Annotated in this window: 119 protein-coding genes; 62 read left to right on the forward strand and 57 right to left on the reverse strand. The window is 55.4% G+C overall.

Translation table 11 applies throughout. From position 1 onward, the window contains the following. Positions 1–368: 368 nt before the first annotated feature. Positions 369–1,610 (reverse strand): PAS domain-containing protein, encoded by a 1,242-nt coding sequence (locus DL239_RS02550; protein ID WP_167681984.1) that lies wholly within the window; start codon positions 1,608–1,610, stop codon positions 369–371. A 281-nt stretch (positions 1,611–1,891) separates the two neighbouring features. Here DL239_RS02550 and DL239_RS02555 point away from each other — a divergent pair, with 281 nt between their 5' ends. Further along, positions 1,892–3,769, forward strand: coding sequence for a monovalent cation:proton antiporter-2 (CPA2) family protein (locus DL239_RS02555; RefSeq protein WP_167681986.1), 1,878 nt, complete (start codon positions 1,892–1,894; stop codon positions 3,767–3,769). Positions 3,770–3,815: 46 nt separating this feature from the next. Here DL239_RS02555 and cobT read toward each other — a convergent pair whose 3' ends face one another. Beyond that, positions 3,816–4,832 (reverse strand): nicotinate-nucleotide--dimethylbenzimidazole phosphoribosyltransferase, encoded by a 1,017-nt coding sequence (cobT, locus tag DL239_RS02560; protein ID WP_167681988.1) that lies wholly within the window; start codon positions 4,830–4,832, stop codon positions 3,816–3,818. A 98-nt stretch (positions 4,833–4,930) separates the two neighbouring features. On the opposite strand from cobT, the gene DL239_RS02565 reads away from it, so the two are divergent. After that, positions 4,931–5,680 (forward strand): adenosylcobinamide-GDP ribazoletransferase, encoded by a 750-nt coding sequence (locus tag DL239_RS02565; RefSeq protein WP_167681990.1) that lies wholly within the window; start codon positions 4,931–4,933, stop codon positions 5,678–5,680. Positions 5,681–5,849: 169 nt separating this feature from the next. Here the strand turns inward: DL239_RS02565 and DL239_RS02570 are convergent, their stop codons facing one another. From DL239_RS02570 to DL239_RS02590, 5 genes are all read right to left on the reverse strand, one after another. Then, positions 5,850–6,371: a CarD family transcriptional regulator gene (locus tag DL239_RS02570; protein WP_167681992.1), complete on the reverse strand. Its 522-nt coding sequence runs from the start codon at positions 6,369–6,371 to the stop codon at positions 5,850–5,852. Between the two features lie 327 nt (positions 6,372–6,698). Beyond that, a complete protein-coding gene (gene fdxA / locus DL239_RS02575) occupies positions 6,699–7,037 on the reverse strand; it encodes a ferredoxin FdxA (RefSeq protein WP_167681994.1) in 339 nt (112 codons plus the stop codon). A 62-nt stretch (positions 7,038–7,099) separates the two neighbouring features. After that, positions 7,100–7,474, reverse strand: coding sequence for an RNA-binding S4 domain-containing protein (locus tag DL239_RS02580; protein WP_167681996.1), 375 nt, complete (start codon positions 7,472–7,474; stop codon positions 7,100–7,102). Positions 7,475–7,478: 4 nt separating this feature from the next. Then, positions 7,479–10,340: a helicase-related protein gene (locus DL239_RS02585; RefSeq protein WP_167681998.1), complete on the reverse strand. Its 2,862-nt coding sequence runs from the start codon at positions 10,338–10,340 to the stop codon at positions 7,479–7,481. 14 nt (positions 10,341–10,354) lie between these two features. Continuing rightward, positions 10,355–10,924 (reverse strand): tetratricopeptide repeat protein, encoded by a 570-nt coding sequence (locus tag DL239_RS02590; protein ID WP_167682711.1) that lies wholly within the window; start codon positions 10,922–10,924, stop codon positions 10,355–10,357. A gap of 99 nt (positions 10,925–11,023) precedes the next feature. On the opposite strand from DL239_RS02590, the gene DL239_RS02595 reads away from it, so the two are divergent. The 3 genes from DL239_RS02595 (at position 11,024) to DL239_RS02605 (ending at position 14,216) form a co-directional block, all read left to right on the forward strand. Further along, a complete protein-coding gene (locus DL239_RS02595) occupies positions 11,024–11,314 on the forward strand; it encodes an SCP2 sterol-binding domain-containing protein (protein ID WP_167682000.1) in 291 nt (96 codons plus the stop codon). Continuing rightward, on the forward strand, positions 11,314–12,273 hold the full coding sequence (locus DL239_RS02600; protein ID WP_167682002.1) for an alpha/beta hydrolase: 960 nt from the start codon (positions 11,314–11,316) through the stop codon (positions 12,271–12,273). Before DL239_RS02595 ends, DL239_RS02600 begins: the two co-directional genes overlap by 1 nt. A 122-nt stretch (positions 12,274–12,395) precedes the next feature. Beyond that, complete coding sequence (locus tag DL239_RS02605) at positions 12,396–14,216, forward strand: M3 family oligoendopeptidase (protein WP_167682004.1); 1,821 nt, start codon at positions 12,396–12,398, stop codon at positions 14,214–14,216. Positions 14,217–14,382: 166 nt separating this feature from the next. Here DL239_RS02605 and DL239_RS02610 read toward each other — a convergent pair whose 3' ends face one another. Continuing rightward, on the reverse strand, positions 14,383–14,982 hold the full coding sequence (locus DL239_RS02610; RefSeq protein WP_167682006.1) for a 2-hydroxychromene-2-carboxylate isomerase: 600 nt from the start codon (positions 14,980–14,982) through the stop codon (positions 14,383–14,385). A 241-nt stretch (positions 14,983–15,223) separates the two neighbouring features. Here DL239_RS02610 and DL239_RS02615 point away from each other — a divergent pair, with 241 nt between their 5' ends. Next, positions 15,224–15,700: a GNAT family N-acetyltransferase gene (locus tag DL239_RS02615; protein ID WP_167682008.1), complete on the forward strand. Its 477-nt coding sequence runs from the start codon at positions 15,224–15,226 to the stop codon at positions 15,698–15,700. Here the strand turns inward: DL239_RS02615 and DL239_RS02620 are convergent, their stop codons facing one another. Both DL239_RS02620 and DL239_RS02625 read right to left on the reverse strand, forming a co-directional pair. Further along, on the reverse strand, positions 15,701–15,970 hold the full coding sequence (locus tag DL239_RS02620; protein WP_167682010.1) for a DksA/TraR family C4-type zinc finger protein: 270 nt from the start codon (positions 15,968–15,970) through the stop codon (positions 15,701–15,703). 30 nt (positions 15,971–16,000) lie between these two features. After that, positions 16,001–16,975, reverse strand: a complete 975-nt coding sequence (locus DL239_RS02625) for a Gfo/Idh/MocA family protein (RefSeq protein ID WP_167682713.1) — start codon at positions 16,973–16,975, stop codon at positions 16,001–16,003. 114 nt (positions 16,976–17,089) lie between these two features. Between DL239_RS02625 and DL239_RS02630 the strand changes: the two genes are divergently transcribed. Continuing rightward, entirely contained in the window at positions 17,090–18,286 is a 1,197-nt protein-coding gene (locus tag DL239_RS02630) for a dipeptidase (protein WP_240931692.1), read from the forward strand. A gap of 213 nt (positions 18,287–18,499) precedes the next feature. On the opposite strand, the gene DL239_RS21780 is transcribed toward DL239_RS02630, so the two are convergent. The 3 genes from DL239_RS21780 to DL239_RS02640 all read right to left on the reverse strand — a co-directional run bounded on the left by DL239_RS21780 (position 18,500) and on the right by DL239_RS02640 (position 20,938). Beyond that, positions 18,500–18,634 carry a hypothetical protein gene (locus DL239_RS21780; protein ID WP_255456221.1) on the reverse strand — a complete coding sequence of 45 codons (135 nt, stop codon included), beginning with the start codon at positions 18,632–18,634 and terminating at the stop codon, positions 18,500–18,502. A 117-nt stretch (positions 18,635–18,751) separates the two neighbouring features. Beyond that, positions 18,752–19,648, reverse strand: coding sequence for an RNA polymerase sigma factor RpoH (rpoH, locus tag DL239_RS02635; protein WP_167682012.1), 897 nt, complete (start codon positions 19,646–19,648; stop codon positions 18,752–18,754). 255 nt (positions 19,649–19,903) lie between these two features. Further along, positions 19,904–20,938 (reverse strand): RluA family pseudouridine synthase, encoded by a 1,035-nt coding sequence (locus DL239_RS02640; RefSeq protein ID WP_167682014.1) that lies wholly within the window; start codon positions 20,936–20,938, stop codon positions 19,904–19,906. Between DL239_RS02640 and DL239_RS02645 the strand changes: the two genes are divergently transcribed. Further along, positions 20,937–21,236: a DUF6476 family protein gene (locus DL239_RS02645; protein ID WP_167682016.1), complete on the forward strand. Its 300-nt coding sequence runs from the start codon at positions 20,937–20,939 to the stop codon at positions 21,234–21,236. The genes DL239_RS02640 and DL239_RS02645 overlap by 2 nt on opposite strands. An 11-nt stretch (positions 21,237–21,247) precedes the next feature. On the opposite strand, the gene DL239_RS02650 is transcribed toward DL239_RS02645, so the two are convergent. Further along, a complete protein-coding gene (locus DL239_RS02650; RefSeq protein ID WP_240931693.1) occupies positions 21,248–21,775 on the reverse strand; it encodes an Lrp/AsnC family transcriptional regulator in 528 nt (175 codons plus the stop codon). Positions 21,776–21,850: 75 nt separating this feature from the next. Between DL239_RS02650 and DL239_RS02655 the strand changes: the two genes are divergently transcribed. After that, complete coding sequence (locus tag DL239_RS02655; RefSeq protein ID WP_167682018.1) at positions 21,851–23,011, forward strand: MFS transporter; 1,161 nt, start codon at positions 21,851–21,853, stop codon at positions 23,009–23,011. 242 nt (positions 23,012–23,253) lie between these two features. Here DL239_RS02655 and scpB read toward each other — a convergent pair whose 3' ends face one another. From scpB to DL239_RS02695, 8 genes are all read right to left on the reverse strand, one after another. Beyond that, positions 23,254–23,901, reverse strand: coding sequence for an SMC-Scp complex subunit ScpB (gene scpB / locus DL239_RS02660; RefSeq protein WP_167682020.1), 648 nt, complete (start codon positions 23,899–23,901; stop codon positions 23,254–23,256). Further along, a complete protein-coding gene (locus DL239_RS02665; RefSeq protein ID WP_167682022.1) occupies positions 23,901–24,692 on the reverse strand; it encodes a segregation and condensation protein A in 792 nt (263 codons plus the stop codon). Before DL239_RS02665 ends, scpB begins: the two co-directional genes overlap by 1 nt. Continuing rightward, positions 24,685–25,716 carry a beta-N-acetylhexosaminidase gene (gene nagZ, locus DL239_RS02670; RefSeq protein ID WP_167682024.1) on the reverse strand — a complete coding sequence of 344 codons (1,032 nt, stop codon included), beginning with the start codon at positions 25,714–25,716 and terminating at the stop codon, positions 24,685–24,687. Before nagZ ends, DL239_RS02665 begins: the two co-directional genes overlap by 8 nt. After that, positions 25,716–26,858, reverse strand: coding sequence for an SPOR domain-containing protein (locus tag DL239_RS02675; protein ID WP_240931696.1), 1,143 nt, complete (start codon positions 26,856–26,858; stop codon positions 25,716–25,718). The genes nagZ and DL239_RS02675 overlap by 1 nt, the downstream gene beginning before the upstream one ends. A 55-nt stretch (positions 26,859–26,913) precedes the next feature. Continuing rightward, positions 26,914–28,659, reverse strand: coding sequence for an arginine--tRNA ligase (argS, locus tag DL239_RS02680; RefSeq protein WP_167682026.1), 1,746 nt, complete (start codon positions 28,657–28,659; stop codon positions 26,914–26,916). A 67-nt stretch (positions 28,660–28,726) separates the two neighbouring features. Beyond that, positions 28,727–29,026, reverse strand: a complete 300-nt coding sequence (locus DL239_RS02685) for a YciI family protein (protein WP_167682028.1) — start codon at positions 29,024–29,026, stop codon at positions 28,727–28,729. An 84-nt stretch (positions 29,027–29,110) separates the two neighbouring features. Beyond that, positions 29,111–29,374: a YciI family protein gene (locus DL239_RS02690; protein WP_369410528.1), complete on the reverse strand. Its 264-nt coding sequence runs from the start codon at positions 29,372–29,374 to the stop codon at positions 29,111–29,113. A 141-nt stretch (positions 29,375–29,515) separates the two neighbouring features. Continuing rightward, the gene (locus DL239_RS02695) at positions 29,516–30,670 is read right to left on the reverse strand and encodes a deoxyguanosinetriphosphate triphosphohydrolase (RefSeq protein ID WP_167682030.1); all 1,155 of its coding nucleotides are present in this window, start codon (positions 30,668–30,670) and stop codon (positions 29,516–29,518) included. Between the two features lie 90 nt (positions 30,671–30,760). On the opposite strand from DL239_RS02695, the gene DL239_RS02700 reads away from it, so the two are divergent. Then, positions 30,761–31,084: a HesB/IscA family protein gene (locus DL239_RS02700; RefSeq protein WP_167682031.1), complete on the forward strand. Its 324-nt coding sequence runs from the start codon at positions 30,761–30,763 to the stop codon at positions 31,082–31,084. 32 nt (positions 31,085–31,116) lie between these two features. On the opposite strand, the gene DL239_RS02705 is transcribed toward DL239_RS02700, so the two are convergent. Then, entirely contained in the window at positions 31,117–32,187 is a 1,071-nt protein-coding gene (locus DL239_RS02705; RefSeq protein ID WP_167682033.1) for a DUF6902 family protein, read from the reverse strand. Positions 32,188–32,250: 63 nt separating this feature from the next. Continuing rightward, a complete protein-coding gene (locus DL239_RS02710; RefSeq protein WP_167682035.1) occupies positions 32,251–32,544 on the reverse strand; it encodes a DUF6749 family protein in 294 nt (97 codons plus the stop codon). 350 nt (positions 32,545–32,894) lie between these two features. Here DL239_RS02710 and xth point away from each other — a divergent pair, with 350 nt between their 5' ends. After that, entirely contained in the window at positions 32,895–33,701 is an 807-nt protein-coding gene (xth, locus tag DL239_RS02715; RefSeq protein WP_167682037.1) for an exodeoxyribonuclease III, read from the forward strand. 54 nt (positions 33,702–33,755) lie between these two features. Here the strand turns inward: xth and DL239_RS02720 are convergent, their stop codons facing one another. Both DL239_RS02720 and dksA read right to left on the reverse strand, forming a co-directional pair. Continuing rightward, on the reverse strand, positions 33,756–34,931 hold the full coding sequence (locus tag DL239_RS02720) for an FAD-dependent monooxygenase (RefSeq protein WP_167682039.1): 1,176 nt from the start codon (positions 34,929–34,931) through the stop codon (positions 33,756–33,758). A gap of 93 nt (positions 34,932–35,024) precedes the next feature. Beyond that, positions 35,025–35,447, reverse strand: coding sequence for an RNA polymerase-binding protein DksA (dksA, locus tag DL239_RS02725; RefSeq protein WP_167682723.1), 423 nt, complete (start codon positions 35,445–35,447; stop codon positions 35,025–35,027). 186 nt (positions 35,448–35,633) lie between these two features. Here dksA and DL239_RS02730 point away from each other — a divergent pair, with 186 nt between their 5' ends. The 6 genes from DL239_RS02730 (at position 35,634) to DL239_RS02755 (ending at position 40,469) form a co-directional block, all read left to right on the forward strand. Then, positions 35,634–36,473, forward strand: a complete 840-nt coding sequence (locus tag DL239_RS02730) for an AAA family ATPase (RefSeq protein ID WP_167682041.1) — start codon at positions 35,634–35,636, stop codon at positions 36,471–36,473. Positions 36,474–36,556: 83 nt separating this feature from the next. After that, positions 36,557–37,006 carry a GNAT family N-acetyltransferase gene (locus tag DL239_RS02735; RefSeq protein WP_167682043.1) on the forward strand — a complete coding sequence of 150 codons (450 nt, stop codon included), beginning with the start codon at positions 36,557–36,559 and terminating at the stop codon, positions 37,004–37,006. Next, complete coding sequence (locus DL239_RS02740; protein ID WP_167682045.1) at positions 37,003–38,370, forward strand: DUF2927 domain-containing protein; 1,368 nt, start codon at positions 37,003–37,005, stop codon at positions 38,368–38,370. Before DL239_RS02735 ends, DL239_RS02740 begins: the two co-directional genes overlap by 4 nt. Before the next feature lie 2 nt (positions 38,371–38,372). Beyond that, positions 38,373–38,540 carry a hypothetical protein gene (locus DL239_RS02745; protein WP_167682047.1) on the forward strand — a complete coding sequence of 56 codons (168 nt, stop codon included), beginning with the start codon at positions 38,373–38,375 and terminating at the stop codon, positions 38,538–38,540. Positions 38,541–38,544: 4 nt separating this feature from the next. Then, on the forward strand, positions 38,545–39,729 hold the full coding sequence (locus tag DL239_RS02750; protein WP_167682049.1) for a vWA domain-containing protein: 1,185 nt from the start codon (positions 38,545–38,547) through the stop codon (positions 39,727–39,729). Positions 39,730–39,782: 53 nt separating this feature from the next. Next, entirely contained in the window at positions 39,783–40,469 is a 687-nt protein-coding gene (locus tag DL239_RS02755) for a M48 family metallopeptidase (RefSeq protein WP_167682051.1), read from the forward strand. A 99-nt stretch (positions 40,470–40,568) separates the two neighbouring features. Here DL239_RS02755 and DL239_RS02760 read toward each other — a convergent pair whose 3' ends face one another. The 6 genes from DL239_RS02760 to DL239_RS02785 all read right to left on the reverse strand — a co-directional run bounded on the left by DL239_RS02760 (position 40,569) and on the right by DL239_RS02785 (position 46,929). After that, positions 40,569–41,111 (reverse strand): RSP_2648 family PIN domain-containing protein, encoded by a 543-nt coding sequence (locus tag DL239_RS02760; protein ID WP_167682053.1) that lies wholly within the window; start codon positions 41,109–41,111, stop codon positions 40,569–40,571. Positions 41,112–41,122: 11 nt separating this feature from the next. Next, on the reverse strand, positions 41,123–42,337 hold the full coding sequence (locus tag DL239_RS02765) for an RSP_2647 family RNA methyltransferase (RefSeq protein ID WP_167682055.1): 1,215 nt from the start codon (positions 42,335–42,337) through the stop codon (positions 41,123–41,125). Positions 42,338–42,390: 53 nt separating this feature from the next. After that, entirely contained in the window at positions 42,391–43,158 is a 768-nt protein-coding gene (locus DL239_RS02770; protein ID WP_167682057.1) for a DUF6778 family protein, read from the reverse strand. A 213-nt stretch (positions 43,159–43,371) separates the two neighbouring features. Beyond that, positions 43,372–43,641 carry a hypothetical protein gene (locus tag DL239_RS02775; protein WP_369410530.1) on the reverse strand — a complete coding sequence of 90 codons (270 nt, stop codon included), beginning with the start codon at positions 43,639–43,641 and terminating at the stop codon, positions 43,372–43,374. Continuing rightward, complete coding sequence (locus DL239_RS02780; protein ID WP_167682059.1) at positions 43,628–46,426, reverse strand: [protein-PII] uridylyltransferase family protein; 2,799 nt, start codon at positions 46,424–46,426, stop codon at positions 43,628–43,630. Before DL239_RS02780 ends, DL239_RS02775 begins: the two co-directional genes overlap by 14 nt. 239 nt (positions 46,427–46,665) lie before the next feature. Next, positions 46,666–46,929 (reverse strand): DUF2312 domain-containing protein, encoded by a 264-nt coding sequence (locus DL239_RS02785; RefSeq protein ID WP_167682061.1) that lies wholly within the window; start codon positions 46,927–46,929, stop codon positions 46,666–46,668. Positions 46,930–47,073: 144 nt separating this feature from the next. Here DL239_RS02785 and DL239_RS02790 point away from each other — a divergent pair, with 144 nt between their 5' ends. Continuing rightward, positions 47,074–47,292 carry a hypothetical protein gene (locus DL239_RS02790; RefSeq protein ID WP_167682063.1) on the forward strand — a complete coding sequence of 73 codons (219 nt, stop codon included), beginning with the start codon at positions 47,074–47,076 and terminating at the stop codon, positions 47,290–47,292. Between the two features lie 5 nt (positions 47,293–47,297). Here the strand turns inward: DL239_RS02790 and DL239_RS02795 are convergent, their stop codons facing one another. Continuing rightward, on the reverse strand, positions 47,298–47,513 hold the full coding sequence (locus DL239_RS02795; protein ID WP_167682065.1) for a hypothetical protein: 216 nt from the start codon (positions 47,511–47,513) through the stop codon (positions 47,298–47,300). A 284-nt stretch (positions 47,514–47,797) separates the two neighbouring features. On the opposite strand from DL239_RS02795, the gene DL239_RS02800 reads away from it, so the two are divergent. The 4 genes from DL239_RS02800 to DL239_RS02815 all read left to right on the forward strand — a co-directional run bounded on the left by DL239_RS02800 (position 47,798) and on the right by DL239_RS02815 (position 50,039). Continuing rightward, positions 47,798–48,661 carry an MBL fold metallo-hydrolase gene (locus DL239_RS02800; RefSeq protein ID WP_167682067.1) on the forward strand — a complete coding sequence of 288 codons (864 nt, stop codon included), beginning with the start codon at positions 47,798–47,800 and terminating at the stop codon, positions 48,659–48,661. 79 nt (positions 48,662–48,740) lie between these two features. Then, positions 48,741–49,169: a YeeE/YedE family protein gene (locus DL239_RS02805; RefSeq protein ID WP_167682069.1), complete on the forward strand. Its 429-nt coding sequence runs from the start codon at positions 48,741–48,743 to the stop codon at positions 49,167–49,169. Next, complete coding sequence (locus DL239_RS02810; RefSeq protein WP_167682071.1) at positions 49,169–49,600, forward strand: DUF6691 family protein; 432 nt, start codon at positions 49,169–49,171, stop codon at positions 49,598–49,600. Before DL239_RS02805 ends, DL239_RS02810 begins: the two co-directional genes overlap by 1 nt. 10 nt (positions 49,601–49,610) lie before the next feature. Beyond that, positions 49,611–50,039 carry a protein tyrosine phosphatase family protein gene (locus tag DL239_RS02815; RefSeq protein ID WP_167682073.1) on the forward strand — a complete coding sequence of 143 codons (429 nt, stop codon included), beginning with the start codon at positions 49,611–49,613 and terminating at the stop codon, positions 50,037–50,039. Positions 50,040–50,120: 81 nt separating this feature from the next. Here DL239_RS02815 and DL239_RS02820 read toward each other — a convergent pair whose 3' ends face one another. The 5 genes from DL239_RS02820 to DL239_RS02840 all read right to left on the reverse strand — a co-directional run bounded on the left by DL239_RS02820 (position 50,121) and on the right by DL239_RS02840 (position 56,295). Continuing rightward, a complete protein-coding gene (locus DL239_RS02820) occupies positions 50,121–51,431 on the reverse strand; it encodes a FliM/FliN family flagellar motor switch protein (RefSeq protein ID WP_167682075.1) in 1,311 nt (436 codons plus the stop codon). 82 nt (positions 51,432–51,513) lie between these two features. Further along, positions 51,514–54,192 carry a sensor histidine kinase gene (locus DL239_RS02825; protein WP_167682077.1) on the reverse strand — a complete coding sequence of 893 codons (2,679 nt, stop codon included), beginning with the start codon at positions 54,190–54,192 and terminating at the stop codon, positions 51,514–51,516. Then, entirely contained in the window at positions 54,192–54,527 is a 336-nt protein-coding gene (locus DL239_RS02830) for a hypothetical protein (protein ID WP_167682079.1), read from the reverse strand. The genes DL239_RS02825 and DL239_RS02830 overlap by 1 nt, the downstream gene beginning before the upstream one ends. Next, positions 54,524–54,904: a response regulator transcription factor gene (locus DL239_RS02835; RefSeq protein ID WP_167682081.1), complete on the reverse strand. Its 381-nt coding sequence runs from the start codon at positions 54,902–54,904 to the stop codon at positions 54,524–54,526. Before DL239_RS02835 ends, DL239_RS02830 begins: the two co-directional genes overlap by 4 nt. 95 nt (positions 54,905–54,999) lie before the next feature. Beyond that, positions 55,000–56,295: a short-chain fatty acyl-CoA regulator family protein gene (locus tag DL239_RS02840; RefSeq protein ID WP_167682083.1), complete on the reverse strand. Its 1,296-nt coding sequence runs from the start codon at positions 56,293–56,295 to the stop codon at positions 55,000–55,002. Positions 56,296–56,524: 229 nt separating this feature from the next. On the opposite strand from DL239_RS02840, the gene DL239_RS02845 reads away from it, so the two are divergent. From DL239_RS02845 to aat, 9 genes are all read left to right on the forward strand, one after another. Beyond that, positions 56,525–57,868: a substrate-binding protein gene (locus tag DL239_RS02845; protein WP_167682085.1), complete on the forward strand. Its 1,344-nt coding sequence runs from the start codon at positions 56,525–56,527 to the stop codon at positions 57,866–57,868. A gap of 140 nt (positions 57,869–58,008) precedes the next feature. Further along, positions 58,009–59,031 (forward strand): branched-chain amino acid ABC transporter permease, encoded by a 1,023-nt coding sequence (locus tag DL239_RS02850; protein ID WP_167682087.1) that lies wholly within the window; start codon positions 58,009–58,011, stop codon positions 59,029–59,031. 4 nt (positions 59,032–59,035) lie between these two features. Next, positions 59,036–60,238 (forward strand): branched-chain amino acid ABC transporter permease, encoded by a 1,203-nt coding sequence (locus DL239_RS02855; RefSeq protein ID WP_167682089.1) that lies wholly within the window; start codon positions 59,036–59,038, stop codon positions 60,236–60,238. Positions 60,239–60,249: 11 nt separating this feature from the next. Then, positions 60,250–61,005 (forward strand): ABC transporter ATP-binding protein, encoded by a 756-nt coding sequence (locus DL239_RS02860; protein WP_167682091.1) that lies wholly within the window; start codon positions 60,250–60,252, stop codon positions 61,003–61,005. A 12-nt stretch (positions 61,006–61,017) separates the two neighbouring features. Further along, complete coding sequence (locus tag DL239_RS02865) at positions 61,018–61,773, forward strand: ABC transporter ATP-binding protein (RefSeq protein WP_167682093.1); 756 nt, start codon at positions 61,018–61,020, stop codon at positions 61,771–61,773. A gap of 201 nt (positions 61,774–61,974) precedes the next feature. Beyond that, positions 61,975–62,511, forward strand: coding sequence for a helix-turn-helix domain-containing protein (locus DL239_RS02870; protein WP_167682095.1), 537 nt, complete (start codon positions 61,975–61,977; stop codon positions 62,509–62,511). Positions 62,512–62,658: 147 nt separating this feature from the next. Continuing rightward, positions 62,659–63,153, forward strand: a complete 495-nt coding sequence (gene accB / locus DL239_RS02875; protein WP_167682097.1) for an acetyl-CoA carboxylase biotin carboxyl carrier protein — start codon at positions 62,659–62,661, stop codon at positions 63,151–63,153. Between the two features lie 9 nt (positions 63,154–63,162). Beyond that, positions 63,163–64,512, forward strand: coding sequence for an acetyl-CoA carboxylase biotin carboxylase subunit (accC, locus tag DL239_RS02880; protein ID WP_167682099.1), 1,350 nt, complete (start codon positions 63,163–63,165; stop codon positions 64,510–64,512). Positions 64,513–64,572: 60 nt separating this feature from the next. Continuing rightward, positions 64,573–65,208: a leucyl/phenylalanyl-tRNA--protein transferase gene (gene aat / locus DL239_RS02885; RefSeq protein WP_167682101.1), complete on the forward strand. Its 636-nt coding sequence runs from the start codon at positions 64,573–64,575 to the stop codon at positions 65,206–65,208. Here aat and DL239_RS02890 read toward each other — a convergent pair. The 6 genes from DL239_RS02890 to DL239_RS02915 form a co-directional block, all read right to left on the reverse strand. Further along, positions 65,172–65,555, reverse strand: a complete 384-nt coding sequence (locus DL239_RS02890; RefSeq protein ID WP_167682103.1) for a DUF2155 domain-containing protein — start codon at positions 65,553–65,555, stop codon at positions 65,172–65,174. The two genes, aat and DL239_RS02890, sit on opposite strands and share 37 nt — an antisense overlap. Then, positions 65,552–66,004 carry an outer membrane lipid asymmetry maintenance protein MlaD gene (gene mlaD, locus DL239_RS02895; RefSeq protein ID WP_167682105.1) on the reverse strand — a complete coding sequence of 151 codons (453 nt, stop codon included), beginning with the start codon at positions 66,002–66,004 and terminating at the stop codon, positions 65,552–65,554. The genes DL239_RS02890 and mlaD overlap by 4 nt, the downstream gene beginning before the upstream one ends. Positions 66,005–66,032: 28 nt before the next feature. After that, positions 66,033–66,419 carry an NADH:ubiquinone oxidoreductase subunit NDUFA12 gene (locus DL239_RS02900; RefSeq protein WP_167682107.1) on the reverse strand — a complete coding sequence of 129 codons (387 nt, stop codon included), beginning with the start codon at positions 66,417–66,419 and terminating at the stop codon, positions 66,033–66,035. Between the two features lie 145 nt (positions 66,420–66,564). Beyond that, positions 66,565–66,924, reverse strand: a complete 360-nt coding sequence (locus DL239_RS02905) for a RidA family protein (protein ID WP_167682109.1) — start codon at positions 66,922–66,924, stop codon at positions 66,565–66,567. A 99-nt stretch (positions 66,925–67,023) separates the two neighbouring features. Beyond that, positions 67,024–68,292: an ATP-dependent Clp protease ATP-binding subunit ClpX gene (gene clpX / locus DL239_RS02910; protein ID WP_167682111.1), complete on the reverse strand. Its 1,269-nt coding sequence runs from the start codon at positions 68,290–68,292 to the stop codon at positions 67,024–67,026. 144 nt (positions 68,293–68,436) lie between these two features. Continuing rightward, positions 68,437–69,069, reverse strand: coding sequence for an ATP-dependent Clp protease proteolytic subunit (locus DL239_RS02915; protein WP_167682113.1), 633 nt, complete (start codon positions 69,067–69,069; stop codon positions 68,437–68,439). 255 nt (positions 69,070–69,324) lie between these two features. Here DL239_RS02915 and DL239_RS02920 point away from each other — a divergent pair, with 255 nt between their 5' ends. Then, positions 69,325–70,332 (forward strand): GlxA family transcriptional regulator, encoded by a 1,008-nt coding sequence (locus DL239_RS02920; protein ID WP_167682115.1) that lies wholly within the window; start codon positions 69,325–69,327, stop codon positions 70,330–70,332. A gap of 60 nt (positions 70,333–70,392) precedes the next feature. Here the strand turns inward: DL239_RS02920 and DL239_RS02925 are convergent, their stop codons facing one another. Beyond that, positions 70,393–71,193 (reverse strand): DUF2145 domain-containing protein, encoded by an 801-nt coding sequence (locus tag DL239_RS02925; RefSeq protein ID WP_167682117.1) that lies wholly within the window; start codon positions 71,191–71,193, stop codon positions 70,393–70,395. A gap of 20 nt (positions 71,194–71,213) precedes the next feature. Further along, positions 71,214–71,543 (reverse strand): hypothetical protein, encoded by a 330-nt coding sequence (locus DL239_RS02930; protein WP_167682119.1) that lies wholly within the window; start codon positions 71,541–71,543, stop codon positions 71,214–71,216. A gap of 140 nt (positions 71,544–71,683) precedes the next feature. Here DL239_RS02930 and DL239_RS02935 point away from each other — a divergent pair, with 140 nt between their 5' ends. The 13 genes from DL239_RS02935 (at position 71,684) to DL239_RS02995 (ending at position 87,324) form a co-directional block, all read left to right on the forward strand. Further along, positions 71,684–71,860 carry a hypothetical protein gene (locus DL239_RS02935; protein ID WP_167682121.1) on the forward strand — a complete coding sequence of 59 codons (177 nt, stop codon included), beginning with the start codon at positions 71,684–71,686 and terminating at the stop codon, positions 71,858–71,860. Between the two features lie 171 nt (positions 71,861–72,031). Continuing rightward, entirely contained in the window at positions 72,032–72,517 is a 486-nt protein-coding gene (locus DL239_RS02940; RefSeq protein ID WP_167682123.1) for a GNAT family N-acetyltransferase, read from the forward strand. Between the two features lie 151 nt (positions 72,518–72,668). Then, a complete protein-coding gene (locus DL239_RS02945) occupies positions 72,669–74,318 on the forward strand; it encodes a U32 family peptidase (RefSeq protein ID WP_167682125.1) in 1,650 nt (549 codons plus the stop codon). A gap of 181 nt (positions 74,319–74,499) precedes the next feature. After that, complete coding sequence (locus DL239_RS02950; RefSeq protein WP_167682127.1) at positions 74,500–75,942, forward strand: hypothetical protein; 1,443 nt, start codon at positions 74,500–74,502, stop codon at positions 75,940–75,942. Positions 75,943–76,185: 243 nt separating this feature from the next. Continuing rightward, entirely contained in the window at positions 76,186–76,521 is a 336-nt protein-coding gene (locus DL239_RS02955) for an ArsR/SmtB family transcription factor (protein WP_167682727.1), read from the forward strand. A 141-nt stretch (positions 76,522–76,662) separates the two neighbouring features. Then, positions 76,663–77,148 (forward strand): DUF302 domain-containing protein, encoded by a 486-nt coding sequence (locus DL239_RS02960; protein WP_167682129.1) that lies wholly within the window; start codon positions 76,663–76,665, stop codon positions 77,146–77,148. Positions 77,149–77,240: 92 nt separating this feature from the next. After that, positions 77,241–78,854: a thiamine pyrophosphate-binding protein gene (locus DL239_RS02965; RefSeq protein ID WP_167682131.1), complete on the forward strand. Its 1,614-nt coding sequence runs from the start codon at positions 77,241–77,243 to the stop codon at positions 78,852–78,854. Further along, positions 78,841–80,037: a CaiB/BaiF CoA transferase family protein gene (locus DL239_RS02970; protein ID WP_167682133.1), complete on the forward strand. Its 1,197-nt coding sequence runs from the start codon at positions 78,841–78,843 to the stop codon at positions 80,035–80,037. Before DL239_RS02965 ends, DL239_RS02970 begins: the two co-directional genes overlap by 14 nt. A gap of 262 nt (positions 80,038–80,299) precedes the next feature. After that, entirely contained in the window at positions 80,300–81,661 is a 1,362-nt protein-coding gene (locus DL239_RS02975; RefSeq protein WP_167682135.1) for a tetratricopeptide repeat protein, read from the forward strand. 22 nt (positions 81,662–81,683) lie between these two features. Further along, a complete protein-coding gene (locus DL239_RS02980; RefSeq protein WP_167682137.1) occupies positions 81,684–82,952 on the forward strand; it encodes an OpgC family protein in 1,269 nt (422 codons plus the stop codon). After that, complete coding sequence (locus DL239_RS02985; RefSeq protein WP_167682139.1) at positions 82,949–84,460, forward strand: OpgD/OpgG family glucan biosynthesis protein; 1,512 nt, start codon at positions 82,949–82,951, stop codon at positions 84,458–84,460. Before DL239_RS02980 ends, DL239_RS02985 begins: the two co-directional genes overlap by 4 nt. Further along, positions 84,457–86,346, forward strand: a complete 1,890-nt coding sequence (gene mdoH / locus DL239_RS02990) for a glucans biosynthesis glucosyltransferase MdoH (protein ID WP_167682141.1) — start codon at positions 84,457–84,459, stop codon at positions 86,344–86,346. Before DL239_RS02985 ends, mdoH begins: the two co-directional genes overlap by 4 nt. A gap of 372 nt (positions 86,347–86,718) precedes the next feature. After that, the gene (locus tag DL239_RS02995; protein ID WP_206188323.1) at positions 86,719–87,324 is read left to right on the forward strand and encodes a hypothetical protein; all 606 of its coding nucleotides are present in this window, start codon (positions 86,719–86,721) and stop codon (positions 87,322–87,324) included. A gap of 180 nt (positions 87,325–87,504) precedes the next feature. On the opposite strand, the gene DL239_RS03000 is transcribed toward DL239_RS02995, so the two are convergent. Both DL239_RS03000 and DL239_RS03005 read right to left on the reverse strand, forming a co-directional pair. Next, positions 87,505–88,338: a CE1 family esterase gene (locus DL239_RS03000; protein ID WP_167682146.1), complete on the reverse strand. Its 834-nt coding sequence runs from the start codon at positions 88,336–88,338 to the stop codon at positions 87,505–87,507. Beyond that, a complete protein-coding gene (locus DL239_RS03005) occupies positions 88,335–88,802 on the reverse strand; it encodes a rhodanese-like domain-containing protein (RefSeq protein ID WP_167682148.1) in 468 nt (155 codons plus the stop codon). Before DL239_RS03005 ends, DL239_RS03000 begins: the two co-directional genes overlap by 4 nt. A 252-nt stretch (positions 88,803–89,054) precedes the next feature. Here DL239_RS03005 and DL239_RS03010 point away from each other — a divergent pair, with 252 nt between their 5' ends. From DL239_RS03010 to selD, 7 genes are read left to right on the forward strand one after another with little or no spacing between them, the layout of a single operon-like run. Further along, positions 89,055–91,916, forward strand: coding sequence for a monovalent cation/H+ antiporter subunit A (locus DL239_RS03010; protein ID WP_167682150.1), 2,862 nt, complete (start codon positions 89,055–89,057; stop codon positions 91,914–91,916). Between the two features lie 2 nt (positions 91,917–91,918). Further along, a complete protein-coding gene (locus DL239_RS03015; protein ID WP_167682152.1) occupies positions 91,919–92,272 on the forward strand; it encodes a Na+/H+ antiporter subunit C in 354 nt (117 codons plus the stop codon). Beyond that, positions 92,269–93,825 carry a monovalent cation/H+ antiporter subunit D gene (locus DL239_RS03020; protein WP_167682154.1) on the forward strand — a complete coding sequence of 519 codons (1,557 nt, stop codon included), beginning with the start codon at positions 92,269–92,271 and terminating at the stop codon, positions 93,823–93,825. Before DL239_RS03015 ends, DL239_RS03020 begins: the two co-directional genes overlap by 4 nt. Next, the gene (locus DL239_RS03025; protein ID WP_167682156.1) at positions 93,822–94,319 is read left to right on the forward strand and encodes a Na+/H+ antiporter subunit E; all 498 of its coding nucleotides are present in this window, start codon (positions 93,822–93,824) and stop codon (positions 94,317–94,319) included. The genes DL239_RS03020 and DL239_RS03025 overlap by 4 nt, the downstream gene beginning before the upstream one ends. Then, the gene (locus DL239_RS03030; protein ID WP_167682158.1) at positions 94,316–94,585 is read left to right on the forward strand and encodes a K+/H+ antiporter subunit F; all 270 of its coding nucleotides are present in this window, start codon (positions 94,316–94,318) and stop codon (positions 94,583–94,585) included. The genes DL239_RS03025 and DL239_RS03030 overlap by 4 nt, the downstream gene beginning before the upstream one ends. Before the next feature lie 7 nt (positions 94,586–94,592). Beyond that, complete coding sequence (locus tag DL239_RS03035; RefSeq protein ID WP_167682160.1) at positions 94,593–94,964, forward strand: Na+/H+ antiporter subunit G; 372 nt, start codon at positions 94,593–94,595, stop codon at positions 94,962–94,964. Positions 94,965–94,981: 17 nt separating this feature from the next. Then, the gene (selD, locus tag DL239_RS03040; RefSeq protein ID WP_167682162.1) at positions 94,982–97,138 is read left to right on the forward strand and encodes a selenide, water dikinase SelD; all 2,157 of its coding nucleotides are present in this window, start codon (positions 94,982–94,984) and stop codon (positions 97,136–97,138) included. 9 nt (positions 97,139–97,147) lie between these two features. Here the strand turns inward: selD and mnmH are convergent, their stop codons facing one another. Further along, a complete protein-coding gene (gene mnmH / locus DL239_RS03045; RefSeq protein ID WP_167682164.1) occupies positions 97,148–98,209 on the reverse strand; it encodes a tRNA 2-selenouridine(34) synthase MnmH in 1,062 nt (353 codons plus the stop codon). A 175-nt stretch (positions 98,210–98,384) separates the two neighbouring features. Between mnmH and DL239_RS03050 the strand changes: the two genes are divergently transcribed. Next, a complete protein-coding gene (locus tag DL239_RS03050; RefSeq protein ID WP_206188325.1) occupies positions 98,385–98,870 on the forward strand; it encodes a MarR family winged helix-turn-helix transcriptional regulator in 486 nt (161 codons plus the stop codon). An 8-nt stretch (positions 98,871–98,878) separates the two neighbouring features. Here the strand turns inward: DL239_RS03050 and DL239_RS03055 are convergent, their stop codons facing one another. From DL239_RS03055 to DL239_RS03075, 5 genes are all read right to left on the reverse strand, one after another. Beyond that, on the reverse strand, positions 98,879–99,568 hold the full coding sequence (locus tag DL239_RS03055) for an SOS response-associated peptidase (protein ID WP_167682166.1): 690 nt from the start codon (positions 99,566–99,568) through the stop codon (positions 98,879–98,881). Positions 99,569–99,681: 113 nt separating this feature from the next. Beyond that, positions 99,682–100,173 (reverse strand): helix-turn-helix transcriptional regulator, encoded by a 492-nt coding sequence (locus DL239_RS03060; RefSeq protein WP_167682168.1) that lies wholly within the window; start codon positions 100,171–100,173, stop codon positions 99,682–99,684. Between the two features lie 39 nt (positions 100,174–100,212). After that, a complete protein-coding gene (locus DL239_RS03065) occupies positions 100,213–100,686 on the reverse strand; it encodes a PepSY domain-containing protein (protein ID WP_167682170.1) in 474 nt (157 codons plus the stop codon). Between the two features lie 272 nt (positions 100,687–100,958). Continuing rightward, positions 100,959–101,813: a dienelactone hydrolase family protein gene (locus DL239_RS03070; protein ID WP_167682172.1), complete on the reverse strand. Its 855-nt coding sequence runs from the start codon at positions 101,811–101,813 to the stop codon at positions 100,959–100,961. 178 nt (positions 101,814–101,991) lie between these two features. Continuing rightward, the gene (locus DL239_RS03075; protein ID WP_167682174.1) at positions 101,992–103,569 is read right to left on the reverse strand and encodes a bifunctional metallophosphatase/5'-nucleotidase; all 1,578 of its coding nucleotides are present in this window, start codon (positions 103,567–103,569) and stop codon (positions 101,992–101,994) included. Between the two features lie 248 nt (positions 103,570–103,817). On the opposite strand from DL239_RS03075, the gene DL239_RS03080 reads away from it, so the two are divergent. The 3 genes from DL239_RS03080 to arsC are packed head-to-tail and all read left to right on the forward strand — an operon-like array spanning position 103,818 to position 105,549. Then, on the forward strand, positions 103,818–104,156 hold the full coding sequence (locus tag DL239_RS03080) for a DUF952 domain-containing protein (protein WP_167682176.1): 339 nt from the start codon (positions 103,818–103,820) through the stop codon (positions 104,154–104,156). Beyond that, on the forward strand, positions 104,153–105,211 hold the full coding sequence (locus DL239_RS03085) for a quinone-dependent dihydroorotate dehydrogenase (RefSeq protein ID WP_167682178.1): 1,059 nt from the start codon (positions 104,153–104,155) through the stop codon (positions 105,209–105,211). The genes DL239_RS03080 and DL239_RS03085 overlap by 4 nt, the downstream gene beginning before the upstream one ends. Continuing rightward, positions 105,208–105,549 carry an arsenate reductase (glutaredoxin) gene (gene arsC / locus DL239_RS03090; RefSeq protein ID WP_167682180.1) on the forward strand — a complete coding sequence of 114 codons (342 nt, stop codon included), beginning with the start codon at positions 105,208–105,210 and terminating at the stop codon, positions 105,547–105,549. Before DL239_RS03085 ends, arsC begins: the two co-directional genes overlap by 4 nt. 11 nt (positions 105,550–105,560) lie before the next feature. On the opposite strand, the gene DL239_RS03095 is transcribed toward arsC, so the two are convergent. Genes DL239_RS03095 through DL239_RS03105 form a run of 3 tightly spaced genes read right to left on the reverse strand, consistent with a single transcriptional unit; the run spans position 105,561 to position 107,816 of the window. Next, complete coding sequence (locus DL239_RS03095) at positions 105,561–106,883, reverse strand: MATE family efflux transporter (protein WP_167682182.1); 1,323 nt, start codon at positions 106,881–106,883, stop codon at positions 105,561–105,563. Continuing rightward, the gene (locus tag DL239_RS03100; RefSeq protein WP_167682184.1) at positions 106,867–107,397 is read right to left on the reverse strand and encodes a PaaI family thioesterase; all 531 of its coding nucleotides are present in this window, start codon (positions 107,395–107,397) and stop codon (positions 106,867–106,869) included. The genes DL239_RS03095 and DL239_RS03100 overlap by 17 nt, the downstream gene beginning before the upstream one ends. Further along, a complete protein-coding gene (locus tag DL239_RS03105) occupies positions 107,394–107,816 on the reverse strand; it encodes a PaaI family thioesterase (RefSeq protein ID WP_167682197.1) in 423 nt (140 codons plus the stop codon). The genes DL239_RS03100 and DL239_RS03105 overlap by 4 nt, the downstream gene beginning before the upstream one ends. Before the next feature lie 118 nt (positions 107,817–107,934). On the opposite strand from DL239_RS03105, the gene DL239_RS03110 reads away from it, so the two are divergent. The 6 genes from DL239_RS03110 (at position 107,935) to DL239_RS03135 (ending at position 113,053) form a co-directional block, all read left to right on the forward strand. After that, positions 107,935–108,303, forward strand: a complete 369-nt coding sequence (locus tag DL239_RS03110) for a MerR family transcriptional regulator (RefSeq protein ID WP_167682199.1) — start codon at positions 107,935–107,937, stop codon at positions 108,301–108,303. Positions 108,304–108,637: 334 nt separating this feature from the next. Continuing rightward, positions 108,638–109,048, forward strand: coding sequence for a MerR family transcriptional regulator (locus tag DL239_RS03115; RefSeq protein WP_167682201.1), 411 nt, complete (start codon positions 108,638–108,640; stop codon positions 109,046–109,048). A gap of 81 nt (positions 109,049–109,129) precedes the next feature. Then, the gene (locus tag DL239_RS03120; protein WP_167682203.1) at positions 109,130–110,911 is read left to right on the forward strand and encodes an acyl-CoA dehydrogenase C-terminal domain-containing protein; all 1,782 of its coding nucleotides are present in this window, start codon (positions 109,130–109,132) and stop codon (positions 110,909–110,911) included. Positions 110,912–110,965: 54 nt separating this feature from the next. Further along, positions 110,966–111,178 carry a hypothetical protein gene (locus DL239_RS03125; RefSeq protein ID WP_167682205.1) on the forward strand — a complete coding sequence of 71 codons (213 nt, stop codon included), beginning with the start codon at positions 110,966–110,968 and terminating at the stop codon, positions 111,176–111,178. Positions 111,179–111,213: 35 nt separating this feature from the next. Further along, complete coding sequence (locus DL239_RS03130) at positions 111,214–112,371, forward strand: acyl-CoA dehydrogenase family protein (protein WP_167682207.1); 1,158 nt, start codon at positions 111,214–111,216, stop codon at positions 112,369–112,371. Positions 112,372–112,420: 49 nt separating this feature from the next. After that, a complete protein-coding gene (locus DL239_RS03135) occupies positions 112,421–113,053 on the forward strand; it encodes a glutathione S-transferase family protein (protein WP_167682209.1) in 633 nt (210 codons plus the stop codon). Positions 113,054–113,068 lie beyond the last annotated feature (15 nt).

Raw genomic sequence — 113,068 nt, forward strand, 5'->3', positions numbered from 1 at the left:
ACTCCACCCAAAAGGCTCTCATCCAGCTTCTTCAAAATCATGTCCCCGAGTTTGTTCAACAACAATGTCCTACAACGACAAACTCGATAATCCAACAACACGATAAGGATCTCAACGGGCCTCTGACACCGCCCCAAAGGCTACGCCTTACCCTGATCATACAGAGGCAAGGCAGGCAGAGCTGCGCCCGGAACTGGCGAACTATCGGGAAAAGCTTGACCGCGGAAAGGCAAAGGCTAATCCGCGGTCGAAACCAGAAACAAACACATGATCCTTAGAAATTGCTTCGGGCAACTGGTATTTTACACAGGGCTTGCGCTTTCAGCGATTACAGGCCCGACAACAGCTAAAGTCCGAGTGACTTTGAACTACACCCCAACCTGCCGTTGTGAAAATTCTTGGGATTGAATATCATTGCTCATCTGTACGATGTTATCCAGCTTTTCAGAAATGCGGGACTGAAAATCGGCGAGCTGATCGATGATATCGGTCAATGTCTCCCCGGTCTCTGGAAGTCGGGCGCTTTCGATTTTACACAGGACCCTTGTGGAGCTTAGCCCAAGAAAGTGGCGGTGCATAACGCTGCAAGCCTGCAAGATGCGTTCAGCCTCAATTCGTACGTCCTGAAGGCCGGAATGGGCTTCTGTGACCCGGCTCAGGGACACATCTCTCAAGATCTTACGCTCTGCTACGACATCCTGGTTTCCCAGGGTTTCTTTCTCATTGGAAAACTGCACCGCACATTCTTGCATAACCATGGCCATACACTCGGCGAACAGGCAATTATTGACAGTACCATTGATGCTGGAAAAGTTGCTTTGCTCGCCAAGGACATGGGCTTCAAACCATTCAGACATGCTGCGCGACATTGTACTGTAATTTTGCGAAAGAACGGTCACTGGACCGCCTGCTGGCTCAATCCGCGACGCAATAACCCGCAAGTTGTGGGGGATTGTCCGCATCGCTTCGAATTCCTTGATAAGGCCTTCGCTTTCTTGTTTCAACGCCACAGCACGTTCGAGCATCTTTCGCATGCTTACGACAGTTGCATCTTGCTTTCGAATTAGACCGAGATCCCGTGACAACAGCTCTTCGCTGGCGGCATGGGCTGCGAAATGATGATACTTTTCGAAGCCCAATACTTTCAGTCGGGCTAGTAGGCGCCCGGCGCTTTCTTCTGACGTTAAATCCTCGGCCTGTTCAGCCTTTAGCAGCGCGGCATACTCCGTCTGAATCGTCTCAAACAATTGACTGCTAGGCTTGAAACGCGCCGAAATGAATCCCCCCTCACAGGGAACCATCAATGCATAGACCCAATAGTAATGGCCGTCCTTTGAGCGATTTTTTACGTAGGCCCCCATACTGCGGCCTCTTTTGATTGTGTCCCACAAAAGCCAGAAAACGCCCTTGGGCATATCGGGGTGGCGAACCGTTTTATGTGGTGCGCCTTGCAGTTCCTCCCATTCAAACCCAGCAACACGTTTGAAAACATAGTTACCGGCCTGAATAACCCCACGCTCATCGGTTCTTGAAAAAAAGCATTCATGTAACTCAAATGCAGCTTCATTACCTGAAGAGCGGACTTCGATGCGTTGATCATGAAAGGACACTGATTATTTCCACTTATCTAAATGATTCGCTCTCATTTCTATTTCACGGAAATTTTTTAGACCTTAATTGCGGTGTATTTGCGTGTAGTAATCAAAGAAACTCACTGTTTTCAACGCGACCGTTCGTAATGCGACCAAATTGGGGGCATTTCCACTCGCCGGACGGGAAAATTCTCGTAACTTCACGGCGACGGATTAACACCTAAACTGATGCAGCACGCGCCTGCCTGCAACTTGGGTTGCCCATTGCCAAGACAACTGCGCCTTGCGATACCAACAGTATGGACGCCTTTTTATACCAAGCAACAATTTACCTGTCGGCCGCCGTGATAGCTGTTCCGATCGCCGCCCGGCTTGGGCTGGGATCGGTACTGGGATATCTAGCCGCTGGTATCATCATTGGCCCTTTCCTTGGGTTGGTCGGCTCTGAAACGCGCGATCTTCAGCATTTTGCGGAATTTGGCGTCGTTATGATGCTCTTCCTGATCGGTCTGGAGTTGGAGCCACGTGCACTGTGGGCTATGCGCCATAAACTGATTGGTTTGGGCGGTTTGCAAATTACCATCAGCACGTTGGCGTTGATGGCCGCAGCGATGGTTGCAGGCGAAACCTGGCAAATCTCTTTGGCAATCGGTTTATCCTTATCGCTGTCATCTACCGCTATCGTCCTGCAAACCCTATCTGAAAAAGGGCTCATGCAGACTGGAGGCGGCCGCGCCAGTTTTTCGGTTCTCCTAACCCAGGACATCGCGGTTATCCCCATCCTCGCCTTCATGCCGCTTTTGGCCGCTGGTTCAGTTCTGCATATTTCCCAAGACGGATCCATTCATCGCGCCAGTAGCGCCGTCACGGAACACTCGGGCCGCTTGTCACTGGTGGATGGGTTGCCGGGCTGGGGTGTCACCTTGGTCACAATCGGTCTGATAGGCCTGATTGTCCTTGCTGGAATCTACCTGACGCGCCCGGTTTTTCGCTATATCCACGCGGCCAACATGCGCGAGATGTACACGGCCCTAGCCCTGCTGATTGTTGTTGGCATTTCTTTCCTGATGACATTGGTGGGGTTGTCGCCTGCCCTGGGCGCCTTCCTGGCTGGGGTTGTTCTGGCCAACTCTGAATTCCGGCACGAGCTGGAGAGCGATTTAACACCGTTCAAAGGACTGCTGCTTGGGTTATTCTTCATCACAGTTGGTGCAAGCATCAACTATCAACTCTTCTTATCCAATCCAGGTGACTTAATCGGACTTGCTCTGCTGGTGATTATAACCAAGGGCAGCATCCTGTACTTTGTCGCGCGCGCCTTTGGTCTGAAACGGCGCAATCGGTGGCTGTTCACACTAGGATTGGCACAGGCAGGTGAATTTGGTTTCGTTCTGCTCTCGTTTTCACGACAGCTAAACGTGATCCCGCCAGCGCTTACTGAAAAGCTATTGTTGGTTATCGCGCTTTCGATGCTGATCACGCCGCTCCTCTTTATCACTTACGACTTGCTGTCAAAACGACTGGGGGAATCCAAAGCGGACCTTGAGCCCGACGAAATTGACGAACAGGGGCCAGTTATCATTGCTGGCATTGGGCGTTTTGGTCAGATTGTAAATCGGCTGGTCCGCGCAAGCGGTGTTAAGACCGTTGTGCTGGACTATGACATGAAATCGATCCAGCTGATGCGCCGCTTTGGGGTCAAGGGATTTCTTGGTGATCCTACGCGGCCAGAGCTTCTTAAGGCCGCAGGACTATCTAAGGCTCGGGTGTTAGTAGTTGCGCTGGATGATCCAAAAAAGACAGTTAAAATGGTCAGCCAAGTGCGCCGCATGCAACCTGATCTGCATATCATCGCACGCGCGCATGATCGAACCCATGTGTTCGAGCTGTACAAGGCCGGTGCCGATGACATCGTACGCGAGCTTTTCGACAGCTCGCTACGCGCCGGACGTTATGTGCTCGAAAACATCGGCCTTAGCGAATATGAGGCCGCTCAGGCGGAACAAACCTTTTATGCGCATGACCGGATGACCGTCCGAGACTTGGCGGATTATTGGGTTCCCGGTGTACCGTCCAGCCTGAACAAAGCCTATATCGCGCGTGCAAGAGAATTAGAGAAGGATCTAGAGTCGGCTCTTCTGGAACTCTACGAGCAGAAAGATCAAAATCAGGCCTAAGTGCCGATCACTGGGGAAACCATTGGTCGACACTTAGCGTCATGATTTAGCCGTCACTAACACCGGCTTCGGCAAAGGTTGCCATTCCACTGTGGCAAGCAACCGCACCTTTCAGAATTTGAATAGCCAGTGCTGCCCCTGATCCTTCTCCCAGGCGCAAGCCCAAGGACAACAGAGGCTCTTTACCGAGTTTTTCCAGCAACGATGCATGCGCGTTCTCAGCGCTTTGGTGTCCTGCAACACAGTGATCCAGTGCGCCATCCGCTATATGCGCCAGGCAAGCTGCCGCTGCACAGCAAATGAAACCATCCAGAATAACCGGAATGCGCAACATCCGTGCAGCTGCAATCGCCCCGGCCATTGCAACGATCTCGCGGCCACCCAGACATCCCAATGCATCCAACCCGTCCTTGATAGCGGACTGATGCATCGAGACACCCTCACGGACCACTCGAGTCTTGATCGACATTCCAGCATCATCCACCCCGGTTCCCCGGCCTGTCCAGTCGGCTGCATCACCGCCAAACAGCGCACAGACCAAAGCAGCAGCAGACGTGGTATTTCCTATCCCCATTTCACCGACGACAAGCAAATCTGAGGTCGGATCCACCGAACCCCAACCAGCCTGCAGCGCTTCTAACAGGCCTGCGTCATCCAACGCAGCCTGCTGTGTGAAATCATGCGTGGGCTGATCCAGTTTCAATGCCTGCACATCCAGCCGCGCCCCTGCCAAGGCCGCCAGCTGATTGATCGCTGCGCCGCCGTGTTCAAAGTTCATCACCATCTGAGCAGTGACTTCGGGTGGGAACGCCGAAACGCCCTGCTTGGTAACGCCGTGATTCCCCGCAAAGATAACCACCTGAGGGTTCTCGATAACAGGGCGCCCAGTTTGGCGCCAACCACCGTACCAGATCGCCAGATCTTCGAGTTTTGCCAATGCGCCCGGTGGCTTGGTCAACTGACCATTGCGCTGCTCAGCATCAGCAACAGCTGCTGGGTCAGCGACAGGTGCCTTGGACAGAAGGGAACGAAAGTGGTCTAGATCAGTCAGCACTGGCAGCATAAAAGCCTCGTTGCATTAAAGGGGTCGTCGCAGGTAAAGCGGGTAGTGACTGTTTAACCGCTGCAAACCATACCGCAAGTCCTGCAAGAGGCCCGCAAATGCGAAAATACGACATCATTCGGGATATCTCCCTGTCGCTGGTCCTGCTAACACGCTTGCCGCTGCCCGCCTTACCCAAGCCATGGTTCCAGCATCAGGCACAGGCTGTCTGGGCGTTTCCGGTGGCAGGATTGGCCGTCACCTTACCGGCCTGCACGGTCGCAATGCTTGCCCTTTGGGTAGGCTTGCCTGCCAGCATAGCCGCCGGACTGCTGATAACGGTGCAAATTGTACTGACCGGTGCCATGCACGAAGACGGTCTTGCCGATACTGCGGACGGTTTCTGGGGCGGATTTTCACCAGAACGTCGCCTAGAAATCATGAAGGACAGCCAGATTGGAACCTATGGGGTTTTGGCTTTGCTTCTCTCCATAGGCCTGCGTTGGCTGGCGCTGACCACAGTGTTGTCGACAGTTGGCATCTGGACGCCATTGGCTCTGGCCCTGCTTAGCCGCGCCGCGATGCCGATCCTAATGGTCACCCTATCAAACGCGCGCACATCAGGACTATCACAATCAGTAGGGCGTCCCAGCTCGGCTCCGGCATTCCTTGGCCTATTTATTGCATTGTTGATCTCAGTTCCAATTATTGGATTGGCAATTACTCCTGTCCTTATAGCGATGGGGCTCGCAACGCTCGCAATAGCCATGATCGCACGTGCAAAGATTGGTGGTCAGACCGGAGATGTCCTGGGCGCCGGGCAAAATATAACCGAACTCGTTGGGTTGTTGGTCATGTTGGCTATCTGACCGCACTTTGTCGCCCTGCTTCATCTGGCTAAAAATATCCCAGGGGTGAATTGGCCAAAGGCCAATAGGGGGCAGCGCCCCCGGATCCCCCTAAACACATGCTATGTTCTTAAATGCAAAAGGGGCCGCTCCAGATGGAGCAGCCCCAATAATTTCTCAATTTTGGCTATCAGGCCGCAGCGGCGGGTGCCCGGGATGCCAATACATCGCCAACTTGCTTGGCAGCCAGGATTTCATCCCCGCCAGCCACAGCAGCAACCTCGCGGGTCAAGCGCTCCAGCGCGGCTTCATACAGCTGACGCTCAGAATAGCTCTGCTCACGCTGATCATCGGTGCGGTGCAGATCGCGGACAACTTCAGCAATGGCGATCAGGTCGCCCGAGTTGATCTTCTGCTCATATTCCTGTGCACGGCGGGACCACATGGCGCGTTTCACCTTGGCCTTGCCCTTCAGTGTCTTCATCGCATGTGCGATCACGTCGGGAGAGCTAAGTGAACGCATGCCCACTTCGATGGCCTTATTGGTCGGCACACGAAGGGTCATTTTGTCCTTTTCAAAGGTGATCACGAACAGCTCCAGCGCAAAGCCGGCTACTTCCTGCTCTTCGACCGAGATAATCTGGCCAACGCCATGGGCCGGATAGACCACAAACTCGTTCGGGCGGAAGTCGAGCTTCTTCGATTTACTCATTCATGTCTTTCCTTGCTGTTTGTCGGCCAAAAGGCCAAATCCGGTCAAACCAAACACACACTAAAAACAGGTCGCACAGGGCGTCCTGCCTCAAGCTATTCAGGGTGTGATTAGCCCACACAACTGCGCACAACAAATGGCACGCTATCGGAATGAGGACCGGTAAGTGAGTATGTTGGTGGCATCAGTATACCACAAAAATCACTATCCCAAAAGTCGAGCCACATCAAAGGATAGTGAAAAAAGGGCCAAACTGACTGATTAATCCTGAAAATTCGCCGAATTCAGACATGTTCAGCGAATCAATCACAGACGGGATTTGCTGGTTTAGCCACCCTCGCCCGGCGCTTCAGAGAAGTATTTCTCCAGTTTGCCAGATTCGCCATCTTTTTCCTCAGCGCCTGGCATCGGATCTTTCTTAGAGATGATCACCGGCCAAAGCTCTGCATATTTGCGGTTGAATTCGACCCATTTGTCCATGTCAGGCTCGGTATCCGGGCGGATTGCGTCCGCTGGGCATTCCGGCTCACAAACGCCGCAATCGATGCATTCGTCAGGGTGAATAACCAGAAAGTTCTCACCCTCATAGAAACAGTCCACCGGGCACACTTCGACGCAGTCGGTGTATTTGCATGCGATGCAGTTGTCCGTAACGATGTAGGTCATTGGCCAAGTCCAGTTTGAATCATGAAGCCTAGCTAAATCAGAGCTAGGCCTACTTCAAGGTGTCAAAACACGTCGCGGTGTCTGCTAAGATCAAGCTCACGGCGATCCTTCTTGCTCGGACGGCCTTTTCCCTCAAAGCGCGGATTGCGCGGAACATCTTCCTGCTTTTCGGTCATATCCAAGTACAGGGCCTGAGCTTCTGGTGCTGGTCCACGACGCGTTCCGATCGCCTGTATACGCACAACCCGCTCCTGTCGTCCCTGAGGAAAGGTCAGAATATCGCCTGGGATTACCATTTGAGCAGGCTTCAGAATCTTTGTGTCGTTAAGGCGGACATGACCGGCGCTGACTTGTTTTGCGCACAGGCTGCGGGTCTTGAAGAACCGCGCCTGCCACAACCATTTGTCAATCCGGATCTTGTCCGCCGCTTCAGACATCAGATCACTTACCCTGCTTCATCCCCATCAGCGCTGCTGCAAATGGGTTATCAGGATCGATCTTCTTCTCTTGCTTAGGTGGTCGCGACGAGAACGTCTTGGCACCTTGCTGAGGACGTCCGCCCTTTTTACCCGCGCCTTTGCCCTGCGGCTTACCACCACGGCCCTTGCCCTGAGGCTTGCCACCACGACCAGCGCCACCTTCGGCGTTTTGATCACGACGCTGGCCACGTTGACCGCCGCCCTGGCGATTACGGCCCCAGGTGAAGGTAACGAACTGCTCCATTTCAGGTGCAGCTTCTTCAGCTTGCTCTGCGCTCGCAGCGGCAGATGCCTCGGCTACCGCCTCGGTGCCTTCGGTAGCCTCGGCTGGCGCCTCGGCGGTGGTGGCAGTTTCTTCAGTCGGGGCTGCTTCAGGCGTAGCATCTGCTTTTACAGGCTCAGACCCGCTATCCTTTGCGGTGTCTGGAGTTGGCGCAGCAACGGCCTTGACCTTAACGCGTTCACCTTTTTCGGCCTTGTAGCCAAGACCGGTCATCAGGTCGGCAAACTGCTCTAACGTCATCCCTGTGATCGACAACATATCCGGTTTGGCCTCAAAGCCACCGCGGCTGTCTTCGCCGCGCAGCATGTCAGCCAGACGTTCCAGCATGTCGATACGAATTGACCGAGTGCCAGCAGCGCGATAACCGCACATGGTGTCATAACCTTTTGGCGCATTGGCATCAGCAGGTACAGTCACCAGCCCCGGAGGCGGTGCTTCGGGGAACTCCTGCAAACCCTGCACCAGCGACCACAGCACCAGACGCAGGCGCGTCGGAGCGGGTTTCAGCAGCAGTGGCATGAAGATGGTGAACTGACCAAAACGGATACCGTGCTTGCGCAACGCGCCACGTGAATCCTGATCCAGATCCTTGACCTCTTGCGCCACGTCAGCGCGTGGCAAAATGCCCATCGCCTCGACCATGCGGAAGGCAAAGCCCCGCGCCAAGCCGGTGAGCTCTTCATCTTTTTGCAACGCGATCAGTGGCTCAAACAGAGCAGCTATCTTGCGGCTGATGAAATGTTGCAGACGGCGTTCAACCTTTTGGGCGACGTCGGAACCCGCAGCATCATCAACAAAAACTGTAATTGTCGGGTTCAATGCGTCAGCGCCGGCAGTCAACTTACCAACCGCATGTTCGCCCCACATCAATCCCCCCTGCTCGGTGAAATCAATCTCGGTATCGGGTGCATTGTAGAACCGATCCGCACGCAAATGGAATTGCGGCGCCAAAGCCTGCATCGAGGCCGCTTTCAAGGCTTTTGCCTCGGTCCCCTGTGCGCTTTTGTCCGGTGAAAACCGAAAACCATCTAACCGACCAACGAATTCACCTTCGACGGTCACATCACCCTTGTCATTCACTTCGGCCAAGAGGGCCTCCTTCTGTTTGAGCCGGCGCAAAAGCACGGATGTGCGCCGGTCCACAAATCGCTGAGTCAGACGCTCGTGCAATGCGTCTGACAATCTGTCTTCTACAGTGCGAGTTTCCCCGCGCCAATGGCTTTCGTCACGAAGCCAGCCTTTCCTTTGCGCAACATATGTCCACGTACGGATAAAGGCCAACCGTTTGGACAAAGTATCAATATTGCCGTCGATGCGGTCAATCAACTTTATCTGGCGCGCGATCCAATCGTCCGGCACCACATTGCGTTCGACCAAATGGTCAAAGATCAACCCCAGCAAGTTTGCGTGTTCAGCATGCGAAACCCCACGAAAATCAGGTATTCTGCACACATCCCATAGCAATTTCACGTTCGGGCCGGACTGGGCACGCGCAGCAATCAAAGCATCTTGGGACAACATCTTCAGGGTTCGAAGGTCGTCCGCCTCGCGTGCTTTGGTCAGGTGTTCACCTTCCGGTGCAACCTCCAATGAGCGGATAAGCGCCTCCGGGGTGCCAAATTGCAGCTTTGCGGACCTCCAGTTCAGCTTTTTCAACGGCGTGAACTGGTGATCCATGATCGCACCCGCGACATGATCATCCAGTGGACGGGCATCTCCGGTGACACCAAAACTGCCGTGGCTCATGCCGCGCCCTGCCCGCCCCGCAATCTGCGCCAGCTCATTTGGCTCTAGCGCGCGCATCCGTTGTCCATCAAATTTGTTCAGAGCCGAGAACGCGACGTGGTCGATATCCAGGTTCAGCCCCATGCCAATGGCATCGGTGGCAACCAAGTAATCAACCTCTCCATTCTGGTACATTTCGACCTGCGCATTGCGGGTCCGCGGGGAGAGAGCTCCCATCACCACCGCTGCGCCGCCCTTTTGGCGGCGAATCAACTCGGCGATGGCATAGACGTTATCCACCGAGAACCCGACAATTGCGCTACGCGGAGGCATTCGGCTGATTTTCTTTGAACCACCGTAAACCAGTTGTGACATCCGCTCGCGGTGAATGAACTGCGCCTCGGGCACCAGTGCGGAAATTGGGCCGCGCATTGTGTCCGACCCCAGGAACAGGGTTTCATGCAAACCCCGGGCATTCAGCAAACGATTGGTAAAGACGTGGCCGCGCTCTGGATCAGCACAGAGTTGGATTTCGTCAATCGCCAGAAAATCGCAGCCCATACCTTCTGGCATCGCCTCGACGGTGCAGACCCAGTACTTTGTGCGTGGCGGCACGATGCGCTCTTCGCCGGTGACCAGCGCCACAACTGAAGGACCGCGGATCGCTACGATTTTATCATAAACCTCACGCGCGAGCAGACGCAATGGCAGGCCGATGACCCCAGTGCGGTGCCCCAACATACGTTCTATTGCGTAATGGGTTTTGCCAGTGTTGGTTGGGCCAAGGACGGCCACAACCCGAGATGCGCCAGTCATTGCATCAACCTTACTTACAGTTCTTTGCCCACAACCGAGCGTCTTAATCTATTCAGGGCGGTGGATACGTCCTCGTGGTGCGGATGTATAGCCTGTGCACGCAGGTAAGCCTGATACGCGGCGTCCGGGTCACGGAAATGCTCGAACACATTGCCCAGCGCATAGATCGCGTTGTAATCATTGGGGTTCAGATACAGCGCACGTTCCAAATCGGCGACGGCTGGACCAAAACGCCCGACCAGAAAATACGCGCGCGCACGCTGAAACCAGCCATGGGCGAATTCTGGTGCATGATCTGTAAGGGCCGTCAGATGTTCGATGGCTTCGTCCAAGTCCCCGCGTTCGATCCCGTCCAGCCCGCGTTTCAACAAAACGTCCATAGCTGCTGAGCCACTTTTGCTCCAGAGAGCCTGCAATTGACGGTCCAATTTCAGCGCCTCACCTGATTCTGCGCTGACTAGAGCCGATAGAAGCGCGGGTTCATCGGTGGAATCCTGTGCATTCACTGAAAATGGCAGGAAAAAAGGGACTGACAACAGGGTTGCCGCCACGATAGCTTTGAGGTTCAGAGTGTTTGTGATCATGATGCCGATCAGTGTAACGACACAGCCGACGATTTCCAGTGCTGACGGACGGTCCGTCACACAGACGTGTTGGCTACAGTAGATAAATAAGGACACCAGATGAGCGACATTCTTTCCCAGGCCGCAGAAGCGCTAAATGAGAAACTGAGCGGCGGCGAGTTTGGCGCCTCGGCTAAATTTGAAATCTCTGGCGTTGGGGCCGTTGTAATCGATGCCGATGGCGCGAGGGTTAGCGATGAAGAGGCCGACGTCACCCTGTCTGCGGATGCCGAAACGTTTCAGGACATCCTGAGCGGCGAGCTGAACCCGACCAGCGCCTTTATGTCAGGCAAGCTGACAATCGACGGCGACATGGGTACCGCGATGCAACTGGCATCGGTTCTAGCCTAATGGACGCGCGCCCAAATGACCTGCAGGTTGCTCCGTTTTTTGCTGATATTGCCAAAGGACCGGAGGGCGGCCAGGCCCATTGGGTGACAACAAGCGATGGCCTGCGTATTCGCGTGGGCCATTGGCAGACAAAGACTACGACCAAAGGCACGGTCTTGCTGTTCCCCGGTCGTACTGAATTTATCGAAAAATATGGGCCTACAGCATCTGAACTGGCCGCACGTGGCTATGCGGCGGTGTCCGTTGACTGGCGTGGACAGGGCTTGGCTGATCGGATGCTCCCCAATCGTTTACTGGGACATGTCGATCGTTTCACTGACTTCCAAAAAGATGTCGCCGCAGTTCTGGATCTGGCTGATCGTCTGGCCCTACCCAAACCCTATTTCCTAAACGGTCACTCGATGGGTGGTGCAATTGGCCTTAGGGCGTTGATGGAGGGGCTACCGGTAAACGCTTGTACGTTTACTGGGCCTATGTGGAATATCTACATGGCGCCAGCAATGCGTCCTCTGGGCAAGCTGATGGGTAAGATTGGCCCTGCCATTGGATTGGGTGGCAAACTGGTTCCTACGACGGATCTGGACAACTACGCCTTGATCAACCCGTTTGAAGGCAACACGCTTACCAACGATCCTGTCGGTTATCAGTTCATGCGTGACCAAATGACAGCGCAACCGGACCTTACTCTTGGTGGTCCGACCATCCAATGGCTGGGCGAAGGATTGAAGGACTGCGCCGCACTGGCAGCGATGGATTCGCCCAAATTGCCTTGCATCACATTTTTGGGCACGCAGGAACAGATTGTTGACTGCCCGGCGATACACGATCGCATGGCTCGCTGGCCTGGTGGAGAGCTGGTTCTACTGGATAACGTCCAACACGAGATCCTGCTGGAAACTCCAAAGGTCCGCACCCGTGTTATTGACCGCATGTGCAGTCTGTTCGATCAGTACTGCTGATCACCAAACACCCTCTGTTTCCAGCACAATATGAGGGTATCGGTTTCAAGCGCCCCCTATCGCTTGTGATCCCCCCACGCGCGCCTTAGATGTTTTGCAAACGCAAGATATAGAGGTGCACCATGTTCCAACTTCCCTTCCCCGTTCGCGACGCCAATGCCGCCTCTGGATCTGATCAGTTTGGCGATTTGCCCGAATGGGATCTGACCGATCTCTATGCCAGCGAAGACGCCACCGAGCTGAAACGTGATTTGGAATGGCTTGAAACAGAATGCAGCAGCTTTGCCAGCGATTACGAAGGCAAGCTGGCTGACATTGACGCGGATGGCCTGCTGAACTGTGTGCTGCGTAATGAGAAGATCAACAACAAGGCCGGGCGTATCATGTCCTATGCCGGTCTGCGCTATTACCAGCTGACCACAGATGCCGCCCGCGCCAAGTTCATGTCGGACATGCAAGAATCGATCACTGTCTTCACGACCCCTTTGGTGTTCTTTACCCTGGAACTGAACCGCATCGACGACAGCGTTCTTGCTGCTCATTTTGATGCCAACACTGACTTGGCCCGTTACAAGCCAGTGTTCGACCGCATCCGTGCGATGAAGCCATACCAACTGTCCGACGAGCTAGAGAAGTTTCTGCATGATCTGGGGGTTGTAGGTGATGCATGGGAACGGTTGTTTGATGAAACCATCGCTGGGCTCACCTTTACCGTCGACGGTGAAGAGCTGAACATCGAAGGTACTCTGAACTTGCTGACGGAACAGGACCGTGCCAAACGTGAAGCCGCCACCCGCGAGCTTGCCAGCGTATTTCAAGAAAACATCAAGATCTTTGCCCGCGTTCACAACACTCAGGCCAAGGAAAAAGAGATTGTTGACCGCTGGCGCGCCATGCCCAGTGCACAGATGGGTCGCCACCTGTCCAATGACGTAGAACCCGAAGTTGTTGAGGCCCTGCGCAGCGCCGTTGTTGCCGCCTACCCCAAGTTGTCACACCGGTACTACGACCTGAAACGCAAATGGCTGGGTCTAGACCGTATGCAGGTCTGGGATCGCAACGCGCCATTGCCGATGGAAGACACCCGCACCGTCAGCTGGGAAGATGCCGAGAATACCGTGATGGAGGCCTATAATGCCTTTGACCCGCGCATGGGTGAACTGGCCAAGCCTTTCTTCTCGGACGGATGGATCGACGCAGGTGTGAAACCCGGCAAAGCCCCCGGCGCCTTTGCCCACCCCACCGTTACCGACGTGCACCCCTATGTAATGCTGAATTATCTGGGCAAACCCCGTGACGTGATGACACTGGCGCATGAACTGGGCCACGGTGTGCATCAGGTGCTGGCCGCCGACCAAGGCGAGATGCTATCGTCCACCCCGCTAACCTTGGCTGAGACCGCCTCGGTCTTTGGTGAGATGCTCACCTTCCGCAAGATGCTGGACAAGGCCGAAACCAAAGAGCAGCGCAAGGTGCTGCTGGCGGGCAAGGTCGAAGACATGATCAACACCGTAGTGCGCCAGATCGCGTTCTACGACTTTGAATGCAAACTCCACGCCGCCCGCGCCGAAGGCGAACTAACACCAGACGACATCAACGCCCTTTGGATGTCGGTTCAGGCCGAAAGCCTTGGTGACTGCTTTGACTTCATGGAAGGCTACGAGACCTTCTGGGCCTATATTCCCCACTTCGTCCACTCTCCGTTCTACGTCTACGCCTATGCGTTCGGCGACGGCTTGGTCAACGCTCTCTACTCGGTTTACGCCGAGGGTGACGAGGGTTTCGAGGACAAGTATTTCGAGATGCTGAAAGCCGGTGGCTCCAAGCACCACAAAGAGCTTCTGGCTCCATTTGGCCTCGACGCCTCGGACCCCAAGTTCTGGGACAAAGGCCTGTCGATGATTTCTGGCTTCATTGATGAACTGGAAGCAATGGAGGACTAAGTGGTCTCATGTTCCTGGGCCTCTTTGGCCCAGGAATGTTGTTTCTTTGCGGGCCTTGTCAGCCTCCAAACGTTTATTCCAGCGGCAATTCTTCTCCAATCTGCCACTCTCGGTGGTCTGGGTTTCGCCCCCTTCAGGAAGCTGTCGACTGAAACCCAATGCCATTTTAGCCAAGTCGACCTTGGCGTGCCCAATCCACAGCGTCTTCCAACCTGTCGTCCCCCCAAAAAATCTCATCCCCTACCGCGAACGTCGGCGACCCAAATACGCCAATTTCCATCGCTTTTTCCGTCGCGCTGGACAACGCATCAGATATGCGGCTTGACTGGGCTTCCTCAAGAACGCGAGTTGGATTCTGACCGATGTCAGCCAGGCTTGCGGAGAGGTTTGGCTCTTCTCCTGCAGGTTGCTTACTTTCAAACCAACGCTGGTACGTCGCACGAGTATAGGCCTCTGCCCAGCCTTCCTCTGCACCTAAGGTGGCGACTAAATTGGCAAGAACAAGCCCAGCAAGTGGGTACGCGGCGGGCAACGTCGGCTGTAAAGAGTACTTTTGAGCACGCCGCTGGATATCGCGCCACATATAGGCCGACTTAACCGGTTTATCCTTGAATGGGATATTCTTCTGTTCAACCATAACATGACGCACGTTGAAGGGCCGCCATCGAAAACGAACACCCGAAGACTGCGCAACAGTCGACAATCGCATCACAGATAAATAGCTGTATGTGCTGCCAATTGAGTACCAAAAATCAATTTTCAACATGTACGTCTCCCGATCTGCCCGACTAAGCGAATTATTCCAGCTAATTGAAGTGCTAGTTATCAATAGTATCACAACGCCGACCTTCCACCTAGTCTACCTATAAGCGATACAGGCCAGAACTGTTAACCCTTGCGTGGCAGTACCCAACCTGCCAATCAAGCCAAAGGCCTACCTCTGCTGGGCGCTTAGGACCTCCAAAGGCATCTCAAGCGTGGCACTGCAATTTAACTAAGGAGACCCCGTGGCACGCATTGACCTACGCCCTCTCTCAAAACAGGATCTAGAATTGGTCCGCCACATCCAGGTGACAGGTGATCAGGCTATCTATGCAGGCACTATTCACCAGGCTTTCGACACCGTAGAAAATGCAGTCGATTTCCATGCCATCTTTGACGGTGATTACGCAGTTGGATTCTTCAAGATTGACCGTAATTTTGGAACGAACAATGACTTTGCCAACGACGGCGAACTGGGCCTGCGTGCGTTCAAGATCGACAGCGCCCAACAGGGCAAAGGCTATGGCGTAGCCGCAGCTCAAGCATTGCAAACCTACTTGCCGGGCCTGTACCCCTCTGCACTGTCGATTGTTCTGACCGTCAATCTGGCCAACCCCGCAGCCTATGCCGTCTATCGCAAGGCGGGGTTTGTGGATACTGGCGAGTTCTTCACTGGTGGGCTTGCAGGCCCACAGCACATTATGCGGATGACCTTGGCCTAGCTACTTCAACTGGCTGTCCTTGGATCCACGCCGATTAAACCCACCGCGCGCCTTGTAGGCTCCGTCGCGCTCTTGCTGGCATTCAATACACAGCTTCACACCGGGAATGGCCAGTCGCCGCTTCTCGGGGATAGGCTCTTCGCAGTCTGCGCAGTGGGTCAGGCTTTCGCCCGTCGGGACTTTGCGTGTCTGCATTCGGGCCAGTTCATCACTGATCGACGCCTCGATCTGCTCGCTGACCGCACCGTCCTTTGCCCATCCACCTGCCATTATTGATCTCCCGTTCTCTTCGCACAGCCCTTACAATGGCTGCGCCACCTCAAATATCCGGTCCATCATTGCCTGCGTTCCCCGAGAGAATTCAAGTGGGCACGGATAGTCCACCCCGTCGCGAATTGACCAACCAAACGCCTCAACCTGCAGCTTGTAATGATCATCCGCCGGGAAGCGGGTCACTTGTACCTCGAGCCCTGCCCGGTGCAGTTCCACCCGTGCCTCGCCAAACACGCGCGCATTGAAGGGCGCAGTCAGGCGGATCACGCCACCTTCGCCGTGGAACAGCATTTCCTGATAGGGATGCATTCGAATGCTGACATAAGCAGAATAAGAAAACCCGGGGAACTGCGCCTGCACTTCTGCCATTGCATCAATACCGTTTTCCCAACGGATTTGCGCTGATACATCATCCGGCTCTTGCCCGGTGGCAAAGCGGGCCGAGCCCAGAACATAGACACCAATGTCACGCAGACCACCGCCTCCGGTTTCGGCCTTGTTGCGGATATTGTCGGTGTCAGCCCGGTTATCAAACGAAAACTTGCCGCTGACGTGGGCCAGCTTGCCAATCGCGCCATCATCGATCAGCCGTCGCACCATTTGCCATTGCGGGTGATGGACGATCATATATGCCTCTGCTGCCAGCAATCCGGTCTCATCGCGTTTGGCGATCAACTGGTCAAATTCCCCGGCCCGCATCGTCATCGGCTTTTCACACAAAACATGTTTGCCCGCAGCCATCGCCTTCAGGCTCCACTCTACGTGCAAGTGGTTCGGAAGCGGCACGTAGACCGCATCGATATCGGGGGATGCGAGCAACGCGTCGTAGTCCTGATAAACAGTCAAGTCAGGACAAAACGCCTGAAACGGTTCCGCCTTGTCAGCACTAGAGGTAGCTAGAGCCACCAACTGAGCCCCCTCGGCCGCGTGAATGGCTGGAGCCATAAATTGGCGCGCAAATTTTGCGGCTCCCAAAATTCCCCACCGCACCGGTTTCTGCATCATCACACTCCCGAACAATCAAACATTTCACTTTGGTTACAAGCTTCAACAATGGGGTGTTGCTCTGACTTTCCCCTTTGCGCCCACCAGGCCCTGCCCTAGGCTAGCGAAAAAATGGATTTGGAAAAGGGTATTCACATGCGCAGGTTTGGAAAATGGCTGGGACGGCTGCTGATCCTATTGGCTATCCCAGTGGCGGGCTTTTTCATCTACGCGCCAGAATATGTCGAAAAAGAGCGAAATGTCGTAACTGAACACGCCCCTTATCCAATCTCGCCTGAGGCTGCCGCCTTGCACAAAGACCTGGTGATTGGCGATTGGCACGCAGATACCCTGTTATGGAACCGCGACTTAAATGAACGTGGCACCCATGGGCAGGTCGATATCCCGCGCCTGATCGAAGGAAACGTGGCGTTGCAGATGTTTACTGCGGTGACAAAAACACCTGCCGGGATGAATTATGACCACAACTCAGCCGACGCGCGCGACAATATCACCTTGCTGGCCGTCGGGCAGCTTTGGCCACTTCGCACCTGGGGGTCGCTATATCAGCGGGCGCTGTATCAATCGGAAAGACTACATGACGCGCAGGCCAAATCGAACAGACGTCTGCGCATCATTCGAACTGAGGCTGACCTGGATGCTCTAATGGCGCTGAAACTCGCCGGGGTACCTGTTGTCGGTGGCCTGTTGGGCATCGAAGGTGCGCATCCGCTAGAAGGTGACATAAACAATCTGCAAGGCCTACAGGACGCCGGATACCGCATGATCGCGTTGCAGCACTTCTTTGACAACGAACTGGGCGGGTCCTTGCATGGTGATGCTAACAATGGACTGACTGATTTTGGCCGCGAAGTGGTCCAGGCAGTGGCGGATCGCGGGTTGATACTGGATGTCTCCCATTCAAGCCATAAGGTGGTGCGTGATGTACTGGAGATGACAGACATGCCGCTGGTTGTATCGCACACTGGCATTCACAAGAGTTGCGAAGCAAAGCGAAATATTCCCGACGCTCTGATGCAGAAAATCGCGGCCACAGGCGGCGTTATCGGCATTGGCTATTGGGCTGACGCAATCTGCGACGACAGCCCGGCAGGCGTGGCCAAGGCAATCAAGGTCGCCATCGAGGTTGTGGGTGAAGACGCGGTGTCGCTGGGGTCGGACTTCGACGGGTCTGTTACTACGTCGTTTGACACATCCGAGTTGGCCGCACTGACACAGGCGATGATGGATGTTGGACTGACCGAACAACAGATCCGCAAGGTTGCTGGCGAAAACATGCTCCGGGTTTTACGCGACCGGTTAGAATAGAACGCTCATCGCCAACTCAGGCATATCAAACACCGTCCACACCTCGTGGGCGGTATTTCTATTGTCGTAAAGGCAACTCAACCAATCACTTTCAATTTCCGACAAATACAGTCAACTATTTGATTTTATTGCATTATATCATTGACGCAGTTCTGCTACTCGCCTAGTAAAGGTACAGGACATGCAGCAAGCCAGACTCACGGGCCGCGAGCATCAAGCTAATCCGGCCAGCCCCAAGGCGCGCCAGACAGCTAGATACGCCAGCAACCCAACAAGTTCAGCCAGCCACTTCAGCCAAGCACCCTGTTTCCAGCCAGTTGCTAGTACGCTCCCAGATGCCAGCCACATCCTGCAGCCAGCATTCCTTTACCAGCAAATCAGGCCTTCTAACGGTTCTGTGCCAGAAACAAAAAAGGCGGCGCTTGCGCACCGCCTTTTCTACTATTTTGAACTCAAGGTATTGAGCTACGCTGTTGCCATCATACCCTTGGCCAGTGCAAGCTCACGCATCTTTGTTTGCAACTTCTCAAACGCTCGCACCTCAATCTGACGAATACGCTCGCGGCTTACACTGTACTGACCGCTCAGCTCTTCCAGCGTTACGGCCTTTTCAGCCAAACGACGCTGGGTCAGAATGTCTTTCTCACGATCATTCAACACATCCAACGCTTCACCTAGCAACTCGCGACGCGCTTCCAACTCGTTACGCGCCTCATAGTCACCGGCCTGATCAGCATCTTCGTCTTCCAGCCAATCCTGCCACTGCATGGTGCCTTCGCCTTCGGAGCCAACCGTAGCGTTCAGCGATGCATCGCCGCCCGACATGCGCCGGTTCATCGAGATCACCTCGTCCTCGGTCACGCCCAGATCGGTCGCGATCCGTTTGACGTTGTCCGGGTGCATGTCACCATCTTCCAGCGCACCAATACGGGCCTTGGCCTTGCGCAGATTAAAGAACAGCTTTTTCTGCGCCGAGGTTGTACCCAGCTTCACCATCGACCAGGACCGCAGGACATATTCCTGGATCGAGGCGCGGATCCACCACATCGCATAGGTCGCCAGACGGAATCCCTTTTCAGGATCAAAGCGTTTGACCGCCTGCATCAGGCCAACATTGGCCTCTGAAATCACTTCGGCTTGGGGCAACCCATAGCCGCGGTACCCCATGGCGATCTTGGCCGCCAAACGCAGGTGCGAGGTGACCATACGGTGCGCCGCACCGCTGTCTTCCTTTTCCACCCATGCCTTGGCCAGCATGTATTCCTCTTCCGGCTCCAACAACGGAAACTTACGGATTTCCTGCATGTAGCGGTTCAGACCGCCCTCAGGTGTTGGTGCAGGTAGATTCTTATAATTCGCCATGTAGTGTGCCCCCTCCCTAATGTATAAGGACTTAACATATCAGCATATGGGTAAGCACTTCTTCTCTTTCAAGAGGTGCTATGTCTTTCTGATATACTAACACGAGAAGTCCCGTCTGTGATCTGCTTCACAGGGATGTGCAAAAAGTTGCCTAAATCTATGATTTTCGCACATTGGCTGTAAAAATAGGGCCGCCGTGTGCCCGTCTAATCTGCCAGTCACCACCGTTAGAACATTACTGAACCGAGAAATGACCTAGGCGGCGGGCTGCCGCAGTGTCTCCATCAATGCTTCCATGTCATCCGGCATGGGCGCCTCAAACCGCATCGTTTCACCAGACACGGGATGCACAAATCCCAGAACCGCAGCGTGCAACGCCTGACGTGGGAAGGCACGCAAAGCGACATGGGCAGCTGGAGCCAGTGACTTCGCCGCCAGCTTGCGCTTACCACCGTAAGTCGGATCACCCACCAGCCCGTGGCCCGCGTGGGCCATATGCACCCTGATCTGATGGGTGCGACCAGTTTCCAGCCAGCATTCAATCAATGCCACGACGCCTGGATTACCAAAGGGTTCGACAATCCGCGCCCGCGTCACTGCATGGCGCCCGCCTTGGAACATGACCGCCTGTTTCTGGCGGTCATGTTTGTGCCGCGCCAGCTGGGTGGTCAGTTTCAAAATGTTGCCGGGTTCAAAGCTGGTGCCCTTAATGCCACGAAGCCGCGGATCATTCGCATCCGGAACGCCGTAACAGATGGCACGGTAGTAACGCTCGACCGTGTGCTTCTCAAACTGCTTTGCCAGCCCCTGGTGCGCGACATCAGACTTGGCCACCACCAGCAGTCCGCTGGTTTCCTTGTCGATGCGATGCACGATACCGGGACGCTTCACTCCGCCAACCCCAGATAGGTTTTCACCGCAGTGGTGCAACAACGCATTGACCAGCGTCCCCGACGGCGTGCCCGGTGCCGGATGCACAACCATGCCAACGGGCTTGTTAACCACAATCAGGTCATCATCTTCATAGATCACATCGAGCGCGATATCTTCAGGGCCGATGTGACTGTCTTCGGCCTCTTCTACCGTAACCAGAATGACAGCCCCCTCGGCGATCTTAGCCTTGGGGTCGTCGACCACCACACCGTCAACCGTAACCGCACCTTCAGCGATCAATCGGGCCAATCGGGTGCGCGACAGGGTCGCTTCGACTGGCACATTCCGCGAAAGCGCCTTATCAAGCCGGTTAGGCGGGTTTTCCGCAATGACAAACTCAATTTGGCGGCTGCCCATGACACGTCCTTCCGAACCTGAAGTCCAAGAACCACCACAGCTGAAATTCCTGCGACGGCTGGTGACCACGCTCACCGTGGTCATGATTGGCGGGCTTGTAGTGGTTATCAGCCTGCTTGTCATCCGCTTGTCGGATAAAGGTGTCACATTACCTGAAACTATCACTCTACCTGATGGCACGACCCCTGCAGCGGTCACCTTTGGACAGGGATGGATCGCAGTGGTCAGTGATGACAATCGTATTCTCATTCTGGACGCTGACAGCGGTGAGCTACGCCAGACTATCGTTATAGAATAGATGCCTCTGCCCTATTTGATGCCCGTCATATCCTCTAGGTCCGGCGAAACCTCTGCCTGAACAGCGCGTTCCAAATGCGTTGACAGGGTCAGGTAGGTACGTGTGCCCCGAACACCTTTCGTGTCGTAGATCTGAGATAACAGCCCTTCTAGCGCCACAGGTGACGCCACCCTTACCTTAAGAATCAGGCAGGTGTCCCCCGTGGCTGAGTGGATCTCTTCAACCTCGGGCCAATCCCCAAGCGCCATCATCTCAGTTGTTTTGCCCCAGCCGACTGTATCTACGTGAATAAACGCAAGTAGCGGCTTGCCAACGGCAGGCCCATCCAGTTGTGCCACGGTGGCCTTGATCGCCCCGGAGGCCCGCAGCCTTTTGACCCGTTCATGAACCGCTGGTGGCGATAGACCGACCGATCGACCGATCAGCGCATATGATTGCGTGGCATCCTGGCTCATCTCGCCTAATATTTTTCGGTCAAGATCATCCAGCCCCCGCCCCGTGGCGGACTTTTTCTGAATGGTATTTGTTTTTTCCATCATCGGCCCTTTCCTCACTTCACAGAACTGCATTCAGCTAATACGGATAATGCCTGAACTTAATTCGAGGGCAAGCCCATGCTGGCATCTATCCTTATTCTTCTGAGTGCCATTGGCGTCATCGGCGCCAACTCTCTCTTGCTTTCGCCACTGGTGACAGCCGTCAGCACCGATTTGCAGGTCACTGCAGCCCAAGTGATGCAAGCAGCCAGCGCATATGGCTTGGGAGTGGCTGGTGCAGCCCTGTTACTGGCTCCTCTTGGGGACCGATTTGGCGCTGGACGTCTGTTGCGGGTCGCACTGGTCTTTTTGACCATAGGACTTGCCGCCAGTGCCCTAGCGCCAAATCTTCTTGCTTTGATTGCCGCGCAGGCGCTTTGCGGGCTGGCAGGCGGGGCTGCCCTGCCATCAATTTATACATTAGCCGTCACCATCGCCCCAAAAGGACGCGAGGCACAAACGATGGGGGCTGTGCTAACCGGTTGGACTGTATCTCTGGTTCTAGGCGTCAGCGCAGGCGCTTGGATCACCGACCTGCTCGGCTGGCGCGCGGTTTACATTGCTCTATCACTTGGGACGGCACTGTTGTGGTTGCTGAGTTCCGGCTTACGCCAGCTGGGCACAACCGGGAATCAGGCCACATCACCACTAACAGCATTAAAAGTCCCCGGCATTGCCCGCGGGATATTGGCAACTGTCATGCTGATGCTCGCTTTCTACATCACCTATTTCTTTATCGGCGCACATGTCACCGTGGCCCTAGGGCTCAGCACCACTAAGGCTGGCCTGATCCCACTGTTTTACGGGATTGGCTTTGGTCTGGCCGTGGTGGCAGATCCAGTGTTAGACCGCCTGGGTTTAGCGCGGGCTAAGGCTCCGGTGTTCCTGATCATTTCCATCGTATACGTCTGCATGGCGACTGCCACAGGGTCGTTCCACGCACTGTTGATGATTGCCGTAATCTGGGGTGTTTTCCAGCACCTGGGTTTGAACCTGCTGGTAGCCCGCCTGACAGCTCTGGACCCAGCCCAACGCGGGGCGATTATGGGGCTGTACAGCACGGCAACCTATCTGTGCATCTTTGCGGTGCCGTTTCTGGGCGGTCTGGCTTACGGCATCTGGGGGCTGGCAGGATGCTTGGCGATCTCCGCCCTGCTATGCCTGATCGAGGCCATCGAATCCCTTAGCCTGCGACGTGTTACGTCCATGGCCCCCGCCGCATCAGACGCGCCTGTTTAGCGGCCCGTTTACGATCCAGGCCGGGGCCCGTCTGTGCCGTCCTCTGGCCTTTCGGCTTCTTTCCCGCCCGAGTGGCCGCATTGATGCCCGTACCAACGCCAAAATTGACAGCCCGGCGCACCAGTTGCCTGACAACCATTTTGATGATGGAGTTTAAGTTCATGACGACATCCCCTGCAGCACTCACTGAAGAATGGCAGGCGATTAGGTCGATTTGAAGGCATCGAATTACTGATTAATGTTCAGTCCTCGAACAACTCTGGCTGCTCTTCCTCGGTATCGTCCAACTCCCCTAGCCCCAAGGCACCAGGCGGCGGGCGATTTTCCAGCAGGCCGGCAGAGCGAAGCTCTTTCAGTCCAGGCAAATCACGAGCACTTTCCAAACCGAAATGATCCAGAAAATGTGGCGTGACCACAAAGGTCACCGGTCGACCGGGTGTCATCTTACGCCGCCCCAACCGGATCCATTCCATTTCAAGAAGCTGATCGATGGTCCCACGCGATACAGAAACGCCGCGGATTTCCTCGATCTCGGCCCGAGTGACGGGTTGGTGATAGGCGATAATAGCCAGTGTCTCGATTGCTGCCCGGCTCAGCTTGCGGGTCTCAACCGTTTCTTTCTGCATTAGAAAGCCAAGGTCAGGTGCGGTACGCATTGCCCAGGTATCGCCGACGCGAACCACTTGCACGCCCCGCCCCTCATATTTCTTGCGAAGATGCGCCAGGGCCTCGGCGGCGTTACAGCCGTGAGGCATACGCGATTCCAGATCCCGCAGGGTGACAGGCGTGGCACTGGCGAACAGAACCGCCTCTACCATGCGTTCCTGCTCGGCCATCAAAGGGGCATCAAACAGGCTTTCGCCTTCAGGAGCTGTACTGTGGTCTTCCATTAACGGTCCTCGTCGCAACTGCGCAATTGGATCGGAGCAAATGTCTCCGACTGGCGCAGCTCTAGTTTACCCTCTTTAACCAGCTGCAAGGCCGCTGCAAAGGTCGCAGCCGTAGCCGAGCGGCGTCTTACCGGGTCGCTATGCCATCCATCTGGCAGATAGCTCAGCATGTCCGTCCAGCTGCCGGTAAACCCAATCAGCCCGCGCATACGCTCCAGCGCCTCTTCCATTGTGAACACAGAATCCCGGTCCATCACAAAGGGGCGAAAATCATCGCGGGTGCGGATACGGGCATACCCCTGCATCAGATCAAGCAAAGTAGCACTGTAGGTCACCGTCTTGATCCGGGTAATGTCTTCGCTTTGACCTCGGGCAAAAAAGTCACGACCCAGTTGATCCTGCGCCATCAATCGGGCGGCAGCGTCTCGCATCGCTTGCAACCGTTCCAGCTGGAATGCCAGATGTGCAGCCAGCTCTTCGCCGCTAGGCCCTTCTTCACCAGGTTCAGGCGGTAGCAAAAGCCTGGACTTCAGGAATGCCAGCCAAGCCGCCATCACCAGATAGTCAGCCGCCAATTCGATCCGCAGCACTTTGGCGCGCTCAACAAAGCTTAGGTATTGCCTTGCCAGTTCCAGAACAGAGATCTTGCGAAGGTCAACTTTCTGGGTGCGCGATAGGCTCAACAGAACATCAAGCGGGCCTTCAAACCCATCGACATCCACAATAAGCGCTTCGGCCGCCAGCCTATCGGCTACCGATTGCGCAGTCTCCTGAAACAGATCGTTAGCCATATACCAGTCCGCCCATTAGGGCAGATAGTTCCTCTTCGGCGGCGTCAATGTCAAGTTCAACAGGTTTTTGGCGGGCAGCAAGGGCACGCTCAGCGCGAATTTGCGCTGCTTCGGTCATGTCACCAGCGGCTTGTGCAACGGCTGCGCGATCAGCAAGGGGCCCATTACAATACAGCGCCACATCACATCCGGCATCAAGCGAAGCCCGCGCCAGATCTGCCGGAGCGCCCTTCAGAGCTTTCATTGAAATATCGTCGGTCATGATCAGGCCATCAAAGCCGATCTGATCTCGGATAAGGTTCATCATGACCGGTGATATTGTCGCTGGGACTGGGTCGATATCCTCGTACACCAGATGTGCGGTCATCCCCATTGGCAGATCATTCAGCCTGCAGAACGCCTCGAAATCGGTGGCTTGCAGGGTGGCCAGATCAGTGTCGACATGCGGCAAGCTTAGGTGGCTGTCCAAGGTCGACCGGCCATGACCCGGCATATGCTTCAACACCGGCAGCACTCCACCGTCCAGCAATCCCTGCGCTGCTGCGCGTCCAATTGTGGCAACAGCCTCGACATCGCTTCCATAGCAACGGTTTTTCAAAAAGGCATGGGTTTCATCAGCCGCAAGATCCACCATCGGGGCGCAATTGCTGTCGATCCCCAAGGCAAGTAGCTCGTCAGCGATCAGACGATAGCGTAAGTACATCGCACGCGCGACAGGACCCAGTGCATCAGACGGATTGGCCTGAGCCGCTGCTCGTTCGACATGATCCAAAGGCGGCAACCATTGACGTGCCAAAGGCGGGCGCAGGCGTTGGACCCGGCCGCCTTCTTGGTCGATAGTGATCGGACAATCACGTCCGACTGCATTGCGGAAATCATCGCACAGGGCGCGGATCTGATCCGCTGTGTCAATGTTTCGGGCAAACAGAATGAATCCAAAAGGATTCACATCCCGAAAAAGGGCGATCTCTTCAGCAGTCAGTCGCAGGCTCTCGGCGTCGAGTATTGTCGCCCCGAACCGCATCAGCGAGTTGTCACAGGAATGCAGTCCGCCTTGCCAGCAACCAGCGTTGCACAGAAACGACGTGCACCAGACAGGTCCTCAAACCCCATGGCCCGCAGTCTGTAAAATGTCCGCCCACCGCTTTCGGCTTTTTGGATAACGCGTTTCTTACCATCTAGATAGTCAGCAAACTGGCCATGAATACGATCCCACTCTGCCCGAGCGACTTCTTCGCTTTCATAGGCGCCCAATTGAGCCAGACGGGTGCCAGCAGGCAAGCTCGCAGCATCTACTTCTAGCGTCGAGCGACCTTGCGAGGACGTAGCGCCACTTTGCGAGGGTGAGAAACGTGCAGGCCGTACCAGCGGTCGCAGCGATACTTTGACACCGGGTGCGTTCAACACAGCTGGGGATGGTGTAGCCACCACAGCAGTTCCAGTCACAATAGGTTGGATTGGTGCAGGTTGAACAATAGCGGGAGCCGAAACTGACGCGAGGGTTGTTTCAGCACCTCCCGGTGTGGATGCCATCGGCGTGGCACCCTCGGTTAGCGAGGCTACCAGTGCGTCGATTTCAGTGGCCTGCGTTGTAGTTTCAGTAGCGGGGCGCGTTTCAGCAGGAGTTGGAACGGGTACTACAGTTTCAGTACGGACCACCTTGGCCATAGGCACATCATCCTCAGCCAAGCTGAGAGAGGTTGGCGCCAAGGTCAACCTGTCAGCTGGATCAGATGCGATGCCATTTGCGGCAACGTCATTGACCGCCAAGCCTTGATTAACAGCGGCCTGACCACCCGGATTATCGGGCTGAACCCGCATCGGGCCTTCTAGCGAACGGACAACGGGCACTCCACTGACGTCACGTGCCACCAGCTTGTAGCCCCAGACACCGATACCAACGACCAACGCCAAAGAGGCGGCGGCCCCCAGAAAGCCCAATGTCTTGGTGAAATCACCAGACGAAGCACCCGGTGCGCCTTGATTTACTGCAGGATGATCCGCCTGACCGTAGGCCTGTGGATCATATTGCTGGTATTGCGATTGATACTGACCATCATGGGCCGCACCCCGAGAAGAGGGTGCACCCTGCAAAGAATAAGCCTGGCTATCGCCAGCTTGCGCGCTAAACGCCATGTCCGCCTCACTGCCCATTTGATGCGTCATTGCGCATTTTTAGGGTCTCTAGAACTGCCTCAGACCAGCGTTGTGTGCGATTATGCTATCGCATCTCCTGCGCCGGCTTCACCCCTAGAATACCTAAACCGGAAGAAATAACAATCGAAACGGCCCGCGCGAGCGCCAAATTTGCATGTGTTGCCGATTGGCTGCTCGTGTTAACAAACCGTAAATTATCATTGGACTTGCCCAGATGGTACAGCCCGTGCAGGTCCGATGCCAAATCGTACAGGTAGAAAGCCACGCGGTGCGGTTCATGGGTGCGCGCAGCGATATCGACCTGACGTGGCCACTCTGCCAGCTTCTTAGCCACAGCAATCTGGGCTTCATCCGCGAGCAACGACAAGTCAGCACCAGATAGTGTCGCATCATCAGTCGCGACACCTTCGTCAGCGGCCTTGCGCATGGTCGAGCAGATCCGGGCATTTGCATATTGCACGTAGAAAACCGGATTGTCCTTGGACTGCTCCAGCACCTTGGAGAAATCAAAGTCCAGCGGCGCGTCATTCTTACGGGTCAGCATCACAAACCGAGTGACGTCAGCCCCTACCAGCTCAACCACGTCACGCAGGGTGACAAAAGTCCCTGCCCGCTTGGACATCTTGAACTCGGCACCGTCCTTGAACAGTTTGACCAGCTGGGTCAGTTTGATATCCAGCGGCACTTTGCCATCGGACAACGCCGAAACCGCCGCCTTCATCCGTTTGACGTAGCCACCGTGATCGGCACCAAAGACGTCGATCAGCATGTCAAAGCCCCGATCGACCTTGTCATAATGATAGGCGATGTCAGGTGCGAAATAGGTCCATGCACCATCAGATTTTTTCACCGGGCGATCCACGTCATCGCCGTGCTCAGTGGATTTGAACAGCGTCTGCTCACGTGGCTCCCAATCTTCGGGCTTTTTCCCTTTTGGTGGCTCTAACACGCCTTCGTAGATCAGGCCTTTGTCGTCCAGTTCACCAATAGCAGCTTCGATCCGACCTGTGCCATACAGCGACTTTTCCGAATAGAACTTGTCCATCACCACGCCCAGTGATTTCAGGTCGGCCCGGATCAACTCCATCATTGCATCGGTCGAGAACGTCCGAACCTCTTGCAGCCAGACATCCTCGGGCTGGTCAACATAGGCATCGCCCACCTTGTCCTTTAGTGCCTTGCCTGTCTCGATCAAATAATCGCCGGGATAAGTACCATCGGGGAAGGCAACCTCTTGGCCGTGTGCCTCAAGATAACGCAAGTAGACAGACCGCGCCAAAACGTCGACCTGACCGCCGCCATCGTTGATGTAGTATTCGCGAGTCACGTCATAACCGGCAAAATCCAGCAGGCTGGCCAAAGCATCGCCAAAAACCGCGCCACGGGTATGGCCCACGTGCAGCGGCCCGGTTGGGTTGGCCGAGACATACTCGACATTGACTTTCAGCCCCTGCCCCATGTCGGACCGGCCAAAATCAAGACCAGCGCCAAGCACAGTTTTCGGAATGCCTTGCCATATCGACGCTGCCAGACGCAGGTTCAAGAACCCCGGCCCGGCAACCTCGGCCGATGTAATCCGGTCGTCTTCTGCCAGCTTGGCAGCCAGAGCTTCTGCAATATCACGCGGCTTCTTCTTAGCAGGCTTTGCCAGAACCATCGCTGCATTGGTAGCCATGTCGCCATGAGCCGCATCTCGAGGAGGCTCGACTGCAACATTTCGCAGATCAAGATCTGCGGGAAGGCTACCCTCTGACGCCATTGCGTCGAGGCTTTCAATCACAAGCGAGCGAATATCTGTAAACAGGTTCATGTCTAGCGTCCCATTGGTTCAGTCATGCGGAGTATCACGCCCAGCCCAAGGGTCAACCATGCAAGCCCTATAGAACGACACTCTGGTCTTCCAAAATCTTCCCCCAGGCATAGATTTCATAGGTTCGATGTTCTGGAAAATAGAATGGGTCCGCGGATATCAGCCGTTCAACTGCATCCTTGTCTGCAACTTCAACAACCCACATAGCCCCACAGAATGCGCTGTCTGGATCAGGCTTCAAGCCACCACCGATCCGCAACTCAGGATGCGCCCTGGCAAAGGCGACATGCGCATCTCGCAACTTCCGCTCTGCCCGAACGGCCAGCATAGCTTCACTGTCTTTGAAAATCACAACCCATCTCACCATAGTAACCTCTTAAAAAAACTGGGGTTTCGAAAATTCAGATTGGATAGAAAAGCTACCTACCAGTTGGCTGCTCAGACTTACCCTTTAGCCCTGCGGAACGCTTTTAGGTTCGGCATCTTGCTTTGGGACTGAGATCTGATACCGACGCAGTGCCGGGCTATAATACGGATCCTTCACTACCAGGTTTTCAACATCGGCATGGGTCTCGGCCTCGACGGTCCAAATGGCCCCTGGGAAATCCTGCATTGGGCGTATCGCCATAGGACCGCCAATCTGCAGGCTCGGGTTTGCCCGGACATAGGCGATATGCGCCATCCGCCGTGTTTTATTGGCGCGAATTTTGGTCATTTCAGGAGAATCCTGAAAAATAACGGTCCAAACTGTCATATTAGGCCCTCTGCTGATCCCCCTGAAAAAAGAGAATAATACGCAGAGGTCATAGGGCCAGTTTTCGGCCCGCCATATTTCCAACCATTAGAATCCGCAGCGCTATTTGCTGACCTCAAGCCCCATGATCAACCGCTGATGCTCTTGCAGGGCAAAACGATCAGTCATACCAGCGATATAGTCAGACACGACGCGCGCTAGGGCTACTTCACTATCGGCAGCGTTAACCTCGGCATGCCAGCGATCTGGCATTTGCAGTGGCGTTTTCAGGTAATAGGGAAACAAGGCCTCGACCACCTTACTGACCTCTGACCGCTTCACCATAACTGACGGAGCCCGGTACATCCGGGTAAACAGAAACGCCCGGATCTCTTTCAGCTCGGTCCAAATTTGGTCCGAGAACTGGACAACAGGGTGGTCCAGCGCGCGCACGGCCTCGACGCTTTGCACACCGGTTTCGGCAATCAGCTCGCGCGAGGTGTCGATGACATCCCCGACCATAACGCCAAACACCCGACGCAGGGCCTCGTGTCGACGCCGACTTGGGTCCAGTCCGGGATACAGACGGTCCACCTCGGCATAGGCAGGCCCAATCATCGGCAGCTCTGCAATATCGGCGTCAGTGAACAGGCCCGCGCGCAAACCGTCATGCAGATCGTGATTGTTATAAGCAACGTCATCAGCCAAGGCCGCCACCTGCGCCTCGGCGCTGGCATGAGTGTGCAATTCAAGATCGTGGATGGCGTTGTAGTCAGACAGCGCATAGGGCAACTCACCCACGACCGGGCCATTATGTTTGGCTATCGCCTCCAGTGTCTCCCATGTCAGGTTCAGTCCGTCGAATTCAGCATAGTGCCGTTCAAGCGCTGTCACGATGCGGATGGCCTGCGCATTGTGGTCAAACCCACCATAGGGCGCCATCAGGTCATGCAACGCATCCTCACCCGTATGACCAAATGGTGTATGGCCAAGATCATGCGCCAAGGCCACTGCCTCGGTCAGCTCCTGGTTCAACCCCAGCACCCGCGCAATCGTCCGCCCGACCTGTGCCACCTCTATCGTGTGGGTCAGCCGGGTGCGGTAATTGTCGCCTTCATGTTCAACAAATACCTGCGTCTTGTGTTTTAACCGCCGAAAGGCGCTGGCATGGATGATCCGGTCCCGATCACGTTGGAAAGGCGAACGAAAACTGCTCTCGTCCTCGTCGACCAATCGTCCACGAGTATTCTCTGGCTTTGAGGCATAAGGCGCATGCATCTTAAATCTTTTCCTTTGCAAATCTTGTCGCCCGACCTTTACCTTTCTATATAATGACCTGCACCGCAACAGAACTTCGTGGAGATGGGAATGCAACTGCCACCAAAAGTAACCGACCGCGCCTTTGCCCGCTTGGCAGAGATCGGCGCAGCCGGTCAGGGTCAGGCCTTGCGCATCGCCGTCGAAGGCGGCGGGTGTTCCGGGTTTCAATACGAAATTGAACTGGACAGCGCCAAAAATGACGATTTGGTGCTAGAGGGCCAGGGCGAGAAGGTTGTTGTAGATGCCGTATCGCTGCCATTCCTTGAAAACGCTGTGATTGATTTCACTGAAGAGCTGATTGGCGCGCGTTTCACCATCGAAAACCCAAACGCCACATCCAGTTGCGGTTGTGGCACGTCGTTCTCGATGTAAATAACCCTGTGATCTGCACGACTTGCCGGCCACTACCCCAGGGCCGCACCAGCACGCGCAAATCCTTCAAAGAAGCTTTCAAAATTGCGGGTACTGTTTTCTGCGGCGTTTAAAACTTCATGCGCCTCTTCGCTTAGGCCGGATTCTAAATGGCTCCGCATCACCGACCAATCAGCGCTTCTGTGGTCATGCATTTCAAACAACATCTGCGACATCTGCCTTAGTGGGCCTACTTGAACAGCACTCTGCCTGACTTGCATTGGCCCTGTCTGCACCACATGGGTAAAATAGGGCCGCTGGATTGTCGCCATCAGCCAGTTGCACACAAAATAATCGTGGTATGCACCCCCCCCCTGCCCTTGCTCGACATCTGTCAGGACAAACCCAGCGGTCTGCTGTTGAAGCCAAGCCAGCCATTGTGAAGGCGGCAGCTTGCCTGCGTAGTGTATTGCAATGCAGATCTCTGCCAACAGATCCGAATTCTGATCCAGATAGGCCAGCAAGCCGGCGTATTCCAGGCTGACGAAGGCTTTCTGATCCAATCGGGGGTCAATGCGGCCGTATTCAGACAGATAGAAAACGATATGCGTCAGCTCGTAGGCCGCCTTGCGATTGGGTATCGCAAAGGTTTCAAAGCGATTGATAAAGCTCCGCAAACGGCGTTCTAATGCTACAGGATCGCTCACACCGGATATACCGCGCCGTTTCATGAGTCGGTGCGCCTCGGCACGTTGCAAATCTGACAATTCAGATTCGGCCAATCCCTCACGCGCGACCCAGTGGGCTACATCTTCCGCTTTGTTTCCTGACAACCCCAGATCCTCAAGATCCAGGCAGATCGATAGAATAAAGCGGTAATACTGTTGGAAGAAGTTAATCTGATCTTCGATTTGGTTATAGAAACCAATCATGGGCCTAAATTGGTCTTCTGTTAGCTTGGCCCCGGTGCATTCCAGAATATTCAGCAGTTCGGCATTTTCCTTTAACCAGAACACATCGCCCTGCTGTCGCCGGTGTTGTGAAAAGTTAGAGATCAGAGCCGTGCATTGCTGATCAAAACCAACTGTTGGCCGTGGCGCCCTGAGTGGAATGACGTTTGACATAAAACTGCTTCCTTTCATTCCACGTGAACCAAGGCGCCCCATTTGTTGGAGCGGCGTGCCTGTTTAGCTGCCGGAAGAGAACATGTGCGTTCCGTCACCCAAAGTGGTCAGCTGAAGGCGTACAGGAGCAGAACCTGAGGAAAACAACTGAGTGCCGTCACCGGACAGGCTGTCTGACGCACAGGCCGGAGCGGCCCCTGAAGAGAACGAACCTGTCACCTCTCCGTCGAGGATATCTGTGCTCAATTCAGCGATGGAGCCAGAGGAAAACAACGCGGTACCGTCACCATCAAAAAGGCTGGATGCACAGGAAGTCTGTGTAGTTGCGAAGGCTTCATTTTTGCGAAGGGCGGTCATGGGAAAACTCCTTGAACTGGTTAACTTAACGCCGTCAATTCCTACACTCATAACGTGCAAAAAAGACTAACACGGTCCAATTAAATTCAACTCAACGCAAAATTTTAGTGATTTCATTTCACAACCCACTGAAATAAATACTCAATAAAACATCACAAATGACAGGCGAAAAACATGCCGCCTCCGCAAAAACGCAAAGCTTCTTTATGCAGCCCAAGGTTGATTTTGCGATTAATCAAAATCAACTCAGGTACTAGCAAGTCGATTCGGTGCCGATAATTGATTCGTTCGCTTGCCCCTGCGCCCAACATAAGCGATAGATCTGAACAAGCCTTTACAGGAGACCCGAGATGAAAATTGCCAGCTTCAATATCAATGGCATCAAAGCCCGCTCCGCGGCTCTTCCTGCCTGGCTGGATGACGCCCAACCCGATGTGGTTCTGCTGCAAGAAGTCAAATCTGTCGATGAGGCGTTCCCCCGTGAATTGTTCGAGGACCGGGGCTATAACGTGGAAACCCACGGCCAAAAGGGCTTCAACGGTGTCGCGATCCTATCTAAGCTACCGCTAGAAGATGTAACCCGCGGATTACCTGGTGATGACGATGACGTGCAGGCCCGCTGGATCGAAGCAACTGTGGTTGGCAAGCAGGCGCTGCGTGTCTGTGGATTGTACCTGCCAAACGGAAATCCCGTTGAAATTCAGGAAGACGGTACGCCAGTGCCGGGTGGCAAATACGATTATAAGTTACGCTGGATGCAGCGATTGCAGGCCCGCGCGGCCGAGTTGATGTCAGGCGACGCCCCTGCCCTTATGGCCGGTGACTACAACATCATTCCGCAGGCGGAAGATGCCAAGCGACCTGAGGTCTGGGTAGAGGATGCCTTGCACCGGCCAGAAAGCCGCGCCGCTTATCAGCGTATCGTCAACCTAGGCTTTACCGAGGCATTTCGTGCCCGACATCAGGGGCCAGGTCATTATTCGTTCTGGGATTATCAGGCCGGTGCCTGGAACAAAGACGACGGCATCCGCATCGACCACTTCCTGCTAACCCCTCAGGCTGCGGACCTTTTGCTAGACTGCCAAATCGACAGACAGGTGCGCGCTGGTGAAAAACCATCGGACCACGTGCCCATCTGGGTCGAACTGGACCTCTGAATTTGGCAAGATGAAGATACACGATTGCGCTTAAACCCTATGGCATGGGCACAATCACACCGGCCCGGCAGTCACGTCATGCCGGTAGATCCAATCAAATTGACTTACCATTTTTTGTGGCGCAAAACGCCCGCCCAACTTCAGAACCTGATGCGCAGGCCAAGCTAGGGGCGCGCGCAGGTGATATTTCCAGGCATTCTTGTTGGCCGCTTCGACTAGACGGAGCGTGCGACTGTATCGCTGGTTCTGATAGTTTTGCAGACCGGACTCGATGGTTTCGGAAGCAGCCAAAGACTCAGTTAGAACCCAAGCGTCTTCCAGCGCCATATTCGCCCCTTGCGCCATAAACGGGAGTGTAGGATGGGCAGCATCCCCCAAGATCGCGACGTGACCCTTGAACCAGCTCTGCGCCACGGGATGACGGAAAAGCCCCCAAAGGCGTACATCATCGACCGCGGACAACAATCCACCGGCAACGCCACCGAACTCTTTGAATGCGTCCCCAAGATTGTTGGGATCATCACTGTGGTTCCAGCCCTCGTCAGCCCAGGCGCTGCGTTCCTGAACGGCGACCAAGTTAACGAGATTTCCGTCACGTAGTGGATAGGCAACCAAGTGCTTTTTGGGCCCCATGAAAACCTGCGCCTCGGGCGGCAAGTTCAACACATTCGGCACAGTCGCCCGCCAGGCCACCTGACCGGTAAACATCGGCTGCCCCGGATCATTAAAGGCCTTTCTGGTTTTCGAGTGCAAACCGTCGGCGCCAATCACCAGATCACCGCCACATTGCGCTCCGCTAGACAAATGCACCACCGGGGATATTCCAGCCTCGACCCGATCCACCCTTTGCAGCAATCGAACCTGCACCCCAGCCCGGCGCACCTCGTCGGCCAGAAGGGCAATTAAATCAGAACGGTGCACAAAGTAGAAATTCTGGCCAGCAGCATATTGATCCAGATCCAACCGCACAACTTGTCGGCCTTGACGGTAGTGCCGCAAGCAGATCGCCCTAGCTCGTTGCGAGCACCAGGCCAGATCATCCTTCAGTCCAAGCGCCGCCAATACTGCCACACCGTTTGGTGTTATCTGTAGTCCGGCGCCAACCTCAGAGATCGCTTCGGCCTGTTCCAGAACCGTCACCTCGGCGCCCTTACGCTGAAGCGCCAGCGCGGCAGTCAACCCACCAATGCCGCCGCCAATTATCGTGATTTTCTGACCTTTGAGGTTCATACTGCCCAACTTCGTCTATGCCCTATCCCCACATAAACGAAAAACGCCGGGACAACAGGCCCCGGCGCTAATTTGTAAATAATTGATCTGAACTCAGTCGTCGCGATGAACTTTTTCGCGGCGTTCGTGGCGTTCTTGTGCCTCAAGGCTCATCGTGGCAATCGGCCGGGCATTCAGACGTTTCAACGAAATTGGATCCCCAGTCACGTTGCAATAACCGTATTCACCTTCTTCGATGCGACGGATTGCAGAATCGATCTTGGATACCAGTTTACGCTGACGGTCACGTGTCCGCAGCTCTAGTGCACGATCAGTCTCTTCACTGGCTCGGTCAGCGACGTCAGGGATATTGCGGGTGTTATCCTGCAATGCCTCAATCGTGTCGCGACTATCAGCCAGTAGATCTTGCTTCCAGTTCAATAGTTTGCGTCGGAAATACTCCAACTGCCTTTCATTCATGAAAGGTTCATCTTCAGCCGGTCGATAGTCATCCGGCAGAAACACTTCTTGCTTCATTTCGGCTCCTTCGGTCTGGCCATCAATGCTGGTCATAGTCTACTCCCGAACATGTGGCCTCCCCCTCTGGCGCAGCATTTATCTTCTCCACCCGAGATTGTCACTACACAATAGTAACTGTACTGGGTTAAAAGCATCATAACAGCTTTACATCGCGGATATCTGCGAACTCAGGGTAGGAAAAATATGCGTTTTCAGGGCACTAAAGACTACATTGCAACCGACGACCTGAAAATTGCAGTGAACGCAGCTGTCACACTCGAACGGCCGCTGCTTGTTAAAGGTGAACCTGGCACCGGAAAAACAGAACTGGCTCGGCAAGTCGCCAGTTCTCTTGGCATGCGGATGATTGAGTGGAACGTCAAATCCACCACCCGCGCGCAGCAAGGCCTGTACGAATATGATGCAGTGTCGCGCCTTCGCGATAGCCAGCTTGGTGATGAACGCGTGCATGACGTGCGCAACTACATCAAGAAAGGCAAACTCTGGGAAGCATTTGAATCAGGCGACAGGCTGGTTCTGCTGATCGACGAGATCGACAAGGCTGATATTGAGTTCCCGAATGATCTGCTGCAAGAGCTCGATAAGATGGAGTTCTACGTCTACGAGACCGGAGAGACGATCCGCGCCAAACATCGTCCGATCATCATCATCACTTCGAACAACGAAAAAGAACTGCCAGACGCATTTCTGCGCCGCTGCTTCTTTCACTACATCCAGTTTCCCGACGCTGAGACAATGAAGAAGATTGTCGAAGTTCATCACCCCGGCATCAAGCAGGCACTGCTGACTACCGCTCTTACCCAATTCTATGAAATCCGTGAAACCGCCGGATTGAAAAAGAAGCCTTCAACATCTGAGGTTCTGGACTGGCTGAAGCTGTTGTTGGCAGAAGATCTGTCGCCCGAGGATCTGGCCCGGAACGGTGCGGATGCATTGCCACGTTTGCATGGTGCATTGCTAAAAAACGAACAGGACGTACATCTGTTTGAACGCTTGGCCTTTATGGCGCGCGGCAAACGCTGACCCGCTTGCCCCCTCCCCGTGCAATGGCACGATAAATGAATGTGACGCGCTATTTCGTCTCTTGAGAAAGTGAAACCACTGAGATGACTGGACAAGTGTTGATCCGCCCTCTTCGCGCCGATGATCGCCCGGAATGGGCAGCGTTGTGGCGCGACTATCTGGCCTACTATGAAACAACTGTTTCAGATGCGGTTTATGACAGCACCTTTGGGCGCCTGATTGGCGAGGACCCACAGGATTTCTCATGTTTTGTGGCAGAGCACGACGGGCGTCTGGTTGGCCTGACCCACTATCTGTTCCACCGGCATGCCTGGACGCTGGATAACACCTGCTACCTGCAGGATCTTTTTGCCGACCCAACGGTTCGAGGCACTGGCGTAGGTCGCGCTTTGATCGAAGCGGTGTATGGTGCGGCGGATGAGTTGGGCAATGGGTCTGTCTATTGGCTCACCCAAGACTTCAACCAAACGGCGCGCAGGCTGTATGACCGGGTTGGAAAACAATCTCCGTTTATCCGGTATCAACGCAAATGATTCGGGGTGCGCTCATAATCTCGACGCTTCTGTTGGCAGGTTGTGACACCGTCCCGCTGGAACAGCCACCGACGCGCGCACACATTGCAGACAGCGCTTTGCCACCAGTCAAACAATTCGGCGCACCGCAACCTGTGCCCCCGCAGCGTTCGAACCGGGACATTGCGCGTGATTTTCTTGATCTGCATTTCAAGCTCGAAGGTGGAAGTTCACTCCCCATTCTCACACGCTTTGAACAGCCGATAACCCTACGTGTGACCGGCAGCCCAACCAAGACCTTGAACTCAGACCTTAGTCGCCTGTTATCGCGGTTGCAAAACGAGGCAGGTATCAGGGTTACCCGTGTCACAAGTGGCGATGCGCATATCACGATTGAATCCGTCAGCAGCGCTGAGATCCGCAGAGCGCTGCCCAGAGCAGCATGTTTTGTGGTTCCGAACGTTGGCTCATTGTCCGAATACCGCCGCAATAAGCGGCGTGCCAAAACCAATTGGTCACAGTTGCGCGAACGAACCAGATTGGCGATTTTTATCCCCAATGATGTCAGTCCACAAGAAGTGCGCGACTGCATGCACGAAGAACTGGCACAGGCCATCGGGCCGCTCAACGACCTGTATCGCCTGCCGGATTCTGTGTTCAACGACGACAACGTTCATACCGTGCTGACTGGGTTTGATATGACGATCCTGCGCGCCACATATGCGCCAGAACTGCAAACCGGAATGAGCCGAGACGAAGTTGCAGCCCGCCTGCCTTCTATCTTGCGGCGCATCAATCCCAAAGGCGGTTCACACGCCTCGCGGCCGCTGAAGGAAACCCCACGCGAATGGGTAAATGCGGTAGAGGCCGCAATTGGGCCCAACGCATCAACAGAGGTTCGCAAGCGGGCTGCCACGCAGGCCACGGCGATTGCACGACAACAAGGCTGGAAAGACCACCGTCGGTCCTTTAGCCACTTCATATTGGGTCGAATGGTACAGCGGTCTGCGCCGGGCCTAGCTCAAAAACACTTCAAAACTGCCATGAGTTACCTTGGAAACGCCCCAAGCACCCAGCTCCACCGCGCCCATATTTCTGCTCGGATGGCTGCCTATGAGATTTCTCGCGGCAATGGACGGGCTGCACAGACCTTGCTGCGGCCCGCTATCCCGACCGCAGCAAAGTTTGAGAGCGCCTCGCTGCTGTCGACGCTTATGTTATTGCAAGCCGAGGCACTGGCGCTGACAGGTGATATTGAAGAAGCACGCGCCGTCAGGCTGGACAGCCTGGGGTGGGCGCGTTACGGGTTTGGCTCTGACTGGGCCGTGCGAGCAAGAATGAATGACATTGCTGCATTGCGCCCCAATACTATGGCGGGCGGATAAAGATGTTTGTAATTGGCGGTTTGATTATTGGGGCCTTATTGGGCACATTCAACGCCCGAAAGCGCGGCGGGAGCCTTGGCGACATTCTTCAATATGCTGCCGTATACGCTATTATTCTCGGCTTGGCAGGCATGCTGATCACCCTAATGGTGCATCGTTTGGCGGTCTAAGCTTATGTTCCAGCCCTTCTTTGAGAACCTTCGTAACGCAGCGGTCCCCGTATCCCTGCGCGAATATCTTACGTTTCTCGAATGCCTAAAGGCTGGTCTGTCTACCTACGATATCGAAGCCTTCTATTTCCTGGCCCGCTCTTCGATGGTCAAGGACGAGCGTAATATTGACAAGTTCGACCGCGCATTTGCGGCAACGTTCGAAGGGTTAGAGGCAATCCCCGCGCAGGCTGTGATGGATGCTGTCGACATCCCCGAAGAGTGGATCCGCAAAATGGCGGAGAAGCACATGTCAGCGGAAGAGCGCGCCGAGATCGAGGCCCTGGGTGGCTTTGACAAGCTGATGGAAACCTTGAAAGAGCGCCTGAAGGAACAGGAAGGTCGCCATCAGGGGGGCAACAAGTGGATCGGCACAGCCGGAACCAGCCCCTTTGGGGCCTATGGCTATAACCCCGAAGGCGTGCGCATCGGCCAGAAGGAAAGCCGCCACCAGCGCGCGGTCAAAGTCTGGGATAAACGCGAGTTCAAGAACCTGGATGGAGATGTGGAACTTGGCACCCGCAACATCAAGGTTGCCTTGAAACGTTTGCGGCGTTGGGTCCGCCAGGGAGCCAATGAAGAACTGGATCTGGATAACACCATCCGCTCGACCGCGGAACATGGCTACCTGGATGTAAAGACCAGACCCGAGCGCCACAACGCCGTGAAAGTGCTGCTATTTCTGGATGTTGGCGGGTCAATGGATCCGCACATCAAGATCGTCGAAGAGCTGTTTTCTGCGGCACGTAGCGAGTTCAAGCATCTGGAATATTATTACTTCCACAACTGCCTGTACGAAGGTGTCTGGCGTGACAATCGCCGCCGCTGGGACGCACAGATCCCCACCCACGAAGTGCTGCGCACATATGGCCCCGACTACAAATGCATCTTTGTCGGCGATGCCTCGATGAGCCCCTATGAAATCGCCTATCCCGGTGGTGCCAACGAGCACTGGAACAAAGAAGCCGGTCAGGTCTGGCTGCAACGCGCACGCGAGCAGTGGTCGTCAAACCTATGGATCAACCCTTTGCCCGAAAAACACTGGGACTATACCCACTCGATCGGCATGGTGCGCGAGATCTTTGCCGGTCAGATGGTGCCAATGACCCTGGCAGGGCTGGAAAATGGCATGAAAGAACTTACGCGCTGAACGTTAGTGTATTCTCTCTTGTTCAATGGCCCCGCACAGCCCATATCTAGTGTATGATTAGATTATTCCCAATTCTTCTGGCCGTTGCCTATGGCATCGTGATGTACCGGATTTCGATCTGGCGCACCCATAAGGACTTGGATGCAAAGTCGACCGAGCTGGCCGACCGTAAGATGAAGGTCCTGACAGACCGGATGGCCGCCGCGTTAGAGATCTCGCGTATTCCTGTGTTCATCTATGAGATCGACCCGGTCAACGGTCTGGCCGCGCCAGATGGCCGGATATTCATCACTCGTGGATTTTACCGCAAATATCAAAACGGTGAAGTCAGTGCCGAGGAATTGGCATCAGTGATTGCCCATGAATTGGGACATGTGGCGCTGGGGCATGCCAAACGGCGTATGATCGACTTTTCTGGTCAGAACGCATTGCGCACGGCGCTGATGATGGTTCTGGGGCGCTACATCCCGTTTATTGGCCCGTGGATCGCAGGCATGCTGACATCCCTGATTGCTGCCCGCTTGTCGCGTGGGGATGAGTATGAGGCGGATGAATATGCCGCCGCGCTGTTGGTCAAATCCGGGATCGGGGTTGAACCGCAAAAATCACTTTTCCGTAAACTGGAAGACCTGACCCAATCGCGTGCAGGCATGGCGCCCGCTTGGCTGATGAGCCATCCAAAAACCGAAGAGCGGATTGAAGCCTTGGACCGGTTACAAGGGAAGTGGGCGCGGTCTTAAAAACGCGTGTTTCCAAAAAAGGGGGCGCTGCCCCCTCTTGGCCATGCGGCCAATTCACCCCTGGGATATTTTTGGCCAGATGAAGCAGGCGGATGCTTATTAGCTTGCGAGTGCCTTTGCCAAGCGAGGTAGGCGGGCCTTTTTCAACAAGGGGCGAATTTGCCAGTCTTTGCCTGATAAACGGATAGCTTCCTTTAGCACCCGCTGGCCCAACTGCTCTAACCCGTCATTGTCGTTCAGCCAGAGATCATACAACAGTTCGTCAGGGCCAAGACGTTTCAGCCCTTCTTCGGCCAGGATATTGCGTGGGAAGTCCTTGTTGTTCATCGTCACGATGGCATCCGCCGAACCGGAAACTGCCGTAGCAAGGACATGGATGTCGGCGGCGTCGGGCAGCCACAGACGGGCCTCCAGCCCCGGCGCCGGGGGCAGTTCAGCCTGTGGCCAATTGGCGCGGATTAGGGAGATTTCGGCACTGGCCTGCGCTGCACCTGCAGGGCCCAGCTTTACGGCGGCGCGTTCCCACTCGCCCAGAATACGGCTGGACCACAGCGGCACGAAATGCCCCAGCCGGGCGGCGCCCAGTAGCATCTCGCGCATCACCGTGGGGTACAGCACACAGGTATCCAACAGCAGTTTCACCGCATTTGGCCTTAGTCGAGCCGGAAGAACACGGATTTGAGATAGCCGCTTTCAGCCAGTTGAGGCAGTTGCGGGTGATCCGGCCCAGCAAAACCGGTACGGATCAATTGCGCTGAGCGCTCTGCCCGGCCAATACCGCGCGCCGAGGCACCGCGGAATTTGCTGAGGTCGGCAGCATGACTGCAGGAGCACAGGCCTAGGTAGCCACCGGGTTTGACCAAAGGTGCAGCCAGTTTGGCGATGCGTTCATAGGCGCGCAGGCCTGCCTCTAGCGCGGGTTTTGATGGGGCAAATGCGGGTGGATCGCAGATCACCACATCGAATTTCTCGCCCTCTGTAGCCAATGCGGCCAGCGTGTCAAAAGCATCGCCCTGACGGGTGGTGAGCTGATCACCAAAGCCACTGACAGCAGCGCCCTGTTCGGCCAGCGCCAGCGCCGGGGCTGAACCGTCAACGCAGAGTGCCGAACCAGCACCACCGGCCAGCATCGCCAGACCAAAACCACCCACATGGGAAAACACATCCAGCACTCGTGCGCCGGGCGCCGCCAAACGGGCAGCAAAAGCGTGGTTAGGGCGCTGATCGTAGAACAGGCCGGTTTTCTGGCCGCCGGTCAGGTCAGCCATATAGCTGGCACCGTTCATTTGCACCTGCACCGGTGCATCAGGTGCCGTGCCGCGCAGAACCAGATTCACATCATCCAGGCCTTCTAGGCTGCGGGTACGGCCGGAAGCGTTCTTCAAGACAACATCAACGCCAGTCACATTGATCAAGGCCTGCGTCAGTAGTTCTAAGTGGGCCTCGGCCCAGGCTGCGTTGGGTTGCAGCACACAGGCCGAGCCGAAGCGGTCAATCACCACTCCGGGCAAACCGTCAGCCTCGGCATGGACCAAGCGATAAAAAGGCGCGTCAAACAGCTGCTCGCGCATTTGCAACGCGCGGGCCAGACGGGTCTCGAACCAGGTCAGGTTCAGCTCAGCCGCTGGGTTGCGGTCCAGCATCCGAGCGATAATCTTGCTATCAGGATTGACCGTCACCAGCCCCATTGGGGTTTGCACTTCGTCCTCGAGCACCGCCAAGGTGCCGGGCGCCAGCTTGCGGGTGCGGCGGTCAGTGACCAGTTCATTGGCATAGACCCAAGGAAACCCGTGCCGGATGGCGCGGGCGTTGGATTTGGGTTTCATACGGACGCGGGCGCGCTGGGACGCAGATGAGGAGGCTGTCATAGCCTCCTCTTAGCCGCATCACAGGATCAGGGAAAGGCCCCAATAGGTGCCTTTTAGAAGCTGTGGAGCATCTGAGCAAACTCAGCGCTGGCGTGCTCATAGCCCTGTGGCTGGGTTAGCTCATCACGAATCACGGCTGCCAGATGGTCAGTAATCCGCACTTTTTGAGTTTGGCCATGCGCAATTGCCATCAACGCCTGCTGTCCACCAAACGCGTTCAAATCAGCCCGCACCCGGCGTGCAGGAACAAGCAATACGCCAGTTTCTGCGTGCGTTACACTCATCTCAAAGATAATACCGTGACGCCCACCGGTGGTGTAACGCGCCTTTTCAGTCAAAGCGTGGAACTTTTTGACCTGCACATCCAAGACAACTGGAACCGGGCCATCCAGCCCCAGGACCCCACGGTCCATGGCTGCTTGTACAATCGTTTGCACCTGAGCATAGCGGTCGCCACGGGGATCTTCACGCCAGACGATGTCCCCCTGTGGAAGATAACGATTGGCCTCTGAGACTTTTAGTGAGCGCGGGACGTTGACCCGAACTGAAGTGACGTGAACCGGCACCTTTTGTTCAGCGAATTTCGAAACTCCAAAGGCATCAATTGCAACAACCGGTGTCACATCTGAGATAGCTGGAGCCTCATTCATGGGCACCAACACTGGATCACTCAGATCGCGGATTTCATATCCAATTGGTGTATGCACCTGCCCGTCTGGCAGCGACTCAAATGGCGCGTTGCGTGTTGGCACATCTACCGAGGCGCAGGCCGAAACGGTCAATCCAAGGGTAAGCAGCATCAGTTTTTGAACGATAGTCATCAGGTTGCTCCTTGCGGCGACCGGTCAAGCCCGGTCTGAATGGTTCTGTGCAAGGTCGCGCCCAATCGGGGCAAATTTTAGACAAATTTGGCTCAATTTCGCGAAATGTTAATAAAAATTAACGGCAGCCATGTTGCGACGTCATGAAAATAAGGGCGATTAAAAGCAGCCGTTAATCTTTCCTAAAAGTAGAAACTTGGGCCGACTAGGCTGTCAGTCCCGTTTGCGCCCCCGCCATCCACCACGGCGCGTTGGCTTGGCCATTGTTTTCAACCCCTGGCTCAACACCTCGCTCATCGGGTGATCGGGCGCATCAGAGCCATATTGGTCAAGGATCGCCTGAATTGCTGATGTACTGTCCTGCCCGGCCGGAAGGCTTAGTGCCCAATCTAAAAAGATACTGCGGCACTCGGATGGAGTTATTCCGTCGATATGATAAGCGTCAAACATCAATGACTTGGGGTCGATTTCAGTCTTCGCCACTCTGTGCACCTTCTCGTTCCAAAGCCTTTGCAATCAGCGTATTACAGGCCTCATATCGTTGTTCCAAGTCGTCTTGCAGATCATCTAGACTGTCAAACCCGGTACTGCGGCACAAAAACTGCGCCCCCCCCTCACCCAGGTTCGCGGCATCTATCCCAGTACTGGAGAGCAACCGTCCGGCTGTCTGCACCGCCCAGAATAAGTCATAACAGCTCTGCAGATATGTCGCCTCTGCGACATCCAGCCAACTGGTTGCGACGGCGGATTGCAAACCCGCGCCCACATCTTGCGTTGGGCTTCCTTGCAGCAATGCGCCAACCTGAGATGTCAGTTCGATATCCATCATCCGGCCACCGCCAGTTTTGGCATCCCACACTCCATCAGGTACCTTGGCCGATGCAAGCCGCGCCCGCATGTTCGCCATCTCGGTCAGGACTTGTTTCCTGTCGCGTGAAGCCGACAGAACCTGTTGGCGGAACCTTTCGATGTCCTGCGCCAGTGCGCTAGCCCCAGCCACAACTCGGGCGCGGGTCAGAGCAAGGTGCTCCCAAACCCAGGCCTCGTTTTCCTGATAGTGGGTAAAGCTGCTCCAACTGGTCGCAACCGGCCCCTTGGAGCCTGAAGGCCGCAGCCGCATATCGACCTCATACAGGCGCCCCTGAGCCATCGGTGCGGTCAGGGCGGTGATCAGCGCCTGCGTTAGCCGCGCATAATAGGGACGTGTGGCCAAGGGGCGTTTACCCTCTGACATGTCCTCATCCAAAGGATCATAGATCACAATGATGTCGAGATCAGATTGCGGGTTGATCCGCTGAGCCCCAAGCGACCCCATTGCCAAAACCGCAGCTCCGCGCCCCGGTGGTGGGCCGTGCTTGGATACAAACTGAGCAAGCACAACAGGGCTCAATGCAGCGATCACAGCTTCAGCCAGCTGGGCATATTGGGCACCGGCCTCCTGTGCATCAGTCAGTCCACGCAGAAAGTGCACACCAATACGAAAATGCCATTCTTTGCACCAACGACGGGCGCCATCCAGTTGCGCTTCGTAATCCAATTCCTGCGCCAACCTAGACGACAGATCCGCCTGCAAGGTCGCTGTGCCCGGCCAGTCATCAAAGAACGATCCGCCAATCACTGCGTCAAACACACCCGAGTTGCGAGACAGGTGGCTCGCCAACATCGGCGAGGTCCCCGCGATATCAACCAACAGGTCAATCAGTTGCGGATTGGCTTCTAGCAGTGAAAACAACTGGACCCCAGCAGGCAGTCCGGCCAAAAAACCATCCAACGCCATCAAAGCCTCAGATGGTTTTGCGGTCTTGCTAAGACGGGCCAGCAACTCTGGCTTTAGGCGTTCAAAAATCCGTGCCCCACGCACAGACCGCAGTGCCGGATAGGTCGGCCAGCGTGCTATAATATCACCGTCCAGCTCTTTGGGCAGGGCTGGCGCCGCGCCGCTTCCACCGTCTGGTGTGAAGAAGTCTTCGGTTAGTTCATGGACCTCTGTCAGCCTTGACTTGGTGTCTTGGATCAGATCAGCGGGCTCAAGGCCCATCAGGCAGGCCACCCGCGCAACACCCTCCTCTGTCTTTGGCATCCTGTGGGTCTGAGCGTCATGAACCATCTGAATACGGTGTTCGACTTCGCGGTGGGCGCGATAGTGTTCAGTCAGCTTTTCTGCTGCCTCAGCCGGAACCCAATTACGATTGGCCAGGGCCGCCAGTCCTTCGACTGTCCCCCGCAGGCGCAGGCTCTCGTCTCTACCTCCAGCGATCAACTGCCGGGTCTGCGTGAAAAATTCAATCTCACGAATGCCACCCCGGCCCAGTTTCATATCATGTCCCGGCACCTCTATTGCGCCACCGACGCCCTTGTTCTCGCGAATTCTAAGCCGCATTTCATGCGCGTCCTGAATGGCCGCAAAATCCAGATGACGTCGCCAGATAAACGGCTTCAGAGTTGTTAGAAAGCGTTCTCCAGCTGCAATGTCACCGGCACAGGCCCGTGCCTTGATATAGGCGGTGCGCTCCCAGGTGCGCCCCAAACTTTCATAATACCGTTCCGCAGCCTCCATCGCCAGGCAGACCGGCGTGACCGATGGATCAGGGCGCAGGCGTAGATCGGTCCGAAACACATAGCCATCCGCCGTGCGGTCGCTCAGCGTCGCGCACATATTGCGTGTGGCGCGCACCATACCTTGGCGGGCCTCGTAAAAATCATCCGGGTCAAACCGGGTTTCGTCAAACAGGCAGATCAGGTCGATGTCCGAACTATAGTTCAGTTCATGCGCCCCCATCTTACCCATAGCCAGGATGCTAAGCCCACCAGCCGTCGCGATATCGTCTTCGCCCATTCCCGGCAATTTGTTGCGCCGGATCAACGCCGCAATTTCTGCCTTGATCGCCACATCAGCTGCCAACGCTCCAAAGTCTGCCAAAATCCGCGTGACCTGCTCCAGATCCAATCCACCGCTTAGATCCGCAAGCGCCGTGAGCAGAGCAACCCGCCGTTTGGCCTGCCGCAATCCCGGCTTTATCTGATCCAAAGGCAAGGCCCGACAATCTTTAAACACCTGCGCCACAGCAGCTTCAGGATCGGCAAAAGCCTCCTCTAACCAACCAGCCTCGCGACCAATCAGTTCTTTCAAATAAGGGCTTGAACCCGCCGCTCCGCAGACCAAAGCCGCCAGATCACCGCCCAAGGCTGGAACCAAAGCTCTCGTTTCGGCCCCCAAATCAAGGTCAAAGGCGCGCGGCAGACGTGTGATTTTCAAAGACATATCCATCCTACATATGTGTTCCGCGCAGTCGGCAAGGTCAATGCGTCAAACATCACGCGATTGCTGTGAAACGTGGTTCGGAAGATACCGACGGCGCGTGGATGGCCTGCCCCTTCCCATAAGAATGCAAAAGGCCCCCAGCATATCTGCCAAGGGCCAATTCAACGGTCTGAGCTATGCCAGTCCTCATCTTTTCTCAAATACACCGGGGTTTGGGGCAGAGCCCTAAGCCACCAGTCAGCGCATCACATTCCCAGCGCTTCTTTGTACATCTCCAACACAGCCTCTTCCTCGGCGATATCGTCCTTGTCACGCTTGCGCAAAGCCACCAATTTGCGGATCACTTTGGTGTCGTAACCACGGCCCTTGGCCTCAGCCATGACCTCTTTCATCTGTTCCGCCAGATCTTTCTTTTCCGAGTCCAGCCGCTCCAGCCGTTCGACAAACTGACGCAGCTCTCCTGCTGTCACACGGTAGCTGTCACTTTGTTCTTGATCGGTTACGTCCATTTTCCGGCTCCGTCGCAGTGGATTTAGGGATCGAGATACAATTCCTCACCCTCCTCCGCAAGCCGCGATTACCATGTCGGCCCTTGCGCGCTGGTCACAGATCCTTTAGGCGCGGCACCGGTAATCACGCTGAGGAGCCCAGCCATGTTTGAAATCCTTGTCTGGATCGGAGCCGTACTCTCCATTGCTGGCCTTTGTGGTTTGGCATGGTGCATTGTCCGTGTCTTGCGCGCCCGCAAACAAAAGCTGGATGACGAAGCCCTGCGTGCCGTGGTGCAATCTGTTTTGCCCTACAATCTCGGCGCGTTGCTGCTCTCTATGCTGGGTCTGATGTTGGTTATTGTTGGGGTTATCCTAGGATAACCAAATCAGACCGGGAAATTGTCAAAATAGGCTTCAATCGCCTCTTCTCCCAACGCCCTGTCCAAACGTAGCAGACTGGCTGGAACAGTTACACCGCTGGCCCGCAAGCGGCTTAATATGCGATTGTACTCTGGCTGAATCGAACGACGAACATCGTAGCTAGCCCCTTGAAGGGTCTTTTCGAGTTGTTTGGCGGCTTGCAACAGTTCGTTCGTCGTCATTTTGATATCCCCTATCTAGCGGGGTCAGAATGACAGATCAGCAGTCGCGGAAAATGCAAAAAACAGTTCTAGCTCGCCTTGTGATTGCTTATTTACGTTGGCTTTGCGGCCGTCATTTGACTAATCTGTGCCTAGTTCAATTGATAAGATTACAAGGCGTTTGTTCAAAATTTTTACTGCCAATCCCATCGTTCCGCTACGTTCATGAGGCTTACATTTACAGCCCCCTCTTGATACACATTCATTATTCATCATATGATTACAAATGTGAATGGAGACCAACCATGCAGCCAGAAATTCAGGCCTTCTTTGACGACGCAACCAATACGGTGTCTTACGTCGTCACCGATCCGCAGAGCACAGCCTGTGCAATCATCGATTCTGTCTTGGACTTTGACCATGCATCTGGTCGGACGGCCACCACATCTGCGGACAAGATTGTCGCTTGGGTCAAGGCTCAGGGGTTGAGCGTTGATTGGGTTCTTGAAAGCCATGTCCATGCTGATCATCTGTCCGCGGCCCCCTATCTACAGGGCGAACTGGGTGGGAAGATCGGCATCGGTTCAAATATCACCGTAGTGCAAGACACATTTGGCAAGGTCTTTAACGAGGGGACCGAGTTTCAGCGTGATGGCAGCCAGTTCGACGCGCTGTTCAATCACGGCGATGTTTTTCACATCGGCAAAATGCGTGCCGATGTCATGCATACACCGGGACACACTCCGGCTTGTATGACCTATGTAATGGGCAATGCGGCCTTTGTCGGTGACACGCTGTTCATGCCTGACTTTGGCACTGCGCGTTGTGATTTCCCCGGTGGGTCTTCGACAATGCTGTATGAATCCATCCAAAAAATTCTGGCTCTGCCTGACGACACCCGGATTTTTGTTGGCCACGACTACAAGGCACCAGGACGCGACGAATTCGCTTGGGAAACTACCGTTGGTGAACAAAAAGCGTTGAATGTTCATATCGGCCAGGGCCGCAGTGTCGAAGACTTTACCGGAGTACGCGACGCCCGTGACGCCAAATTGGGGATGCCCAAACTGATCCTGCCGTCGTTGCAGGTCAACATGCGTGCGGGCCAAATGCCTGAACCGGATAGTCAGGGCGACGTCTTTCTGAAAATACCGGTCAACAAGCTCTGATCCCTACCCGGATCACACTATTTGCCAAACGGATACGACCCGGAGCGTTTGCTTCGGGCTTTGAACAAAGGACTTCATCATGGAAACGGATTGGCTCTGGGGGCTCGCGGGCGGTGGGCTTATTGGCTTAGGCGGCGCGGTCTACCTGCTGGGAAATGGTCGCATTATGGGGGCCAGTGGCATTGTTGGCGGGCTCGTCGATGGCACAGCAAAAAAGACTGCGCTAGAAAGGATAGTGTTTCTAGCGGGCGTTGTTCTGCTGCCTTTGGTGCTGCAACTGTTTTCCTCGACACCAAAAACCACCCATATGACCGACAATGTCATACTGATTGTGATCGCTGGCCTTTTGGTGGGTATCGGAACCCGTATCGCCAATGGCTGCACCTCCGGCCACGGCGTTTGCGGCATTTCCAGACTGTCGCTAAGGGGCATTATTGCTACCGTTTTCTACATCCTCGCAGGGGGGCTGACACTGGCGGTATTTCGTCATGGATTGGGGTTGATATAATGCGCTTGTTTCTCTCTTTTCTCGCTGGCGGCTTGTTTGGCACTGGGCTTTTCTTTTCGGGCATGACCGATACCACCAAGGTTCAGGGTTGGCTTGATGTGTTTGGCAACTGGGATCCGACCCTGGCCTTTGTCATGGGCGGCGCGATCATCCCCATGTTCATTGCTTGGCGCCTGACAGAAGGACGCGCACCGCTTGTTGGTGGCAATTTCCCACAACCTTCGAGGCCGGAACTAGACCGTCGGCTAATCGTCGGGTCAGCGATGTTTGGTGTCGGATGGGGCCTAGTTGGCCTGTGCCCCGGACCTGTGTTCGCCTCGCTCAGCTATAACGGTTGGGGTGGCGTTTGGTTCTTGCTAGCGATGCTAGCAGGTATGAAGGTGGCACCGAAATTCGGTATGCAACTGGACCGTCGGATGACGAAAGCGTAAAGAGGCACTTATGGATCCACGCTGTATAACCCCCCGCTACTATGTTTCGCCGCAGATCGCACCAGAGGACCTGCAAGCCTTGGCAGAGTCCGGCTTCACCGCCGTCATCTGCAATCGGCCAGATGCCGAAGTCCCACCAAGCCATCAGGCCAGTACCATTCGTGCTGCCGCAGAGGCTGCAGGCCTACGGTTCGAAGAACTGCCCCTGACACATATGACCATGACAGCCGAGAACGTGGCCAAGCAACGCGAACTGGCAGAGGCCTGTGATGGCCCTGTTCTGGCGTATTGTGCGTCAGGTACCCGTTGTTCTGTGGTCTGGGCCTTGGGGCATGCAGATGAAATGTCGGTGGATTCTATCCTTAGCGCGACAGCGGCGGCGGGCTATCAATTGGAAAATCTTCGCCCGACGTTGGAACAATTGTCCGCTGAAGGCTGAATATTGGCAAGCAGACTGGGCTCTGACCACGCTGTAATTCGAACAAAATTTGGACCTGGGCCCCGGCTCAGTTCCTGATAGTCAAGCTATGTTCGGCAAGCCCGCAAGTTCCGAAATTTCAGCCATTGCGTCGTCCTGGTCTAGGCTACCTAGTTCTCCCATTGGTGGAAGATCACCCATGTCAACCATTGGCAAGTCGCCACCTAGGCCATCACCAGCATCCATTCCTGCCATCGGTAAATCGCCCATGTCAGCCATTGGTAGGTCACCCATGCCATCCATCGGTAGATCGCCCATGTCCGCCATCGGCAGGTCACCTATACCGGCCATTGGCAAGTCACCCATAGGCTCTGCTCCAAGCCCATCAATTGGGTCTTGCAACGTCTGAGCCGCGATTCCCAATCCCATACCCTGCGGTTCCGGGGTATGTTCGATTGCCATATCCCCTCCCATTTCAGAGTTGAAAGCAGAGCTATCAGGGGTTCCCCCAGCGGATGCTGCATTTGCGTCACTTAGACGAACAGCACGCGCACCATTGATTTGCCCCAGACGCCCGCCAGAGATTCGTTGACCATTAATGGAAACAAGATCGGTTTCATAAAGGAAGGCCTGATCCAGTGGTAGCATATCACCAATCTGCAGGTTCGAAAACGTGCTGACGGGCACCTGCATCCTGCACAGGTCCGCGCTCAGTTCGACCCTCATTGAACCCATTCCGTTCCCTAGGGACGGTCCAAAATCCAACTCTCCAGCGCCATCCTGGCCGAGATCCGCCGCTGTTGGTTCAGGAATAATAAGAGTCACAGCGCCCTGCATCGCGCCACATGACAGGTCTAACCCGAGTTCAATAACCCGGTAGTCGTCGGCTTCTAGCCCCAACATCAGGCTCCGGACATCCTCAATCCGGGCGCCGAAACGGAACCCTTCAAACAGGTTCAGATCAGGCTGACCCTCTAACATGGTTACTGCCTTGGCAAAGGCCCGATCGATAAAGTCAGCGGTCATGGCAGCGTCGGTCGAGGTATAATGGCGTTCTGTCGGCGCCTTGCCCATCACCTGCCCCATTGTCTGCTGCTGGATCAGCGCGGTAACCGTTGGCGCGTCCAATGTTGCAGCGCCAATACGACCATTGGGGCCATCTAAAACTACAAGCAGCTTTTCGTCAGCTAGGTATCGGCTCAGGTCTTCGGGACGGCAATTCAACTGTCGGGCAGCAATTACGGCCAGCGGCAGCTCGCACAGATCCGCGGCAGCCCGCGCCAACGAACGGCGCAGCACTTTAAGGGTGGCTGAATTGGAATTGCTCCCGGCACCCTCGCGCACAGCAGCTAGCTTGCGTGCAAGGACTCCTGCACCACTTTCCGCCGTATTATCTGTTGCTGTCTTTGACATAGGTTCCCAACCTGCACCTTCTGCGCCCCTTTGGATATCTTTTAGCCTGAAGGTGGTTACCAGAGTATTTATAAACGCAGTTTTACGCCGCCATTTCCGAACTCACTGGCAAAGAAACCCGAAAGGCGCCGCCAGGGTGCCCATGCAGATAGCGCACATCGCCACCAAGACGCTGCATTATCTCACGGCAAATTGCCAAGCCAAGACCTGCGCCACCCGCTTTTTCCGGGCTAACCCTAGAGAATTTCTCAAAAATCATTTGTTGGGATGGCGCGGGGATTCCGCTTCCGTTGTCCAGAAAATCAATCCGCAGCCGCTCCCTCTTTATCGAAACTTCGATACGAATTTCTGGGTTTTCTGCGTCACAGTATTTTTGCGCATTGGCGATCAGATTGATAAACACCTGTGCCAGTCGGTCCAAATCTGAAGAAATCCGCACCGTTTCGTTTATTTCCTTGCGGCACACCTTTAGCGGCTTTTCGGACCCGGCTAATGCTGTGGACACCGCGTGATCCAGAACTTCGGCCAGATTTCCAACCGTCATGTTCAAACTTACCTGGCCGCTTTCCAGCACGCTAAGATCCAGCAGATCGTCCAACAGCCGTGTCAATCGAAGGGCCTCATCGTGGATAATTGTGGCGTAACGTGTGTGGTCCGTTTCGCTGTGCCCATCTGCATCGCGCAGGATTTCCGAAAAGGCCCGAATAGAGGTCATGGGCGTTCGTAGCTCGTGGCTTACCTGGCTCAGAAAGGCATCTTTTTGCTCAGAGATTTGCGTCAGTTTCTCATTAGTTTCACGTAGTTGGCGGGCAGTTCGTGCTAATTCAGTTGATTGCGATTCCAACTGGCTTGAGTACTCCAACATCTGAGCTGTTTCATCCGCCACGGCCAACAGATCCTCGACCGAAACCGAAGACCCACCCGCGATTTGCCCTACCATCGCGTGCGAGGCTGCCGCTCCAACCGATCCACTCAGCTCGCGTTCCAGTCGTTCCAGAAATGCAGGTGTCGGCTCGGGCAGATCACTGTGTTTTCCTTGACGCAATGCTTCCTCTTGGAAAAAACCCTGCGCCTCTTCCGCCCCAAGAATCCGCTGGGACATGACCATCAAATCCTCACTTTGTGCCACCTGACCAGTCCAACCGCGTGGACCCACTGAATGGTCGAACACATTGACGAACTGCGCGCCTTGCAGCCGCTCCATCGGGCTGGGAAATGTCGCTAGTGACACAAAGCAAAATGCTACAGTGTTTAGCGTCATCGACCACATCACCGCATGAACAATAGGATCTAGTCCCTCGATCCCGAACAAGGCCTGCGGTCGTAGCCAAGACAGGCCAAACAACCCGTTACTTAGAACCGTGTCTGGCAACAGGCCGCCGCCCAACGCAGGTAGCAACATCGTGAACAGCCACAGCGCAAACCCCACCGTTAGTCCAGACAGCGCCCCCGAGCGGGTGGCCCCGCGCCAGAACAGCCCCCCCACCAAAGCGGGCAAGATCTGGGCAATACCAGCAAAGGAAATCAACCCGATTGAGGCCAGGGCAGCGCCGTGCCCAGAGAATGTGTAGTAGAAATAGCCAAGCATCATGATGGCGGCGATTGAAATTCTGCGGGACAATAGCACCACATTTCGAACATCACCCGAAACAGAAGCCCCATCCCCCTGCATCCGCAACCAGATCGGCATAACGATATGGTTCGACACCATCGTCGACAGCGCCATTGCCGCAACAATCACCATCGACGTGGCAGACGAAAATCCCCCCAAGAAAGCCAGCACTGCTAGCCCGTCGCGTCCTTGGCTAAGGGGTAAGGTCAGCACAAACAGGTCAGGATTTGACCCAATAGGCAGCAGTTCCAAGCCAATGGCCGCAATCGGCACCACAAAAAGGCTCATCAACAGCAGATACAATGGAAAGGCCCAGGCCGCAGTGCGTAGATGCCGTTCGTCTTCGTTCTCGACCACCATCACCTGAAACATGCGCGGCAGGCAGACAAATGCCGCAGCAGCCAGAAACGTAATCGTGGCCCAACGGTCACCCTGCACCTGCCATTGGCCAATTGGCGAGGCATCAATGCGATCCATGGTTTCACTTAGCCCGTCCGATAGCCCCCAAACCACAAAGATCCCCACGGCCAACAGCGCCAGCAGTTTAACCACCGCCTCGACAGCGACAGCAGTCACAACGCCATGGTGCCGCTCGTTCGCATTTAGATTACGGGTGCCAAATAAAATGGCAAACACTGCGAGCCCAGCGGCCACCCAGAACACTGTTGTGGTTTCATTCAACTGACTGGCAGGGTCCGCCTCTGCAAAGGTTGAGAAGGACAGTGTAATCGACTGTAATTGAAGCGCAATATATGGAGTTATCCCGATCACGGCGAGAAGTGTCACGCAGATCGCAAGTGTATTGGATTTGCCATAGCGCGCCGAGATCAGGTCAGCGATAGAGGTGACCCGCTGACTGCGCCCGATCCTCACCAGCTTTCGCAGGCCCCACCACCAACCGATCATCACCAGTGTTGGCCCCAGATAGATGGTAATGAACTCTAACCCAGACCGCGCCGCGTAACCCACCGCTCCGTAGAAAGTCCAGGCAGTACAATAGATTGACAGCGACAGCGTATAGACCAGTGGCGACCGCAACCATGCTGCCCGGTGGCCTCGGCTGGCACTGCGATCCGCAACAAACGCCACCAGAAAGAGCAGTGCGACATAGGCCATGCAAATGACGACTAGCACGTTCAGCGAGGCCATTAAGGGCCCTCCTCGCCCGGTTGGTCTGTACCTTCGGTCCAGTTTTCTGCCCAAAGACGCACGGCGCTACTGAAACCCAGGCTCGCCAGGATCAGCAGCGTCCAGACCACAAACATGTATGTGATTGCCTCGGACATTGGCATGCCGCCCGCAGTGTCTGGCGCTGGGTAAGGATCGGGATTAGGCCACATCAATGGCACACAAAACAGGAGCGCCCCAGTGAAGGGTAATAACCGGGCGATATCCATCAACCGTCTGCGGCGATACGTTCGACGTTCTACGAACAGCGCAGTCTTTTGCCTGCCCCGCGTGTCGTCCCAGTCAGAGTGGTTCATTCCTGATTGGCCTGCGCGTGCAGATCGCGCACCGCGGCCAAAACTTCGGTGTTGGAAAATGGCTTGGTCATAAAGCGACTTACACCGGCTTTTTCAGCCATATCCCTGTCTCGTGCTTGCCCGCGCGCTGTCAACATAAGTACAGGCAAGTTGCGCAGATTTTCTTCTTCTCTCACGTCTTTGATGATCTCCATGCCGCTTTTCCCCGGCAACATCAGGTCTAGAATCACCAGATCGGGGTTTGCGGCCTTGATCACCTCGACCGCGTCGCTGCCATCGGAGTGCGCATCAACGGTCCAGCCCTCGCGCGTTAGCAAAAAGCGGATCGCCTCAATGATATTAGGCTCGTCCTCGATCAAAACGACATGTCTGCCCATGGTCACATCCCCTCCCAGCGCTGCCTCCCGGTCCCGTAAGACCCAGCGCCATTCCTTCCAATTCTCCGTAGACTAGACCTGCTGTAACGGAACTGTCAAAACTCTTCATCCAAAATAGAGGGTTCACGTCGCGCTACACAGTCCCTGGCCATGCAAACTCGACAGCTTGACCCCACTGCCAATGACTCTGCCTGGGTCTCAGCCACCGGAAGGATCAGCATCATGGTACGATACACTGGATCACTGTCAAACTCCGGCGGCGTCTGTGGCCATGCAATAGCCAGACATTCAAACACCGCCGCATTACGACCATGCTGAACCACTTGCCGTCGCACCGGGACCTGCGGCCTTGCAAGCGCAGCATACAAAGGCCACAGCGGACAGGAGGCTCCAAACCGAGGCAAGGCAAAACCGGCGATAGGTTTACGGAACAAAACCGCCCCAGAGGCGTCGCAGATCACCAGGCCGGATGCCTGCCCAAGCACATCTTCGGGCAAAGCCGCTAATCGTCGTAATAACTGCGGCAAATCACTTCGGAATAGAACGGCCAGGTTAGCCGGACCGACTCCGTTGGTTACGGCCTGCGCAATCTCCGCCAGCGGTATTTTTTCGGCATCCTCGCGATATTGATTTAGCGCAGCCAGAGCGGTGGAACGTGCTGCATCACTTTGCAGTTCAGGCGCTGACGCCACCAACTCTTCGGGGGACACATCGCCCTGTTCAAGGCTGGCAAAATGGTAGTCATGCGCTGTAAAGAACGCTTCCACTTCCTCCTGTGGAACGCCCCGTCGTTCTGATCCGGTGCTGCTCTGATCCAGAAAACTTACCAGCGACTTACTGCTTTCGGCCAACCGCCGGGAATCTTCGTTCAGGTTTCGGTGGAACCGATCGCGCCATTCCTGTTCCAGCTCCCCAGTTTCCGCCAGAATGGATGCAGTCGATCGAATTGCCGCCGCCGTTGACAGAACTTCGTGAAGCGAAGCCGCAAGGTGAGGGTCGTGGGTCAACCGGTCTGATAAAACCTGCACCGTGCGTTCCAACGATGCCACCCGCCGGTGTTCGCCTGCTAGCACCTCGGCCCAACCGGGGAAACGGCCCGCAAACTCATCCGCATGATCGAGTTCCGCGACGGGTTTACCCGAATCCGCTGCGGCCTCTCTTAGTGCGGCAATCAAGGCAACTTCTGCGCCTTCGGTCAACATCGACGGCTCGACCCCTAGGGCTTTGGCAATGTCGACCAACAACTTGCCACCGATGCGGCGCCGGTTGTGTTCGATCAGGTTAAGATAGGACGCCGAAATATTTACCTGTCGTGCCAACGCCGCCTGCCGCAGTTCAAGAAACAGTCTGCGCTCTCGAATACGGCTGCCAGTAAGGGTTTCTCGAGCCATAACCTGAGCCTCTCTGTTGGTTCTGGTATTTCCATTTTCTGCGCTGCAACATTAAAAACTTTACAACACACTACGGCACATTGTGCATTTATTTACATGATTAACCCGAAAAACAAGGCGATTATTGCGAAATTTTACAGATCACTCCCATACTGTCTTTGCACATTTGTGCTTGCGCATCGCAGAAGTAGAGGAGCTGCGACGCGTCAATCATATAAGGGAGGATTATATGTCCAATTCGAATTTCACGCGTCGTGGCATGCTGAAAACCAGCGCCGTCGCCGGCGCTGGCGTTGCATTGCCGACGATCTTTACTGCATCGTCCGTTGCGGCCTACACCAACGAACCCACTGGTAGTTCTGTCACTTTGGGCTTCAACGTTCCACAAACTGGCCCCTACGCTGACGAGGGTGCAGATGAGCTGCGCGCCTATCAGCTTGCTGTCGAGCACCTGAACGGTGAAGGCGACGGCGGCATGATGAACACTTTCAGCTCCAAAGAGCTGCAGGGCAACGGCATCCTGGGCAAGAAAGTCGAGTTCGTCACAGGCGATACTCAGACCAAATCTGACGCTGCCCGCGCATCGGCCAAGTCGATGATCGAAAAAGACGGCGCAGTGATGATCACTGGCGGCTCGTCCTCGGGTGTTGCGATTGCTGTTCAGGGTCTATGTCAGGAAGCTGGCGTGATCTTCATGGCTGGCCTGACCCACTCGAACGACACAACTGGTAAAGATAAGAAAGCCAATGGCTTCCGTCACTTCTTTAACGGTTACATGTCTGCTGCGGCGCTGGCTCCGGTTCTTAAGAACCTGTATGGCACCGACCGTAACGCCTATCACCTGACAGCTGACTACACTTGGGGCTGGACACAGGAAGAGTCGATCGCTGCTGCAACCGAAGCCATGGGCTGGAACACAGTCAACAAGGTGCGCACACCGCTCGCCTCGACTGACTTCTCGTCCTACATCGCTCCGGTTCTGAACTCTGGCGCCGATGTTCTGGTTCTGAACCACTACGGCGGCAACATGGTCAACTCGCTGACCAACGCTGTTCAGTTTGGTCTGCGTGAGAAGGTTGTGAATGGCAAGAACTTCGAAATCGTTGTTCCACTGTATTCACGTCTGATGGCCAAAGGTGCTGGCGCCAACGTTAAGGGCATTCACGGCTCTACTAACTGGCACTGGTCGCTGCAGGATGATGCCTCCAAGGCATTCGTTAAATCCTTTGGCACCAAGTACGGCTTCCCACCAAGCCAGGCGGCTCACACCGTTTACTGTCAGACACTGCTGTATGCAGATGCTGCTACACGCGCAGGTACGTTCAACCCATGTGGTATCGGCGAAGCCCTCGAAGGCTTTGAGTTCGACGGCTTGGGCAACGGTAAAACACTGTACCGTGCAGGCGATCACCAGTGCTTCAAGGACGTTCTTGTTGTGCGCGGTAAAGAAAACCCAACCTCCGAGTTCGACCTTCTTGAAGTTGTCGAAGTCACTCCGGCGGCTCAGGTTACTTACCCGATCGATCACCCAATGTTTGCTGGCGGTGCCCTGGGCACTTGTAACGCAGGCTAAGGCCATTTGGCCGGGCTGGGCGCGCAAATTGCGCCCGGCCCATTCACCCGGCCGCCGGATCTTACAGATCACCACGACACTCCCCGTCGAGGCCGCCGGACAGTCATAAAGACCAGACCACAAACCCAAAGGTGGGGGCTATGGACGCAATCCTATTGCAAATCTTGAACGGGCTCGACAAGGGCTCTGCCTATGCGCTGATCGCGCTGGGACTGACACTCATTTTTGGCACGCTTGGCGTGGTGAACTTTGCCCACGGGGCCTTGTTCATGATCGGTGCATTTTGCGCCGTCACCGTACAACGTCTCTTCAGCCTCAGCTTTGAGACAATTGATGAGACCCAAACCGACTTTCTTGGCAATGCACTGAAAGTTAAAACCCCCTATGTCGAGGCCTGGTTCGGCCCTCAAATGGGCGGAGCAATCATCGATTGGGCTGTGCCCTTGGCGATCTTGTTTGCGATCCCGATTATGGTTTTTGTCGGCTATGCGATGGAACGCGGGCTGATCAAACACTTCTACAAGCGGCCCCACGCCGACCAGATTCTGGTGACCTTTGGCCTCGCCATCGTGTTGCAGGAAGTGATTAAATATTTCTACGGCGCGAACCCGATCCAGACCCCTGCCCCCGAGTCTCTCAGCGGAATCGTCAATCTGGGCGCTATCATTGGCATGGATATCGTCTATCCAGTCTGGCGTGTCGTGTACTTCCTGTTCTCGCTCTTGGTTATTGGCGGCATCTTCTCATTCCTGCAGTTCACCACCTTTGGTATGGTGGTACGCGCCGGTATGGCAGACCGTGAAACGGTGGGCTTGCTGGGTATCAACATCGACAAGCGGTTCACCGTCATGTTTGGCATCGCCGCCGCTGTCGCAGGCCTTGCTGGGGTTATGTACACCCCGATCAACTCCCCCAACTATCATATGGGCATGGACTTCCTTGTTCTCAGCTTTGTTGTGGTGGTTGTTGGCGGCATGGGTTCGCTGCCCGGAGCTGTTCTGGCTGGCTTCCTGCTGGGAATTCTCGAAAGCTTTGCCTCGATGAACGAGATCAAATCAATCATCCCAGGTATCGACCAAATCATCATCTACGTGGTGGCAATCATCATTCTGCTCACCCGCCCCCGAGGCCTAATGGGCCGCAAAGGCGTGATGGAGGACTAAAAACATGCTCGGAATGAACAAAAACGACACCCGAATGCTGCTGCTTGTCGCTGCATTGACGATGTTAGCCCCCTTTATCCTGAACCCGTTCCCCACGGACAGCGGATTGGCACAATTCAACGCCGGATACCCGGATCTTATGCAGCGGTTTGTGATCTTTGGCATCTTTGCCATCGGTTTCAACATTCTGTTTGGCCTCACTGGCTATCTCAGCTTTGGTCACGCGGCCTTTCTTGGTGTCGGCTCGTACTCGGCGGTTTGGATGTTCAAACTGCTGGCGATGAACGTCATCCCTGCCATCCTGCTGTCGGTGGCTATGGCGGGTATCTTTGCCCTGCTGATTGGCTATGTCTCGCTGCGACGTTCGGGTATCTACTTTTCAATCCTGACACTGGCCTTTGCTCAGATGTCGTTCAATCTGGCCTATTCAGTATTGACCCCAATCACCAACGGTGAAACCGGCCTGCAGCTGAACCTGGATGATCCTCGAATTTTGGGCGTGTCGCAGACTGCTGATGGATCTATTCCAGTCACCAACCTGTTTGGCTTGGAAATGCGCTCGACCTTTGAAATGGCCGTTGGCCCCTGGGCATTCCAGTTCAACGCCGGGTACTACCTGTGTGCACTGATCCTGCTGGCTGTGTTCTATCTGTCGATCCGCATCTTCCGCTCGCCTTTTGGCCTGATGCTGAAAGCGGTGAAATCCAACCAACAACGGATGAACTACACCGGCTTGAACACCCGCCCCTACACACTGGCTGCCTTTGTGATCTCTGGCATGTACGCCGGTCTGGCTGGTGGCTTACTGGCCTCGATGGACCCACTTGCAGGCGCCGAGCGTATGCAGTGGACCGCGTCAGGTGAAGTTGTCCTGATGACCATCCTTGGCGGTGCTGGCACCCTGATTGGTCCGGTTCTGGGCGCTGGCTTTATCAAGTACTTTGAGAACATCTTCTCCAAGATCAACGAAAGCGTGTTGCACAGCTGGTTCAGCATTCTGCCCGATGGGCTAGAGGATCTGCTAGTGACCTTGGTCTACCCCTTTGTCGGCAAAGGCTGGCACATGACACTGGGCATTCTGTTTGTTCTGGTCGTGGTGTTCCTGCCCGGTGGTTTGGTCGAGGGTGGTCAACGCATCGTTAGCTGGCTGCGTAGCAAGAAATCCGATGACAAAGCCGCCAACGGCAAAACCGAACCTGCGGAATAAGGAGACACAAGATGGGAATTCTTGAAGTCAAAGGCGTAAACAAGCGGTTCGGCGGGCTCCAGGCACTGGGGGATGTGAACCTCAGCGTCAAGGAAAACTCGGTCCACGCGATCATCGGCCCCAACGGGGCTGGTAAATCCACCCTGCTGAACTGTCTGGTGGGCAAACTGATCCCCGACACTGGGTCAGTCATGTTCGACGGCCAGTCGGTGCTGGGCCGCGCGCCTTATGAGATCAACCAGATGGGCATCAGCCGTGTGTTCCAAACACCCGAGATCTTTGGTGAACTTTCGGTGATGGAAAACATGATGATCCCCTGTTTTGCCAAACGCGATGGTGCGTTTGAAATGAACGCAATCGGGTCTGTGCTCAGCCAGAAAGATATCATCGAAAAAGCCGAAGCAATGTTGAAAGACATGAACATGGCGGACAAGCGGCACATGAACGCGGCCTCTCTGTCGCGCGGTGACAAACGGCGTCTTGAGATTGGCATGTGCTTGTCTCAGGAACCTCGTCTGCTGTTGTTGGATGAACCTACTGCCGGCATGGCACGGGCTGATACCAACAACACAATCGACCTGCTGAAACAGATCAGTGACGAACGCGACATTACCATCGCCATCATCGAACACGACATGCATGTTGTGTTCTCGCTGGCCGACCGGATCACCGTTCTGGCCCAAGGCACACCACTGGTCGAAGATGAGCCACAAAACATCCGAGGCAACCCCAAGGTCCGCGAAGCGTACCTGGGTGAGTCGGGCTAAGGAGAGAACCAAATGAACGTCAAACCAAATTTCTCCAAGAACGCCAACCAGGCGACCACGGCCCCGGCCTTTCTGTCGGTCTGGGACATGCATGCCTATTATGGCGAAAGCTATATTGTGCAGGGCATTTCCTTTAACGTGCACGAAGGCGAGATCCTCGCCTTGCTGGGCCGTAACGGTGCGGGCAAAACCTCAACCCTGCGCGCCATTGCCCGGATGGACGACCCTCAAATCAACAAGGGTGAAATCTGGCTGGACCACCAGCCTCTGCACTCAATGCAGAGTTATCAGGCTTCGGCAGCTGGTCTGGCCCTAGTGCCCGAAGATCGCAGCATCATCCCTGGCCTGACGGTCGAGGAGAACCTGCAACTGGCCCAAATCGCCCCACCCATCGGTTGGTCACTGGAGCGCTTGTACGAATTGTTCCCCCGTCTGGGCGAACGTCGCAAGCAAGAGGGGGTAACCCTGTCCGGTGGTGAACAGCAGATGCTGGCGATTGCCCGTGCTCTGGCGCGCGACATCAAAGTCCTGCTGCTAGATGAGCCTTATGAAGGGCTGGCACCTGTGATTGTCGATGAGATCGAAAAAACTCTTATCCACATCAAGGAACAGGGCATCACAACTATCATCGTTGAGCAAAACGCAGTGCGGGCGCTGGAGCTGGCCGACCGCGCGGTGATCCTAGACACTGGAGGCATCGTCTTTGACGGTCTGGCCGCCGAGGTTCTGGAGAACGAAGAACTACGGGCTGAATATCTGGCGATCTAAGGCCCCAAAAGTTTTGCGTTTAAAGAGTGACAAAGGCCGACGAAACACAAGTCGGCCTTTTTTCATCTGCAGTGTTGGGTTCTGATTAACGAAGTTGACCCTCTGCTCACTTGGTCATGAACTTCGATCCCAACGAAAATACTATGGCTCACAAATCCACAGCCCCTTTCCAAAAGAACTGATCCGGTCCAGATATACCTGATGACTGATATCGCTTTTGACCATGCTCCTATCGGGCTCGCCCAACTGGAACAGCGCATTATCCAGCGCTGTAATCTGCAATTTGCCGAGACCTTTGGCGATGAACCAGAGGCCTTTGTCGGCATCGAGATTGCCGAACTGTATCCCAGCCGCGAAGACTATGATCGGATTGGCACCCGCTTGCAGCAGGACGATGTTCAGGCAGGCCGGTATGACGATGAACGCATCATGCGGCGGCGCTCGGGTGATCTGTTCTGGTGCCGCGTTCGGGGGCGTTCGCTGACGCCCGAACAACCGTTTCGCGCTGGGATCTGGTCATTTGCTGACATTTCCGATGACAGGCCGGTAGTCACGCTAACCCCACGCGAACGGGATGTGGCGATCCTGACCTGCCACGGGTTATCCGCCAAGGAAATCGGCGCCAAGCTGAACCTGTCTTATCGCACAATTGAGACGCATCGGGCGAATCTTCTCAAGAAATTCTCTGCTCGTAAGCTGCCTGAATTGGTGGCCAAGCTGACCGGTATGCCGTTGTAGGCGGAGACCAATTGCAAATTGAAAACAAAGCGCCCATGTTAGCATCTGGTTAGGGTGCTTTCCTTGTGGGCAACCTTGCCTTATAAGCGCCACGAAATAACAGCCTGCCATATTCTGCAGGCCTGTGGGGAACCGGCTGAGGACACTATGAAAAACAAAACTCACGAAGCAGACGTCGCCTTTATCAAGGCATTGGCCGAAATGCTGCGCGACAACGACCTGACAGAATTGCAGGTCAAACGAGATTACGGCGATGACGACAGCCTGAATGTGCGTGTCTCTCGTCAGGTTGCCGCAGTAGCGGCCCCGGTTCAGGTCGCAGTACCTGCAGCTGCTCCGGCAGCGGCCCCGGTCGCAGCAGCGGCGGCTCCGGCAGCAGCGGCCCCAGCCGAGGATCCAGCCAGCCACCCCGGCGCGGTTCCATCCCCGATGGTTGGCACTGTCTATACTCAGGCTGAACCTGGTGCGCCGACCTTTATCTCTGTTGGTTCAAAAGTCAGCGAAGGTGATACCCTGTTGATCATCGAAGCGATGAAAACCATGAACCACATCCCTGCCCCCAAAGGCGGCACCGTCAAGCGCATTCTAGTCGAAGACGGCGCAGCTGTGGAATTCGGAACACCTCTGGTCATCATCGAGTAAGGATCTGACATGTTTGACAAGATCCTGATTGCCAACCGCGGAGAGATCGCCCTGCGCGTGATCCGCGCGGCGCGCGAAATGGGCATCGCCAGCGTTGCGGTGCATTCCACCGCTGACGCCGATGCCATGCACGTGCGTATGGCCGACGAGTCGGTCTGCATCGGCCCACCACAGGGCACCAGTAGCTACCTGTCGATTCCTGCCATCATCTCGGCCTGTGAAATCACAGGGGCGCAAGCAATTCACCCTGGCTATGGCTTCCTGTCGGAAAACGCCAATTTTGTGCAGATCGTCGAAGACCACGACCTGACCTTCATTGGCCCCACCGCGCAGCATATCCGCACAATGGGCGACAAAATTACAGCCAAGGACACCATGAAAGAACTGGGTGTTCCCTGTGTACCCGGCTCAGATGGCGGTGTGCCAGATCTGGAAACCGCGAAAAAGGTTGGTGAAGAAATAGGTTATCCGGTTATCATCAAGGCCACCGCTGGTGGCGGTGGTAAGGGCATGAAGGTCGCTCAAACCGCAGATGACATGGAAATGGCATTCCGCACTGCTCGTGCTGAAGGTAAATCCAACTTTGGCAACGATGAAGTCTACATCGAGAAGTACCTGACCACGCCACGTCACATCGAAATTCAGGTGTTTGGCGACGGCAAGGGCAAAGCTGTTCACCTGGGCGAGCGCGACTGTTCGCTGCAACGTCGTCACCAGAAGGTGTTCGAAGAGGCGCCAGGCCCAAGCATCAGTGCGGAAGAGCGCGCCAAGATTGGTAAGGTTTGCGCCGACGCAGTCGCCAAGATCGACTATATCGGTGCCGGCACAATCGAGTTCCTTTACGAAAACGGCGAGTTCTATTTCATCGAAATGAACACCCGTCTTCAGGTAGAGCACCCGGTGACCGAGGCGATCTTTGGTGTTGATCTGGTGCGCGAACAAATCCGCGTTGCCGAGGGCCTGCCAATGTCGTTTGGTCAGGACGATCTGGTGATCAATGGCCATGCCATCGAGGTTCGGATCAATGCCGAAAAGCTGCCAAACTTTGCGCCATGCCCCGGCAAGATCACCCAGTACCACGCCCCCGGCGGCTTGGGTGTTCGGATGGATTCGGCGCTGTATGACGGCTATTCGATCCCGCCCTACTACGACAGCCTGATCGGCAAGTTGATCGTGCATGGCCGCGACCGCAACGAAGCGATCGCCCGCCTAAGCCGCGCGCTTGGCGAATTGATTGTAGATGGTGTCGACACCACGGTACCACTGTTTGATGCCCTGCTGGCTGAACCTGATGTCCAGACAGGGAACTACAACATTCACTGGCTGGAACGTTGGCTTGACGACAACATGGCTAGCTAAAAACACTGTAGCGGTGCGTGCGAGCACGCACCCTACTCTCCCGTCTGACTGGGCACTGCAATGACAGAGCTTACAGCAGACCTGTTGCTGCGTGCCTATTCTGTCGGGGTGTTTCCCATGGCAGAGCACCAGGATGACCCAGAGGTGTTCTGGGTAGACCCCAAACTGCGCGGCATTCTGCCACTAGACGGGTTTCGCATTTCCCGGTCTCTGGCAAAGCGCCTGAAACGCGGCGCTTTTCAGATCACAATTGACCAAGACTTTCCCGCAGTTGTGCGCGCCTGCGCTGACCGAGCCGAAACCTGGATCAATGACGATATCTACAACCGCTACGTCGAACTGCACCAGTTGGGGCACGCTCACTCTGTTGAGGTCTGGCAAGATGGTGAGCTATCCGGTGGCGTCTACGGTGTCACATTAGGCGGCGCATTCTTTGGTGAAAGCATGTTTTCCCGTCGGACAGATGCCTCCAAAATTGCCCTGTGCTTTTTGATTGATCGGCTGAGACAGGCCGGGTTCACGCTATGCGACACTCAATTCATCACCCCCCACCTTGCCTCGATGGGAGGGGTGGAAATCAGCCGCGATGACTATCAAGCGCGTCTAAAAGATGCATTATTGGTGACTTCTGACTTTACGGCACCGGCGATCCCGACGGCTCAGGAAATGCTGCAGCGAAGAACCCAGACATCGTAACGGCTGTGATCCAGCGCACTCAGTGCTGGACTAGAGGCAATCATCCAGCCTTCGAACTGCACGGTGCCAGTATCTGGTTCGCGTATGGTCAGAAACGCATAGGCGTCGCCGGTGGGGTTATCGGCAGGATAACGGCAATCTGACAGTGTCACCAGCAACCCAAACAGCTCAGCGCTGCCGCCCGTTTGGATCTCAGCATCCGCCGTGTGACCGTTGACCTTGTCTAGCCCACGCACCACTGCACCAGCGGCCGAGACCGCGCCAGAAGCTGGAACGGCGTCCTCTTGTGCCCAAGCAGGTGCGATCGCCAGCGCACCTATCAGCAAACCGGAAAATAGACGCTTCACGATTCCTCACCGCTTCCGGAGACGAACTTCAGAAGCAGGGTAATCAGGCTGACCGCACCCTGCGTGTCCTCCATCTCATCCCCTGGTTCAAAATTGAACGGTGAGCCACCGGGCATGATCTCGACAAAATTACCACCAAGCAGCCCCTCGGAAGAGACAACAATGGCGCTGTCGTCGGGGATATCAATCCCTTCCTGCACCGAAAAATGCGTGTCAGCACGATAGGTCTGCGGGTTCAGTTCTACGTCGGTCACAGTACCAATCTTGACCCCGGCCAGACGGACATCAGTGCCCACGCCTACGCCCTCAAGAGATCGAAAAGACGCGTTCAGCTCATAGCCGTCGCTGGACTTGGACAGGCCAGTTGCCTGCCCCGCATAGACCGCAAAGCCAATTGCTGCGGCCAGAACGACGCCGCCGACCAAAACTTCGGTGGTGTTGTGGGACATTGTTACGCGCCTCTACCGGGTTCGGAGCTTACTCCGGTACCCATGCCTCATAATCGCTGCGCTCTTTCGGTCCACCAGCCTGGCGAATCGATCCCTGTGGCGCATAGGCCATGGGCGTGCCTGTCAGGTTTTCCTGATGCGGCTTTTCCCAGTCCTTGTGGACCAGCGGCTGCTCGGTTGGCAGCTCGTCATACGTGTGGTGCAGCCAGCCGTGCCAATCCGCATTGATACGCGATGCTTCGACTTCGCCGTTGAAGATCACCCAGCGTTTGCTGTCATCGGCATTGTGGTAATACACATTGCCCTGATCATCGTCGCCGACTTTGATGCCCTTACGGGCGGTGAAGAGCTGTGTGTTCAGCGTTTGACCGTTCCACCAGGTGACGGCGCGCAAAAGAGTGCTCAGGATTGACATGGATGCCTCCGTAAATTCCCCTCTGATATGACGCAGTTTTCACCAGAGGTCCAGACGCTGCGCCACCTTCAACGGCGCACGAAATGATTGTTGTGCATAATTTCACACGCTCAGGGGTGTTTCAGGCCCTGAGCGCCACCGGGTTCTAGGGTGCAAGCGCGGTTACTTCGATCTCGATCCTGAATTTCGGGTCAATCAGGCCACATTCAATCATTGTAGCCGCCGGTGGATTCTCGCCAAAGGTCTTGGCCAACATTGGCCAACAGGCGTCAAACTCATGCCGGTCGGGCAGGTAATAATTTATTCGGACAACTTGTTCAAAACTACTGCCCGCATCTGACAAAGCCTTGCCAATGATGTCTAGCGCCGACTTGCACTGCGCAACCACATCGTCGCCCTGCCCTACGGTGCCTGCAACATGAACAAAACCGCCAGCCACAACAGCGCGGCAATAGCCAACCTTGGCCTCGAACTCACCACCTGAGGAAATCCTAGTGATCGTCATCTCAACTCCTACACCTCCGCTATTCTATCAGAGGCCTTTTCACAGAAAAACGGCGCGGGATGAACCGCGCCGCGTTAATCATGTCCGGTAACCCATGGGTTACCCGGCCGATGCAGGCTCTTTTTCTGAATCGGTATGGATCATCAGCGGTTCAACGTTCGAATTCACAGCTTCTTCGTTCACCACAACCTTGGTCACGCTCTCCATACCGGGGAGCTCAAACATTGTGTTAAGCAGGATGTCTTCGAGGATCGAGCGAAGGCCCCGCGCACCGGTTTTACGTTCGATAGCCCGTCGAGCAATTGCGCTCAGAGCGTCATCGGTAAAGTCCAGTTCAGTTTCTTCGATCTCGAACAGACGCTGGTACTGTTTGACCAAGGCGTTCTTAGGCTTGGACAGGATGGTAACCAAAGCGTCCTCGTCCAGATCCTCTAGCGTTGCCAACACAGGCAAACGGCCAACGAATTCTGGGATCAGACCGAATTTCAGCAGATCTTCCGGCTCCAGGTCCTGGAACACTTCGCCGATACCGCGTTCATCATTGTCGCGCACATCCGCACCAAAGCCCATCGCCGAACCCTTGCCACGTGCGGCAATGATTTTATCCAGACCGGCAAAGGCGCCGCCACAGATGAACAGGATGTTGGTGGTGTCGACCTGCAGGAATTCCTGCTGCGGGTGCTTACGACCACCCTGAGGAGGAACACTGGCAACGGTGCCTTCCATCAGCTTCAGCAGTGCCTGCTGTACACCCTCGCCCGATACGTCACGGGTGATCGATGGGTTTTCAGACTTGCGAGTGATTTTGTCGACTTCATCGATGTAGACGATACCACGCTGCGCGCGCTCAACGTTGTATTCCGATGCCTGAAGCAGTTTCAGGATGATGTTTTCGACGTCTTCACCCACATAACCGGCTTCGGTCAGTGTTGTTGCATCCGCCATGGTGAACGGCACGTCCAGAATTCGAGCCAATGTCTGCGCCAGCAGTGTCTTACCGCAACCGGTTGGGCCGATCAGAAGAATGTTGGACTTGGCCAATTCCAGCTCTGATCCGGCCTTCTGGGCATGATTCAGACGTTTGTAGTGGTTGTGAACAGCAACCGAGAGAACCCGTTTAGCTGTTGCCTGACCGATGACATAGTCATCCAGTACTTCACAAATATCCTTGGGAGTTGGCACACCGTCAGTGGCCTTCAATCCTGAGGCTTTGGTCTCTTCACGGATAATATCCATGCAAAGTTCGACGCACTCGTCGCAGATGAACACGGTCGGTCCCGCGATCAGTTTGCGTACTTCGTGCTGGCTCTTGCCGCAGAAGCTGCAGTAAAGCGTATTCTTGCTGTCGCCGCTTGAGTTCGTTGCCATGGTCTACCTTTCAGTCCGCGCTAGGAGGTGCCCATTCTAGGCGTCTCCTACTTCCAAAACAGCTTAGGCCAGAGCCTGTGCCGCTACAATCGCAAAGTACGCCCCAGCCAACCAGGGCGCACAGATTACTTATTAAAAAGAGCCTTAACTCTCTTCAGTTTCGCCTTTTGGACGGCTTGCCACGATCTCATCGATCAGGCCAAAGTCCTTGGCTTCTTCAGGTGACATAAAGTTATCCCGTTCCAGAGCCGCTTCAACTTTGTCCAGCTCTTGGCCAGTGTGTTGCACGTAGATCTCGTTCAGGCGTCGCTTCAGCTTCAGCGTTTCTTCGGCGTGAATCATGATGTCAGTTGCCTGCCCCTGGAACCCGCCAGACGGCTGGTGAACCATGACGCGGCTGTTTGGCAGGCTGAAGCGCATGCCTTTTTCGCCAGCAGTCAGCAGCAGCGACCCCATCGAGGCAGCCTGACCAATCACCAGTGTCGAAACCTTAGGCTTGATGTACTGCATGGTGTCGTAGATCGACAGACCCGAGGTCACAACGCCACCGGGAGAGTTGATGTACATCGAGATTTCTTTGGATGGGTTTTCCGCCTCAAGGTGAAGCAGCTGCGCTACGATCAGCGAGCTCATGCCGTCATGCACAGGACCATTCAAGAAAATGATCCGCTCTTTCAGCAAGCGCGAGAAAATATCATAGGCCCGCTCGCCACGTGCGGTTTGTTCAACCACCATGGGGACCAGGGTGTTCATGTAGGTTTCTTTTGGATCAAACATTTGGGCCTGCCTGCTTTGAATTTAGTCGGGACCATACCCGACAGAGTGTTACTTGATTCTTAGTATCGCGACATAATGGCCGCAAGAGGGGGTAATAAATTTGCTGTTCCCCGCTCACGCAACACTGATAGTGTCGCATTTTAGCAGTTCGCTGCCGCAAATTGGTTGCTATCATTGACCAGCCCAGTTTACCACACACCGATAATGGGCTTAACTTTCTTTTACTGGACGTCGGCCACGGCCTAGGAATCGATTATGCAGACAGATAACTTTGTACAAAAAGGTGCTGCTGCCCAATTGGCGGTCCAATTTAACGGCAGTTCCCAGGATTTCTATTTTCTGATGCTGCCCAAGGCGACCATGTTACCAGTGGCCGCCGCAATCGAGCCACTGCGAATTGCTAATCAGGTTTCCAACACTGAGCTGTACCGCTGGTACATCATGTCCGAAGACGGAGCACCGATAACCTGTTCGAACGGAATGACGGTAACTCCGGACATGCCATTAGAGCAACTGCCACAGGATGCTGTGGTTTTTGCCTGTTCAGGTGTTGAACCACAACACACAGCCAGCGACGCGACGATTAACTGGTTGCGCCGCGAACACCGGTTTGGCCGCAGGCTTGGGGCGATCTGTACCGGCGCATTTGCGCTGGCTCAGGCCGGATTGCTGCGCGACCGGGAATTTACTCTGCACTGGGAAAACCATCCCGGGTTCATCGAAATGTACCCCGATCTGCAGCCGTCTTCTAACATCTATGAAATCACCGATACACTGATGACCTGTGGCGGCGGCAATGCGGCGACGGACATGATGTTGAACCTGATCGAAGAGCGCCATGGCAAGAATCTGGCGATCATCGTTGCCGACATGTGCCTGCACGTGCGCTCTGGCGGTCAGATGGCACCACAGAAATCCAACTATGCTGTCGCCATCGGCAGCCGCAACCAAAGGCTGCTCACCGCGTTGCAACTGATGCAGGATTCAATCGAAGAACCCCTGTCGATCTCTACCCTATGTGAGCATCTGGACATTTCGCGCCGCCAGCTAGAGCGCCTGTTCTCTCGCTACCTGGATCAAAGCCCGATGCATGTCTACTCGGATATGCGGCTAAGCCATGCCTATGCGCTGATGAACGAGACTGCACTCACAGTGACAGAAATCGCACTGGCCTCGGGCTTTAACAGCGCGACGCATTTTTCGCGTCAGTTCAAACGTAAATTCGGCGCCAGCCCGCATTTCTTCCGTAAGGGCTGGGTGTAGGGCAGACGCAATTGCGACCTTGGCATAATGGCCGATGGTTAACTGCGCCTGCTCCGCCTTTTAGAACCGAATGACTTTATCCGGAGTAATCCGGTAGGTATTGGTTTCCAGATCATTGTCCTGCATGAACCGGGCAATGGACCCAAAGGTGGCCGTTGCGATCTTGGACCCATGGTCGGCAGTGGTTAGTGCCTGCGAGGCAACCGGGGCCAAAAGGCGCTTTACCCCTCCCACTTGGATTTTTTGCGGTTCAAAGTGAGCGGCGATATTGGCCTTGATCTGCGGAACATCGTTTGTGCTGTATAGCCCGGCCATCATCACATCCAGCGTGTGCTCTGTGCAGTTCTGAAACTGGCTGGTGTTAGGGTTCGCCAGCACCGAATAACGCGCATTGTGCAACGCCGAGTAGGTTGGGCTGGATATCACCTTCAGCAGTTTCTTTTGCAGCCGAGCGTCGGGAATGATTACCCCCGCATCCAGCCGGTGGGCACCTGCAAAGAAGTCCGCTGGGCTATCTTGCACCAAACTGCTGCGCGATTTGTTATCTGCGTCCTGATACAAGTTGTATGCTTGGTACCCGCGTCCGGTGCTGCCGTCAGCATGGGTGATCTGTGAATAGACCCAGAAACTGACATGGGTGTATTGGACGCCGCGAGGCAGCACCTTCGGGTCGCGGCCCATCCGCGCCACGATGGCAACACGGGCACCGCGCGCGGCCAAGTCTTGCTGAACGCGATTAGAGAAGGATGCCACCTCGGCGGCGGGAAGAACGGATTTGCCTGCTTCGCTGCTGCCTGCCAGTGCAAAAGACGGCATCACCGAGGTTACAGCGAGAAGGATGATTGAGAATAATCTAGGCATGAGTTTTCCTTACCGAGTTGTCAGTCAAGCGTTGGTGCACCGTTAGGCGCGACACGTTGAATAATCACAGGCTTTCCCGTGCCTGCAGAAGACAGGTCGCTGCCAAGAACGAGTGCGCCCTCGCCCACATCCGCCAGTGCCGCGCCGGAAATCGCGACCGCCCCGCCAAAGGCTAGAATTGGAACAGCAACCACAGTTGCTGCCCCAGTAGACACAGCGGCAGATCCGTGGCTGGCAGCCTGCCCACTGTGCTGAACGGACTGTGCTGAGTGCTGACTGCTAGGGCCAGCAAGGGATGCAGAGGCAAAAAAGCAGGCTACAATCGCTGTAAAGGAAGTACGGAAGGTCATCGGATCTCTCCAAATTTGAACATTGTTCACAATCTGTAATCCGAAGATACGTCTTGCGTCAACACAAATTATGAACAGCGTTCAAATTCTTGCGGTGAACTCTTGTTGCCTAGTTTCAGGATCCGCGATAGCGTGGTTTCATGAAACATGTACCCAAAGAAACCACCGATGATGCCCTCATTCAGGAATACCTGAACAAGGGCGGCAAAGTCAGCATTGGCAAGACAAAGCCCCTGCCAGCGGAGTTGAGCCTGAGCAACAATGCTTGGAACAACAAGCTGACCAAGGAAGAGAAAGCTGCACGCGACAAGAAATAAGGCCGAAAGTCAGCCTTATTTCTCAACAAAAATCGAAACCCGTTTTTGTTAGCGTTAAACTGGGTTTTGTCACCTGTTCAAACCTGCGTTACGCCCGGCCAAATTCAGTTGCGAACTGGCTGTTTTCTGCTTTTGTGGCGTATTAAACCACGTAGAGCAGATACTCCCGACATGCCACTGACACACAGCAATACAATCACATTCGTAAGGCTGCCGAACATCGCGCCCGACGAGATAATTCAGCATATGTCTGATCCCCGGGTTGCCGAGCATATGCCGCTTTTGACCTTTGAGTGGGATTACGAGACTGTAGCCAAATTCATATCAACCAAGGAACAGTGCTGGGCACGTGACGGTCTTGGGCATTGGGCTATTCTGTGTGACGACATCTATGTCGGCTGGGGCGGCTTTCAAAAAGAAGGCACGGAGTGGGATTTTGGTTTGGTGCTAAAACCGGATTGCTTTGGACTTGGGATACGCATTTCAAAGAAAGCCCTTGAGTTCGCCGCCGCAGATGCGCGGATTCCCTATGTGACGTTTCTATTGCCACCTTCACGTAAAAAATTAGGGGCTCTGTCGCGGCTTGGGGCGGAGCATGTCGGTGATGTCACCTATGATGGTGCCAAGTTCCTGAAATACCGACTTGATACCGAGTAGCGCTTTATTTGGTTCAACATGCTTCTGTTCGACGGCACGCCAGACTAATAGGTCTCTCTGGCAACGGCCTAAAGCTGTTTCTTAGAAATGGGTTCACTCGCTCTGCATTCTGACCTAGAAGGCGGCTTTCGTCCCTATACCGGCTGGTTCAATGTCCCAACACCGTTCTGAATTGCTGATGCCTGCGGGCAATCTGCGCAAACTGAAAATGGCTATTCTGTATGGCGCGGATGCGGTCTATCTGGGTACACCGGATATGTCGCTGCGTACCAAGTCAGAGTTCTCGCTGGAAGATGTGATCGAAGGTGTCAAATTCTGCCACCAACATGGGCGGCGCGCCTATCTGACGCTGAACCTGTATTCGCACAACAAAGACATTCCAAAGCTGGACGAATACATCGACACCGTACGGCAGGTGAACCCAGATGGATTGATCATCGCCGACCCCGGTGTGTTTCAGTATGTGCGTGAACGCGCCCCTGAAATCCCGCTACATGTGTCGACCCAAGCCAACATCTGTTCCTGGCTGTCGGTAAAGTTCTGGCAGGATCAGGGTGCTGATCTGGCGGTGCTTGCGCGTGAGGTATCTTTCCCCGAGTTGGAAGAGATCCGTGAGAAATGTCCGGACATCAAGCTAGAGGCCTTTGTTCACGGCGCCATGTGCATGACCTATTCGGGGCGCTGCCTGTTGTCGAATTTCATGGCCGAGCGCGGTGCCAATCAGGGCAACTGTGCCAATTCCTGTCGCTGGAACTACAAGTTCCACATGCGCCTGAAAGACGGCACCGTGCAGGAACTGATTGTCGATGAGAGCAATCTCGACATGTTTGAGTTCCTGCTAGAGGAAGGCGTGCGCCCCGGTGAGTTCCTGCCCATTCAGGAGGATGAGCGCGGCAGCTATATCCTGAACTCCAAAGATCTGTGCCTGATGCCCAAGCTGGACGACTATCTGCGCATTGGAGTGGACAGTCTAAAGGTCGAGGGACGCGGCAAGTCAGAATATTATGCCGCCGTGGTGGCGCGGGCCTATCGTATGGCGATTGATGACTACTATGCCGACCCAGAGAACTGGGATGCATCTGATTACATGGGCGAACTGGAAACAGTCGGCAACCGTGGTTACACGCTGGCATTCCACAAAGGCCGACTGACCAACCTGTCGCACGGCTATGAGCACACAGCGGCGATCGCCACCTGGGAATATGCCGGTGTGGTCAGCGAAGTGACCGAGGATGCGTTCTTGGTTGAGGTCAAGAACAAGCTGGAAGCTGGTGATGTTTTAGAAATGGTCTCTCCCATTGCTCGCAATACTATTCTGCTGCGCGCCTATGACTATGAAATTGCCGCCAGCGGTGCACGCAAGGATGTGGTACATGGTTCAACCAAATCGGTGATCCGTTTGCCGTTTTCATTATTCGAGCAGGAAGACATCAACGACCTGCGCACCAATTTCCCTGCCTTCTCCGTCATCCGCAAGGAACGCGCGCTGACAGATGAACAGTGGAAACGGCTAAAGCTGGACAAGACCGCTCAGGCGATGGAGATCAAAGACAGCACCGGTGAAACTGTTTATAAGCGGCGCCGCGATGCGCTGGTTGATGCAATCGAGGCCGACACCAATAGTCGCCGGTTCAAGACCAATCGGGTAGGCACAGCGGGTTGTTGTGGCAAGGGTTGCAACGGCTGCCTGATCTTTTGGCAAGGCGATGAATATGCTGTAGCCCGTGATGTGCTATTGAAGCGCAAACAGGGCGAGCAGCTCAGTCGCGCCGAGGCAAGCGAGTTTAAACTTCCAGTATAGTCAATGGGCCCACCAGTCGCGACTGCATAGCATGCCTCCCCCCCTCACAAAGCGAGGAGTGAGGGGGCAGCCTATGGGTTGAGTTGGAACCCATCAAAACAATTTCGGACACACGTCAAATTCCCGCCCTACTTGAATTATATAGTTTTTAATAACACTTTTAGTTGATTCGGATTTGATAATGACATTGCAAGCTACATTCGACAGGCAGGTTGCGGCTGCCACACAGCGAACAGCTCAGCTTTCGGCATTTTGGAAAGTCTTTGCCGTCACCCTGATCGCGATCACGGTCATGTCGGCTGGAAACCTTCTAGATCCAATAGTGCGTTACGACGACTACCCTGCCCTGTTTGCAGAACCTGAAGGGTTTTGGTCAAAGACATTGTCCGAAGGCCGTTGGCTCAATTATTTTTGGCACTTGCGAGGAATCGTCACCCCCGCCTGGGTGAATTTTGCGATCTATCAAGCAATCTGGGCCCTGTTCGCCGCGGCGATTGCGGTAGTTTCTATCCCCGGAAACGGGCGGTTTTGGTTTGCCTGTGTTCTTGCTCTAACAATTCTGGTCGCGCCTTCCGCACTACTCATTGCACCCTGGTTCAACACCCTGACACCAGGAACGGTTTTGCTAGCCGTCTACGCCGTTCTGGCAACCCGGCTTTCTCAACGTGCATTGCGGAGCATGTTGCCGGTGTTTACCTTACTCAGCCTCATGGCCTATACGACGTTCCCAATAGTCCTGTTGTTGATCTGTCTGGTCAGAACCAAGCAGCGCTCTCTTGTGGATCTTGCCGGTCTGGTCGGCCTATTTGGAGCCAGTTTTATTGTCTCTCTATTGGCGATATACGCGCTTAACTGGCAGGTGCACGGCGTGTTCAGCGTGGTTCCGGACCAGTTTCGCAGCTCATCGCCTGCTGTTGATTTCTCAGGAGTCATGGACAATTTCCAACTGCTGATTGAGACATTGGTCAATTTCGGGGACACCGTAAGTTTTCACTCTAGCGCAGTCATGTGGTTTCACATTGGCATGTTCACTACTGCCACCGTTATACTTGCCCGTTGCGCTCCTCTAGAGACCCTTTACCTGCATGCTGGGCTCTGGATTGGGATCGCACTGGTTGTGGTCCAAGTTCTAAAACTAGGTGTCACAGTGCCAGTCCGGGCCTATCATTTTGCATGGATTGCCTATGCTATTGTGATTGTACGCGCCTGCGAAGAACTCAGCCGATCGCCCGGTATCCCCGGTCGGCTGGCGCGCAATGCGGTACTATTGATCGCGGCCAGCTATCTGTTGCAGGTTACAATCCAGTTTACCAAATTTCGCGACTGGCAGGTCGAAACTCGCGCCCTCGCCCAGGACCTTGCCACTACACCCGGGCCGCTTTATGCCATCGGTTACATTATCAACCATCCTTCGGCTGAAAAGGCCGGGCTACAAAAGCCCAGCGCACTGCCAGGGCGCATACGCCAATTGACCGGCCGGGACGTCACTATGTGTGTAACCACCCCCGAGGCCTGTTCCGGGTTACCGCAAGACCTGTTTAACGCGCCAGCCTCCTCCAACCCTCAGATACGGATTGTTCAATCGGAAGACGACGTTGTGATTGTGTTTCCGCCCCTTGAATAGAACGACCAGATACAACGTAGGGAGCGAAGATTTGCCCCAATTGCAAATGGTACCAGCCTGCACCACTTCGCCAGCCCCAATCAGGGTCCTTTACCAAATCGCTCCGCACGCCCCACCTTGATTGTTTCAGGAGATCATGTGATTAGGTCAAAAGGTCTTCATTGGTCTGGGTCTCGGTCTAAAAGGAGCAATTACGCCCGATAGACCGGAAGGCGGTGGGAACTGGGCATGGAGAATGAACTGATGGCAAACCCCGAGAGTTTCCCAGACATGGCAGCCAAAGATATGGATGACATGATGGCCAATGCTAAAAATGCCTCGGATTTCCTAAAAGCGATAAGCCATGAGGGCCGTCTGCGGATCCTGTGCCATCTGGTTTCCGGCGAGAAGTCGGTTGCTGAACTGGAACACCTGCTGAATGCCCGTCAGGCGGCTGTTTCGCAACAACTATCGCGGCTTCGGCAGGAAAAGCTAGTTACCACCCGCCGCGAGGGAAAGGCGATCTTTTACCGTCTGGCTGATGATCGGTCGCGCCGTATACTCGAAGTCATCCACGACATGTTCTGCAGCACACATTGATCCAAGAGCTACCCCGGCCCAGCGCCTGAGTGGCGTCACGTTTTGCGGCCTTCGTAGGATGGCGCAGGTCACGCACAGCATTGTGACACCAAACGCTGCGTTGTTCTGCCTAGATAGGTCATGCCTATCTGGAGCCGACACATGACGTTTAAATCACTTGCCTTTTCAGCGCTTCTTGCCCTGCTTGCAACCACGCCCTTGGTGGGGGCCGCTGACACGATCCAACCGCGTGACGGTTGGGTGGTGGTGGAAACCGACAAGGGTTTCGAGCAATTGATTACAGACATCAAGTCGGCCACCAAGGCCGAGGGCCTTGGCGTGGTCACGCAGGCGGGTCCTACTGGTGCCGCTGCGAGGCGTGGCATTACCATTCCCGGCAACCGGGTGATCGGCGTGTTCAACAATGACTTTGCGGTTCGCATCCTTGCCACCTCCACGGCTGCAATGATCGAGGCCCCCATTCGGTTTTATGTAACTGAGAGCCCTGATGGGCATGCAACCCTGTCTTACAAAACGCCCAACCACGTCTTTGCCCCCTACTTGGATGAGGGTGGTTCTGAACTGGTCAAACTGGCAGAGGAGCTGACCCAGAGGTTTGAGGCAATTGCCCGGCAGTCCAGTCGCTAAACCAGTCACCCCCGGTCACACTGGCGTGAGCCCTCTTGCGCCACAGGGCCAGCCCCGCATTCTCGCCGCGAACGAGAATCGGAGATCTATCCATGACCCGCCCCACCCGCGCTGCAGATATTCTAGCCCGTCGGCTGTATGACGCAGGCTGTCGCCACGCCTTTGGTATGCCCGGTGGCGAAGTCCTGACACTGGTTGATGCTTTGCAAGCGGCAGGGATCACATTCCATCTGGCCAAACATGAAAACTGTGCAGGATTTATGGGCGAAGGCGTGCATCACAGCGACGGCGCGCCAGCAATCCTTGTGGCCACGCTTGGCCCCGGTGCATTGAACGGGGTCAACGTGGTTGCCAACGCCCATCAAGACCGGGTGCCGATGTTGGTGCTGACCGGCTGCGTCGATGAGGCAGAGCAGCAGAGCTACACCCATCAGGTACTCGACCACGGGGCGGTCTTTGCTCCCATCACCAAGGCCAGCTTTCGCCTGAGCGCCGAAACCGCCGACCTGATTGCCGACAAAGCTGTCGGTATCGCAACCGAACAGCGCAACGGTCCGGTTCATATCGACGTTCCGATCTCGGTAGCTGACACCCCCGCAACAGATCGCAACACCCGCCGCGCGCCTGCAAGTGAAACCGTACCAAGCGGAGCTGACCTGGCGCAGGCGCGTGAGTGGCTGGTGGGGGCTGAGCGGCCTATTGCAGTGATTGGTCTGGATGCTGTCCAGCAGCAGGCAGGGCCTGCAATTCAAGAGTTTCTGGAAACCCATCGGATCCCCTTTGTCACCAGCTACAAAGCAAAGGGGATCATCCCCGAAGATCACCCACTGTGTTTGGGCGGTGGTGGTCTGTCTCCACTGGCAGACAGGCATCTTTTGCCGCTGCTGCGAGATGCGGATCTGGTGTTGTGTGTTGGCTATGACCCCATCGAAATGCGCCCCGGCTGGCGAGATGTCTGGGATGTGAACCGGCAGCATGTCATTGACATCGCGGCCGAACCCAACCTGCACTATATGCATCAAGGCGGTTTGAACCTGCTGACCAGCATCGCACCGACCCTGGCTGCGCTTTCGGATGGTGTAGCCCAGCGCGCGACATGGGCAGATAGACAACCACAAATAGTCAAAGACGCTTTGTCTCGGGCCTTTCCAGCCACGGATGATTGGGGCCCGGCTGCGGTGATTGCTGAAACCCGTGCCGTGATGCCCAGTGATACTCTGGCCACCGCCGACAGTGGGGCTCACCGCATCTTACTGTCTCAGATGTGGGAATGTCATGAGCCACGTGGGCTGATCCAATCCTCGGGTCTGTGCACAATGGGCTGTGCGGTCCCCATGGCCATTGGCCGCAAACTGGCGCAACCTGATCGGCCTGTCATCAGCTTATCCGGTGACGCCGGGTTCCTGATGGTGGCCGGAGAGCTGGCAACTGCGGCTGAAATGAAGCTGGCGCCCATTTTCTTGGTATTTGTTGATGCCAGTCTTGCCCTGATCGAGTTGAAACAACGTCAGCGCCAGTTGCCCAATGCGGCGGTGGACTTTGGCCGTCATGACTTTGCCGCTATGGGACGCGCCTTTGGCGGCAATGGCGTCACAGTTCACGACCGCCAGCAGTTGCGTGCCGCATTGACAGATGCCATGACTGCGCAACGCTTTACCGTGATTGCAGCTGAAATTGAACCAGGAGCCTATGATGGCCGGATCTGAACACATCCCACATGGCGCACTAAAGGGTGTCAAGGTTCTGGACCTATCTCGCATTTTGGCGGGACCAACCTGCACCCAACTGTTGGGGGATTTAGGGGCGACGGTGATCAAGGTAGAGAACCCCAAATCCGGCGGTGACGATACCCGTCAGTGGGGACCTCCGTATGTAAAAGATGCCGATGGCAACGACACCGATATGTCCGCCTATTTCATGTCTGCCAACCGCAACAAGCGATCGGTTGCAATCGACATCGCCACGCCCGAGGGCCAGCAGACCATTCTGCGCATGGCGGCGCAGGCGGATATTTTGATCGAGAACTTCAAACCCGGTGGGCTAAAGAAATATGGGTTGGATTACGCCAGCCTGCGCGAAAAGCTGCCCGGTCTGATCTACTGCTCGATATCCGGCTATGGGCAGACCGGCCCCAATGCATCCAAGCCGGGTTACGACCTGATGGCACAGGCCTATGGTGGCATCATGTCCCTGACGGGTGAACCAGAGGGTGCGCCAATGAAGGTTGGTGTGGGCATCGCTGATGTGATGTGCGGTATGTATGCGACTGTAGGCATTCTGGCGGCGTTGCGGCATCAGGAGAAAACTGGTGAGGGTCAGCAGGTCGATGTAGCCCTTGTCGATAGCCAAATCGCTTGGCTGATCAGCGAAGGCGTCAATTATCTGACCTCAGGCCAAGTGCCGGAACGGCGCGGCAATGGTCATCCGAATATTGTACCTTACGATCTATACCAAACCACAAATGGGCACGTCATTGTGGCCGTTGGAAATGATAGCCAGTTCGGCCGCTTTATGGAGTTCCTTGGGCCGGCGGGTCTGGCCGAAGACCCTAGGTTCGCCAACAACCCAGGCCGTCTGCAAAACCGCGAGGCGTTGGACGATATCCTGATCCCCGCGATGAAGCGGTTTAGCACTCAGGACATCATCAAGGGTCTAGAGGCCCGCAAGGTTCCGGTTGGGCCGGTCAAGAACCTGCAAGAGGTGTTTGCATCAGATCAAGTGGCTGCGCGTAATATGCAGATTGATATGCAAAGCGAGGCTGGGCCCGTTCAACTGATCGGCAATCCACTGCAGTTTTCGCGCACTCCGGTAACCTATCGACATGCCCCTCGCAGGTGTGGGGCCGACAGCGACGAGATCCTATCGTCGGACACCCCGTTTGAGGTGTAACAGCCCTGAGATTGGCCCGTCGTAGACCGACCAAGTGTTACAGAAATTTACAAGGCCACGCCCCTTCCCCGACCTCAATCGGGGGAGGAATGCCGCAATTGTGAAAATACACCCGGAATTCCCCCCTCTTCATTGCAATTTCACTCTCAGCACACACGTCCCTTCACCAATGCGAGAGGTCCCGTCGCGCGGTGTAAACTGATGGCTTAGGGTCAAGTCAAATAACAGTAAAACCTTTAGTGCAAAGAATGGACCCGCTCATATGCAAGATATCTTTGGCCAAGACACCAGCCTGACTAATGCTGCCGCATTGAGCGATTGGAACGCCGTGCAAAAGGGTGTTTTAGCCCATGCTGCGGCCACCCCGACGCATCTTGCTGCCCTACTGACAGCAGAACCCGGGTTTGCTTTGGGTCAGGCCAGCAAAGGGATGTTCTATCTGCTACTCGGGCGGTCAGAGTTGATCCCTACAGCGCGCGAGGCACTGGCGGTGGCAAAGGCCAACTATGAAGGCGCTCTGCCCCGTGAACGGCTATATGTCGACGCGTTGGAGACATGGTTGTCCGGACATCTTTCCGGGGCAATTGCCAAGATGGAGCAGGTTCTACGCCATCACCCTGAAGATTCTCTGGCGATGAAGCTAAGCCACTCTATTCGCTTTGTGCTGGGAGATGGCGCAGGAATGCGCTGCTCGATCGAGCGGGTTCTGCCCGCTTATGGCACCGATCATGCGGGCCACGGGTACTTGCTGGGCTGCCATGCCTTTACGCTGGAAGAGACCGGAGACTATGAGAAGGCCGCAAATGTTGGTCGGCAAGCCTTGTGGACCGCGCCAGATGATGCCTGGGGCCTGCACGCAGTGGCACATGTTCATGACATGACCGGCAACGCCAAGGCGGGGCTGCAATGGTTGCAAGGGCGCGAGGAAGCCTGGGCGCACTGCAATAACTTCCGCTATCACGTCTGGTGGCACAAGGCACTGATGCTCCTGGATCTGGGCCAGACGGATCAGGTTCTCGATCTTTACGACAGGGAAATTCGTAGTGACAAAACTGACGACTACCGCGACATTTCCAATGGCACCTCGCTGTTAATGCGGTTGCAGTTGGACGGAATTGACGTGGGCAACCGCTGGGAAGAACTGTCTGAGCTGTCAGCCAACCGGACTGAGGATGGTTGCCTGATCTTTGCAGACCTGCACTACCTGCTGGCGTTGGCTGGTCACGATCGTAAAGACGCCACAACCCGATTGGTGCAACGTATTCACGCCGACGCAAAGAACCGCCCCGATGAAACGGGTCAGCGCATGGCCTCGCCAGGGTGTGCCATGGCGACAGGCCTAGAGGCGTTTGGTGAGGGCAATTATGCCAGCGCCTTTGCCAATCTGGCGCAAGCGCGGGGATCGTTGCAACTGGCTGGCGGTAGCCATGCACAGCGAGATGTGTTTGAACGTATAACCATAGATGCTGGCTTGCGTGCAGGGCAGCTTGACGCGGTCGAGGCAATTCTGGACGACCGCCAAAGCAAACGGGGCGGTGCCGAGGATAATTACGCCATCGCCCGACGCGAATTGATTGCGGCTGGTAGAAGTACCTCCGTTGCCCACAGTGTTCCGGCTGAATAACGATTAAAGGCAAGAAATTACGATGGCGACTATTGTGCCTCAACCAGACACGCAAGTGACCACCCTGCCCAGCGCGGCGGCCAATCAGACTGCGACCCCCGCGCAGCTGCAGGCGCGCATCCGCGATCCCCGGCTCGACTTTTACCGGGGCATCGCGATGTTCATCATCCTGACGGCCCATATCCCTGGCAACCGCTGGACCGGCTGGATTCCGGCTCGCTTTGGGTTTTCCGATGCAACTGAGATTTTTGTATTCTGCTCTGGCATGGCCTCGGCCATTGCCTTTGGTGGGTCCTACAGCCGCAAGGGCTGGGCCTTGGGATCAGCCCGTGTCGGGTTCCGGGTTTGGCAAGTGTTCTGGGCCCATATCGGGCTGTTCTTCTTTATCGCCATGATGATGGCGGCGCTGGACACCTATGGAGGATTTGAAAAGAGCTATGCCAATTCACTGAACCTCGGCCACTTCTTTGACGATACAATGCCGCAACTGGTGGGGCTGTTCACCCTCACCTATGTGCCAAACTACTTTGACATCCTGCCGATGTATCTGGTGGTTCTGGGATTGATGCCGCTGCTGATGGCAATGGAGAAGATCAGCCTTTGGGCCGTGGCAGCGACATCGGTGGTGATTTGGCTGGCGGCCAATCCCTATGTCATCGGGTTGGGCCCGGATGGGCTGGCGCTGGCGGCGGAACCCTGGTCAGACCGCAAGTGGTTCTTTAACCCGTTTGGCTGGCAGTTGCTGTTCTTTACCGGTTTTGCCTTCATGAAGGGCTGGCTCCCCAAACCGCCGGTTTCAAAAACACTGATCATTGTTGCAGCCGTGTTTGTGGTTTTCTCGGCTCCGTTTGGGTCATGGAAGGTGTTCTTGTGGGTGCAGGCCTGGAACCAGGATCTGGCGGATGCCATTCGCCAGGTCTGGTCACTGACCAAGGAGTGGCGCAACAAGAGTGACTTTGGCCTGTTGCGCTATGCTCACTTCCTCTCACTGGCCTATTTGGGCTGGGTGATTGCCGGTGAAGGCGGAAAACGGTTGATTGCTTCGGGTCATTCACTGGGTGCTCGGATCTGGGCCGTACTGCTGAAACTGATTACCAAGGTCGGACAGCAATCGCTGGCGGTCTTTGTGTTCTCGATGGCGCTGGCACGGCTGATCGGGTTTGTGCTGGACCAAACCGGGCGTGCAATCACCACCACGGCGATTGCTAACCTGACAGGCTATGTTTTGATAATCCTTGTGGCCTTTGCCGCTGCTTGGTTTAAATCCCAACCCTGGAGAGCGAAACGATGACCTCATTCTCTCGCCGTTCGTTCCTGGCGTCGGCCTTGGCCAGCACGTCGATGATTGCCCTGCCTGCTCGGGGATCCGAGGCGCTGCCGTTTCACCACAACACTGTCATCTCCAAGGCGTACGCTTTGGCCGCTACTGACTATTCCCCGCGCCCATCGGTACCGCAGGACTGGTTGGACATGAGCTACCAAGACTATCAAACGCGGTGGTTCCGTAATCGGGATGCACTGTGGTCTGATGGGGATAGCAGCTATAACGTCGATTTCTTCTTGCCTGGCCTGTATTTTCCACGTCCAGTTCAAGTGAACACCGTGTCTAACAGCCACGGGGCACAGCGTGTTCCATTTGATCTGTCTCTGTTCGACAAGACGGACAAAGCGCCGGATCTGAGTATTGATGACAGTCTGGGGTATTCCGGTTTGCGACTGCGAACAGAGTTGAGCCAGCCGAACCTGAAGAACGAATTCTGCGTCTATCAGGGGGCCAGCTACTTCCGTGCCATCGGGATGGACAATGTCTATGGTCTATCGGCGCGTGGTTTGGCGCTGAAAACCGGTGATCCAATGGGCGAGGAGTTTCCCGAGTTTGTTGAGTTCTGGTTGGAAACCCCCGCCGCCGGTCAGCGCAATATCGTGGTCCATGCACTAATGGACAGCCCATCAGTGACCGGGGCTTACCGGTTCGATATCACCCCCGGTGATAACTGCACGATGGAGGTTCAGGCAACGCTGTTTCCCCGCGAAGAGCTGAGCCATGTTGGGCTGGGTCCGCTGACGTCGATGTTCCTGTTTGACGATACCAACCGCACCCGGTTCGACGACTTCCGCCCGGCGGTGCATGACAGCGATGGATTACTGGTCCAGAACGGTCACGGAGAAGCCCTTTGGCGTCCGCTGGCCAATCCGCTGCATTTGCAGATCTCGTCCTTTGTGGATGAAAACCCGCGTGGTTTTGGCCTGATGCAACGGGCACGCAGGTTCTCGGACTTTGCTGATCTTGAGGCAAACTACCACAAGCGCCCTTGCCTGTGGGTCGAACCTGACGGCGACTGGGGCAAAGGCGCGGTGACACTGGTAGAGATCCCGGCGGATCAAGAGATTTACGACAATATCGTTGCCTACTGGCGGCCACGAAAGCCGTATGCGGCCGGTGAACAGATCAACCTGTCCTATCGTCTAACCTGGGGCCATGAACCAGACCTGCACCTGCCAAAGGTTATCAACACGGCAGGTGGTGCGCGGGTGTTTGGCGGTCCGGGGCGGATCATGACTCTCGATTTTGAAGATCACCCGCTGTTAAGCAACGGCCCCGATGGCATCGACGTACACATCTCGTCACCACATGTGGACACCAGCGCTGGCGTGCTGCAACGCAACCCCGAAACTGGTGGGCTTAGACTGGCGTTCTCGTTTGATCCTGCTGAACGGGATCTGGTGGAACTACGTGCTCAGCTACGCAAAGACGGCCAGATGGCATCCGAGGTTTGGCTGTACCGGTGGACGGCATGAACCGTCCTGTCCTGTTGCCACCCGAGCAACCCTTGGCGATGCCAGCGCAGGATTTCTCGGCTGACTTTCAGGACCGAGCTGCCCCATCGCAGCCCCAGCCGCAGCCGGTGGCGCTGTGGCGGGTGCTTGCCTTTTCACCGGCTATGGTCGGCACAGCGTTACTGACTTGGGTAATGCAGGACTGGTTTGCCGATGGCGGGTTTTCGGTGCTGGAAATGGTGCTGCTGACGCTGATCGCTTTCAACTTTTTCTGGATTTGCTTCACCGTATCAACTGTTCTGCTGGGGCTGTATTCGCTGTCGCAACGCCCCGGCGTGCGTCGTCTTTCCCCGCCGCAGAAAATGAACGTGGCCCTTCTGATGCCCATCTACAATGAAGTGCCGTGGTACGTTTTGGGTAACGCCCAGACCATGTTGGAAGAGCTTCGCAAGCGGGGCGGCATACATGACTATTCTATGTTCATCCTGTCTGACACCCGCGACGATGCCCTCGCGGAACAGGAGCTAATTTCGGTCCGGGCATTGCATGCAATGATGCCGCCAAGATTGAACCTGTACTATCGTCGTCGTGACCAGAACACCGATCGCAAAGTCGGCAATATAGCCGATTGGGTAAGCCGCTGGGGCGCTGGGTTCGAGGCGATGCTGGTGCTGGATGCCGACAGTCTAATGACCGGTCGCGCGATCACTCGGTTGGCCAACGCCCTGTCACGCGATCCAAGTGCCGGGTTGATCCAAAGTTACCCGCAGCTGATCGGAGCGCAGTCGGTATTTGGTCGGATGCAACAGTTTGCCAACGGCGTCCACGGTGCCGCTCTGGCCGAAGGCTTGTCCCGCTGGGTCGGACGTGAGGGCAATTACTGGGGCCACAACGCCATCATCCGCACCCGCGCATTTGCTGCCAGTGCCGGATTACCCCACCTGCGCAGCCCCCTGGGACGCCGATTGGGGCGCGCTGATAAATTGATCATGAGCCACGATTTCGTCGAGGCTGGCCTATTGGCTCGTGCCGGCTGGTCTGTTCGTTTCCTGCCACGGATCCGAGGGTCATACGAGGAAACCCCGCCAACCCTTATCGATCATATTCAACGCGATCGGCGTTGGTGTCAGGGCAACCTGCAACATCTGAACCTGCTCGGCGCGCGCGGTTTTCGGGCAGTCTCCCGGTTTCACCTGCTGCACGGAGCCATTGGCTATCTGATGGCGCCGATCTGGTTTTCCTTACTGGTGATCTGGGCTGTGATTGGTCAGGGAGAGGACGCTTCGGTTCTAACCTATTTCAGCGAGAGCAACCCCCTGATGCCATCCTGGCCTGACATGTCCGAGCCGCGCCATGTTTTGGTGATCCTGTTGATTTATGCGATGTTGCTTGCCCCAAAACTGCTGGCGGTCGCCGCCCTGCCCCTGAGTGGCAGCCGGTTTGCCGATTACGGCGGTGGGGCGCGGTTTGCCCTGTCTTTTGTGTCGGAGATCATCTTGGCGATCCTTTATGCACCGATCCTGATGGTGCAGCAGATGATTGCTGTGATCCGCACCGTACTGGGAATACAACGCGGATGGGCCCCACAGGTCCGCGATGGTGGCACCTATGGCTGGCAAACGCTGATAATCAGCCACGCACTGGAAACCCTTAGCGGGTTAGCGCTCTGGGTCGGAATTTTGTCGGGCATGGTGTCGCTATGGCTGCTGCCCATCGCCATATCACTGATACTGGCGGTTCCACTGTCAGCGCTGTCAGGCATGCCGGTGGTTCGTCGGGTTAACGCTTGGATGGGCACCCGCGAGGTATTTGCTGAGCCGCAGATCACACGTAGAGCACGCGCGCATCGCGAAGGGCTAAAGGATATTCTGGCTGGTGGCAGCCCCAGCGGTAGTGCGGCTGAGTAGTGAACCCCTTGCGCATGTGGGGAGTAGCGTTCGTTGCAATGTCACCCTTTGTGAGCGGGTAACAACGGGTATCGATCAGAATTCAATGAACAAAGGGACTACAGCCCTGCAGCCGGAATCCCGTCTGGAAACTTGACGCAAAAGGCAGAAACTTGCCGTCTAACGGGGGAGAATTGGAAACTTGTTGGGCAGTTCTACGATAACTGTTGTATCTTGCCATCTCAAAGATCGACTGCAATACGGTGTCCGTTTCCCAAGCGCAAGCTGTGCCAATACACCAAAGGAATATGTTTCGTGGCAACAGGCAGGCTATTAGATAGTAGGAAAACCGAATTGTCGTATTCGGGGAGTTATCGTCGACTTGCTCTTGCTGTGGGTGAATTTGTTCTTTTATTCGCACTTCTGATATTGGCGAATGTTACAATATTCGTTGATGCAACGGTCCTTCACAATAACTTATCAGAAAAATCGTTTTCCCAATTCTTGCAAAGTTATTTCATTCTAATGTCGTCTGCCATTTTCGCTCTAGGAGCAGCCTGGTTTCCATTCAAGAGAGGCTACTTGGCGCTCGTAGCGATACTTTTTGCCTGTATGTTTATTCGCGAAAACGACGCTGTATTTGATCTTGTTTGGCATGGTTTCTGGATCGTCCCTGCGCTGTCCATCCTCTTGGTAGGTGGTTGGTACATTGCGCGTAACAGGCACACCTTGCTCGAACCTATCTTAAGCCAATCGAATGGAAGGTATTCGGCCCTTATTTGCGCCGGATTTCTTATTATCGTCGTCTTTAGCAGGCTTTTTGGAACCGGATCGTTTTGGGAAGCTGTTATGGGAAGCAACTACAACCCAGATTTTAAATCCATTATTCAAGAGGGGATAGAACTCTTGGGGTACGTGTTGATTTTCCACGGGTCCTGCATGACATTCTTAGGCTGGTTCGCCGATCACACAAACCTTCCTCGCCGCTTCACTCCATAGAACAGAATACAACGTGGGCCGTGTGCATCAAGACAACACACCGAGGAGAGTACCTGCAGCAGGAGGCCGACGACGGGCGAGAGAATTTTGGGGATCCCAATTCGTATTTTGCGGTTGCCGGTATCTAGTCTGACCTAAACCTGCTTAGACGTAACCGATCCAGAAAATCTGTTTGCCCCCTTACATCCCAGCTTCAAACCAATCCAACATTACATCCGACCATCCCTTGGGCACCGTATGACCGCCCGGGAATAGCATGAACTCAATATCCGCCCCCTCGCCGCAGTCCCAGCGGCGGCGTAGGTTATTCTGGTCTTGCCACGTCTTATTAGGCGCGTGGGTGTCGCAGCCATTTGTTTGACGCCACAACTCTAGCCCTGCGTAGATATCACCTTGCTGAAACTGTTTATCCCCTAGATAACGGCCCTCTAACGGTACGGTTTTATCACCCCACCCATGGGCATGAAACAACCGGACCGGGCCAGCACAGCTTTCTGGCTGGGGTCGCCAGAAGCCGCCGGCAACTGGCGCATAGGCCGCGAAATCATCGGGGTGGGCGCAGGCTAGGTAGTTGACCATAAAGGCACCTGCCGAAAATCCGGCCAGAATTGTATCTTGCTGGGATACCCCGAAACGATCACTGGCATCGGCCATGACTTCGCGCAGAAAGGCTGGCTCGTCTCGGCCTTCCCATCCGGGATCGAATACCCACGATCGGTTGCCATTACGACGAAGAGTAGCGTTGGGGGCGATCACTGCGTAGCCGCGGGATTTTAGGGCCTCGACCATTCTTGTGTTTTTCATTGTCCCTGCGCCTGACCCACCGTAGCCATGCAGAAACACCACGACAGGCACGGGCTGCTGTTGAGGGTTCTCTGGCAAGCTTATGTGATACTCGCCTGAGCTAATTTCACAGGGATCAGTCGATCCATCGCAACCTGCGTGGCCTGCACCACCCCAGAGGCTGACGATTCCCCCAATCAAGGCAGTGGCTAGAACGCCTGATCTGCTCATTCCTGCCACCTTGAAACCGGTAGATTATTGGCAATCCAACCTGGTCCTGCGCGTGACCCCATCATGCCTTCAGGTACATCAATGACCTCGGTGAACCCGGCCTCGCTTAACGCCAGTGTCATGCGGGCCGAGCGAACACCGGCGGCGCAGATCAGCGCAATGGGGGCATTTCGATCTCCTCCGGCTGCGTCAGCAACAGCTTCCGCGAAATCCTTGCGCCGCATGTCAATCGGGTGACCGCCCACCGGCACTCCGACGGCCTTCCATTCGCGCGGCGTGCGGATGTCAATTAATGTGATTTCACCCAGTTGGGCCCGCTGATAGGCTTCGGCTACCGTTAGCCTTGGCTGGTCATGATCCGGGGCCTGGACACTCCACCAGACGCCTGCCGCCGCCACGGCAGTCACAGTTGCGCCGCCCACGCCCAGCAGAACATTTCGTCTGGATAGGTTCAATTTGGACATTCGACTCTCCGGATTGGGCTGCTCGACACAATCGGCTTAGCATGTTCAACCGCGGCGGTCTCCAAAAGCCGCTAACGTCGCCATCAAGTTCTTGTCAACGCCGCCTGAAGCCACCATTTGGGGGGTGATCATTCAACAAATGCGGCTCATCCGCTGCAATCCGCCACAGCAAGCGCCGAGAGGGCTGGAACTGGTGGGAAAAAATGCTTAGGCAATTGTAACTTTGCCTTGCCCAAGCCCGGAGAACATCTCGTGTCCTTGTTTCTGATTGCGGCCCTGCCATTTCTTGGTGCGCTATTCCCTGCACTTTTGATCCGTGCCGGGCGCAACGCCGCCGCCGCCTCGGCCGGGTTCACCACCCTTTTGGCCTTTATTGGCTTACTGTTAAACGCCCCTGCGGTTCTGCGCGGCGAGACTGTGCAGGCGCGTCTGGATTGGCTGCCTGGACTGGGATTGAACGCCAACTTTTTCCTGGACGGGTTGGGATTGTTGTTTGCTGGATTGATCCTGGGCATTGGTTTGCTGATCATTCTTTACGCGCGGTTTTACCTATCACGTGAAGACCCGATGGGGCAGTTTTACACCTACCTTTTGCTATTCCAAGGCGCGATGGTTGGTATCGTTCTGTCCGACAACATTTTGCTTTTGCTGGTTTTTTGGGAACTCACCTCGCTAAGCTCGTTCTTGCTGATCGGATACTGGAAACACCTACCCGAAGGCCGTCAGGGCGCGCGAATGGCGCTGGCGGTGACCGGGTCAGGTGGTCTGGCAATGATTGGGGGCATGCTGATTCTGGGTCACATCGTTGGGTCGTATGATCTGACTGTGATTCTTCAGAACAAAGAGCTGATCCAATCCTCGCCGCTGTACATGCCGGCCCTGATCCTGATTCTGATTGGTGCCTTCACCAAGTCGGCTCAGTTCCCGTTCCATTTCTGGCTGCCGCACGCCATGGCGGCACCGACACCGGTCTCGGCCTATCTGCATTCGGCGACGATGGTGAAGGCTGGATTGTTCCTAATGGCGCGGATGTGGCCCGTTTTGGCTGGCACCGAGGCCTGGTTCTATATTGTTGCCACAACTGGACTTATCACCATGGTTCTGGGCGCGGTCATTGCGCTGTTCAAGGATGACCTGAAGGCGCTGCTGGCGTTTTCCACTGTCAGCCACCTTGGGTTGATCACCATGTTGCTGGGATTTGGTACCAAACCGGCAGCCATTGCCGCGGTATTCCATATCGTCAACCACGCCACGTTCAAAGCGGCGCTGTTCATGAGTGCTGGTATTGTCGACCACAGTGCACACACCCGTGACATCAAACGGTTGGGCGGGTTGCGGCATTTGATGCCGATCACCTTTACCATCGTTGTCATTGCATCGCTGTCGATGGCCGGTATCCCGCCGCTGAACGGTTTCCTGAGTAAGGAAATGATGCTGGAAGAGACCATTAACACTCTGTGGCGCGACAATCATTACTTGGTGCCAGCGCTGGCTGTTTTTGCGGCGATGTTCTCGGCTGCTTACTCGTTCCGCTATATCGTCCATGTGTTTCTGGGCCCGCAGCGGCGCGACTATCCAACACAGCCGCATGATCCAGGTGTCGGTCTGTGGCTTGCCCCTGCTTTTCTGGCGACGCTGGTGATTGCGATTGGCCTGACCCCTGGCATCATTTCTGGTCCTGTGGTCTCTTCCGCTGCCGCTGCCGTGATCGGCGACGGACAGGTGCCTTACTTCAAACCCAAGCTTTGGCACGGCGTAAATACGGCCCTGATGATGTCCATCATAGCCATCACTGGCGGGATCTCGCTGCTTTGGGGATATCCAGCCTTGTCACGCGCCTGGAACGCGGCCCCTCGCCCTGAGGCGAAAGACATCTTTGACACCCTGATCGGAACCGTAACCCGGCTGAGCCAACGTGTGACAGACGCGCTGCACAATGGCTCGATCACTCGTTACTCGGCCATCATGGTGTTCTTTACCACCGGCATTTCCTATTACGCCTATCAGTCCGGTGTCGTGTCACAAGCGACCCGCACAGTACAAGAAGCCGGACCACTGCCAATCATCGGTTGGATCAGCCTGGTGCTGGCGACAACCTTCATCGTGGTGTACCACCGCAACCGCCTGTTGTCGTTGGTGTTGATCGGCGTTGTGGGACTGGTTGTGTCGCTGTCGTTCAACTATCTCTCGGCCCCGGATCTGGCGCTAACGCAGATCTCGGTCGAGGTTGTGACCATCATCCTAATGCTGCTGGCACTGAACTTTCTGCCAAAAGATACTCCGGTTGAAAGCCCTGTCAGCACTCGGTTGCGTGACGGTGCCATTGCAACTGTTGCCGGGGCTGGGGTTGGTGGTCTGATCTATGCGCTGATGACCCGTGACTTCATGGCATCATCCATTTCGGAATTCCACCTTGCCAACTCTTACAAGGGTGGCGGCGGTACCAATGTGGTCAACGTGATCCTCGTCGATTTCCGTGGGTATGATACCTTTGGCGAGATCATCGTGTTGGGCATTGCAGCGGTTGTGATTTACGCGCTGACTGAGGCTATTTTGGGCTCCAAAGTGCGGGCCTATCTGTTGAACCGAAAACCAGACCTGCCACAGGATGGCGACCCTCACCCATTGATGATGGTTGTTGCCACACGGGTGATGATGCCATTGGCGCTGATGGTAGCGGCCTATATCTTCTTCCGCGGGCACAACCTGCCGGGTGGTGGTTTCATCGCCGGTTTGATCGCCGCGATTGCGATGCTGATGCAGTACATGGCCTCTGGCTTTGGCTGGGCGGCAGAGCGGCAGCGGTTCTATTACCACGGCATCATCGGGTCCGGCGTGCTGATTGCCGCCGCCACCGGTATGGGATCCTGGCTGGCGGGCAGACCGTTCCTGACCAGTTCCTTTGGCTATCTGCACTGGCCGCCACTAGAGAAATTTGAGTGGGCCACTGCCGCCCTATTCGATCTTGGCGTTTTCCTTGCTGTTGTAGGTGCCGTGATGCTGACACTGGAGAGCCTGGCGCGATTTGCCTGGCAGCCGGGCATGCAGTCGGAACACCCAATGGACATCAACCCGGCCCGCGATGACGCGGCTAAAGAAAAAGAGGAGGCTTGAGCATGGAAATCCTGTTTGCCTCGGCCGTTGGCATTTTGACCGCTGCGGGGATTTATCTGATCCTGCGCAAGCGCACCTTTCCCGTCATTTTGGGGCTTTCACTGCTGACATACGGCGTCAATCTGTTCCTGTTTGCAACAGGGCGATTGATGGTCAACGCACCACCCGTTTTGAACAAATACGCCGAGGTTGCCTATACCGATCCGCTGCCACAGGCGCTGGTACTCACGGCGATTGTGATCTCATTTGGTATGACCGCCGTTGTGGTGATGATCGCGCTGGGGGCCTATCTGTCAGCCAAAGACGACAAGATCGACATGATCGAAGACGCAGAGCGCGCAGGAGACGACGCATGAACCACTTGCTGATTGCGCCAGTAGTGCTGCCCGCCATTGTCGCGCCTTTTACCATCATGGTGCTGCGTCACCATCTAAGCCTGCAACGGATCTTCTCGCTCGCCAGTACTCTCGCCCTGCTGGCCATTTCGCTGGTGCTGGCCGCGCAGGCGGCAAATGGCACCGTGCAGGTCTATGAGCTGGGCAACTGGCCTGCACCGTTTGGCATTGTGCTGGTGCTGGATCACCTATCGGCAATGATGCTGCTGCTGACGTCAGTACTCGCACTGGCCGTGGTTCTGTATGCCATCGGGTCAGGTTGGGACAACCGGGGCCGTCATTTTCACGCGCTGTTGCAGTTCCAGTTGATGGGCATTCTGGGTGCGTTTCTGACCGGTGACGCGTTTAACTTGTTTGTATTCTTCGAAGTTCTGCTGATCGCTTCCTACGGGTTGATGATCCACGGAGGCGGCACCAAGCGCCTGCAAGCTGGCGTTCAATATGTGGTTTATAACCTTCTCGGTTCTAGCCTCTTCCTGTTTGCCCTAGGCACCATCTATTCGGTAACTGGCACCCTGAACATGGCCGATCTGGCTGTGCGGGTAAGGGAACTGTCCCCTGATGACACGGCCCTGCTGCGGGTTGGCGCGATCATGCTGCTGCTGGTGTTTGCGATCAAGGCCGCGGTTCTGCCGTTACACTTTTGGCTGCCTGCGTCCTATGCCAATGCGCCGCTGCCAGTGGCCGCCTTGTTTGCCATCATGACCAAAGTGGGCGCCTATGGCATCCTGCGTATGTACACGCTGGTGTTTGGCCCTGAGGTTGCCGCCACGGTCGGGTTGGTTGGCGACTGGCTGCTACCTGCCGCCATGCTGACGCTGGGCGCTGGTGCGATTGGTGTGCTGGGATCACGTGAAATTGGCCGGTTGGTGGCCTTTGGCGCTATTGCATCAATGGGCACACTGTTGATTGCGGTCGCACTTATGACACCGCAAGCCGCCTCTGCCGCTTTGTATTATGCGGTGCATTCGACCCTGGCAGCTGGCCTGTTGTTCCTGATCGCCGATCTAGTGATGGAGCGCCGAGGTGGAGCTATCGTTGCTCAACGTCCAATGGCGCAAACCGGATTGATTTCCACGCTGTTCTTTGTCGGAGCCATAGCAATGGCCGGCATGCCGCCGTTGTCTGGTTTCATTGGCAAGCTGCTGGTGATGGATGCTGCGCGCGACAATGATCTGGTCTGGTGGGTCTGGACTGTCATTCTAGCGGGCTCGCTGGTTACCATCGTCGGGATGGCCCGTGCCGGATCCGAGGTTTTCTGGAAGAGCCACGACACCAGCCACATCCGAGAAGCTGAACCCGAGCTGGCAGAAGACGATAGTCAACCCGAACAGGAGGACGTCGCGCAGACGGCCCCTGCGCTGCCATTTGTCGCCTGCTTTGGCCTGTTGGGTAATCTGGTTCTACTGACCATATTCTCGGGCCCAATGATGGAGTACACCGATGCCACGGCCGCACAGCTGTTTGACCCTAGCATCTACATCGACGCGGTTCTGAGGAGGGCTGAGCAATGAGACTACTGCAACGCATGCTGCCGCACCCGATCCTAACTTTGCTGCTGACCTTGACCTGGTTGCTGCTAGTCAATGGTTGGTCGCTGAATTCGCTGGTGTTTGGATTTGGACTTGGACTGATCATTCCTTTTGTCACCCAGCCTTTCTGGCCAAACCGCCCTACGATCAAGCGCCCGATCAAGGTGATCCAGTATGTCCTTTTGGTGCTCTATGACATCGTGGTGGCCAATGTGGTTGTCGCCAAGATTGTTGTGTTCAAATCCAACGATGCGCGGCAGCCCAACTGGGTGACCATCCCGCTAGAGCTGCGCACACCCGAGGCGATCACCGCGCTGGCGGGAACCATCACAATGACCCCCGGCACCCTATCGGCTGATGTCTCCGCCGAGGGGCACGCGCTGCTGGTTCATTGTCTGGATGCCCCGAACCCGGACGAAGTACGTGACGAGATCAAACAGCGCTATGAGCGCCGCCTGATGGAGATTTTCGAATGATCACCTATGCTGCAATATTCGCCTTTGGTTGCTTTGCCCTGGCGGTTCTGATGAACCTTTGGAAAGTGCTGTTCGCGGATGAAATCGCGGATCGCATTCTGGCGCTGGACACAATGTTCATCAATGCCATCGCCCTGATGGTGCTATACGGCATTGCACTAGGCACCGGCATCTATTTTGAAGCCTCGATGATCATCGCCATGCTCGGCTTTGTTTCTACCGTGGCCTATGCGCGGTTCATCCTGCGCGGCAACATCATCGAGTGAGGCAGACATGAACCTGTTTTTCGAAATACTGATCACCGGATTTCTAATCATGGCTGGTGTCTTCGGCTTGGTCGGCTCGTTTGGGCTGCTGAAGCTGAATGATGCCATGTCGCGGCTGCACGCCCCCACCAAGGCGACAACGCTAGGGGTTGGTGGCGTGCTGCTGGCCTCGATGACCTTTGCCTTTGCCAAGGGGCCACACTGGTCGGTACACGAGCTGATGATCACGCTGTTCCTGCTGCTGACTGCTCCGATCACAGCGAACTTTATCGCCAAGGTGCATATCCACCAGAAAGAAACCCGCGACAGCCTGCCTGCGGCGGGTGAAGACGGTTCTTGGGCGACCCAGAATCTGGATGAGACTGGCGACCAAAGCTAAGCAAGGCCCTATAGACCATGAATGACCCGCATTTGCCGCTGACCCGAGATCTGGTTTTGATTGGAGGCGGGCATGCCCATGCTCTGGTGCTGCGCAAGTGGGGTATGTTACCGATGCCCGGAGCCCGGCTGACGGTCATCAACCCAACCCCGACGGCTGCCTACTCTGGCATGTTGCCGGGGTTTATCGCAGGTCACTACAGCCGCGATGAACTGGACATTGACCTTGTAAAACTGGCTCGTTTTGCAGGCGCGCGGGTGATCCTTGGCGCCGCCACTGGGATCGATATTACTGCCCGTCAGGTGCAGGTTCCTGGCCGACCACCGGTGGCCTATGACGTGGCCTCGATCGACGTTGGTATCACGAGTGAAATGCCCAACCTGCCCGGTTTCGCAACCCATGGCGTTCCGGCGAAACCTTTGGGAACCTTTGCCGCCAAGTGGGATGCCTTCCGTAATGGACAAGACCGGGCGCACATCGCAGTTATCGGCGGCGGCGTAGCTGGTGTCGAGCTGATACTGGCCATGGCCCATGCCCTACGCCAGCGTGGTCGGTTGGCGCAGGCGACACTGATCGACAATGCCGAGGCATTGAAGGGCGTAAGCAGAAAGGCCCGCGCCAAACTGCGCACAGCCCTGACTGAACAGGCTGTAACGCTGATTGAGAACGCTGATATTGCCAACATTGAGTCCGACCACATCCGCCTGACGGATGGCCGAGAGGTACTGTCGGACTTTACCACAGGAGCAGCGAGCCCGCGCCCCTATGAATGGATCGCCCAGTCGGGTTTGAACCAGGCTGATGGCTACATTGATGTGACAGCCCAACTGCAAAGCTCGGACCCGGTGGTATTTGCCGCCGGTGACTGTGCACACCTTAGCCACGCGCCACGACCCAAGGCCGGGGTCTTTGCGGTGCGTCAGGCTCCGGTTCTGTTTGACAATCTGCAGGCCGCGATAAGTGGCGGAGATCTGAGGGCCTACAAGCCGCAGAAGGATTATCTGAAACTGATTTCGCTAGGCGAGAAATCGGCGCTTGCCGATCGGTTTGGCCGTGCCCCATCCGGGCCGCTGATGTGGCGTTGGAAAGATCACATCGACCAGACATTCATGACCCGTTTCCGCGATCTGCCACAGATGGAACAGCCGTCGCTGCCAAGCTATCACACGCTGGGAGTGGCTGAGGCGCTGGGGGACAAGCCGATGTGCGGCGGCTGTGGAGCCAAGGTTGGCCGCAATGCCCTGCGCACTGCCCTAGCCCCAATGCCAGATGGTGGACGCGATGATATCACGCCTCTGCCCGGTGATGATGCCGCACTGCTGACGACAGGCGGCGCAAAACAAGTTATCAGCACGGACCACCTACGTGCCTTTTGCGCCGACCCCGTTATGATGACCCGCATTGCGGCAGTTCATGCCCTTGGCGACATCTGGGCCATGGCGGCAGATCCACAGGCGGCAACCGCCAATCTGATCTTACCCCGCATGTCGGCTGAGCTGCAGGAACGCACATTACGCGAGATCATACAGACCGCAGGTGACGTGATGCGCGATGCAGGGGCCGAAATTATTGGCGGCCATACCTCACTAGGGGATGAGCTAACGGTCGGGTTTACCGTGACTGGCCTGTGCCCTCGGCCTCCGGTCACTTTGGCTGGAGCCAAATCCGGTGATGTGTTGATCCTGACCAAACCGATCGGATCCGGCGTGATCATGGCAGCTGAAATGTCGGGCCTTGCAGATGGTGCCTGGGTGGCCGCTGCGTTGGCCCAAATGTCCCGTCCGCAAGCCCGATCAGCAAAGATCCTGCAAGAGGCCCATGCGATGACGGATGTGACCGGGTTTGGCCTGTACGGCCATCTTGCAGGAATGTGCGAGGCGTCGAACGTCGGGGCAGAAGTGAATTTCGACGCGGTGCCGCTGATGTTGGGCGCTGCCGAGCTAGCAGCGAAAGGCGTTCGTTCATCATTGTTTGATGACAACCACGCGATAGCACCTTGGGTTCAGACAACCGGCGCGCAGGAACTGTTGTTTGATCCGCAGACGGCCGGTGGACTGCTAGCAGCCGTTAGCGCGGACGAGGCCGAAGAGATGGTGCAGGCATTGCATCAGGCTGGCGAGGACGCGGCAGTTATCGGATCAGTCACACAGGGAAGTGGGATCGTCATCGCCTAGTATGGCATCCTATTGGTTCGAATAGCTTTGCATCAGCTTGGCAAGCTGATCCGCAGCGCCAGCCAATCCATCGGCGTCTAGCTCAGCGACTTGCACTTCGGCGATGACTTCGACGTCCAAGGTTTGGCGAGACTTGGCATAAGATGGGTCATAATGCTGCACCATCAGGGATTCTGTCAGCGCGGGTTTGTCGTCGGCCTCTATCAACGCCAGCCAATGATCCACCACCGCATGTGATCGATGCGCGCGCAGCGGTTCCAGCTTGCTGCGCAGTTTAACAGCATTCGACAGTATGTCGTCATAGGCCTGCACCAAATACCGGCATCGCGCGTCTACCGGGGCGGAGATCTGAATACGGGGGGCTACTTTCATTGCATTCCATAACACAGGCGGAATAATCCGTTCGCCGATTTTGCTTGATTCCGCTTCGATCAGCACTGGGCGGGAAGGATCCAAACGGACAAGCTGCGCGGCGAGCTCAGTTTCAAAGGCTTTTTGACTGGGCTGAGGGCCGTTCATTCCACCAAGCAAAGAGCCACGGTGGTTGGCCAATCCTTCCAGATCTAACACCTGCACACCGCGGGCTTGGGCCAGTTTCAGCAGATCGGTTTTGGCGGTTCCAGTATAGCCATCCAGCGCCACCAGCTGATGAACCATTGGTGTGTCATACAGGTAGGCTTTGACCAACCGCCGATAGGTTTGATAGCCGCCTTCAATCACCTCGGCCCGCCACCCGATCTGTTGGAGTAGCCAGGTAAAAGACCCGGAACGTTGACCGCCACGCCAACAATACACCAGCGGCTGCCAGCCACCGTCTTTGTCTGCCAGCGCGGTCTCGACGTGGTGTGCGGTATTGCGGAAGACCATTGCCGCGCCCAGCTTGCGGGCAAGAAAGCGGCTGCGTTGCACATACATCGTGCCAACTTGAGCACGTTCATCGTTATCCAATACCGGAAGGTTTATTGCACCCGGCAAGTGATCTTCGGCAAATTCGTCCGGGCTTCGGACATCGATCACACTATCATAAGAATGATCCAATAATTCTATCAAAGATGAAAAAGTCAAAGCCATCCGTCACCTCTAGCTGCAGCAACGCATAAGGGAAAGCGCCGTTTCCCGAACGAAACTGGGAAAAGCTGCTTGTCTCTGCCCACTTCGGAAAAGTAACCTTATGTTGAGCGTTTCATCGCACTCTCACAATAAGGGTGTCCTTCCACCCGAAAACTAGGATAGGTTGTAGATCACTATGGAATTACCCCCTCTGGACATACATCGCATGCCCGGGCACCTGATCCGCAGGTTAAATCAGATATCTGTGGCCCAATTCATGGAACGGATTTCCAGTGCTGGGCTTAACCTGACGCCGGTCCAATATGCGGCACTATGCGCGATCCGCGAAAACCCCGGGATTGATCAAGCCTCGGTTGCTGGGCTGATTGCATATGACCGGGCGACACTTGGCAAGGTCATTGATCGGTTAGATGCCCGCGGGCTGGTACTGCGCAAGGTGTCCAAATCCGACCGTCGTGCACGTGAATTGTTCCTGTCTGACGATGGCGAGGCACTGCTGGCTGCTGCCCATCCTTTGGTAGAGGCCGCGCAACCTGAAATCCTGTCTGGGCTTACGCCCGAAGAACAGGAAGAACTTGTTCAGCTGATGCAAAAGACCATCCGTGCAGGTAATGAATTAAGCCGAGCACCGCACAGAGAGCTAGAGAAAGACGCGAAGTAAGCGTCACCTTAGATCAGCTGGCCACGGGGTACGTCATCAGCGGCAAAGGGTTCGATCAATTCAGGTCCCGATGCGCGGTTTGAATTGACTGCGGGGTCGACCCTGTGACATGTCAGAACCCCCTCGTCGCTGGGCTGCATCAGCGTCGCGGCTCCCTGCCCTGCCTCTCCCAACCAAAGCGGCCATTCGTGTTGTTCCAGAATTACAGGCATTCGATGGTGAATGGTTGAAATGGTTTCATTGGCATGGGTGGTGACAATCGCACAGGTGTTGATCGGATCGTCCCTGCCCCAGCTCTGCCAGATCCCGGCAAATGCCAGCTGCGCGCCGTCGCGACGCTGGATATACCATGGCAATCTGGCCCCCTGTTCATCCTTGGTCCATTCATAAAAGCCGCTAACTGGGATCAGGCAACGGCGTTCACGACAGGCTTTGGCAAAGGCTGGTTTTTGGGCAATGGTTTCGGCCCGTGCATTGATCAGCAAGGGGCCTGCCGAAGCGGTCTGGTACCAATGTGGCAGAAACCCCCAGCGCATAGACACCAACTGACGCCCTGTTTCGCCCGATTGCACTACGTGCACTTGAGTTGTGGGACAAACATTGAAGTTTGGTACGGATGGCAAATTGTTCGCCGATTGCGCCGCAAATAGCTGCGCCATGGCATCATTCGGAAGGGTGGTTGCAAAGCGTCCGCACATGCTGTGATCTTAAGCGTCGCTTGTGAGGGCGTCAGCCTTAAACCCTAGGAATTCTGCAAATTCTTGAAAACTGGGCGGCTGACTGACCGAAGAAGTGTAAATACCTGCTCTGCTCAGTTCTCCGGCAGCAGTTCTTCTATCAAAACCCCAAGCAGCTGGGTTCGCGTCTTGACTGCAGCCTTGCGGTAGATCGAACTGTTTTGTGACTTAACCGTCCCCTGAGTTGTACTCCGCATTTCTGCAATTTCCGCAACCGATAGGCCCTTTATGGTGAGCATAGCGATGTCTTTCTCAGCCGTGCTTAGCCCCCAGCGTTCGAATTGCGTGCACAGCATGGCGAAAAACTCTCCCTGCGCTGAACGTAAAAGGCGCTCAATTTCCTGATTGCGGCGCCGCAGTTGGCGGTGGCTTTGCCAAATTAATAGTGCCCCAGTTGTGAAACCCAAGAGAGTGGCTAGGGAGACCAACTCGTGCACGAGCCAACTGCCTGATAACAGGTAGTACCCAGTGATTTCTCCAAACAGTTGGGCAAAAAAACCCAAGGCGGAGGCCAGATAGATCAGGCCACCAACCTTGAACAATTGTGATGAATTCAGAGGGCCCATTAACAGGCTGTCTTTTGCATCAGATGATCTCTGTTTCGCTTAGTCATCATCACCGTCATCGCCATCATCGCCGCCGTCATCGCCATCGTCGCCGTCGTCGTCGTCGTCACCATCATCGCCGTCGTCATCACCATCGTCGCCGTCGTCGTCACCATCATCGCCGTCATCGTCACCGTCTTCGCCGTCGTCATCTCCGTCTTCGCCGTCATCGTCGCCGTCGTCATCTTCCTCTTCATCTTCCAGATCGTCCTCTGGATCGTCTTCACCGTCGTCATCTTCGATTTCGGTTCGATCACGCAAGATGGTACCATCTTTCCCCAAGACAATTTCGCGCTCAGCCGTTGGTCCTGACGCTTCGAATTTGGTGTTCCCAAACAAGGTTCGGGTGATCTCAATTCGTGTATAACCTTCGTCGGTCAACTCCTGAATGATGTCATCTCTGGAGCTTTGAGCCAGTGCCGTCGTTGCCATCAAAATTGCTGTGGCGCTCATCAGTATTGTTTTATTGAACATCTACTTTTCCTCGATCTGGATATGGGGCCAACTGACCATGTCATGGCAATATCCGGAATACGACTTTGGTTGAAATGACTGTTTATAAGCAAAAGAACTAGCGGCCCAAAAGCCAGTACCCACTGACTGTCGAGAATATCACTCGATCACCACTAATTTCAGCGAAGCATCGAATATCATGAGGCGCAGGGAAAACTCGACAGGCCTTCAGTCATCAAAAATGCTGGTTGATCGCTAAAGTGATGCAGCCGGGCGTCGAGAAACGTTCAGGGTCAGGGGATTCCAACCTTCAGAAACCTGAGCACCCGTGAAATTGCATCAGCGTGGGCCTCAGCATCATAGTGGTTGTCCTGGAACCACATGGACTGAGGTTTGCTGGCATGGATGTCGCCACTCTTGGCATAAGCCGGGTTATCAAAGAAATGAGTGGCAGAGGAATACTCGTGGAGCGAAACCGGGAAATTGTTTGCCCGGGCCTGCTGAACAAACCCCCGGCAGGTTGCAAGAGAAATCAACTTGTCCGCGTCCCCGGCCAGTAACATCATCGGTACCGTCACAGACCCATCAACTGGGCAGACAGGATAAACCGCAATAGCCAACTGTGGGGCGAACTCTGGCGGAACACGGGAGTTTTCTGCCGAAACTGTTGTGAACAGGTGGGAGCCACCCAAAGAAAACCCGAGAAGGCTGATACGCGTGTCATCCACTTCTGGCTGCGCGGCGAGGTATCGAAAGGCGCTGTAGGCATCATCAGGCATATTCATTGCAGGCGTGTCACGGTAATCTGCGCCACCGCGCGATCCAAAACTGTCGACGACCAAAGCCTCGTAACCGGCCTCGGATAATGTTTGTGCCCAATTCAGGTGTGACTGAGTAAGGCCATCACCACTAACAAGAAGGATCACTGCTGGGTTTGGACCTGCTCCCTCAGGATTAAACCTTATCCCCTTCAGTTCGATCCCGTCATCGGGTAGCAGCTCAATGCTCTTGGCTTGGGCCTGACGTACCTTAAAGGCGGAGGGCTGAATTGGTGTAGATTGGAAGGTGACCTCTTCCTGAGCAAAAGCACCCTCTGCTCCAAATCCGAGACCAACGATAATTCCGAAAACAGGTAAGAACCGCATCATACTATTGCTCCCTGGCAAAGGCACACTCGAGCCATCCTACCAGATCTACGGATTTGTGTCATTTTTGGTTAAAGCACGCCCATACTAGGAACACAGTTCACAAGAGTTCAAAAAAAGCCCCACTGACCAATGGTCAGCGGGGCTTAAACTCATATCAATGAGTTCTTATGTCTAGTTCTCACTTCTGAGAAATACGGCCATCGATGTATGGCGTATATGGCGAATTTGTTGCCATGTACTCTGCCAAGACATCAGCCAGATCGGGACCAAAGTCGTAGGCGTTCTTATCGTCACCTGCGAACATTTTGTAGCCGTCGCCGCCGCCACGTACATAGTTGTTGGTCACAACCATGTACGTTTTGGCCGGATCTACTGCAACGAAACCGTCGCCATCAGCGACCATCACATCCTGAATGCGGCCTTCGCCGGCTGCAACACTTGCGTCCCAGCTGAACTTAAGACCGGCAACCTGTGGGAATCGGCCTTTGACTTCTTCGACTTGGCTTACACCGTTTTCCAGTGCGGCAACCAGAGTTGCGCCATCCAGTTCAAAGGTCGACAGGGTGTTCTGGAACGGCAGAACCGACAGTACTTCGCCCATGGTGACTTCGCCCGGCTCCATGCTGGCACGAATGCCGCCCGAGTTGGCAATCGCAATTGTTACGCCTTGGTCCTTGACCCGAGCAAGCATCGCGTCTGCTACAAGGTTGCCCATCTGGCATTCCTGGATACGGCACATAGCCCGGTCACCGTTGATGGCTTCAGCCGACTCGGCCACGACCTTGGTGCGGATTTCCTCTAGTGGTGTGCCCAGCTCGGCAATGCGCGCTACGGTGGCTTCGTCTTCGGCCACGGTTGCGTCCATGCTCAGCGGCTCACCTGAAGCCACAACAACATTACCAGCGTCGTCAAATGTCACGTTCAGCTCGCCCAGGAACTTGCCATAGGCATAGGCCTGAACAATCGCGGTGTCGTTGACCATAGTTGGGTAAGGACCAACAGCACGGTCGGATACGTTCGACAGGTAGCTGTTCGAGTGGCCGCCAACGATCACGTCAACACCGGTTGTTTCAGCGGCAACCTTTTGGTCAACAACATAGCCAGAGTGGCTGAGTACGATGATTTTGTTCACGCCTTCAGCTGTCAGGCGGTCAACTTCGGCCTGAACCGCAGCAACCGGATCGCCAAAGGTGATGTTCTTGCCTGGGCTGGCCAAATCGTGGGTATCTTCTGGTGTCAGGCCAATCAGGCCGATCTTTTCACCGCCACGTTCGATCACTGTGGATTTCTTCAGAACACCAGCCAGAGCAGGCTCGGCGCTGACGTCGGCGTTGGACATCAGTACAGGGAAGCCAACAGAATCCATGAAGCCACGCAGAACTTCTGGGCCGTCGTCGAACTCGTGGTTGCCAACGGTCATGCCGTCGTAACCCAGCTTGTTCATCATCTCGGCTGCGACTTTACCCTTGTAGTAGGTGTAGAATAGCGAACCCTGGAATTGGTCGCCACCGTCCACAAGGATCGAGTTGTTGCTGCGCGCACGCGCATCGGCGATAGCTGTCACCAGACGAGCAGACCCACCAAAACACTTGCCTTCGGCGTTGTCACCTTCGCGGCAACCGCTGTCATATTTGCTGACCGGCTCAAACCGGGAATGGAAGTCATTGGTGTGCAAAATAGTCAGGTTGTAATCGGCTGCTGCCATACCAGCTGTCAGCCCCAAGGCGGCGACTGAAGTCAGAATTCGCATCATCATAATAGTATTCTCCCAGGTTTCTTCTTTTTTTATCGCCCTCAAAGCGGGCATCGTTTCGCCAGCATAAGGGAATAGGACATATTCGCGTCCAGCTTCTGGAATCGCAAGAATAATATCACCATCCCCTCAAACAGATCGGTATTCAGTCTGCGTGACAGAGCCATGACAGGTCAGGGGGAAAAGCACGGGTTTCGAAGCAGCTGCGCCAATGGCTTGACCCTGACGCAGCCGCAGGGCATCAGACAGCCATGCTGATATACAAAATCTTTCGTGCCGACGAATGGGCGGCATTCGACACTCAGGGGGAAACTCTGGGCGCCGCAATCGATCTGAGCGATGGCTTCATTCACTTTTCTACGGCGGAACAGGCAGCTGAGACAGCCGCCAAGCATTTTGCTGGGGTAGAGGGACTGATGTTGCTGGCCTTTGATACCGAAACGCTGGGCGACGCCCTGAAATGGGAAGTTTCGCGCGGGGATGCACTATTCCCACATCTCTTCCGAGCGCTCAAACGCAGCGAGATGCTGTGGGTAAAGCCCCTGCCCTTTGTCGATGGCGCACATCAATTCCCGGAAGATCTAGCATGAACTTGATTGAAAAAATGGGCCTGAAGGCTCTGCATCAGGTCGACCCGGAAACCGCACATGGATTGTCTATCAAGGCTTTGAAGATGGGGCTGGTGCCAACGCCCGGCCCGGTGACTTCTCCCCGGTTGAAAACAACACTTGCGGGGATGGATTTACCCAACCCTGTAGGGCTGGCCGCAGGGTTCGACAAAAACGCCGAAGTCTTGGCGCCGCTGTCGCAGTCGGGTTTTGGCTTTATCGAAGTCGGCGCCGCCACGCCGCGCCCGCAGCCGGGCAATCCAAAGCCACGCCTGTTCAGGCTGACCGAGGACCGCGCTGCGATCAACCGGTTTGGCTTTAACAACGAAGGCATGGAAGTGATCGCCCAGCGCTTGTCACAACGCCCCAAGAATGCGGTGATTGGTCTGAACCTTGGCGCCAACAAGGATAGCGATGACCGGGCCAGTGATTTTGCGCGAGTGTTACAGCACTGCGGCGCTCATTTGGATTTTGCCACGGTCAATGTATCGTCTCCGAATACCGAAAAACTGCGTGACCTGCAGGGCAAGGCCGCATTGACGGCCTTGCTGAGCGGCGCAATCGACATGCGCAACACGCTAGAGCGTAAGATCCCGGTATTCTTGAAAATTGCACCGGACCTGACAGCTGAGGAGTTGGAAGACATCGCCGCGGTTGCTGTGGAAACTGGTGTCGATGCGGTGATCACCACCAACACCACCCTGTCGCGTGATGGCTTGCAAAGTGCCCACAAAGGCGAGGCAGGTGGTCTGTCAGGCGCACCTTTGTTTGAGAAATCAACCCGTATTCTGGCGCAACTGTCGCAAATGCTGGACGGTAAAACCCCACTGGTTGGCGTAGGCGGTATCAGTACAGCCGAGCAGGCCTATGCCAAGATCTGTGCCGGTGCTAGCGCCGTGCAACTGTATACCGCGCTGGTCTATCATGGCCTGTCGTTGGCGGGTGATATCGCCCGTGGGTTGGATGACCTGCTGGCCCGCGACGGGTTTGACAATGCCTCGCAGGCAGTTGGTAGCAAGCGTGAGGATTGGCTATGATCACCTATTGGCACAATCCGCGCTGTTCCAAGTCCCGTGCTGGACTGGCCTTATTGCAGGAAAAGGACGTCGAAGTTGAAACGCGACTTTATCTCAAGGATGCGCCCTCGCTTAAAGAGATCAAGCAGGTGCAGGCCGCTCTTGGGGTCGCACCTTTCGACATGATGCGCAGCAAGGATGCCCTGTTCAAGGAAATGGGACTGAGCAAGGAAAGTTCGCAGGCAGAGCTGCAAGCTGCAATGGCTGATCACCCTGCACTGATCGAACGGCCTATAGCCATTCTCGGAGATAAGGCTGTGATCGGCCGCCCAACCGAGGCACTTGAGGCGTTGATCTGAATACTCGGCGTTTAGGCTGTTCGCGACTCTAACGCAGGGTAGCGAACAGCAAGACTAACGCCGCGGGCCACAAACGAAATCAGCAGAGCTGACCAAAGCCCGTGATTGTCCAGCAACGGAACCAGTGTGACCACAGCAGCGCCGTAGATGGCAAAGCTGACCAGCATCATGTTGCGCATATCACGTGTAGCCGTTGCACCAATGAAAATCCCATCGAGCATCCAGGCCGCCCATCCCAGCGGCGGAGCCAGCACCATATAGGGTAGATAGACACGGGCGGTCTCGCGCACCTCCTGTGACGTTGCCATGATGTCGATGATCAAGCCGCCAGCCAGCGCAAATACAATCGCCAGCACGACAACCACCATCAGCCCCCAGAAACTGGTTAGCCAAGCACTGCGCCGCAATAGTTTGCTCTGACGTGCGCCTACCGCCTGCCCGACCAGAGTTTCGGCCGCAAAAGCAAAGCCGTCCATTGCATAGGCTGTAATCAACAGAAATTGCAGCAACACCTGATTGGCGGCCAAAATTACATCGCCGAACCCGGCGCCAAAGAACAGGAAGCCGACAAACATGGCCTGCAATAACAGGGAACGGATCAGTATATCGCCATTGACCGTTGCCATATGGCGCAGCCGAACCCTATCAAACACCTGTACCCAGTTGTGCCAGTCCGGCATCTGCAAGACACCTCGGCAAAACCACAGGCCTAGCGCCAGCCCTGACCACTCCGCCAGGAAGGTCGCGTAGGCAACCCCGTTCACCCCCCAGCCCAGTTGCAGGACAAACCACAAATCGAGCAGGATATTGACGCCATTCATCCACAGTTGCAGCACCAGAACAGCACGGGTGCGCTCCTGCGCGATCAACCAACCGGTGATTCCATACAGGCCAATTGCTGCGGGCGCCGACCAAACCCGGATGCGCAAATAGTCCTGCGCCAGGGTTTCGACTTCCGGTGTTGCCGGGGCCAGTTGGAAAGACAGGTAAAACAACGGTGCCTGTAACAAGATCAGGGCCGAACCAGCTGCGAACCCTATTAACAATGCGCGGGTTAGCAGCGCGGCCACTTCGCCACGCTCACCCGCCCCCAAGGCCTGACTGGTCAGACCCACCGTGCCCATGCGCAAGAAACCAAACACCCAATAGAGCGCTGACAGTATGATTGCGCCGATGCCGACCGCCCCTATAGGTGCAGCCGCGCCAAGTTGGCCAACAACGCCAGTATCAACCGCGCCCAAAATAGGCACGGTTGCGTTCGACAAAACGATAGGCAGCGCGATTTTTAGGACGCGACGGTGCCCCAATGGAGAGGTGTCAGGTTTGTTTTGCATCACGCTTGTCTTCGCCCTGTGGCATCAGGAAGTGGCCGACGGCCTGCGCAAAGGGTCTGTCCTTGTTGTCCTGCCAAGCCTCGACCCGAACACTGGCAAATCGCCGCCCTGAGCGTGCTACGACGGCCCGAGCATAGGCGTCTCGCGGCAAGCCTGAGCGAAGGTAGTCGACCGTGAAATCAATTGTCTTGGGCTGTCGCGGCAATTTCCCTGCGGCCATGTCGGCTGGGTCCAGTTCACCTGCCTCGATCTTGGCCCAAAGATGCTGCCAGTTCAGTGCCATCATCGCGGTCATTTCAAGAAAGGCTGCCGTGGTGCCTCCATGAAGAGCTGGCAGATACGGATTACCGATCAGCTTTTCATTAAAGTTCATCTGGCCGGTCAGCTCGTCACCGCGGCGGTCAAAACTGATGTTCAGAAAGCGAATATATGGAACGGAGTCTACCAAAGCGGTCAAGGCAGCATCCCGGCGTTGCTTGACCACCTGCATCGGTTCAGGGCGAGGACGGTTCAAAACGAGGCCTCCACTGAAAAGGCTGCAGTTGCGGTGGCAACAGGGCGGTCTTGATCGTCATCCATGGCCACGGCCCGTACAAAAGCAACGTTTCGGCTGATGTGGTGACAGGTGGCCTTGGTTGTGATGGCCTGCCCCGGCGTTGCAGCCCGCATGTATTCTATTCGCAAATCAATGGTGGCGGTTCCACCTGGCGCCTCAGGGTGGCTCATCACAGCGGCGCCACAACAGGTATCCATCAAGGCCGACACAGCGCCGCCGTGGATAACGCCGGTGTTTGGATCACCGATTAGCTTGGTGTCATAGGGCATTGAAATTTCGGCAGTTCCACCACCGATATTCGTCAGCTTCATTCCTAGTTCCTGCGCGTGGGGAATTGCTTGAATAAATTGTCGCGCCAACTGCGTTTTATCTGCCATGCTGTCGTCCCTTGATACCTGCGCTCAGCTTTATGCGCTGCTGGATGCTGAATGAGCAACCCCACCTGTTGCACTACACAAAGCAAGTGCCTAGGTTGCCCCCAAGGGAGGATGGTGGATGACCGAAACAAGATTGTCATTCAAAGAGATGTGCGCGGCGTTTGATGTGACGCCACGTACCCTTCGCTATTATGAATACATAGAACTGTTGCAGCCAGATCGTGAAGGACGGTCGCGTTTTTATACCGCGCGTGAACGTGCGCGGATGAAGCTGATCATGCGCGGCCGTCGTTTTGGGTTTCAGCTGGAAGAGATCCGCCAATGGCTGCAAATCTACGAAAACGAAGGCAACGAAGCGCAATCGCAAGCGTTTCTGGAAATGGCGGATCGCCAATTGATCGAGCTACAGTCGCAGCGTGAGCAAATTGATGAAGCGCTGACCGAGCTTAAAAAGCTGCGCGCCACCGCAGTTCGCAGTCTGTCTTAGATACGCCACCTGACATTGAAAAATCGTTTCTCCAAGCCCTGCTCCAAGCCCTGCTCCAAGCGGGGCTTTTTGTTTTGTACTTTGTAGAGCACAAGCGCCAAGAATCACGTTGCGACTATCCCCAGAACGCTAAACCCGACAAAAAACCGCCATGCGCGCAGTAAAATCGCTGTCAGGCGACCGAAGACCCCAGAACGACGCTGCGTCAGATTAGCCAGACCCCACGTCACAAGCAGGCTGACGTAGGGTATAACTTACGTCAACGTAAAGGCTGTGCTGTAACCATGTTCGAGCAACTCAGCCTAGTTCAATACCAGTAGCGAGAGTGACCGAAATGACTGAACAGACTGACGTAACATTGAACATCCGAGAGATGTGCGACGCCTATCAGGTGACGCCTCGTACTTTACGGTTCTATGAGGCCAAAGAGCTGTTGTTTCCGATCCGCGAGGGTCAGAAACGTTTGTTTACCAAACGTGATCGTGCCCGGCTGAAGTTGATTCTGCGCGGCAAGCGGTTTGGATTTAGTCTGGAGGAAATCAGACAGCTGTTGGATCTCTACCATATGGGCGACCAGCAACATACTCAGATCCAGCGCACCTATGAAATTGGCCGTGAGAGACTGGTCGATATGGAACGTCAGCGTGACGAGTTGAATGAGGCTATTGAAGAGCTGAAAGAACAATTGAAATGGGGCGAAAAGGTTATCGCCTCTGCAAAGAATGGCCAGGAGGCTGCCGAATAGGTCACCTGCCCCTGCCCTAATCCGCCACCGATATACGGTGGCGCCAAAACACCGCTGTATCGAAAGACAAAAGAGGCCCCAATGCCGGTATATAACGCCCCCATCAAAGACATGCAGTTCCTGTTGCACGACGTTTTGAAAGTCACAGCCTCTAGCGTGCCCGGCTATGACGAGCTGGACACCGATTTCACCAATGCGATCTTGGAGGAGGCCGGCAAAATCGCAGGCGAAGTTCTTCAACCGCTGAACATCGTGGGCGACACCGAGGGCTGTACGCTGGAAAATGGTGTTGTCCGCACACCGACAGGGTTCAATGCGGCCTTTGATCAAATGAAAGAAGGCGGCTGGACCGGGCTGGACATGCCAGAACAGTACGGTGGTCAGAACATGCCCTATGTCATGGGCACTGCTGTGGGCGAGATGTTCTCGGGTGCCAACCAAGCGTTTGTTATGTATCAGGGCCTAACTCATGGCGCAGCTTCGGCCATTTTGGCACACGGAACCGACGCGCAAAAAGACACCTACCTGCCGAATATGGTGTCCTGTGAATGGACCGGCACTATGAACCTAACCGAGCCACACTGTGGCACCGACTTGGGTCTGATGCGAACCAAAGCAGAGCCGCAAGATGATGGCAGTTACAAAGTTTCGGGCCAAAAAATCTTTATCTCGGCTGGCGAACACGACATGGCCGACAACATCATCCACCTGGTGCTGGCCAAGATCCCCGGCGGCCCCGACGGCATTAAGGGCGTGTCGCTGTTCATCGTGCCCAAGTTCATTGTCAACGATGACGGCACATTGGGCGACCGCAACGGCGTATCGGTTGGCAACATCGAGAAGAAGATGGGCATCCACGGCAACTCGACCTGTGTGATGAACTATGACGAGGCCACTGGCTATTTGCTAGGGACCGAGCACAAGGGCATGCGCGCCATGTTCACGATGATGAACGAGGCCCGTTTGGGTGTTGGCATGCAGGGCGTCGCACAGGCCGAGGCCGCCTATCAGAATGCGGTGGAATACGCCAAAGATCGTCTGCAAGGCCGCGATGTCACCGGAGCCAAGAACCCTGAAGGACCTGCCGACCCGCTGATTGTGCATCCCGACATCCGTCGTTCTTTGATGGATCAGAAGAGCTTTGCCGAGGGCGGTCGCGCGTTCCTGCTGTGGGGGGCGTCGATGATTGATGCTGCACATCGCGATGGCGACAAGGATGCCGATGGGTTGGTGTCCCTGTTGACCCCCGTCATCAAAGGATTCCTGACCGATGAAGGCTATGACATGACCGTGCGCGCACAGCAGGTCTATGGCGGTCACGGCTACATCGAAGAACACGGTATGAGCCAGTTCACCCGCGATGCCCGTATTGCCCAGATTTATGAAGGCGCGAATGGCGTGCAGGCGCTGGACCTAGTTGGCCGTAAGCTGGGCGCTGATGGTGGCAAGCACGTGATGGCGTTCTTTGAACTGGTCAAAACATTCTGCAAGGAAAACGGCGACATTTCCGAGGGTTTCACTGCTGATTTCATTGAACCGCTGAAATCAGCCAGTAAGGATCTGCAGGCCGCGGGCATGTACTTTATGCAGAACGGTATGAAGAACCCCAACAATGCGCTGGCCGGGTCCTATGATTTTATGCACATGTTCGGCCACGTCTGCCTTGGCCTGCTTTGGGCGCAGATGGGTAAGGCAGCGCAAGGCGCGCTTGACGCTGGGGCCTCTGACGCGGCGTTCTATGAGACAAAGCTGACAACCGGCCGGTACTATATGGCTCGTCGCCTGCCGGCCACCGCAATGCATCTGACCCGCATTCAAAGCGGTGCAGACACTGTGATGGCGCTGCAGGCTGACCAATTCTAAGATAGGGATGGCGGGGAACCTCTCCGCCTTTCCACCCTGTTTCAAGGATCTGATATGCCTAAACGATTTCGCCTGACTCGACGCTTTCCTGTTGCCATGACCGAAGACGGCTATCGCCGCCTAAAACGGTTCGCAACCGAGGCCGGGCTGGACGAAGGCGAGGCCCTGTCGTTCCTGTTTGAAAACTTCGACAGTGTCACCGACACCGAGAACCTGACTCACCGGCTTCGCTTGTTCAACAGCGATCTGGACGCCAGAAAAAGATAGGTAAGCGCCGAGACCAGCGCACCTAGGGGAGAGAAATGACTTTCGAGACCAACACACAATCGGCATGGATGACCGACGAACACCAGATGCTGGCCGATATGACGGCACAGTTCATCACCAATGAATGGGTGCCCAAGTACGATGCTTGGCGCAAACAGGGCATGATGGACCGTAACACCTGGGACCAGGCCGGAGAGCTGGGCCTGCTGTGCCCCTCAATCCCCGAAGAGTTTGGCGGCGCAGGCGGTGATTTTGGCCATGAGGCCGCAATCCTGATCGAAAGCAGCCGTGCCAATCTTGCCAGCTGGGGCGTTGGTATCCACTCGGGTATCGTTGCGCATTATATTCTGGCCTATGGCAGTGAAGAGCAGAAACAACGCTGGCTGCCACGCATGGTCTCCGGAGAAATGGTTGGCGCATTGGCTATGACCGAACCGTCAACTGGATCGGATGTTCAGCGGATCAAGACCAAGGCCATTCGCGATGGCAATGCCTACCGCCTAAGTGGCCAAAAAACGTTTATTACCAACGGCCAACATGCCAATCTTATCATTGTAGCAGCCAAGACCGATCCGTCACTTGGCTCCAAAGGTGTGTCACTGGTTGTGGTCGAATCTGACGACGCAGCTGGATTTCAGCGTGGCCGCAACCTAGACAAAATCGGTCTGCACGCGGCTGATACATCGGAATTGTTCTTTGACAATGTCGAAATCCCGCCTGAAAATATTCTGGGCAATACCGAGGGTCAGGGTTTCTACCAGATGATGCAGCAGCTGCCGCAGGAACGTCTGATCATCGCCGCCGGCGCCGTGGGTGCTATGGAAGGCGCGGTTGAACGCACGATCGCCTATTGCAAGGAACGCGAAGCATTTGGCGGGCCGTTGACCCAGTTCCAGAACACCCGGTTCACGCTGGTTGAATGCCTGACCAAGACTAAAGTAGCGCGGGCTTTCTTTGACGAATGCATGGCCGACCACCTGCGCGGAGAGCTGACCGTTGAGAAAGCCGCAATGGCTAAATACTGGATCACTGACACTCAGGGCGAAGTGCTGGATGAATGCCTGCAAATGCACGGCGGCTATGGCTTTATGCAAGAATACGCGGTCGCCGAAATGTGGACCGATGCAAGGGTGCAGCGGATCTATGGCGGCACCAACGAGATCATGAAAGAGCTGATTTCGCGCAGCCTTTGACATCAGAGCGGGTCTTGGGCCTGCGACAGAAAGAATTTGGGAGCAAACCATGACAATCAAACTTCACTGCTTTGGCGAAAGCGGCCATTCATATAAGGCGGCACTGGCACTGGAACTATCAGGCCTGGACTGGGAGCCGGTCTTTGTTGATTTCTTCAGCGGCGTTCATCGCACAAGCGAGTACCGTGATCTGAACGTAATGGCCGAAGCCCCGGTGCTGATCGACGGCGATGTCCGTCTGTCTCAGTCGGGTGTAATCCAGCAGTACATAACCGACAAGACGGGTAAATTCGGTGGCGCACCGGAAGACAAGTACGAGGTGCTGCGCTGGGTTCTGTGGGACAATCACAAACTGTCCAGCCAGATTGGCATGACACGTTTCCTGATGAATTTTTTGCCCGAAGAGAAACGGCCCGCTGATGTGATCGGATTCATGAAGGGTCGCCTGAAGGCCGCCTTTACTACGTTGAACATGCACCTAGAAGGACGTGAATGGATTGTTGGCTACAGCTTGACCAATGCAGACCTGACCTGCTGCGGTTACCTTTTCTACGAAGAACCCTTTGGCTTTGACCGTAAGGACTACCCCCATATCGACGCTTGGCTAAACCGCATCAGCGCCCTGCCCGGCTGGAAACACCCCTATGATCTGATGCCCGGCAACCCGTCGGACCGTGCCTAGGAGAGACCCGAAGTG

It is taken from the genome of Parasedimentitalea denitrificans, assembly GCF_011813015.1.
GTDB lineage: Bacteria > Pseudomonadota > Alphaproteobacteria > Rhodobacterales > Rhodobacteraceae > Parasedimentitalea > Parasedimentitalea denitrificans.

Coding starts and splice junctions, on each gene's coding strand:
- DL239_RS02555 (WP_167681986.1), top strand. CDS start 1,892: ATGGACGCCTTTTTATACCAAGCAACAATTTACCTGTCGGCCGCCGTG.
- cobT (WP_167681988.1), bottom strand. CDS start 4,832: ATGCTGCCAGTGCTGACTGATCTAGACCACTTTCGTTCCCTTCTGTCC.
- DL239_RS02565 (WP_167681990.1), top strand. CDS start 4,931: ATGCGAAAATACGACATCATTCGGGATATCTCCCTGTCGCTGGTCCTG.
- DL239_RS02570 (WP_167681992.1), bottom strand. CDS start 6,371: ATGAGTAAATCGAAGAAGCTCGACTTCCGCCCGAACGAGTTTGTGGTC.
- fdxA (WP_167681994.1), bottom strand. CDS start 7,037: ATGACCTACATCGTTACGGACAACTGCATCGCATGCAAATACACCGAC.
- DL239_RS02580 (WP_167681996.1), bottom strand. CDS start 7,474: ATGTCTGAAGCGGCGGACAAGATCCGGATTGACAAATGGTTGTGGCAG.
- DL239_RS02585 (WP_167681998.1), bottom strand. CDS start 10,340: ATGACTGGCGCATCTCGGGTTGTGGCCGTCCTTGGCCCAACCAACACT.
- DL239_RS02590 (WP_167682711.1), bottom strand. CDS start 10,924: ATGATCACAAACACTCTGAACCTCAAAGCTATCGTGGCGGCAACCCTG.
- DL239_RS02595 (WP_167682000.1), top strand. CDS start 11,024: ATGAGCGACATTCTTTCCCAGGCCGCAGAAGCGCTAAATGAGAAACTG.
- DL239_RS02600 (WP_167682002.1), top strand. CDS start 11,314: ATGGACGCGCGCCCAAATGACCTGCAGGTTGCTCCGTTTTTTGCTGAT.
- DL239_RS02605 (WP_167682004.1), top strand. CDS start 12,396: ATGTTCCAACTTCCCTTCCCCGTTCGCGACGCCAATGCCGCCTCTGGA.
- DL239_RS02610 (WP_167682006.1), bottom strand. CDS start 14,982: ATGTTGAAAATTGATTTTTGGTACTCAATTGGCAGCACATACAGCTAT.
- DL239_RS02620 (WP_167682010.1), bottom strand. CDS start 15,970: ATGGCAGGTGGATGGGCAAAGGACGGTGCGGTCAGCGAGCAGATCGAG.
- DL239_RS02625 (WP_167682713.1), bottom strand. CDS start 16,975: ATGCAGAAACCGGTGCGGTGGGGAATTTTGGGAGCCGCAAAATTTGCG.
- DL239_RS02630 (WP_240931692.1), top strand. CDS start 17,090: ATGGATTTGGAAAAGGGTATTCACATGCGCAGGTTTGGAAAATGGCTG.
- DL239_RS21780 (WP_255456221.1), bottom strand. CDS start 18,634: ATGTGGCTGGCATCTGGGAGCGTACTAGCAACTGGCTGGAAACAGGGT.
- rpoH (WP_167682012.1), bottom strand. CDS start 19,648: ATGGCGAATTATAAGAATCTACCTGCACCAACACCTGAGGGCGGTCTG.
- DL239_RS02645 (WP_167682016.1), top strand. CDS start 20,937: ATGACACGTCCTTCCGAACCTGAAGTCCAAGAACCACCACAGCTGAAA.
- DL239_RS02640 (WP_167682014.1), bottom strand. CDS start 20,938: ATGGGCAGCCGCCAAATTGAGTTTGTCATTGCGGAAAACCCGCCTAAC.
- DL239_RS02650 (WP_240931693.1), bottom strand. CDS start 21,775: ATGATGGAAAAAACAAATACCATTCAGAAAAAGTCCGCCACGGGGCGG.
- DL239_RS02655 (WP_167682018.1), top strand. CDS start 21,851: ATGCTGGCATCTATCCTTATTCTTCTGAGTGCCATTGGCGTCATCGGC.
- scpB (WP_167682020.1), bottom strand. CDS start 23,901: ATGGAAGACCACAGTACAGCTCCTGAAGGCGAAAGCCTGTTTGATGCC.
- DL239_RS02665 (WP_167682022.1), bottom strand. CDS start 24,692: ATGGCTAACGATCTGTTTCAGGAGACTGCGCAATCGGTAGCCGATAGG.
- nagZ (WP_167682024.1), bottom strand. CDS start 25,716: ATGCGGTTCGGGGCGACAATACTCGACGCCGAGAGCCTGCGACTGACT.
- DL239_RS02675 (WP_240931696.1), bottom strand. CDS start 26,858: ATGACGCATCAAATGGGCAGTGAGGCGGACATGGCGTTTAGCGCGCAA.
- argS (WP_167682026.1), bottom strand. CDS start 28,659: ATGAACCTGTTTACAGATATTCGCTCGCTTGTGATTGAAAGCCTCGAC.
- DL239_RS02685 (WP_167682028.1), bottom strand. CDS start 29,026: ATGGTGAGATGGGTTGTGATTTTCAAAGACAGTGAAGCTATGCTGGCC.
- DL239_RS02690 (WP_369410528.1), bottom strand. CDS start 29,374: ATGACCAAAATTCGCGCCAATAAAACACGGCGGATGGCGCATATCGCC.
- DL239_RS02695 (WP_167682030.1), bottom strand. CDS start 30,670: ATGCATGCGCCTTATGCCTCAAAGCCAGAGAATACTCGTGGACGATTG.
- DL239_RS02700 (WP_167682031.1), top strand. CDS start 30,761: ATGCAACTGCCACCAAAAGTAACCGACCGCGCCTTTGCCCGCTTGGCA.
- DL239_RS02705 (WP_167682033.1), bottom strand. CDS start 32,187: ATGTCAAACGTCATTCCACTCAGGGCGCCACGGCCAACAGTTGGTTTT.
- DL239_RS02710 (WP_167682035.1), bottom strand. CDS start 32,544: ATGACCGCCCTTCGCAAAAATGAAGCCTTCGCAACTACACAGACTTCC.
- xth (WP_167682037.1), top strand. CDS start 32,895: ATGAAAATTGCCAGCTTCAATATCAATGGCATCAAAGCCCGCTCCGCG.
- DL239_RS02720 (WP_167682039.1), bottom strand. CDS start 34,931: ATGAACCTCAAAGGTCAGAAAATCACGATAATTGGCGGCGGCATTGGT.
- dksA (WP_167682723.1), bottom strand. CDS start 35,447: ATGAAGCAAGAAGTGTTTCTGCCGGATGACTATCGACCGGCTGAAGAT.
- DL239_RS02730 (WP_167682041.1), top strand. CDS start 35,634: ATGCGTTTTCAGGGCACTAAAGACTACATTGCAACCGACGACCTGAAA.
- DL239_RS02735 (WP_167682043.1), top strand. CDS start 36,557: ATGACTGGACAAGTGTTGATCCGCCCTCTTCGCGCCGATGATCGCCCG.
- DL239_RS02740 (WP_167682045.1), top strand. CDS start 37,003: ATGATTCGGGGTGCGCTCATAATCTCGACGCTTCTGTTGGCAGGTTGT.
- DL239_RS02745 (WP_167682047.1), top strand. CDS start 38,373: ATGTTTGTAATTGGCGGTTTGATTATTGGGGCCTTATTGGGCACATTC.
- DL239_RS02750 (WP_167682049.1), top strand. CDS start 38,545: ATGTTCCAGCCCTTCTTTGAGAACCTTCGTAACGCAGCGGTCCCCGTA.
- DL239_RS02755 (WP_167682051.1), top strand. CDS start 39,783: ATGATTAGATTATTCCCAATTCTTCTGGCCGTTGCCTATGGCATCGTG.
- DL239_RS02765 (WP_167682055.1), bottom strand. CDS start 42,337: ATGACAGCCTCCTCATCTGCGTCCCAGCGCGCCCGCGTCCGTATGAAA.
- DL239_RS02770 (WP_167682057.1), bottom strand. CDS start 43,158: ATGACTATCGTTCAAAAACTGATGCTGCTTACCCTTGGATTGACCGTT.
- DL239_RS02780 (WP_167682059.1), bottom strand. CDS start 46,426: ATGGATATGTCTTTGAAAATCACACGTCTGCCGCGCGCCTTTGACCTT.
- DL239_RS02785 (WP_167682061.1), bottom strand. CDS start 46,929: ATGGACGTAACCGATCAAGAACAAAGTGACAGCTACCGTGTGACAGCA.
- DL239_RS02790 (WP_167682063.1), top strand. CDS start 47,074: ATGTTTGAAATCCTTGTCTGGATCGGAGCCGTACTCTCCATTGCTGGC.
- DL239_RS02795 (WP_167682065.1), bottom strand. CDS start 47,513: ATGACGACGAACGAACTGTTGCAAGCCGCCAAACAACTCGAAAAGACC.
- DL239_RS02800 (WP_167682067.1), top strand. CDS start 47,798: ATGCAGCCAGAAATTCAGGCCTTCTTTGACGACGCAACCAATACGGTG.
- DL239_RS02805 (WP_167682069.1), top strand. CDS start 48,741: ATGGAAACGGATTGGCTCTGGGGGCTCGCGGGCGGTGGGCTTATTGGC.
- DL239_RS02810 (WP_167682071.1), top strand. CDS start 49,169: ATGCGCTTGTTTCTCTCTTTTCTCGCTGGCGGCTTGTTTGGCACTGGG.
- DL239_RS02815 (WP_167682073.1), top strand. CDS start 49,611: ATGGATCCACGCTGTATAACCCCCCGCTACTATGTTTCGCCGCAGATC.
- DL239_RS02820 (WP_167682075.1), bottom strand. CDS start 51,431: ATGTCAAAGACAGCAACAGATAATACGGCGGAAAGTGGTGCAGGAGTC.
- DL239_RS02825 (WP_167682077.1), bottom strand. CDS start 54,192: ATGGCCTCGCTGAACGTGCTAGTCGTCATTTGCATGGCCTATGTCGCA.
- DL239_RS02830 (WP_167682079.1), bottom strand. CDS start 54,527: ATGAACCACTCTGACTGGGACGACACGCGGGGCAGGCAAAAGACTGCG.
- DL239_RS02835 (WP_167682081.1), bottom strand. CDS start 54,904: ATGGGCAGACATGTCGTTTTGATCGAGGACGAGCCTAATATCATTGAG.
- DL239_RS02840 (WP_167682083.1), bottom strand. CDS start 56,295: ATGGCTCGAGAAACCCTTACTGGCAGCCGTATTCGAGAGCGCAGACTG.
- DL239_RS02845 (WP_167682085.1), top strand. CDS start 56,525: ATGTCCAATTCGAATTTCACGCGTCGTGGCATGCTGAAAACCAGCGCC.
- DL239_RS02850 (WP_167682087.1), top strand. CDS start 58,009: ATGGACGCAATCCTATTGCAAATCTTGAACGGGCTCGACAAGGGCTCT.
- DL239_RS02855 (WP_167682089.1), top strand. CDS start 59,036: ATGCTCGGAATGAACAAAAACGACACCCGAATGCTGCTGCTTGTCGCT.
- DL239_RS02860 (WP_167682091.1), top strand. CDS start 60,250: ATGGGAATTCTTGAAGTCAAAGGCGTAAACAAGCGGTTCGGCGGGCTC.
- DL239_RS02865 (WP_167682093.1), top strand. CDS start 61,018: ATGAACGTCAAACCAAATTTCTCCAAGAACGCCAACCAGGCGACCACG.
- DL239_RS02870 (WP_167682095.1), top strand. CDS start 61,975: ATGACTGATATCGCTTTTGACCATGCTCCTATCGGGCTCGCCCAACTG.
- accB (WP_167682097.1), top strand. CDS start 62,659: ATGAAAAACAAAACTCACGAAGCAGACGTCGCCTTTATCAAGGCATTG.
- accC (WP_167682099.1), top strand. CDS start 63,163: ATGTTTGACAAGATCCTGATTGCCAACCGCGGAGAGATCGCCCTGCGC.
- aat (WP_167682101.1), top strand. CDS start 64,573: ATGACAGAGCTTACAGCAGACCTGTTGCTGCGTGCCTATTCTGTCGGG.
- mlaD (WP_167682105.1), bottom strand. CDS start 66,004: ATGTCCCACAACACCACCGAAGTTTTGGTCGGCGGCGTCGTTCTGGCC.
- DL239_RS02900 (WP_167682107.1), bottom strand. CDS start 66,419: ATGTCAATCCTGAGCACTCTTTTGCGCGCCGTCACCTGGTGGAACGGT.
- DL239_RS02905 (WP_167682109.1), bottom strand. CDS start 66,924: ATGACGATCACTAGGATTTCCTCAGGTGGTGAGTTCGAGGCCAAGGTT.
- clpX (WP_167682111.1), bottom strand. CDS start 68,292: ATGGCAACGAACTCAAGCGGCGACAGCAAGAATACGCTTTACTGCAGC.
- DL239_RS02915 (WP_167682113.1), bottom strand. CDS start 69,069: ATGTTTGATCCAAAAGAAACCTACATGAACACCCTGGTCCCCATGGTG.
- DL239_RS02920 (WP_167682115.1), top strand. CDS start 69,325: ATGCAGACAGATAACTTTGTACAAAAAGGTGCTGCTGCCCAATTGGCG.
- DL239_RS02925 (WP_167682117.1), bottom strand. CDS start 71,193: ATGCCTAGATTATTCTCAATCATCCTTCTCGCTGTAACCTCGGTGATG.
- DL239_RS02930 (WP_167682119.1), bottom strand. CDS start 71,543: ATGACCTTCCGTACTTCCTTTACAGCGATTGTAGCCTGCTTTTTTGCC.
- DL239_RS02935 (WP_167682121.1), top strand. CDS start 71,684: ATGAAACATGTACCCAAAGAAACCACCGATGATGCCCTCATTCAGGAA.
- DL239_RS02940 (WP_167682123.1), top strand. CDS start 72,032: ATGCCACTGACACACAGCAATACAATCACATTCGTAAGGCTGCCGAAC.
- DL239_RS02945 (WP_167682125.1), top strand. CDS start 72,669: ATGTCCCAACACCGTTCTGAATTGCTGATGCCTGCGGGCAATCTGCGC.
- DL239_RS02950 (WP_167682127.1), top strand. CDS start 74,500: ATGACATTGCAAGCTACATTCGACAGGCAGGTTGCGGCTGCCACACAG.
- DL239_RS02955 (WP_167682727.1), top strand. CDS start 76,186: ATGGCAAACCCCGAGAGTTTCCCAGACATGGCAGCCAAAGATATGGAT.
- DL239_RS02960 (WP_167682129.1), top strand. CDS start 76,663: ATGACGTTTAAATCACTTGCCTTTTCAGCGCTTCTTGCCCTGCTTGCA.
- DL239_RS02965 (WP_167682131.1), top strand. CDS start 77,241: ATGACCCGCCCCACCCGCGCTGCAGATATTCTAGCCCGTCGGCTGTAT.
- DL239_RS02970 (WP_167682133.1), top strand. CDS start 78,841: ATGGCCGGATCTGAACACATCCCACATGGCGCACTAAAGGGTGTCAAG.
- DL239_RS02975 (WP_167682135.1), top strand. CDS start 80,300: ATGCAAGATATCTTTGGCCAAGACACCAGCCTGACTAATGCTGCCGCA.
- DL239_RS02980 (WP_167682137.1), top strand. CDS start 81,684: ATGGCGACTATTGTGCCTCAACCAGACACGCAAGTGACCACCCTGCCC.
- DL239_RS02985 (WP_167682139.1), top strand. CDS start 82,949: ATGACCTCATTCTCTCGCCGTTCGTTCCTGGCGTCGGCCTTGGCCAGC.
- mdoH (WP_167682141.1), top strand. CDS start 84,457: ATGAACCGTCCTGTCCTGTTGCCACCCGAGCAACCCTTGGCGATGCCA.
- DL239_RS03000 (WP_167682146.1), bottom strand. CDS start 88,338: ATGAGCAGATCAGGCGTTCTAGCCACTGCCTTGATTGGGGGAATCGTC.
- DL239_RS03005 (WP_167682148.1), bottom strand. CDS start 88,802: ATGTCCAAATTGAACCTATCCAGACGAAATGTTCTGCTGGGCGTGGGC.
- DL239_RS03015 (WP_167682152.1), top strand. CDS start 91,919: ATGGAAATCCTGTTTGCCTCGGCCGTTGGCATTTTGACCGCTGCGGGG.
- DL239_RS03020 (WP_167682154.1), top strand. CDS start 92,269: ATGAACCACTTGCTGATTGCGCCAGTAGTGCTGCCCGCCATTGTCGCG.
- DL239_RS03025 (WP_167682156.1), top strand. CDS start 93,822: ATGAGACTACTGCAACGCATGCTGCCGCACCCGATCCTAACTTTGCTG.
- DL239_RS03030 (WP_167682158.1), top strand. CDS start 94,316: ATGATCACCTATGCTGCAATATTCGCCTTTGGTTGCTTTGCCCTGGCG.
- DL239_RS03035 (WP_167682160.1), top strand. CDS start 94,593: ATGAACCTGTTTTTCGAAATACTGATCACCGGATTTCTAATCATGGCT.
- selD (WP_167682162.1), top strand. CDS start 94,982: ATGAATGACCCGCATTTGCCGCTGACCCGAGATCTGGTTTTGATTGGA.
- mnmH (WP_167682164.1), bottom strand. CDS start 98,209: ATGGCTTTGACTTTTTCATCTTTGATAGAATTATTGGATCATTCTTAT.
- DL239_RS03050 (WP_206188325.1), top strand. CDS start 98,385: ATGGAATTACCCCCTCTGGACATACATCGCATGCCCGGGCACCTGATC.
- DL239_RS03055 (WP_167682166.1), bottom strand. CDS start 99,568: ATGTGCGGACGCTTTGCAACCACCCTTCCGAATGATGCCATGGCGCAG.
- DL239_RS03060 (WP_167682168.1), bottom strand. CDS start 100,173: ATGGGCCCTCTGAATTCATCACAATTGTTCAAGGTTGGTGGCCTGATC.
- DL239_RS03065 (WP_167682170.1), bottom strand. CDS start 100,686: ATGTTCAATAAAACAATACTGATGAGCGCCACAGCAATTTTGATGGCA.
- DL239_RS03070 (WP_167682172.1), bottom strand. CDS start 101,813: ATGATGCGGTTCTTACCTGTTTTCGGAATTATCGTTGGTCTCGGATTT.
- DL239_RS03075 (WP_167682174.1), bottom strand. CDS start 103,569: ATGATGATGCGAATTCTGACTTCAGTCGCCGCCTTGGGGCTGACAGCT.
- DL239_RS03080 (WP_167682176.1), top strand. CDS start 103,818: ATGCTGATATACAAAATCTTTCGTGCCGACGAATGGGCGGCATTCGAC.
- DL239_RS03085 (WP_167682178.1), top strand. CDS start 104,153: ATGAACTTGATTGAAAAAATGGGCCTGAAGGCTCTGCATCAGGTCGAC.
- arsC (WP_167682180.1), top strand. CDS start 105,208: ATGATCACCTATTGGCACAATCCGCGCTGTTCCAAGTCCCGTGCTGGA.
- DL239_RS03095 (WP_167682182.1), bottom strand. CDS start 106,883: ATGCAAAACAAACCTGACACCTCTCCATTGGGGCACCGTCGCGTCCTA.
- DL239_RS03105 (WP_167682197.1), bottom strand. CDS start 107,816: ATGGCAGATAAAACGCAGTTGGCGCGACAATTTATTCAAGCAATTCCC.
- DL239_RS03110 (WP_167682199.1), top strand. CDS start 107,935: ATGACCGAAACAAGATTGTCATTCAAAGAGATGTGCGCGGCGTTTGAT.
- DL239_RS03115 (WP_167682201.1), top strand. CDS start 108,638: ATGACTGAACAGACTGACGTAACATTGAACATCCGAGAGATGTGCGAC.
- DL239_RS03120 (WP_167682203.1), top strand. CDS start 109,130: ATGCCGGTATATAACGCCCCCATCAAAGACATGCAGTTCCTGTTGCAC.
- DL239_RS03125 (WP_167682205.1), top strand. CDS start 110,966: ATGCCTAAACGATTTCGCCTGACTCGACGCTTTCCTGTTGCCATGACC.
- DL239_RS03130 (WP_167682207.1), top strand. CDS start 111,214: ATGACTTTCGAGACCAACACACAATCGGCATGGATGACCGACGAACAC.
- DL239_RS03135 (WP_167682209.1), top strand. CDS start 112,421: ATGACAATCAAACTTCACTGCTTTGGCGAAAGCGGCCATTCATATAAG.